This is a genomic window from Ruegeria sp. HKCCD6647-2, assembly GCF_057221075.1.
On record NZ_JBWVBD010000007.1, the window covers coordinates 55,475 to 155,644 of the forward strand.

Consider the following 100,170-nt stretch of genomic DNA (forward strand, 5'->3'; position numbering starts at 1 on the left):
AATCCGTACTGCACATGGCCTCACTGCCGCCCGAGGCGAATGTGCAATTCATGACTGTGATGGCTACGACGATGCCCTATATCGGCCGCGGCTAGGTGCTAGTTTTCCCGCAGCAGTCGGAACGCTGTCGACGCCCCCCAACCGGCTGCAATAGCAATGGCCAGCGACATGAGGCCATACCAGATGGGCTGCTCGCGGGATAAATTGTAGAGAAAGCGCTCGAGCCCGACCTTGCGCACATCGATGACAGTTTCGAGCTGAGAAACGACCTCGCCGCCTCGCGTCAAGAAAATGCGGGCCAGATAATCACCTTCGGTCAGGTCGGCGGGCATTTCAATAGATGTACGGAACAGGGTTTGTTCGTCCACGGCCACAGTGTTTTCGCGGATCGAGTACAGGTGTTCATTCTCGCGGATTCTAATGACCGCGTCGGCAAAATCCTGAGCACCCCGGATGTGCATGGCCGCCCCGACCGAGCGGATGGCGCGCTCGATCGAGATGCGATACCGCAGGTCCTCGGTGTCGGTGATGATTTCATCAAACGGGGCGCTGGTGGCGACGGCATAGAAACTGGGGGCGGAATCGACAAGAACGCTGTCGGTGTTCACCCAGATTCCGAACTTCTTTTCCTTGCGACGGACCATCACCGGTTCGGAGGGACCGACAACGGAGACAATCACTTCCAGCGGAGGACCGGCGGGTATGGGAGCCTCTCGTTTGACGGCTCCGAAGATCAGAATCTCGGACCCGTCGAAATTGGCCGTGATCGAAACGCGATCCTGGCTAAGGCCCAATACGACCTGTTCCTCGGCGGCCCAACCGGGAAGGCAAATCAGGCAGAAGGCAACAATCAGGCGGATCATGATCAGTGTCCCCCCGAATCCCCGAGCGAAAACAGCTCGGCCGGTTGCAACAGGAGATCCAGACCCAGTTTGCCGCAAACCACCAGCACCAAAGCTGCCAGCAGCACACGCAATTGTTCAGCGGGCATCCGGGCTCCGATAACGGTTCCGATCTGTGCACCAACGACGCCGCCCACCAACAGCAGCACCGCCAGAACCACGTCGACGGTATAGTTGGTGGTGGCATGCAGCATGGTTGTGAACGCGGTGACAAAGATGATCTGAAACAGCGACGTTCCGACAACCACTTTGGTTGGCATACCCAGCAGGTAGATCATGGCAGGCACCATGATGAACCCGCCGCCGACGCCCATAATGGCCGACAACACACCGACGAACAAACCGACCGCAATCGGCGGGATAACCGAGATATACAATCCCGATGTCCGAAAGCGCATCTTGAACGGCATGGCGTGGATCCATCCACGCTGACGGCGTTTGGGCGCAGGTGCGCCGCCTTTGCGCGACTTGCGCAGAGCCCTGAGGCTTTCAACAAACATCAGGCTGCCGATCACACCAAGAAAGACGACATAGCAAAGCTTGACCAGCAGATCGACCTGACCCAGACTTTTGAGATAGTTGAAGACAATCACACCCAACGCTGCCCCGGCCAGACCTCCGACCAACAGGACCGTCCCCATTTTCAGATCGACGGTTCGCCGCCGGAAATGTGCCAGTACGCCCGAAAATGAAGAGGCAACGATCTGGTTGGCTTCGGTCGCCACGGCAACGGCTGGCGGGATGCCAATGAAAAACAGCAGGGGCGTCATCAGAAATCCGCCGCCGACGCCAAACATGCCCGACAGGATGCCGACCATGCCGCCCAGCCCAAACAGCAAGAAGGCGTTCACTGAGACTTCGGCGATGGGAAGGTAGATCTGCATGGTTACTTCTAAACGGTCCCGGCTGCGCCGTGCAACGCGACAAAGCCTCTGAAAACATGTGGCGCTTTTGTCGGACCGCGGAATGCGAACCGAAACGGGCGCGTCCTTAACACCATCCGGATACTAGGGATTTCCAGGTTGACCGAAGCGATGAGGGACACGTCCATACCCCTTTAGAACGGTTGCGGCATGCAAAATCAACTCTGCATGCCGCTCTGCAGCAATCAGGACCGAAACGTGATCCCGAACTGGACTTATCAACGTTCCTTTACATAGGGTTCACCGCCTGCACGCGGCGGAATGGCCTTGCCCACGAAGCCTGCGAGAATCACCACGGTCAGGATGTAGGGCAGGGCGTCCATGGCCTGCACCGGGATGACCACACCACCCAGATCGATGTTCTGGAACCGCAGCGCAATCGCCTGCAGCAGTCCGAACAGCAGGCAGGCCCACATCGCGTGCCAGGGTCGCCACTTTGCAAAGATCAGAGCGGCCAGCGCGATGAAGCCGCGGCCAGCCGTCATGTCCTTGACGAACCCGGCCTGCAGGGCGGTGGCCAGATAGGCCCCCGCGATGCCGCACAGGACGCCGCAGATTGCAACGGCGGCATAGCGCAGCCCAACGACCGAGACCCCGGCGGTATCCACCGCTGCGGGGTTTTCCCCAACGGCGCGCAACCGCAGACCGAACCGGGTGCGGAACAGGATCCACCAGGTGGCCGGAACCATCAGGAAGGCAACATAGACCAGAATGGAATGCCCGGACAGCAACTCGGAATAAACAAGATGCAAGACATTTGCATCCGACATCAGGTCCGAGACAGAGCGGCCGGTCAGCTCCGCATCCGTTGGTCCAATCGCATATGGAAACTCGGCAGATTCAAACCGGCCACCGCCAAACAGGGATGGCGTGCGCCCACCTTGTTTGAACCAGCTTTGTGCGACAAGTACAGTCATGCCCGCGGCAAGGAAGTTGATGGCCACGCCCGAAATCAACTGGTTTCCCCGGAATGTGATCGAGGCCATTCCGTGCAGCCCCGACAATATCAGCGAGGATGCAATGCCCGCCAACAAACCCAGCCAGACCGATCCTGTTGTGGCGGCTACCGCTGCGGAAAAGAAGGCCGCCATCAGCATCTTGCCTTCAAGCCCGATGTCAAAGATGCCCGCGCGCTCTGAATAAAGACCTGCCAGACAAGCCAGCAGCAGCGGCGTGGCGAGGCGGATGGTGGAATCGAGGATTTGGATGAGTGTAACGAAGAAATCCATCACTCCGCCCCCTTCCGAAGACCCAGAAACAGTTTTTCAAGCGGAATGCGCACCATGTTGTCCAATGCCCCGGTGAACAGGATCACCAGCGCCTGAATGACAACAATCAGTTCGCGCGGTATCGACGTCCAGAGGGCCAGCTCGGCGCCGCCCTGATACAGGAAGCCAAACAGGATGGCCGCAAGGAACACGCCAAAGGGATGGGACCGCCCCATCAGCGCCACGGCGATACCGATAAAGCCCGCACCTTCAGTGGAGTTCAGCACCAGACGCTCGGCTTCACCCATCACGTTGTTGATCGCCATCAAGCCGGCGAGCGCGCCCGAGATCAGCATCGCGACGATTGTGATCCGCACAGGCGAGATACCGGCATAAACCGCGCCGGTTTCCGAATGGCCGTAGGCGCGGATTTCATAGCCAAGCCGTGTACGCCAGATCAGCGCCCAAACCACAAAACAAGCAAGAATCGCAACAAAAAACGAGATATTCGCCGGTGCCCCGCGGAACAGAACGTTGTCAGCAGTCGAGAACATCGACTGGAACGTCGGCAGATGCACCGCCTCGGGGAAACGTGCGGTGGCCGGGTCCATTGAGCCTTCAGGCCGCATCACGTTTACCAGCATGTAGTTCAGGAAGGCGGCGGCGATGAAGTTGAACATGATCGTGGTGATCACGATGTGGCTGCCCCGCTTTGCCTGCAGATAGGCGGGGATGGCAGCCCATGCCGCGCCAAACAGCATTGCGCCAGCGCAGGCGGCCAGCAGCGCGATACTCCAATGCGGCCAGGGAATGTAAAGGCAGACCATGGCAACCCCGAGACCGCCGAGCATCGCCTGCCCCTCCCCCCCGATGTTGAACAGGCGCGCGTGAAAAGCGACCGCCACGGCGAGGCCAGTAAACATGAAATTTGTCGCGTAGTAGAGCGTATAGCCCCAACCATAGGTCGACCCCAAAGCACCGGTAACCATCAGGTTCACGGCCTCAGCAGGATTTTCACCGATGGCGAGGATGACGAGCGCCGACAGGATTGCGGCCAATATCAGGCTGATGACTGGGATCAGCACCACATCGGCCCATTTGGGCATCTTTTCCATGTTACGCGGCCTCCCCGGCAACACCGGCCATCAGCAGGCCAAGTTCTTTTTCATCTGTTTCGTGGGGCAGGCGCTCGCCCATGATATGTCCGTCAAACATCACGGCAATCCGGTCGGACAGCGAGAAGATTTCCTCCAGCTCGACCGAGACCAGCAGGATTGCCTTACCATGATCGCGCAGGGCGACGATCTGTTTGTGAATGAACTCGATCGCGCCGATATCCACGCCGCGGGTCGGTTGACCGACGAGCAGCAAATCGGGGTTCCGCTCGATCTCGCGCGCGACGACGATTTTCTGCTGGTTCCCGCCGGAAAAGCTTTTGGCTGAAAGCCAGGCATTCGGGGGGCGCACGTCGAATTTCTCGATCTTGGCCTCGGTATCAGCGCGCAGGGCGGCGTTGTCCATGAAGATCCCGCGTTTGTAGGCAGGATCACGGTGGTATCCGAACGCGACGTTCTCCCACGCGTGGAAGTCCATGATCAGGCCTTCCCGCTGTCGGTCTTCCGGCACATGCGCGATATGTTGCGCACGGCGTGCCTGCCCGTCCGAGCCATGTCCGCTGAGCGCAAGGGGGGTACCGTTCAGTTTGATCGACCCCAGGCCGGGGCGCATTCCACCCAGAACTTCAAGCAATTCCGATTGGCCGTTACCTGCAACACCGGCAATACCGACGATCTCTCCTGCGCGGACGGTCAGGTCGATGCCTTTGACCCGCTCGACACCCGCTTCGTCGACAACCCGCAGGTTCTCAACCTCGAGGATTGGTTTGCCGGGTTGCGCCGGAACCTTGTCCACCTGCAGCAGAACTTTGCGGCCCACCATCAGTTCGGCCAGTTCCTGCGGATTGGTTTCAGCAGTTTTTACAGTTGCCGTCATCTGACCGCGCCGCATGACGGAAACGGTATCCGTGGCCTCCATGATCTCGCGCAATTTGTGCGTGATCAGAATGATCGTTTTCCCTTCTTCCCGCAGGCGGTCAAGAATACGGAACAACTGATCCGCTTCGGCCGGGGTCAGCACGCCCGTCGGTTCGTCCAGAATCAGGATCTCGGCCCGGCGATACAGGGCCTTGAGGATTTCGACCCGCTGCTGCGCCCCCACACCTATTTCGTCGATGCGTTTGTCGGGGTCGACAAACAGCTCGTATTCTTCCTCGAGCTCTTTCAGCTCTTTACGCGCCTTGGCCAGCGACGGGGCCAGCAGCCCGCCATCTTCCGCGCCCAGAACGATGTTTTCCAGAACGGTGAAATTCTCGACCAGTTTGAAATGCTGGAACACCATCCCAATGCCGGCGGCAATCGCAGCCTGGCTATCGGGGATGTCGGTCTTGCTGCCGTTGATCCAGATTTCACCTTTGTCGGCTTTGTAAAAGCCGTAGAGAATGCTCATCAGCGTGGATTTGCCCGCACCGTTCTCTCCGATGATCCCATGGATCGTGCCGGGGGCGACGCTGATGGAAATGTCCTTGTTGGCCTGAACCGGCCCAAAGGCTTTGGATATCCCTTTGAGCTCAATGGCGGGGACGGTCATGTCTTGTCCTCAATTGCCGAAGGGGAGTGCGCGATTGCCCTACGGCAAACCGGCAAAGTGGATGCGGGACGGGGAAGCCCCCCGCCCCGCGCGATATCAGAACTGCAGTGCCGGGCAGCTGTCATTCTCGTAGTAGCTGACAACCGCAACATTACCGTCGATGATGTCCTGGCGCGCCTTTTCGACGGTGCCCTTCATGTCATCCGAAACCAGAGAGGCATTGTTGTCGTCCATCGCGACGCCAACACCTTCTTCGGCCAGACCCATGGTGAACACTCCGGTTTCGACGTTTTCGCCCGCGCTCATCGCGTCATAGACGGCCACATCCACGCGCTTGAGCATCGATGTCAGAACCTTGCCGGGGTGCAGGTGGTTCTGGTTGCTGTCCACACCGATTGACAGGATACCTTCGTCGGCCGCGGTTTGCAGAACGCCCACACCGGTACCGCCGGCAGCGGCGTAGATCACGTCAGCGCCCTGCGCGATCTGGGCCTTGGTCAGCTCGGATCCCTTAACCGGATCGTTCCAAGCCGCCGGAGTGGTGCCGGTCATGTTGGCGACAACGTTGATGTCGGGGTTGACGGCCTTGGCACCCTGGGCGTAGCCGCAACCAAAGTGACGGATCAACGGGATATCCATGCCACCGATAAAGCCCACGGTGCCTGATTGCGATGCCATGGCCGCCATCATGCCAACCAGATACGAGCCTTCGTGCTCGGCAAAGCTGACCTGACGAATATTCGGCGCGTCCAGCCAGTTCACGTCGACTGCGACGAACTTGGTGTCAGGATAATCGCCGGCAACGGCGGCCAGCGGATCGGCCATGGCGAAACCCATGGTGATAATCGGGTTGGCGCCCGCTTCGGCAAAGCGGCGCAGGGCCTGTTCGCGCTGGGCTTCGGATTGCAACTCGATCTCACGATACGTGCCGCCGGTTTCTTCGGCCCAGCGTGTTGCACCGTTATGAGCAGCTTCGTTGAACGATTTGTCGAACTTGCCGCCCAGATCGAAGATCAGGGCCGGTTCGGCCATTGCAGCACCTGCGGTCAGCGCGACAGCAGCGGCGGCACCCATCAAGGATTTCATCAGGGTCATTTCTTACTCCCGTTTGTTATAGTTGGTCCGAGGCCAAGATAGCCCCGATTACCCACTCAGAGCGAGCATAACTGTTGTGATGGCGGGAATTAAGGCCGTTTGCAACAGGCGGGGTCAACAGAAATTTGACCAAGTGGTCCAAAAAATGTGATTTACCGCCGATCCAGGGCGCATTCCATGACGATCCCGTCGGCATTTGGGCCGCTTTGGCGTCGGTAATACGCTTTTCGTAACCCGCATTGGGTATAACCGCAGGTCTGATAAAGCGCGATTGCCGGATGATTGTCCGACGCTACGTCAAGGAACGCACGGGTCACGCCCTGTTGACGGGCAGCGCGATGCCATTCCGCCATGCGCTCCCGCGCCAGACCGCGCCGCTGATGCTCGGGGTGAGTCGCAATGGTCAGCAATTCGGCCTCATCAGCGATGGCTTTGATCAGCGCAAAGCACCGCGCGTCACCAACGACAAAGGTAAACGGATTGGTCAGCAGGTCGTCAAATTCCTGCGCCGACCAGGGGCGCGCGTTCCGAAACGCCGCCGCATGGGTGGCGGCCATGTCCTGCGGTGTCATCCGTCCAGCAACACTGGCGGTACGTCTTTCGACGGCGCGGCATCCGCAGGTCGAACGTAAAGCGGCGCCGGTGCCTCGGTTACGGACGTTCCACGGCGTGCCGCAACTGCGGCGATGGCTCGCGCGTGCGCGGCAGGATCATCGCAAAAATACAGCGGGTTGGGCAGGCTATACGTGTCGTGAGAAATCAACTTTGGTTCCTCCCCCGGCAAACGAACGTAGGCTTGCTCACGCGGTGCGCGAACGGCAGGGATATGGTGATCAGGAACAATGTCCGCCAATGCGTCAAAGCCGTTGACCCCGATGGCTGGCACTCCGAGGCCAAGGGCGAGGCCACGGGCGGCTGAAACCGAAATGCGGATACCGGTGAAATTGCCGGGGCCAGTGCCGACGCCGATGGCGTCGAGATCTTTCCAGCTGCATCCTGCTTCACCCAGAACCTCTTCAAGCAACGGCATCAGACGTTCGGCCTGTCCACGGGTCATGGGCTCGAAGCGGGAGTCAACGATGCGACCATCGCGCAGCAAAGCGGCCGCGCAATGCGCGGCCGATGTGTCAAATGCCAGTATTGTCGGGTCAGACGGCAACCGGGCGAACCTCGGTCACTTCGGGAATGTAATGACGCAGCAGGTTTTCGATTCCCATCTTCAGTGTGAGGGTCGAGGACGGACAGCCCGCGCATGCCCCCTGCATATGCAGGTAAACGACGCCCCGGTCAAAACCGTGGAACGTGATGTCACCGCCATCCTGAGCCACTGCGGGACGAACGCGACTGTCAAGCAAGTCCTTGATCTGGTTGACGATTTCGGCGTCTTCCCCAGTATGCTCGGCGTGGCCCGACGCCGTTGCGGCATCGGCGCCCATCACGGGTTGACCTGACTGATAATGCTCCATCACCGCGCCCAGAATTGCGGGTTTGATGTGGTCCCACTGAACGTCATCGGACTTGGTGACGGTCACGAAATCGTTGCCGAAGAATACGCCCGTCACGCCGTTCACGCCAAAGATACGCTGCGCCAGCGGCGATTTTTCCGCAGCTTCTGCAGTCGGAAAATCGGCGGTGCCCGCGTCCAGAACCGTTTGACCGGGCAGAAATTTCAATGTGGCCGGGTTGGGCGTGGATTCGGTCTGGATGAACATGGCGCGGCTCCGTTTAGGTTGCCTTTGATATGCGCGCAGGGGCGGGGGAAGTCAAGATTTGGAACCGTTCTAAATTGCGGCAACACAAGAAATTGCGCTGTCCAACCGGTCATCCCCCCAGAATAGCTCATTTTCAGCAACAAAACTGGGGGCGCCGAAGATGCCGAGGGTTTTGGCCCGCTCAACCTGGGCAAAGAGCTTTCCCTTTATGTCAGCGTTGCCTGCGCGGTCTAAAAGATCAAGAGGCGCATCGGCGGCGTTCAGGCATTCTGCCAAAACGGCATCCTCAGAAATATCGTGTCCAGATGCAAACTCGGCGGAGTATACCGAACGGGTGAATTCTGCCCGCTGATCCTGAGACTCGATGGCAAGCGCCAGCCGGGCTGCCTTGAGGCTGTTTTGTGGGAACGTGACCGGGCGCTGAAACGGCAAGCCCTGTGCCGTGGCCTGGCGCTCCATGTCACGCCACATGTAACGTCCCTTGGCCGGATAGATATTGAACGGAGAATTGTTCCAGCCCTGTTCGGCAAAGATCGGGCCCAGCAAAAACGGCTGCCACGACACGCGGATCCCACTTGCCGAAGCGACCCGTTCGATCCGCATCGCGCTGAGGTAGGAATAGGTCGAAGCAAAGTCGAACCAGAACTGGATTTGGGCGCCCATCCGATCGCTTTCAGGTAATCTCTTCCAGTTTTTCCTTGCTCAGATCGCCGGGCACGATGGTGATCGGGATCGGCAGGCTACCCGAGTTTCGGGTCAGCTGGGTAACAAGCGGTCCAGGTCCTTTTTTGTCGGTGCCTGCGCCCAGGACAAGCACGCCAATTTCAGGATCGGACTGCACATGTTCAATGATCTGAGGCACCGGGTCGCCCTCGCGAATGGCCAGTTCGGGTTCCACATTCTGTTTGTCTCGCATCCACTTCGCGAACACTTCGAAATGGGCGTGGATGCGTTCACGGGCCTCTTCGCGCATGACTTCGGCAACGCCGATCCAATGGTTGAATTCATCCGGTGGAATCACCGACAGAATCGTAACGCCGCCACCGGTATGGGCCGCGCGCATCGCTGCAAAACGCATCGCGTTCAGGCATTCGCGGCTGTCATCCAGAACGACCAGGAATTTGCGCATGATTGTCCTCACAATTTTCCGGGATCATGCCCGACCGGTGGCACTGTGGCAACTGGAACGGGAGCAGCTAGCGTGTGCTGGCCGCCCAGTCCCAGTACATTTCACGCGCGCGTCGGGCAATGGGCCCCACCTGGTATTGTGTGTCATCCAGCGCGGTAATCGGGGTGACTTTGTTCATGTTGCCGGACATGAAAACTTCGTCCGCATTGTGGAAATCGTCGAAGGTCAGGACCGTTTCATGGACCGTCACGCCGTCTGCGCGCAGATTCTTGATATGGCGGGCGCGGGTGATTCCGGCAAGGAATGTGCCATTGGGGATCGGGGTAAACACCTCGCCATCGCGGACCATGAAAATATTGGCAGTGGCGGTTTCGGCCACATGTCCCATCGCATCCGCAACCAGAGCGTTTGAAAAGCCTTTTGATCTGGCCTCTTGCAACATTCTGGCGTTGTTCGGGTAGAGGCACCCTGCCTTGGCGTTCACCACCGCGGATTCCAGCACCGGGCGGCGAAAGCGTGTCGTCGTTAATGTTGCTGACGCGGTCTCGGGTGCCATGGGAATTTCTTCCAGGCAGATGGCGAAGCCAGTGCTGTTTTCCTGGGGGACGATGGCCGTGACATCTCCGTCGATGCCCCAATACATCGGCCGGATGTAAACGGCGCTGTCGGGCGCATAGGCTTGCAAGCCTTCCTTCACGATCTCGACCATCCGTTCCGTGGTAACGGTCGGTGTCAGCATCAGGGCCTCGGCCGAGCGGTTAACGCGGGCGCAATGCGCATCAAGATCGGGAGTTACCCTGTCAAAAAATCGCGCGCCGTCAAAAACCGACGATCCCAGCCAGGCTCCGTGATCCGCAGCCCGCATGATCGGGGCGTCCCCGTCGTGCCACTGACCTTCGAAATAGGTGCGGATATTCTTGCCGACTGCCATGGCGCCCTCCGTTCATTCCGGCAAAACCTATGTTGGAGGCGGACCGACGTCCAGAGGATTATACCAGCGACAATGGCAGGACATCTCGCTTGACCATGGTGCGCAGTGCGAAATTCGACCTCAGGTTCCGAATACCTGGAATCTGCATCAACCGGTTCTCAAGGAAGGCATCGAACGCGTTCAAATCCCGCACGACCACACGCAAAAGAATGTCGCGTGAACCCGTCATCAGGTAACACTCCATCACCTCGTCATAGCGGCGGACAGCCTTTTCGAACGCTCCGATTGCATTGCGATCCTGTTTTTCCAGTTCGACCGAAACAAAAACGGTAACGCCAAATCCCAACAGCTCCGGATCCACCTGAGCGGCATATCCGGTTATCACACCGTCGCGCTGCAGCCGATCCAACCGCCGCGCGCATGGCGTCGGGGATAGTCCGACATGTTCGGCCAAATCGATAACGGTCATACGGCCATCTCTTTGCAGAGCGCGGACAATTTTTTTGTCGATCTGGTCCATGGTGAATACATCCAATAATTTTCCCAATTTTAGAGTGATTCCCTAAAAATGATCAATGTGCCGACGTGCATTGGCGAAAATCATTCCTCGTAACGTGGCAGAATCCCTTTGTCACGTCGGAGGAAAACTATGAAAATCACCCCAATCGACGCGCCTGAACATGAGCGCGTGGTTGAATTCAAGGACGCCGCGCTTGGTCTGTTGGGCTATGTCGCAATTCACTCAACGCAATTGGGTCCGGCCGCCGGTGGCGTGCGGATGCGACCTTACGGACATCCGGCCGAGGCGTTGAATGACGCGTTGCGGCTGTCGCGGGGCATGACGTTCAAGAACGCCGCCGCTGATCTTCCGCTGGGGGGTGGTAAGGCGGTTATCGTGGGGGATCCTGCGACGGAAAAATCCCCCGACTTGTTGCGGGCTTTCGGACGCGTCGTCCAGCAACTGAACGGTCAGTACTGGACGGCCGAGGATATGGGAATGACTCCCGCCGACATGGCGCATATCGGGTCGGAAACCGAATACGTAGCCGGTTTGGCAGAGGGCGACTTTGCCAGCGGCGACCCTTCTCCGATCACTGCACGGGGGATATTCAACGCGGTGCGCATTGTGGCAGCGCATCGGTTCGGGGTTGCTGGCTTGACAGGTATGACGGTATCGGTCCAGGGGCTGGGCAGTGTTGGCTGGCATTTGTGCGGCCTGCTGCACGAAGCCGGGGCTGAACTGATCGTCGCCGATATCGACGCGCAGCAAACGGCCCGCGCCGTTGACAGTTTTGCGGCGACAGCTGTTGAAACGAATGAAATCTACTCGGTCGATGCCGACATATTCGCACCCTGCGCGATTGGTGGTGTGTTGAATGACAGCAGCATCCCGCTTCTCAAGGTTGGCGCCGTCGCTGGTGGTGCAAACAATCAATTGGCCACTGATGAAGACGCAGTTCGCCTGCATGATCGAGGTATTCTTTACGCTCCGGATTTTGTTGCCAATGGCGGCGGTATCGTAAATGTTGCGACCGAGATATTGCGGGTTTCGGACCGTGAGGCCTGGGTGAAGCGCAGGTTGCAGGCGCTGGAGCAGACCATGGACCGCATTCTGACCCGAGCACGTTCGGAATCGGTCAGTCCACATGAAGTGGCCGAGTCGATCGTTCAGGAAGTGCTGCGCCCTCAGGCCGCGTAGCGGATTTGCAATAAAAAACGCCGCCCCGGACGTGGGCGGCGTTCTCATGTGGTTCAGGTGAGGTTCAGGACTTGCCCGCGCCGACCATGCCGACAATCTCGTAAGTCTGTTTCAGGATCGGTGTTGCTATCTCGCGTGCTCGTTCTGCACCCCGCGCCAGGACACGGTCAATCTCGGCTTCGTCACCCATCAGACGCGCCATTTCCGACGAGATCGGTGACAGTTTCGAAACCGCCAGGTCGGCAAGCATTGGTTTGAATTCACCGAACTGCTTGCCGCCCACTTCGGCCAGAACCTGCTCGACCGTCTGGTCGCTGAGCGCGGCATAGATATTCACAAGGTTTCGTGCCTCGGGGCGCTCTTCCAGACCGTCGACTTCGGAAGGCAGGGCATCCGGGTCCGTCTTGGCCTTGCGGATCTTTTTGGCAATGGCATCGGCATCGTCGGTCATGTTGATCCGGCTCATGTCTGACGGGTCGGATTTCGACATCTTCTTGGACCCGTCCCGCAGGCTCATGACACGCGTTGCTGCGCCTTCGATCACCGGTTCTGTGATCGGGAAGAAATCGACGCCAAAATCATTGTTGAACTTGATTGCAATGTCCCGTGTCAGTTCCAGATGCTGTTTCTGGTCGTCACCTACAGGCACGTGGGTCGCGTGATAGATCAGGATATCCGCGGCCATCAGCGACGGGTAGGCGAACAGCCCCAGCGAGGCGTTCTGCTGGTTCTTTCCTGCCTTGTCCTTCCACTGGGTCATCCGCTGCATCCAGCCCATCCGGGCGACACAGTTGAAAATCCACGCGAGTTGTGCGTGTTCGGGAACCTGGCTTTGATTGAACAGGATCGAGCGTTCGGGGTCGATTCCTGCGGCGATGAAACCTGCGCACAATTCGCGGGTTGAGTGCGCCAGCTCTTTGGGGTCCTGCCAGACGGTGATCGCGTGAAGATCGACCATGCAATAGACCGTCTCCATGTCTGGTCCCTGCATATCCACAAAACGCTTCAGCGCACCCAGATAGTTGCCAAGGTGCAGGTTTCCCGAAGGCTGGATGCCGGAAAACACGCGTGGTGTGAATTGGGTCTCGGTCATCGAAGGGAACTCCCGTCTGGAAAAATCAGCCCCCGTCGCTTACCCATGAGGCCAAGGGACGTCAACAGCCGCGAAAGGCCTGCCCAATGAGCAGTGAGCATCATACACCGCCCGTAAACCCGTTGCCGCCTGTTGTGGTGGCGCTGGCTTTGTTCATCATGGGGATCGAGCTGGCCTTCTTGCTGGGAAGCCGGGGGCTTATCGGCGGGCCATCAGCGGTTGGCTGGAGGTTGGACGCACTACAGCATTATTCCTTTTCTCCCGATATCTTCGATTGGATGGTCCAAAATGGGCGCTGGCCGTTCGAACATGTCCTCCGCTTTGTCACGTATCCCTTCGTGTCAGGCAGTTTCACGCAAGCCATCTTTGTGTGCGTCTTCATACTGGCCATGGGCAAGATGGTTGCCGAGGTTTTCGGAAGTCTCCCGATGCTGCTGATCTTTGTTCTGTCCGGCGTGGGTGGTGCGTTGATCTATGCGCTGCTGCTGAATCCGCCCTATCCGCTGGTCGGAGGGTTTCCACCGGTCTACGGTCTGATTGGCGCATTTACGTGGCTTCTGTGGCGCAAGCTGTCCTTGGTCGGGGAAAATCAGGCCCGAGCATTTCAACTGATTGCCGTTCTGATGGGCATTCAGCTGTTGTTCGGCCTGATCTTTGGCGGCACGTCTGACTGGGTCGCGGATCTTGGCGGTTTCGCCACGGGGTTCGGTCTGTCCTTCTTTCTGGCTCCCGGCGGCTGGGCGCGCATTGTTGGCCGCATCCGTCGGGATTGATCCGTTACGAGCGTCGCAGGGCGCGCTTGAAATCTGAGATCTCAAAGGCTTTGAACAGATGCCCAAGAAAGAAATAAGTGGCGGCCGCAACCTTGATAAGCAGCAACAGAGCCAGATAACGCCAGCCTGACAATTCGAACGCCCAGCCGAACAAATGGACAGCGGCAAAGAGCACGACACCCATACCTGCCGATGCCGCCACGATCCGCCAGGCCCGTCGTTTGAACCGGTCGTCAAACCGCGCCTCATCCCCCATCCGGCGTGCCCCAATAACCAGAAGGGCAACCATGGCCCAGCCAGCGGTCGACGCCGCGATGGCCGGGGCAATCCAACCGACCACGGGATAGAGACCAAAGGCCAGAACCGCGTTCACCACCATGGCCACAAGGGCATAGTGGAAAGGCGACCGGGTATCTTCGCGCGCGAAGAACAGTGGTTGCAGCAGCTTCTGCAACATGAACGCAGGTAAGCCGATGCCGTAGATCGCCACCGCCAGAGCTGTCGCGGCTGTATCTTCAGCGCTGAACTGGCCGCGCTGGAACAGAACTGAAACCAGCGGGTTTGGAATGATGACAAATGCCACTGTCGACGGGATTGTCAGCAGCAACATGAATTCACCGGCCCGCGAAAACGCATTGCGTGCGCCCGTCTTGTCATCTGCCCGCAGGCGCCGAGAGAGGTCGGGCAACAACACGATACCCACCGCAATCCCAACCACACCCAAAGGTAGCTGATACAGGCGGTCTGCGGCGAACAACCAACTGACCGCCTTCTCGGTTTTGGACGCGACCAGCTGTCCGACAACCAGATTGACCTGCGTCACGCCCATCGCCAGTGCCGCAGGGACAGCTATGCGGACCAGGTTGCGCATTTCCCGACTGAGCTTTGGCATCCCCGGACGTATGCGGAAACCAGCACGTTCTGTAGCGATCCACACCAAGGCCAGCTGGGCGATGCCTGCAATGGGTATGACGGTGATCAGCCATCGGATCACCTCGCCACCGGACATCGCGCCAAGGATCAGGGCCGAACAGGCGAAGATATTCAACAGAACAGGTGCGGCAGCGGCGGCAGCGAACCGGCCCGTGGCGTTCAGGACGCCCGAGAACAATGCGGCCAGCGACATGAACAGAATATAGGGAAAAACCGCATATCCATAATCGACAGCGAGATCGAAACGTTCGTCACCATAAAACCCCTCGGCCGTGAGCCATACCAGCGCAGGCATGAAAACCATGGCCAACCCGACCAGGGCCAGAACGGCGACGGCCAGCAGGTTGAACGCGTCCTGAGCAAAGCCCAGGGCGTTCTCGTCTCCCTCCAGCCGCTTGGAGAACATCGGTACAAAGGCCGCGTTGAAAGCACCCTCGGCAAAGAAACGGCGGAACATGTTCGGCAGGCGAAAGGCGGCAACGAATGCGTCCATCACCGGCCCCGGTCCGATATAGGCGGTCAGCAGAATCTCTCGCAGGAACCCCAGAATGCGACTGGCCAGGGTCCAGAAGCCAACCGTGAACAGGCCCGAGAACAACCGGATTTGTTTCATGAGGCGGCACGCTCCGCACCTTCGGTGATGGCGGTGTGCAGTTTGCTCTCCAGGCTGCGTTGTTTGCTTTCGGAATGGTATTTCAGGCCAAACATGTCCTTGACGTAGAAGGTATCCACCACCTGTTCACCATAGGTCGCGATCACCGCGTTGGCGATGTAGACATTCGCCGCCGCCAGCGTTCTGGTCAGGTCATAAAGCAGACCGGGGCGGTCGCGGGTGTCGACCTCGATGATCGTGTAGATTTCCGAGCCGTCGTTGTCGAACGTGATATGTGTCGGCACGCTGAAGGCGCGTTCCCGTTTCTTGATCTTGTCGCGGGATTTGAGCGCCTCGCGGGCCACGACCTCGCCTTTGAGCGTCTTGTGGATCATCTGGGTCAAACGCGGCAGGCGAGAGGCTTCGAACGGGTGGCCTTCGGCGTCCTGTATCCAGAACGCATCCGTCACGTAGCCGTCCTTGGTGGTATAGCTGCGCGCATCCACCACATTGGCACCGACCAGAGCCAGGGCCCCGGCAATTCGCGCAAAGATGCCCGGATGATCACCCATGGCGAAACAGGCCCGGGTGGCATCGCGATCTTCGTCCGGATGCAGGCGGATCTCCATCGCGCCAGGATCACCGCTGCGCTCGAGTGTGTGCAGCATGTTGGCGAATTCCAAATGCGTCGACAGGTTCAGGCCCTGCCAGTAAGGCGCGTAATGACGGCCCGTTTCCGCCTTGAGGTCAGCCTTGGACCAGTCCTGCAACGCGGCCCGGAGCGCTCTTTTGGCCTCGGCTCCGCGGTTTTCTCGGTTCAGGTCTTCCATGCCGGTTTCAAGCGCGCGTTTGGTTTCGGCATGCAGGGCGCGAAGCAACGTGGCCTTCCAGTTGTTCCACGTATTTGGCCCGACGCCGCGAATGTCGCAAACCGTCAGCACCGTCAGCAGGTCCAGCCGTTTGACCGTCTGGACCGCTTTGGCAAAGTCGCGAACCGTCCGGGGGTCAGAGATGTCGCGTTTCTGCGCCATATCCGACATCAGCAGATGATAGCGAACCAGCCATTCGACCGTCTCGGAATCTGTCTTGTTCAGACCTAGCCGCGGCGCCACCTTGCGCGCAATCTGTGCGCCCAGAATAGAATGATCCTCGGGCCGCCCCTTGGCGATGTCATGCAGCAGCAAGGCTACATACAGAACCTTTCGATTGACGCCTTCTTTCAGAATGGACGACGCCAAAGGCAGCGATTCAACCAGCTCGCCACGTTCGATCTGAGCGAGGTTCACGATGCACTGAATGGTGTGCTCGTCCACTGTATAGCTGTGATACATGTTGAACTGCATCATCGCCACGATGTGTTCGAATTCGGGCAAAAAGGCGGACAAAACGCCCAGTTCGTTCATCCGCCGCAAGGCGCGTTCCGGGTTGCCATGCTTAAGCATCAGGTCAAGGAATATCCGCCGCGCTTCCTTGTCGTTGCGCATGTCGTCGTCGATCAGGTTCAGATTTGCAGTGACCAGCCGCATCGCGTCCGGGTGGATCAGCAACCCGGTGCGCAGCCCTTCTTCGAACAGGCGCAGAAGGTTGACCTTGTCGGACAGGAATTTGTCCGGGTCGGCCACGTCCAGCCGGCCGTGGACAACCTTGTAACCCGCTTTGACTCGCGGGCGGCGGCGAAAGATGCGCTCGAGCATCGGTGCGCCCTTCATATGGGCCGCTTCCAGCTTGGTCAGGAAGATACGGGTCAGTTCGCCAACGCGCGTCGCCTCGCGAAAATAGCGCTGCATGAAGACCTCGACCGCGCGGCGCCCGGCCCTGTCTTCGTATCCCATGCGGTCGGCGACTTCGACCTGCAGGTCAAAAGTCAGCTGTTCCGTTGCACGCCCGGTCACCAGGTGCAGATGTGAGCGGACGGCCCAAAGGAAATCTTCGGCCTGCACAAATCCCTTGAACTCATCGGGTGTAAACAGACCCAGCGGAACCAGTTCAGCCACATCCTGAACGCCGTAGATGTATTTGGCGATCCAATAGAGCGATTGCAGGTCGCGCAGACCACCTTTGCCCTCCTTGACGTTCGGCTCAACCATATAGCGCTCGCCCTGTTTGAGGTGGCGGGCATCGCGTTCCTGAAGTTTGGCTTCGATAAAGTCGCGTTCGCTTCCTTTGAACAGCTCGTTTTTGAGGCGCTGGTCCAGTTCGGCGGCCAGAGTGTTGTCGCCAGCCAGAAAACGTTGCTCCAGCATCGCCGTGCGAATGGTGAAATCATCCGCCCCCAGACGCAGACAGTCCTTGATCGTTCGGGAGGAATGGCCAACCTTCAGCCGCAGATCCCAAAGGATGTAGAGCATGGATTCGATCACGCTCTCGGCCCAGGCGGTGATCTTGTAGGGTGTCAGAAACAGCAGATCCACATCCGAAAACGGCGCCATTTCCCCGCGCCCATACCCTCCGACTGCCAGAACAGCTATTTTCTCGCCCTGCGTTGGCGTCGCAAGCGGATGGAGACGCTCGCTGGATACCTGCATGGCCGTGCAGACCAGTTGATCGGTCAGATAAGTGTACGAACGCGTCAGGTGACGTGCATCAAAGGGACGCTGTTCAAAGGCGCGTGCAATAACCTCACGGCCCGTTTTCTGCGCTTCGCGCAGGATACGCACTGTTTCAGAGCGTAGCGCAGTATTGTCTTGGCTGGCCTCGAAGGCGTTCGAAAGCTGGGCGGAAACGCCGGCGCTGTCGAAAATCTCTTCAGCCGGGCAGATCAGTGCGCCTTCAGGCGCACCGGGCCCGGCAGGCTGATCAGAAGCCGGCGCCAGTGAAGCTTTGTGGGGCAGGGTCAATCACAACCACCTGTTTGTTCTGGATCGTGGCCACAGCCAGACCGCGTTCGTTGGTACCATTCGGGCGCAGACGGAAAATTCCACCGACTCCCTGAAAGCCTGCGTTTTGCGTCAAAGCGGCCGCAGACAGTGCGTTGGAATTCCCCTGGCTTACCAATGCAGCGATGGCGGCAATGCCGTCATAAGCAAGTCCGCTGATCGGGTGCGGGGCTTCGCCATAGGTATTGTTGTAACGCTGACGATAGGCCTGTGCCTTGGCGGGATCAGGCAATGCGAACCAGCCGCCCTGAACGCCCGGCAGTTCAAGCGTTTGTGCCGGGATATCCCAGCGGGTCAGACCGATATACTGCGTGGTCGCCGGTGATACGCCGGCCTCGGGCAGCAATTGTGTCAGCAAAGGCAGTGCCCCGGCGGTGGTGGCGGTCATGAAGATCGAATCGGCCCCGTTATTGTCGACGGTTGCCTTGATCGTCGGGACCGAGTTGATCACGCCCTGTTGCGAACGGTCATAACCCACCGTTCCGGCGTTGTTGACCCGGCTATTGGTCAATGCGCCGGCGATAGCGGATTGTCCAAGATTGCCGGCCGCGTCATTGCTATGAACGATCACCATACCGTTTTTGCCTTGCTGCCCCGCGTAGCTGACCAAGCGGTTCGCCGTGTTTTCGAATGTCGGTCCCAGGACAAAGACGTTGCCACCGGCGATGCTGGTGTTGTTCGAAAAGGACAGAACGTTGACGTTGTTGTTTAAAACCGCGAGGCCTGCAGCATTGGCCGCCTGCGCGTAAACCGGCCCGATGATGATCTTGGCCCCGTCCGCCACAGCCTGTTGCGCAACTGCCGTCGCGGTTGTTGCATTGCCCGCCGTATCATATACGCGCAGATCGATCTGAACATTCTGCAAATCGGACATGGCCAGCCGCGCCGCATTCTCAAGGCTGCGGGCCAACGCCGCATCACCGGCTTGCGGCGAGCCGCTGGGAACCAGAAGGGCCACCGGAACCGGTTCGGATGTATTGATCGAGGGGCCTCCGCCCAGCCCGCCCGGCTCGCATGCGGCCAGAAACGCTGCGGTGGCGAGGATTGCGGCGGATTTCGCCAGCTTGCGAACGGGCTTGCAAACGGTAAACATCTAAATGAAAACTCCCTGATCCAGCGGCCAAAGCTGCTGCCATTCTGTTGAGCCGCGATAATAAACGTCACGCTGTGAGGGTCCAGCTTTGAATTTCCAAAAGGTAAGATTGAGCGCCGGCCTGTATTTCGTCGCTACCCCGATCGGCGCCGCACGCGACATCACGCTCAGGGCGTTGGATGTGCTTGCCTCGGCTGATGTGATCGCAGCCGAGGACACCCGGAGCCTGCGGCGCCTGATGGAGATCCACGGCGTGCCGTTGGAGGGACGCCGCGTTCTGGCCTATCACGATCACAGCGGTGTTGGCGCGCGGGGCAAAATCATTGAGGCGCTGGAGCAGGGCAAATCGGTCGCTTACGCATCCGAAGCGGGTATGCCGCTGATCGCCGATCCGGGCTATGATCTGGGGAAGCAAGCGGCCGAGGCAGGCTTTATGGTTACCTGCGCACCGGGCCCTTCGGCGGTGCTGACGGCGCTGACGCTGGCCGGCTTGCCAACGGATGCGTTCTTTTTTGCAGGGTTTCTGCCTAACGCCACGGGCGCGCGCCGTACGCGGATCGAGACCCTCCGCGATATCCCCGGAACGCTTGTAATCTACGAATCGCCCAAGCGTGTGGCAGCCTGCCTTTCGGACTTAGCGCAAGTGCTTGGTGCGGATCGTCAGGTGGCGCTGTGCCGGGAGCTCACCAAAAAGTTCGAAGAAGTCAGGCGCGGCACCCTGGGTGAGCTGGCCGCAGAGTATCAGGGAGCATCGGTGAAAGGAGAAGTCGTTTTGCTGGTGGATCGCGGGCATTCGCCCTCTGTTAACGAATCTGACATAGAACAGGCCCTGGAAAAAGCCCTGGAAACCCATTCGGTGCGGGATGCGGCTGATCTTGTGTCAGAAATGTACAATCTGCCGCGCCGGCCCATTTACCAGAAGGCTTTGAAACTGGGGAAGGGATGACATGGCCAAACGATCTGCCCGGGGTTCTGTTTCCTTTCATTCCGGGCAGGCGGCGGAAATGAGCGTGGCCAAGGATTACGAACGGCGAGGTTACTCCATAGTTCATCGGCGCTGGCGCGGGATTGGCGGTGAAATTGACCTCATCGCGCGGGGTTCGGACGGTTTGGTGTTCATCGAAGTCAAGAAAAGCGCCAGTTTCGCGCAGGCTGCAGCGCGTATCAATCGACGACAGATGGATCGAATCTGCGCTTCGGCTTCTCAGTTTCTGGAACAGGAACCGGGTGGTCAATTGACCAACGTGCGCTTTGACGCGGCACTGGTTGACACCGCAGGTGCCATTCAAATCATCGAAAACGCGTTCGGACAGGGCTGATCGGCATTGAACCCCCGGACATGCTGAGCCATGTATCAGGCGTCAATACAAGGGACGCGCCATGAAAATCGCCTTTCAGATGGACCCGATCGGGGTCGTGGACATCAACGCCGACAGTTCGTTTCGTCTCGCCGAAGAGGCGCAGGCCCGCGGCCATCAGCTGTTTTTCTATGGCCCGGACCAATTGGCCTATCAGGAAGGCCGGATTACGGCGCGCGGTCACGACATGACCGTTCAGCGTGTTCCCGACGATCCGGCCATCCTGGGTCCTGAGCGTGAGGTGGACCTGGTCGAGTTCGATGTGGTCTGGCTGCGTCAGGACCCTCCGTTTGACATGCACTATATCACTTCGACCCATCTGCTGGATCGTCTGAATGGACAGACATTGGTGGTGAATGACCCGTTCTGGGTACGCAACTACCCCGAAAAGCTGCTGGTGCTGGATTTCCCCGATCTGACGCCGCCAACGACCATTGCGCGTGATTTGCAGACCATTAAGGCGTTCAAGGAACAACATGGCGACATCATTCTGAAGCCGCTTTACGGGAACGGAGGTGCCGGGGTGTTCCGCCTGGACGCGAATGACCGCAACCTGACGTCCCTGCACGAGCTGTTCACCGGGTTTTCGCGCGAACCTCTGATCGTGCAGAAATTCCTGCCCGATGTCCGCAATGGTGACAAACGGGTGATTTTGGTCGACGGCGAACCCGTCGGTGCGATCAACCGTATCCCTGCCGCAGGCGAAACCCGTTCGAACATGCATGTCGGCGGACGCCCGGAAAAGATCGGTTTATCGGATCGGGACCTGGAAATCTGCGCTGCCATCGGGCCGTTGTTGAAGGAAAAGGGCCAGATTTTTGTCGGGATTGATGTGATCGGCGATTACCTGACCGAGATAAACGTGACTTCGCCCACCGGTATTCAGGAGCTGGAGCGGTTCGACGGCGTCAATGTAGCGGCCAAAATCTGGGATGCGATTGAAGCCAGGTTCTAGGCCGCGACCCGCGCGCTGATGCGAAAGCTTAACGCCTCGGCCACATGCGGGCGGCGAATATCTGCGCTGCCTTCCAGATCGGCAATGGTGCGCGCAACCCGCAGGATACGATGAAAGGCGCGGGCCGACAGCCCGAACATCTCAGCGGCTTTCATCAGCAACTCTTTCCCTTCCGCATCCGGTGCCGCGATTTCTTCCAGCAGTTTTCCCTCAACATCGGCGTTTTGCCGCGTTTCCGGCATATCCCGGAACCGATCGGCCTGTATCTGCCGCGCCGCTTCGACCCGCGCTGCCACCGCGGAAGAGCTGTCACCCGATGGTGGCAAGTCGAGATCCGTGTATCCAACCGGAGGGACTTCGATGCGGAGGTCGAAACGATCCATCAAAGGGCCGGAGATGCGCCCAAGATAGTCGTCGCCACATCCCGGGGCACGCGAACAGGCGCGGGATGGATCGGTCAGGTAACCGCATTTGCAGGGATTGGCCGCTGCGACCAGCATGAACCGACAGGGATATTTCACGTGTGCGTTGGCGCGGGCCACCATCACTTCGCCGGTTTCGATGGGCTGGCGCAGGGTTTCCAGAACCGTTCGCGGAAACTCGGGAAACTCATCCATAAATAGTACGCCATTATGCGCCAGTGATATCTCGCCGGGTTTGGCCCCTTTGCCCCCGCCTACAATCGCGGCCATTGATGCGGTGTGGTGCGGTTCTCGAAAAGGTCTGGAACGACTGATTCCGCCTTCGTCCAACAAGCCGCAAAGCGACTGTATCATTGATGTTTCCAACGCCTCGACCGGCGTCAGCGCAGGCAGGATCCCGGGCAAACGCGCCGCCAGCATGGATTTCCCCGAGCCTGGTGTACCGATCATGATCAGATGGTGCCGACCGGCGGCTGCGATTTCCAATGCCCGTTTTGCGCGTTCCTGGCCTTTTACATCCCGCAAGTCGCGGCTGCTGGGGGCGAGGTCCACTTCGCCCGGCGTGGCCGCAGGCAACGGGGATTGGCCGGTGAAATGACGCACAACATCCCCCAGTGATCCGGCACCGATAACCTGTGTTGCATCCACCCACGCGGCTTCAGCGCTGGAAGCCCGCGGACAAAGCAGGGCGCGGTCCTCGGAGGCTGCCGTCATGGCAGCGGGCAGGGCACCAACGACGGGCACCAGAGAGCCGTCCAGCGACAGCTCCCCAAGCGCCACGGCCCCTTCCGCGGCATCCGAGGGGATGATTTCCAGCGCTGACAGCAAGGCAACGGCGATGGGCAGGTCGAAATGGCTGCCTTCCTTGGGCAGATCGGCAGGGGACAGGTTGATGGTAATGCGTTTCGAAGGCAGCGCAATCGCCATTGAGCTGAGCGCGCTGCGCACCCTGTCGCGAGCCTCGGAAACCGCCTTGTCCGGAAGACCGACGATCGAAAAAGCGGGCAATCCGGGAGAGACTGCGCATTGAACTTCGACCGGGCGGGCTTCGACCCCTTGAAAGGCAACGGTGTGGGCGCGGGCGACCATGGCAATCCTGTTCTTGGTTAACAGGACGTTGCTGCCATGGCCGCGGTTTAAGAAACGTTAACGGCGCTGGACATCGTCAGGAATTTTGGCCAGGCCCCAGGATCGGCGACGGTTTTGTCACGGCAGAACGGGTTGCAGAAGCCCCAGACTTTCCCGTCCATTTCCAGAAAATCATTTGCCGGCTTGCCGGAATAGGGGCATGCGGCGTTTTCGGATGGTCCGTGTGGTACCGGCTTGGCATGTGAGGATCCTCCGACCGGCCACGGGCGAGAGGGCAATTCCTGCGCATAAGGAAACGGATCGTAGGAGACCGTCAGGCCCATCGCTCGCCATTGTCGGACGGAAAGATCCGACAACAGCTCAAGGCAATAGTCTCGGTTGGCGTCCGAAATGGGCAGCCCGTAACCGATAATTCGAGCGGCAACAGGGGTGTAGAATACATCGGCCAGAGAATAGGCTCCAAACAACGGCCCGCGGGCCACTCCTGAGACTGACCGAGCATGTGCCCAAAGCGTTTCGATGCGGTCCAGATCCGCACGGGTTTCTGATGAGGGTTCAAAACCATCCCAGCAGTGCTGCAGCTGCATCGGGCATTGGCCGCGCAAGGCGGTGAACCCGGCCACCATCTCGGCGCAGAGCCAGCGGGCGGTCGCCCGAGAGGCTGGATCCTTGGGCCAATGGCCAGCATCGGGGTGTCGCTCGGCCAGTGTTTCGGCCATGGCGAGGCTTTCGCCCACAACGGTTCCGTCAGGCAGGCGCAGGGCTGGAACCAGCCGCGCTGGCGCAAGCGGCCTCATGTCCTCGGGCATCGTGCCCGAATAAAGGCCAACCATGTGGCTGCGATAGGGCAGGCCGAACTTCTCAAGCATCAGCCAGCCGCGCAAAGACCAGCTGGAGAACAGGCGGTCACCGATATAAATGTCATAGGTCATTCGCCAACGATGTCCGACAGACCCACGTCCGTAAATCAGAGATTTGTGAGCCGGCAGATCACGGATGGTGATTGATGCGCCCGACTGACCAACGGTCGCCGAGATGCGTGATTTCTGTCACCGACAGGTTGTCAATGCGATGCGAAAACGCCTGTTGCGCGTCCAATTCAAGGGCTCGTTGTATCTGGGTCAGAATGACACCGAAATGGACGACCACGATCAGGTCGCGGCCTGAATGTTGAGCAATCAGCGTGTCGACTACTGTGTCGACCCGGGCACGGACATCATTCCAGCTTTCGCCTTGCGGCGGGCGAACCTCGCCGGGGTTGTCCCAATAGGCAAAGGCCAGTTCAGGGTCTTCGGCCTCGATCTCGGCGAAGGATCGCATCTCCCACGAGCCGAAATTGATCTCGCGCAGATCCGGGTGGTGCGGCAGGCGCCGACGGTCGCCCTGAATGGCCGAGGCCGTGTCCGCGGCGCGTGACAGATCGGATGATATAACCAACGCATCTGAAGGAAGGTGCGCGTGCAATCGGTCGAGCGCCGCGTGGTCGCTCAGATCTGCCGGGAGGTCCGACCACCCGACCATGGTTTTCGCATGGGTCGGGCCGTGGCGGACCAGATGCAACCGGGTCACGGCAACTGCCCTTTTAGGACCAGTGGCAACCCCGCCGTCACCTGCACCACAAGTTCGGCTTGTGCCGCCAGCGCAATATTCAGGCGCCCCTGCGCATCGCGAAATCGACGGGCCAGGGCATTCTCGGGGACAATTCCGTGGCCGACCTCGTTCGAAACGATCACGATTTGCCCTTTACAGGACTTCAAGGCGTCAATCAGTGTTGCCTGTTCCTGCATCAGGTCATGCTCGGCGAGAAGGTGATTGGTCAGCCACATGGTCGCGCAATCAATCAGGCAGACATGGTCCGAAGTCAGGTCTGCCAATGCCTGCGACAGATCGAATGGGGCCTCGATCGTGGTCCAGCCATCGCCGCGTTGTGCAATATGCTGCTTAACTTTTAGGCGCATTTCGTCATCAAACACTTGTGATGTGGCGACATAAATACGCTTTTTTCCTGAAGAAACAACTAGTTGCTCGGCAAACACCGACTTTCCCGATGCGGCACCACCCATGACAAAGGTTAAATCAGGATGCACTATTATTACCTTTCAAGTGATCCACCCGGTTTTGCACTGCGTATCGACCACAAGTCGGCATGGCAAGCCCGGCCCGCGCCGATGTAAAGGGGAGAGTTGCATGGCACTGGATAGCCCAAGTGATTTTTCGATGTCCCGGCAGGCGATGAAGGCCGAGCTTCTGGACGCCGAAACCGAATTACAACTAGCCTACGCCTGGCGCGACAACCGGGATGAGCAAGCGCTTCACCGTCTAATCACAGCCTATATGCGTCTGGCGATTTCTATGGCAGCCAAGTTCAAACGCTACGGCGCGCCGATGAATGATCTCATTCAGGAGGCCGGCCTGGGCCTTATGAAAGCCGCCGACAAGTTCGACCCGGACCGGGGCGTGCGGTTTTCGACCTATGCGGTCTGGTGGATCAAGGCCAGCATTCAGGACTATGTCATGCGCAACTGGTCGATGGTGCGGACGGGCTCTACGTCCTCGCAGAAATCGCTGTTCTTCAATATGCGTCGGGTGCAGGCGCGGCTTGAGAGGGAAGCGGCCACCGAAGGGCTTGAGCTGGACCGCCACCAGTTGCATCAGATGATCGCCGCCGAGATTGGCGTGCCCCTGCGGGATGTGGAAATGATGGAAGGCCGTCTCGCCGGGTCGGATTTCTCATTGAACGCGGTGCAATCGACCGACGAGGACGGTCGAGAGTGGATCGACGCATTGGAAGACGAACGCGAACAGGCTGCTGAAGCCGTCGAACACAGTCACGATACCCGGCAGTTGCGCGAATGGTTGGTCACAGCGATGCGGGCCCTGAACGAGCGTGAGCGTTTTATCGTCAGCGAGCGGAAACTGCGAGAACCTGCGAGAACGTTGGAAAGTCTGGGGCAGGAACTCGGCTTATCCAAGGAACGCGTTCGTCAGCTTGAGGCGGCGGCATTTGTGAAAATGCGCAAGAACCTTGAAGCTCAATCGCGCGAGGTGCAACACTTCTTCGCATGAAACGTATTGCGAATCTGGTGCTTACCGTTGGGTTTCTCGTCGCGGCAATGCGGCCGGGCCTTTCTGCCGAACTCATCCCCGATGACGTCGTTGCGTCCATGCAAGCGGCAGATGTCGTGATTTTGGGTGAGATCCACGACAATCCCCAACATCATCTGGTCCAGACGGAGGCGATTGAAGCCATCGCGCCGTCGGCCGTGGTCTGGGAAATGGTGACCGAGGAAGGCGCGCAGCGACTTGCGCAAAAGGCGGCGTCCAATCCTGAGGAGCTGTCGAGAATCCTGCGTTGGGCTGAATCCGGCTGGCCCCCGCTCAGCATGTATTATCCGGTGTTTCAGGCGTCAGACGCCCCGGTTTACGGCGCGATGGTGCCGCGCAATGCGGCCCGGGCCGCCATGGAGCGCGGGGCGGCGACAATATTGGGTGCCGACGCGGCGCGTTTTGGATTGACCGTGCCGCTGGCGGCCGATGATCAGGCGGCGCGTGAGGCGGATCAGCTGGCCGCGCATTGCAACGCGATCCCCGCTGAAACTTTGCCTCAATTAGTGGCCATTCAACGCCTTCGCGATGCCGTTTTGGCGCGCGCAACCTTGCGCGCCACGGAAGAGACTGGCGGACCGGTTGTCGTGATCACCGGCAATGGCCATGCGCGAAAGGATCGCGGTATCCCCACATTTCTGTCTCGCCTGCGTCCGAGCTTGAACGTGTTTGTCCTCGGTCAATCCGAAGATGGCGTCGTGTACGGTGATTTCGATGCCGTGATCGACAGCCCCGCGGTTGAACGCGAGGACCCCTGCAAAGCATTCGAGACGCAGAATTAACTGCTGGAACTACCCGGTGGCGTTGCCTAATGTCAGGACCGACCGGAACGGGAAGGGCTGAACATGCTGGCATCCAAACGCATTCTGCTGATCATCGGTGGCGGGATCGCGGCCTATAAGTCACTGGATCTGATCCGGCGGCTCAAAGAACGCGGGGCCGCTGTCACTCCGGTTCTGACCCGCGCGGCAGAGGAGTTCGTGACCCCGTTGTCGGTGTCGGCATTGGCGGGTGAAAAGGTATATCGTGATCTGTTTGACCTGACGGACGAAGCCGAGATGGGCCATATTCAGTTGTCCCGATCGGCTGATCTGATTGTCGTGGCCCCGGCTACTGCGGACCTGATGGGCAAGATGACTGGTGGATTGGCCAATGATCTGGCCTCGACCCTGTTGATGGCAACGGACACGCCGGTGTTGTGTGCGCCAGCGATGAACGTTCGCATGTGGGATCATCCGGCAACGCGTCGCAACCTCAAGCAGTTGCATGTCGATGGCGTGCGGTTTGTCGGCCCCAACGAAGGCGACATGGCCTGCGGGGAATACGGGCCGGGCCGTATGTCCGAACCGCTGGAGATTGTTACGGCGATTGAGGCTGCGCTGGGCAATGGACCGCTCAGCGGCAAACGGGTGCTTGTCACCTCGGGGCCTACGCATGAACCGATTGACCCCGTGCGCTATATCGCCAACCGTTCTTCCGGAGCGCAGGGTACGGCGGTTGCCCGAGCACTGGCAGCGTTGGGTGCTGAAGTTGTCTTTGTCACAGGTCCCGCTGATGTGCCCCCGCCAGAGGGCGTGCAGGTCGTGCGGGTCGAAACGGCGCAGCAGATGTCTGAAGCAGTTGATGCTGCCTTGCCGGTCGATGCGGGTGTCTTTGCGGCGGCAGTGGCAGATTGGCGTGTCGCCGCTGCCTCGGACAAAAAGCTGAAGAAAAGCCGCGATGGTCTGCCGATTTTGGAATTCGCTGAAAACCCGGACATCCTGAAACGCGTCGCTCAGATGAAGAAAGGCCGGCCAGCGCTGGTGGTGGGTTTTGCGGCCGAGACGGACAACGTCGTCGATCACGCAACAGCCAAGCGGGGGCGCAAGGGGTGCGACTGGATCGTTGCCAATGACGTCAGCCCGGCGACCGGGATCATGGGGGGGTCGGAAAACGCAGTGATCCTGATTACTGGTGACGGAGCTGAAGAATGGCCGCGCATGAGCAAGGACGCCGTGGCAGACAAGTTGGCGCGCAGGATCGCCGATACCCTTACCCGATAAACGCTCAGAGGAAAAACGATGGTAGCAATCCGTGTAATCCGCGAGGAGGGCGCCGACCCATCGGTGGCATTGCCATCGTACGAAACACCCGGAGCCGCGGGTGCAGATGTGCGGGCCAATCTGCCGGAAGCCGCGTCGATCACGCTGCAACCAGGCGAGCGCGCATTGGTGCCGACGGGCCTGCGGATCGAAATTCCGCCGGGGTTCGAGGTTCAGGTTCGGCCCCGATCCGGTCTTGCGCTGAAGCATGGAATAACGCTTCCAAACACGCCGGGAACCATCGACAGCGACTATCGCGGCCCATTGGGTGTGATCGTATTGAACGCCGGACAGGAAGCGTTTGAAATCACCCATGGCGAGCGCATTGCCCAGCTGGTCGTTGCGCCGGTCATTCAGGCACAGTTCGAGCTGACCGAAACCCTGGGCGAGACACAACGCGGGGCTGGTGGGTTCGGCTCAACCGGTCGCGGCTGATGCTGCTTGTCCTGCTTCTTGGCGCCGGTTTGTGGGGCATTGGATATATTGCCGGTGTGACCCGAACTGCGCGAACTGTATCTGTCGCGGTCCTTTTGGTGGGGGTCATCGTGGCACAACTCATACTGCCCGATGACAACCCTTTGCGTCAGGCGACCGGTGGTTCCGCAGCAATGTGGCTTATTCTGTGTGGCTTTGTCGCGCTGGCTTTGGTTTATGGCAGGGTATTGAAGGCTTTGCGCACCCGCGCCGCGCCGATCCCGCAGAAGGAACCAAAGATGCCCGTCAGTCAGTTCACCGAGACGGAATTGGAACGCTACGCACGGCATATCGTACTGCGGGAACTGGGCGGGCCTGGACAGAAACGTCTGAAACAGGCGCGCGTACTTGTGATCGGTGCCGGTGGTTTGGGGGCGCCGGCGCTGCAGTATCTGGCGGCCGCTGGTGTTGGAACCATCGGCGTGATCGACGATGACGTTGTGGAAAACGCCAACCTGCAACGTCAGGTGATCCACCGCGATACGGATATCGGTATTCCCAAGGTCTTTTCCGCCCAACAGGCAATGGAAGCGCAGAACCCGAACGTGGTCGTTCTGCCCTATCACAGGCGACTGACCGAAGAGATTGCGACAGACTTGTTCGCAGATTTCGATCTGGTTCTGGATGGAACCGACAATTTCGATACCCGCTATCTGGCAAACAGAACGGCGGTTGCACTGGGCAAACCGCTGATCTCTGGTGCGTTGTCGCAGTGGGAGGGGCAACTGAGTGTCTTTGACCCGGCAACGGGCGGACCTTGCTATCAGTGCATCTTCCCCGAAGCACCGGCTCCAGGTCTTGCCCCCTCATGTGCCGAGGCGGGGGTGATCGGTCCGTTGCCCGGCGTGGTCGGATCGATGATGGCGATTGAGGCGATCAAGGTGATCACCGGCGCCGGGCAGGCTCTGCGTGGTGAGATGTTGATCTACGATGCGCTTTACGGGGAAAGCCGCAAAATTACTCTGTCGCAGCGGCCGGATTGTCCGGTTTGTGCGGGTGCCGTGGAATAAGAATTGAAAAAACAGAGGGTGCTCTGGATCATCTGGCGCTCCTTGCCTAGCTATAGGCGCAAAGGAGACATGCATGACCAACCCAATCTTGTCCGACTGGAATACGCCCTTTGAAATTGCGCCTTTTGCCGAGATTTCGGACGAGGATTTCGACCCCGCTCTCGTGCAGGCTTTGCAGGCGCACAACGCCCAGATAGATGCGATTGCCGCCAATCCGGACACCCCGACATTTGCCAACACAATCGAAGCGCTGGAGGCCGCGGGCGAGCAGTTGGACAAGGTGCTTGCGGTCTTTTTCACGGTTGCCGGAGCCGACAGTAATCCGAAACGGGAAGAGTTGCAGCGGGCTTTCTCGCCGAAACTGGCAGAGCATTTTTCCGGGATTTCCTCGAACAAGGCGTTGTTTCAGCGCGTAGCAGATTTGTGGAACCGGCGTGAGGATCTTGGCCTGAGTGACGAGCAGGCCCGTGTCCTGATGCTCAGCCATCGTGGTTTTGTCCGGTCGGGTGCGGCCCTGGTAGGGGACGCTGATGCGCGTATGCAAGAGATCAAGGCGCGACTGGCGTCACTGGGCACATCCTTTACCCAGAACCTGCTTGCGGATGAGCGCGATTGGTTCATGGAGCTGACTGAGGACGACCTGAACGGTCTGCCGGATTTCGTTGTGACCGCCGCGCGCGCCGCTGGTCAGGACAAAGGCGTGGGTGGTCCGGTGGTGACCCTGTCACGATCAATCATAGTACCCTTCCTGCAGTTTTCTCCGCGCCGTGACTTGCGCGAAAAAGCGTATCGCGCCTGGACCGCCCGGGGCGCAAATGGGGGTGCAACCGACAACCGCGAGATTGCCGCGGAAATCCTGACCCTGCGCGAAGAGCGTGCCAGGTTGCTGGGGTACGACAGCTTTGCCGACTACAAACTGGAAACCGAAATGGCGCGTACGCCGGACCGGGTGCGCGATCTGTTGATGAAGGTGTGGGAGCCTGCCAGGTCGCGTGCCCACGCCGACGCGGAAATCCTGACTCGGATGATGCAGGAGGACGGCGTAAACGGCCCGCTTCAGGCATGGGACTGGCGCTACTACGCCGAAAAGCGTCGCAAGGCCGAGCATGATCTGGATGAAGCCGCCCTGAAGCCGTACCTGCAACTGGACCGGATGATCGAGGCCGCGTTTGCCTGCGCCAACCGGTTGTTCGGGTTGGAGTTTGCCCCGCTGGACGTGCCGCTTTACCACCCCGACTGCCGAGCCTGGGAGGTGACCAGAAATGGCCGCCACGTTGCTGTGTTCATCGGCGACTATTTCGCGCGCGGCTCCAAACGTTCGGGGGCGTGGTGCAGCGCAATGCGCGGGCAGGCAAAGTTTCCCAAAAATCAGGCCCCGGTGGTCATCAATGTCTGCAATTTCGCCAAGGGCGATCCGGCCTTGCTGTCTTATGACGATGCGCGGACGCTGTTTCACGAATTCGGTCACGCGCTGCACCAGATGTTGTCGAACGTCACATATGAAAGCATTTCGGGCACCAGTGTCGCGCGAGATTTCGTCGAGCTGCCCAGCCAGCTATTTGAGCATTGGCTGGAAGTGCCCGAAGTGCTGGCCGAATTCGCGACCCATGCCGAAACCGGTGAACCGATGCCGAAGGAGATGCTGGAGAAGGTGTTGAAGGCGTCCAACTTCGATCAGGGCTTTCAGACTGTCGAGTATGTAGCCTCGGCACTGGTGGATCTGGCCTTTCACGATGGCGCGGCTCCGGCCGATCCGATGGAAAAACAGGCCGAGGTTCTGGCGGAAATCGGAATGCCGGCAGCCATTGGCATGCGTCATGCTACGCCTCACTTCGCGCACGTGTTTGCAGGCGACGGTTACAGCTCGGGTTATTACAGCTACATGTGGTCCGAAGTCATGGATGCCGACGCTTTCGCTGCGTTCGAAGAAGCGGGTGGAGCGTTCGATCCGGAACGCGCGAGAGCGCTGGAAGACAACATCCTGTCAACTGGTGGCTCGCGCGAGGCCGAAGACCTGTATCTGGCGTTCCGGGGACGGCTGCCGGGGGTCGATGCGCTGTTGAAAGGTCGCGGACTGATCGCGGCCTAGGCAAGCGGGGCCGTCAGTATCCCAGCTGACGGTCCACCAAATGCACGAACGGCTCACCGGCCTCGCCGCGTTTGATGTTTTCGCAAACAACCTGCGCTGCGGTGACGGGCCGGGTTTCCGAGGCAATGTGTGGGGTGACGGTGACGTTTGGGTGCGCCCAATAGGGATGCTCTGGCGGCAACGGCTCGACCCGGAACACATCCAGCGTGGCATGACCGACCTGGCCCGAGTTCAGGGCTGCCAGTAACGCGTTATCGTCGATCAACGGTCCACGTCCCGGATTGATGATCTTTGCGCCCTTGGGCAGCAAGGCAAGCGTGTCCGCATTCAGAGTGTTCTCGGTCGCGGGCGTGTCAGGCAGCAGTAATACAACAATTTCAGCGTTCGAAAGCGCAGTGCGCAATCCGTCGGGACCGTGCAGACAGGTCACGCCGGGGATGGTCTTGGGCGTTCTGCTCCAACCTGTGACGTTGAAATTCAGGGCTGCCAAAGCGCGTGCCGATGCCTGCCCCAACGCGCCCAATCCCAAAACGCAGACATTGCGTTGTGAGGCCAGCGGAGGTGCGTCGGGCGTCCACGTGCCGTCTTGCTGCATGATGTGGATGTCCATGCCCAGATGGTATCGCAAAACATGTCCCACCACCCATTCCGTCATGCCCTCGGTCAACCCGTGATCCACCATTCGCGCCAGCGGCACCGTGAGCGTTTCGTTGCCCGAGATACTCTCGACCCCGGCCCAAAGGCTGAGCACCGCCTTCAAACGGGTAAACGGAGTAAAATCGGACAGCCCGCCATTGGGGGCATAGACAACGTAGTCGACCAGTTCAGGAGGAATGTCCGTGGACAGATGAAAATCCAGCCCTGCCTGTCGAAGCCCCTGAGACAACAACGGTTCATACACGGGCCATAGATCAGGGCGCGCGGAAAACAGAACGTTTACGGGCATTTGGAACCTTTCAGATCAGCGGGGACGATGAATATGGGCGCTTTGAACGATCCCGAAGGCCGCCATCAGCACCAGCATGGCCGACCCGCCGTAGCTGACCATTGGCAACGGAACGCCGACGACCGGAGCCAGCCCCATGACCATCGACATGTTGACGGCGAAGAACAGGAAAAAGTTCAACGCAATGCCAAGCGTTACCAGTGACGAAAAGCGATCCTTGGTCGACAGCGCCGTGACCAAGCAGAATATCAGGATCAGACCATAGAGGATCAGCAGAGTGATACCTCCGACGAAACCGAACTCTTCGGCCAGTGTCGTAAAGATGAAATCGGTGTGTTTTTCCGGCAGAAAGTTCAGGCGCGATTGCGTGCCCTGCATAAAGCCGCGTCCGTTCCAACCACCTGACCCCAGAGCAATCTTTGACTGCGTTATATGGTATCCGGCGCCCAGCGGGTCGGTTGAGGGGTCGAGGAACGTATCGATCCGGCGAAACTGATAATCTTTTAGCAACTGCCATTCTGTTCCGCGACTGTTGAACACCGTTGCAACAAGGCCGACGCCTGCGGCGATGACCGCAGCGAAATAGGCCCAGTGAACGCCCGCAAGGAACATGAGCCCGCCGCCCGCCGCCAGCAGCAGGATTGATGTTCCCAGGTCGGGTTGGCGCAGCACCATGAATGTCGGGATCAGAATCAGCAGAACCGGAATAATGACCCACAGGGGGCGCGAGGTCTTGTGTGACGGCAGCCAGTCGTAATACGCCGCCAGCAGCATCACCAGCGTGACCTTCATCAATTCGGAAGGCTGCAAGCGCATGAACCCAAGGTCAATCCAACGCTGTGCGCCCATTCCGATGGTTCCGAATAGTTCGACGAAAACCAGTAGGGCGATAGAGCCCAGATAGGCCAGCACAGACATGTTGCGCCAGAACCAAATTGGCACGATCGCCACAATGAACATGGCCACAAGGCCCAGTCCAAAGCGTTCCATTTGCGGTTCGGCCCAGGGTGTCCAGGACCCGCCCGCCACGGAATACAGCATCAGGAAACCGGCACTTGCAACGCTGATCAACAACAGTGTCAACGGCCAGTTCATATACAGAATTTTGCGGAACCCCGACGGCGTGGATTTGACGGCATATTCAAGATAACTCATGCGCGGTCCTTTTCGTCAGGACGCGCTTTGGGACGCCGGTCACCCTCGAGCCTTTTTTGCAGCTCTTTGATGCGCTCGCGATCTGCGGCCGGGTAAGCCTCGAGCGGGGGGGTGCCGTCATAGAGCGCCTGCAGCATGATGTCCCGTGCCACTGGCGCCGCCGCTCTGGACCCCCCACCGCCGTGTTCGACGACGACCGCTACAGCGTATTTGGGATTGTCATAAGGGGCGAAGCTGACGAACAGGGCGTGGTCGCGGCGCTCCCACGGCAGGTCCTCGTTGCGGATGACGCCCGCGGCGCGTTCGGCCTTGGTGATATTGCGGACCTGGCTGGTGCCGGTCTTGCCCGCCATGCGGAACTCATCGGCGATGATGCGACTGCGGTAGGCCGTGCCGCGCCGGTTGTTTGAAACAGTGAACATGGCCCGTCGCACCTGCTCCAGATTGTTCCGGTTCACGTTCAGGGCTTCGCCTGCGCCCGAAGGTTGTTCGACGCCGTTGATGCTGCGCACCAGACGCGGCGTGACGGAACGGCCGGTGGCGAGCCTCGCGGTCATCACGGCAAGTTGCAAGGGCGAGGCCAGCATGAATCCCTGACCGATCGAGGCGTTGGCAGTATCACCGACCAGCCATTCCTCGCCATGGATGCGCTGTTTCCACTCCTGATTGGGGGCAAGGCCTGCGGCCACAGCGGACATCGGGATATCGTGTTTGACACCCAACCCGAATGTTCGGGCCATCTCGGATATCTTGTCGATCCCGACACGCAGAGCCACGTCGTAGTAATACACGTCGCAACTGCGCTTAAGCGAGGTTTCCAGATCGACAGTGCCGTGTCCGCCGCGCTTCCAGCAATGGAACCGGCGGCTGCCGACCTTCAGGTGCCCCGGACAATAGACGGTGTTGGATGGACCTATCACGCCAGCTTCAAGCGCCGCCATGGCGGTGATCATCTTGAAGGTCGACCCCGGCGGGTATGTGCCCTGTACCGTCTTGTTGGCCAGCGGGCGGTATTTGTCCTGTGTGAGAAGCTGATAATCCGCAACAGAAATACCGCGGACGAACAGATTGGGATCGAAACTTGGGGCTGAGCTGATGGCCCGGATATCCCCGGTTTCACAGTCGATTACCACAGCAGCCGCGCTTTCGCCGGCCAGACGGGCCTGCGCGTATTGCTGCAGATCGGCGTCGACGGACAACTGCAGATCGGCTCCGGCCGTGCCCTCCTGCCGATCCAACTCGCGCATGACACGCCCTGTTGCATTCACCTCGACACGTTTTGCGCCCGCCTTTCCGCGCAGGACGATTTCCTGTTTGGCTTCCAAACCGACCTTGCCGATCTGAAAGCGCGGAATGCGCAGGACCGGTTCGGGGTCTTCGATCTGGCTCAGGTCATAGTCGCTGACCGGGCCGACATAGCCGACGACATGGGCGAAATCCTCGTAACGGGGGTACTGCCGGGTCAGGCCAACCTCGGGGATGACGCCGGGCAGGGCGGGTGCGTTGACCGCGACCTTCGAGATATCCTCCCACGTGACCTGATCGGCCAGGGTGACAGGCAGGAACGGGGCCGAGCGACGCATTTCGGTTTTGGCACGTTCAATCTCATCTTCGTTCAGGGGGATCAGACGGGACAACTTGGCAATGACCTGATCGATATCGCCGGCATCCTCGCGCACTATGACAATACGGTACGAGGGCGAGTTTTGCCCGATGATTTGTCCATTCCGGTCGTAGATCCGACCGCGTTTCGGCGGAATCAGGCGGATATTGATCCGGTTCTCTTCCGCCAGCAGGCGGTATTCATCCGCCTGATCGACTTGCATGAACCGCATCCTTGCCGCCAGACCGCCAATGAATGCGGCCTGCAATCCGCCCAGAACCAAAGCCCGGCGGGGCAGGCGTTTATAGGCAAGGCCCTGTGACTTCGATCTGCGTTGCTTCATGTCCGCGCTCCTGCGGCGGCTGTATCCACGGCAGATGCGCGTCGCACGCCAAAACCGCTCTGGCTGAGCAGAACAATCAGCGGGTAAATTGCAATCGTCAGTACCACTTGCACGACGGTCGGCGTCAGTGCTGCCTGCTGGACGGACAGAATACCGAGAACGAGCCGGTTCAGAACATAGATTGCCGTGATGACAGCACCGACCGAGGTCCACTCACTGAAGAAACCGGCATCACGCATGCCCGGAGCCGCCGACCGCAGATAAGCTGCGCCCAAAACAACTAGCGCTGCAAGCAGTCCCGGAGGGCGTTGCAGCAACAGGTCGGACATCAGCATAACGGCGGCGATGGCAAGAGTGGGGACGTATTCCGGCCTCCGAAGGACCCAGGCAAAGGTCAGCGCGATCAGCAAGTCTGGAAATGGCCAGCGATCCGGTTTCGTATCCAGCGGCAGCAGGTGCAGGAACAGGACGATGGCCGCCAGCAGCAGATACAGGCTGCGCTTAACCCACAGATGAGAGGTGGGTTTATCCATCTCCGACCTCCTGCGGGGTCAGGGCAGCTTCGGGTCTGAGAGGTCCGACAATGCCTCCGGGATCGGGAATGGACGTCGCGGGTTGGTATCTCAACACACGCAGAAACTCCAACCGCTCGAAATCTGCCGACAGGCGCACCCGCAGGCGTCCACCCGGATCGACAGCGATCTGACCGATCAGCAGGCCGCCCGGAAACACACCGCCATCGCCGGAAGTGACCACACGGTCGCCGGGGCGCACCAACTCGCGGTTTTCAAGAAACTCAACCACCGGCGACGCTGTATTGTCGCCTGCAATCAATGCAGTTTGACCGGAAGGCTGGATCGTTGCCGGAATGGCGCTGGAGGCATCAGTCAACAGGATCACCCGTGCCGTGTCCGGCCCCACGCCCGAGATGCGGCCGACCACTCCGATTCCGTCCATCGTGGCCCATCCATTCAGGATACCGTCCCGTTCACCCACATTCAGCAAGACCGATTGCCGGAACGGGGACCCGCTGTCGGCCATGACAACCCCGGTGACATACGTAAGGCGGGGATCGAGCCGCACGTTGTTCAGATCAAGCAGGCGGGCGTTTTCCTGCTCAAGCTGTAACGCGGCCTCTTTCCAGGCGCGCATCAGGCGCAGCTCGCTGCGCAACTCGCGGTTTTGTTCGCTCAGCCGTTGATAGCTTTGGAAATCACGCGCCAGATTGACCGCGGCCGTAACCGGCACCATGGCCCATTCCATCGATGGGACGACCTTGTCGACCACCTGTGCGCGGAAGCGTTCGACCCGCGGACTGTCGATCCGCCAGACGACGAAGATGCCCAGCAGGCACAGAACCACGATCCCCAACAGCAACCTGCGCAGAGGGGCCGTGTAATCGTCGCGCTGTGAACGGTCCTTTGCCACAGGACTCCTTCCCGTGCTGCTCGCGTCCGTTTGTCACCCGTCAAAGGGTGCGCGCCTTAGCTTTCGTAGTCAATCGCGTGGCGCAGTTGTTTTTCGTATTCCAGTGCCTTGCCGGTGCCCAATGCCACACAGTTCAGGCTTTCATCCGCAATCGAGACAGCCAGTCCGGTCTGTTCGCGCAGGGCGAGGTCCAGATCGCCCAGCAGCGCCCCTCCGCCAGTCAGCATCACGCCGCGATCGACAATGTCTGCCGCCAGATCGGGTGGAGTGGTTTCCAGCGCGGTCATCACCGCCTCGCAAATCGCCTGAACCGGCTCGGTCAGCGCTTCGGCCACCTGAGCCTGGCTGATTTCGATTTCCTTCGGCACACCGTTCAACAGGTCACGGCCTCGGATGTGCATCGACTGGCCACGGCCGTCATCGGGCATACGGGCAGTGCCGATGGTGGTCTTGATACGTTCGGCCGTGGATTCACCGACCAGCAGGTTCTGCTGGCGGCGCAGGTATGAGATGATGGCTTCGTCCATCCGGTCTCCACCAACGCGAACCGAGCGCGCGTAAACAATATCTCCCAGCGACAGAACCGCAACTTCGGTCGTGCCGCCGCCGATATCGACGACCATGTTCCCGGTCGGATCGGTGATTGGCATTCCGGCACCAATGGCTGCCGCAATCGGTTCGGCAATCAGGCCCGCACGGCGCGCGCCTGCCGACAGAACCGACTGACGAATTGCGCGTTTCTCAACCGGCGTCGCGCCATGGGGGACACAGACAATGATCTTGGGTTTCGAGAAGGTTGAGCGTTTATGTACCTTGCGGATGAAATGCTTGATCATCTCTTCGGCGGTATCGAAGTCGGCGATCACACCTTCACGCATCGGTCGGATGGCTTCGATGGATCCCGGAGTACGGCCCAGCATCAGCTTGGCATCTTCGCCTACTGCCAGAACTTTTTTCACCCCATCCTTGACATGGTAGGCCACCACCGAAGGTTCCGACAGGATCACACCTCGCCCCTTGACATAAACCAGCGTGTTTGCTGTTCCAAGGTCGATAGCCATGTCTGCTGTGAACAGGCCGCCCAGATTGCCAAAGAATCCCATGTGTCCCCTGATCCTGTGTGTCAGTTGTTATCTACTGCCCGCGACTCGACGGTTCCGGGACGGATGTCTTATAGGGTGCCAAACCGCCCGGTAAAAGGGCTGATTCCGCGACAATCAGCACCTTTCCGCCTCATTGATAAGGACTTTAGAGGGCAAAATGCTGTCTTATCAACACATTTACCACGCCGGCAATCTGGCTGATGTGCAAAAGCACGCATTACTGGCCTGGATGCTGAGTTATCTGGCGCAAAAAGACAAACCTCTGTCCTATATCGAAACGCATTCCGGACGTGGCCTCTATCATCTCGACGCGACCGAAGCTGTAAGCACGGGTGAGGCCGCAGCGGGTATCGAACGGGCCAGAGCAGAAGGTTGGTTTGACGCCCGGCATCCCTTGTCGCAGGCGCTTGAACAGGTGCAAGCCAAACATGGGGACACGGCATATCCGGGGTCGCCCTTGATCGCGGCAAATCTATTGCGTTCCTCGGACAGCCTGCATCTGGCCGAGTTGCACCCTCAGGAACATGCGGCACTGAACAAGGCGATGAAGCCTTACGCGGCCCGGACTTATCGGCAGGACGGGTTTGAGCTGGCACAGTCCCTGCTGCCTCCGACACCGCGCCGGGGCCTGATGCTGATCGATCCCAGTTATGAGGTGAAATCAGATTACGACCGCTTGCCGGGGATCGTCGCAAAGCTACACCGCAAATGGAACGTGGGCGTGATCGCCCTGTGGTACCCGATCCTGAGGGATCGCCGACATGCCGCGATGGTCAAGGCATTGAAGGCGCAGAACCTGCCAAAGTCGGTTTGTCACGAAGTCGGTTTTCCGGCCGCTCGCGAAGGGCATCGCATGGTGGGTTCGGGCATGTTCGTGGTAAATGCGCCGTTCGGGTTTGTTGCCGAAACGCAGGCCTTGGACCAGGTTTTTTCCGATCTTGGCGCGTGAACACGTTCGCTGACGGCCCCCTCATGCATGTGCGAATTTCCTTGTTAGGTGAAGGCACGCAACACTACACTTGTCGCAGGGGGGGGAAATGGATCGTCGACTTGCCGCAGTTCTTGCAGCCGACATGGTCGGTTACAGCCGGTTGATGGAAACCGACGAACAGGGCACGCTGGCCCGCCTGCGCACCCACAGGATCGAGCTGATAGACCCGTCCATTGAAAAGAACCGCGGCACTATCATCAAGACGACCGGCGACGGGATGCTGGTTGAATTCCCCAGCGCCTGCGATGCGGTTGCCTGCGCGGTCGAAGTGCAAAACCGGATGTTTCGTCGCAATGCCGACGTACCCAAAGACCAGCGCATCCAGTTCCGGATCGGCATCAACCTGGATGAAATCATCTATGAGGACGGCGACATCTTTGGCAGCGGCGTTAACGTGGCCGCACGGCTTGAGCAATCGGCCGATGCCGGAGAGGTTCTGATTTCCGGCGCGGTACATGATCAGGTGACCAGCCGCCTGGATCTGAGATTTCAGGATTTGGGGAGCCTGTCGCTCAAGAACCTGTCTCAACCGGTGCAGGCATTCCGCGTTGAATTGGATGGGCCTGTCGAGGCGGCTGACGCAGACGTCGAAGGCAATGGCTCGACCAAGGTCGTCAAACCCTCAATTGCGGTGTTGCCTTTTGAAAACATGAGCGGGGATCCCGAACAGGAGTTCTTTGTCGATGGCCTGACCGAGGACCTGTTGACTGAACTCAGTCGCCGGCACGAGCTGTTCGTGATCTCGCGCAATTCCAGTTTTGTCTACAAGGGGCAGGCTGTAAACCTGCGCGAGGTGTCCGAGGCTCTGGGGGCGCAATACATCGTCGAAGGTAGTGTGCGCAAAGCCGGGAACCGGCTTCGGGTGACCGTGCAGTTGATCGACAGCCAGAACGACGCTCATGTCTGGGCCGAAAAATATGATCGTGATCTGGACGATATCTTTGCCATTCAGGACGAGGTCACTTCGGCTGTTGTGGCCACACTGCCAGGTCGCATTGAGGCGTCCCAGCAGGAAGGGTTGAAGCGAAAGCCGCCATCGAACCTCGCGGCCTATGAGTGTGTTCTGGCGGCCAAAGCCCTGCATCATCGCAGCACGCGCGAGGATAATGTCGAAGCAATGAAGCTGATCGACAGGGCCATTGAGCTGGATCCCGAATATGCGCACGCCCATGCCTGGAGCGGGTGCATCAGAGGGCAGGCCTGGGGATATGGCTGGTGCGATGACCCGGAGGAGATGCTGGCACTTTGCGAGGAGGCGATTCACAAAGCGGCCTCTTTGGATGACAACGATGCCGACGTGCACCGGTTGATGGCCGCTGTTGCGATATTGCGCAACAAGCTGGCCCGCGCGCGCTATCATCAGGAACGTGCCCTGTCGCTGAACCCCAACTACGATCTGGTCGTTGTTCAGATGGGTGAGCTGCTGACGTGGTCAGGCCGCCCTGAAGAGGGTGCCGAATGGATTCAGAAAGCCATGCGCCTGAACCCGCACCATCCGGCCCGGTTCTGGAGCCATCTGGGCCGCGCGCGGTTCGCCGCAAAGGACTATGAGCAAGCCATCGAGGATTTCGCCCGCCTGCCGGTACGCGATGCCATTCAAGACGCATATCTGGCCGCGTGCCACGGTTGGCTGGGAAATTCCGATGAGGCCAAAAGACATGCCGATGCGGTTTACGCAGCACAGCCGGATTTCAAGATCGAAACCCTTGTGCCGACCTTGCACTATGGCAACAAGGAAGACCTGCAGCACTTTGTTCAGGGTATGGAAAAAGCCGGACTGACCTGAAGCCAAAAAAGAAACGGCCCGAAACTCCGGGCCGTCCGTTTGCTCAAGACCTGTATTAGGTAAGGTCTTTGTAGCTGATTTCCCGTGCATCAGCGCCGGGGCCTGCCTTTTCGCGACGCACGATCAGGCGGTTCAGCGCGTGGATATACGCCTTTGCCGATGCAACCACAGTATCCGTGTTGGCGGACTGGCCGGTTGCGATCATCCCGTCCTCTTCCAGACGGACGGAAACCGTTGCCTGTGCGTCAGTCCCTTCGGTAACGGCGTGTACCTGATACAGTTGCAGATGCGCCTTGTTGGGGTAGATCGCGCGAATGGCCTTGAAGGTCGCGTCGACCGGGCCGTCACCATGTTCGGTGGCAATGATGTCCGCGCCATCGACCTCAAGCTCAACCGTGGACTCTGCCTGCCCACCGGTGCCGCAGGTCACCTTCATCGACACCAGTTGCAGGTGATCGTTGGCTTCGTCATCGTCCAGCGTCATCAGGGCTATGAGGTCGTCGTCGAACACCTCTTTCTTGCGGTCGGCCAGATCCTTGAAACGAACAAAGATATCCTTGAGCTGGTTGTCGCCAACTTCATAGCCCAGGTTTTCCAGCTTGTCGCGCAACGCCGCGCGGCCCGAATGTTTGCCCAAGGGCAGGGAAGTGCCGGAAAGCCCGATATCCTCGGGGCGCATGATCTCGAAATTCTCGCGGTTTTTCAGCATCCCGTCCTGATGGATGCCGCTTTCATGCGCAAAGGCGTTCTTGCCGACGATGGCCTTGTTGAACTGGACGTGAAAGCCCGACACCGTCGCCACCCTGCGCGAGATATGCATGATCTTGGTGGTATCGATACCGGTGCGCCATGGCATGATGTCGTTGCGGGTGCGCAGGGCCATCACGACCTCTTCCAGCGCCGTGTTGCCCGCGCGTTCGCCCAAGCCGTTGATCGTGCATTCAATCTGGCGCGCGCCACCAGCGACGGCCGCCAGCGAGTTCGCCGTCGCCATGCCGAGATCGTTGTGGCAATGGGTGGCAAAAACGACCTCATCCGCGCCCGGAACCGTTTCGATCAGGCGCTTGATCAGGTCGGCAGACTCGAGTGGCGCTGTATAGCCTACCGTGTCAGGAATGTTGATCGTGGTGGCACCGGCCTTGATCGCGATTTCGATCACACGGCACAGATAGTCCCACTCGGTACGTGTCGCGTCCATTGGCGACCACTGCACATTCTCACACAGGTTGCGGGCGTGGCTGACCGTTTCGTGGATTTTCTCGGCCATTTCGTCCTGCGTGAGGTTCGGAATGGCACGATGCAGCGGCGACGTGCCGATGAATGTGTGGATTCGGTTCTTTTCAGCGTGTTTCACTGCTTCCCAGCAGCGGTCGATATCGGTGAAGTTTGCGCGGGCAAGGCCGCAGATGCGGCTGTTCCTCGACCGCTGGGCAATCTCGGAGACGGCTTTGAAATCGCCTTCGGAAGCGATGGGAAAGCCGGCTTCGATGATATCAACGCCCATGTCATCCAGCAGTTCGGCGATCTCCAGCTTTTCGTCATGGGTCATGGTTGCGCCCGGGCTCTGCTCGCCGTCGCGCAAAGTCGTATCGAAGATCAAGACGTGGTCTTGGTCGGTCACGTTGGTCATGGGAATCTCTTTCTTCTTCTGTCCTAAAGCCTATGGCGCGCGGGCGTCCTCCTCTGAGCGGGCGCGCCGGTTGGCACGCTCAGAGGCGGATTAGGATCAGTAGGCCACGCAGCGACGCACCGCGAACGGCGGTGTCGGCAACAAGGGTATCTGCGCGGTTGATCATGGGGTTGAGGTTATACAGTGCGATCCGGGAATGAAAAGACGGAATCTGCCCTCGCGTGACCTTTACGCGTTGTTTCGAAGCGAGCGGTGTTGATTGGCGCGGGTCGCCGCCTAGCTTCGCCCCATGGAAACGGCGTTGATCATTGGTGCGACAGGCGGAATTGGCCAGGCTATCTGCGACCGGCTTGAGGCGCAGAAAGTCGCGGTGACCCGGTTGTCCCGGTCCAGGGACGGGTTTGATCTGATGCAGCCCGACGCGGTCGAACAATTTCTCTCGCGGATCGAAGGCCCGTTCGATCTGATTCTGGTGACTTCTGGCGCGCTTGAGATTGACGGCGCGGCGCCGGAAAAGTCGCTGCGTGCGGTTACGGCGCAAGCCATGATGGATCAATTTGCCCTGAACGCCGTTGGACCTGCCCTGGTGCTGAAACATGCATCCCGTCTGTTGCCGCGCGACCGGCGGTCAGTTCTGGGCGTGCTGTCGGCGCGCGTTGGGTCGATCGGAGACAATCGGCTGGGCGGTTGGGTCAGCTACCGCGCGGCCAAGGCGGCGGTGAACCAGATTGTTCACACGGCATCGATCGAGCTGGCGCGGACGCATAAACAGGCAATCTGCGTTTCACTCCACCCTGGAACGGTCAAAACTGCGTTTACGCAAAAATACCTCGGACGGCACCCGGCGGTGGAACCGGATGAGGCTGCACGAAATCTTATTGGCGTAGTAGGTGCGCTGAAGGTCACCGAAACGGGCGGATTTTTTGATTGGGCGGGAAGCCCCGTGCCGTGGTAGCGGTGGATCACCCGTCAGAATTTTCTGGATCTGATGTGCTTTCAGCGGGGTCTTCTTCCGCAGACGGTGCTTCTTCGGTCTGAGAGTCTACAGTGGTCTCGGACGCCAGTTCGCCGTCTTCCCACACGCCCGATTGTTCCTGACCACTCGCATAGCGCATGGTGCCGTCACCGTGACGTTTGTTGTCCAGGAAATTGCCTTCGTACACATCGCCGGTTTCATAGGTGGCGATACCCTTGCCGGTGATTTTGCCCTGAACCCAGTCTCCGTCATATTCGAAACCGGTCGGTGTTACGATCTTTCCTTTTCCGTGGCGGTTTCCGTTTTCGAACCCGCCCTCGTACACGGTTCCGTCCGGATAGGTTGCCTTGCCCTGACCCTGCCGGACGCCATCAACCCAGTCGCCCTCGTAAAGGTAGCCATCGGCCAAGGTCAAAACGCCCTTGCCGTGGTTCTTGGCGTTCCTGAATTGGCCTTTGTACACAGTGCCGTTGGGGAACGTAGCGGTTCCGGAGCCTTCGAACACTCCGGCAATCCATTCGCCGTCATACACCGCGCCATTGGGATAGGTGGTCTGTCCTTTGCCATGGGGCAAATCGGCCACGAAATCACCGACATAGACTGACCCGTCAGGGTAGGTCATTTCGCCCAGCCCTTCGATCTGGCCTTTGGTCCACGTGCCGGAGTAGCGGAAACCGTCACTGCCCGTAAAAACACCCTGTCCATGGCGCTGGTCGTCGACGAAGTCGCCCTCGTACACCGCTCCGTTGGCATAGGTCGCCTTGCCCTTGCCCTGTCGGCGGCCTTCGACCATTTCGCCTTCATACACATCCCCATTGGCCTGTGTGGCTCGGCCGGCACCTGTCATGTGACCCTCGACCCAGTCGCCGACATAGCTCATCCCGTCGGGAAAGGTCATGGTGCCAATTCCGTGCCGTTGCCCCGCGCGAATGTCGCCTTCATAGAAACTGCCATCGCCCGAGGTGATTTTCGCCTTGCCTTGCTTGACGCCATCGACCCATTCGCCGTCATAGACATATCCGTTCTGATCGGTCAGAACGCCTTTGCCATTGCGGCGTCCATCCTTGAACTGGCCTTCATAACGCATGCCGTTTGCATAGACGGCGACGCCGGTTCCGTTGACTGCGCCATTCGACCACTCGCCCTCGTAAGATCCGCCATCGGCAAACAGGATCTTTCCGTGGCCCTCGGGCTGGCCTTTGACGAATGAGCCCTCGTAGACCGACCCGTTTGCGTAGCGGGCCGTTCCCTGACCTTGAATCTCACCCTCGACCCATTCACCGGAATACTCGAACCCGTCGGGCAACCGGTAGGTTCCGGTGCCGTGGCGCAGCCCATTTTCGAAGGTGCCCTCGTAGACGCCGCCAACCTCGTCGTCGGCGACAATGATCTGTCCTTGCTGTGCCGAGGCGGCCTGCGCCGCCAGAACGAGCGTTACAATAGCAATAGAGTTGCGGATCACATTCATGCTGGTCCCTGCCTGCCCTGTTTCCGGGTTGCATCCTTTTTCGCAAAACTAAGGTACCGCCGGGGGCAGAGCAACGGCTTTTGCCGCATTTGCCTTTTACTCGCGGTGTGATCTGCTAAATGCCTTTGGAAGCTACGAGAACATGGGGGCAAAATGGCCGATCGTTTCCGCATCACTCTGGCGCAGCTTAACCCCGTGGTCGGGGATATCGAGGGTAATGCGGCAAAGGCCGCAGAAGCCTGGGAACATGGGCGCGACGCCGGGGCGGATCTGGTCGCACTGCCAGAGATGTTCATCACCGGCTACAACACGCAGGATCTGGTGATGAAGCCCGTATTTTACCGCGCCGCGATGGCTGCGGTCGAAGCTCTGGCCGAGCAATGTGCCAAGGGCCCGGCGCTGGCGATTGGCGGGCCCTGGTTTGAAGGCGGCAGCCTGTACAATGCCTACCTGATCCTGAAGAATGGGCGCATCACCAGTAAGATGCTGAAACACCACCTGCCGAATGAAACCGTGTTCGACGAGGTGCGCCTTTATGATGCTGGGCCTTTGGGTGGACCTTACTCCGTTGGAAATACCCGGATTGGCAGCCCGATTTGCGAGGACGGGTGGCACGAGGACGTCGCGGAAACTCTGGCTGAAACCGGTGCCGAGTTCCTGCTGATCCCCAACGGATCGCCCTATTTCCGCAACAAATACGATGTGCGCCTGAACCACATGGTTTCGCGCGTGGTCGAAACCGGACTGCCGCTGATTTACCTCAACATGGTGGGCGGTCAGGACGATCAGGTTTTCGATGGCGGGACGTTCGGGCTGAACCCGGGCGGCGAGCTTGCCTTTCGAATGCCGGTTTTTGATGAGGCCGTGACCCATATCGATCTTCAGCGCGGCGACGAAGGCTGGCAGATCGTACCTGCCGAAATCGTTCCGCAGCCGAACGAGTGGGAGCAGGACTACCGCGCCATGGTGCAATCGCTGCGTGACTACATGGGCAAGACAGGGTTCGGAAAAGCTGTGCTGGGCCTGTCCGGCGGCGTTGATTCCGCGTTGGTTGCATCCATTGCCGTTGACGCAATCGGGGCGGACAATGTGCGCTGTGTGATGCTGCCTTCGGAGTATACCAGCCAGAGCTCACTGGAGGATGCCGAAGCCGTCGCTCGAGCGCTGGGCGTGCAATATGACTTTGTTCCGATCTCGCAGAGCCGTGCAGCGGTAACCGAAACGCTCGCCACGCTGTTCGCCGGTCGTAATGAGGATCTGACCGAGGAAAACATTCAGTCCCGGTTGCGCGGTCTGCTGCTGATGGCGATTTCGAACAAGTTTGGCGAGATGCTGCTGACCACCGGAAACAAGTCAGAGGTCGCTGTGGGATATGCCACGATCTACGGTGATATGAACGGCGGCTACAATCCGATCAAGGATCTGTACAAGACGCGGGTGTTCGAAACTTGTCGTTGGCGCAATGCCAACCATCGCGACTGGATGATGGGCCCCGAGGGCGAGATCATACGACCATCGGTCATCGACAAACCACCAAGCGCCGAGTTGCGCGAAGATCAAAAGGACAGCGACAGCCTGCCGGATTACCCGGTTCTGGATGCCATTCTTGATATTCTCGTCGATCAGGATGGCTCGATTGCCGACTGCGTCGCGGCCGGGTTTGATGCGGCAGTCGCAAGAAGGGTCGAGCGCCTGATTTACATCAGCGAATACAAGCGATTCCAGTCCGCGCCGGGAACTCGATTGACGTCGCGCGCCTTTTGGCTGGATCGCCGTTATCCCATTGTGAATCGCTGGCGCGACAAGGCGTAAACGGCGGGTGGTTTTAACGCCAACCATCCGGCGTTTCGGTCGAGGGCAATTGATAGTTGACAAATTTGGGGCAATCCCATGTTTGGTCCAATATTGTTTATGAAAAACAGCCCCTTGTCCGGGCGCGTTGCGCGTTCACCTTGCGTTTTGGCCCATTTTTTGCCACATTTGTGACCGGGGTTTGCCTTAAAGTTGGCAAGCGTGACGCAATCCGGTCGAACAGCCCGACAAACGGGCCAAAGGGCCGGGTTTGCTGAACTGGGTACGATGCATCCGGGTATGTGGATGCAGGTAAATGTTTTGGTGGTCAAATGTATAACGAATACGATAAATCGCTGCATTCGCCTCTGAGATACAAGGCGATGGAGTCGCCCGCACAGGAATTGAACGAGGCGGCGACCGATGATGCGATTGCTGGAATCCTGAGCGAGAACGTGCCGGCCAAGACGGCCGAGGAAGCGGATAAGTCACGGGAGCGGACTGAATTCCCGACACTGACGTCGCAGGAGGCATCTGAAGAGGAAGAAGAGCCTCAGGAAACCGGCGTGGGCGCGATCCTGCGTCAAACATGGGCGCACTTGTCCGGCGCGGCCTGACCCACACGGTTGCTGTCGTCCGAATGAGTGCTGAATATGTCGGCGCGTATGCGAATGTGCCACAGGTTCGGGCAATCGCCCGTTTTGTTGTTTTTCTACATTGTCTGCACTGCCGTCCTGGGGCTCCATACCGGTCCGAGGAATTGTAGTTGAGCAGTGGATGCCCGGCCCCAAGCCGATACATGTCGAATCCGATTTCACTTTGCCCAAGCAGGTGGACGTAGCCGTAATTGGCGGCGGCATAATAGGTGCGTCCACCGCGCTGGAACTGGCCGAGCGTGGACATTCGGTTCTTCTGTGTGAAAAAGGTCAGATCGGGGGCGAGCAGAGCTCTCGCAACTGGGGGTGGGTGCGGCTGGGCATGCGCGACCCCCGGGAGATCCCGCTGATGCAGGAATCAATTCGCATCTGGCAGGGGCTGGATGCACGAGTGGGGCGAAAAACCGGCTACGTCCAGTCAGGGATCATGTTTGGAGCGCGGGACGCGTTGTCCGAGGGAAAGTTGAACCGCTGGCTACGTCATCTCGAAGGGCGGCAGACGGGCGCCCGCATGGTGTGGGGCGCCGAGCTGGATCAGCTGTTGCCCGGTATGGCAATGGGGCTGTCCGCGGCGCTCTACACCCCACAGGATGGTCGGGCGGAGCCACAATGGGCAGCACCCGCAATAGCCGAGGGCGCCCGGGACAACGGTGCAACGATCGTTACCAACTGTGCGGTCCGCAGTCTCGACACCCAGGCGGGGCGGGTCGCCGGAGTTTTCACCGAGCGGGGTCGTGTGACCTGCGATCGGGTAGTTCTGGCTGGCGGGGCGTGGTCTCGCCTTTTTGCCGGAAACCTCGGTATCGCGTTGCCGCAACTCAAGGTTTTGAACACCGTGATGCGGACGTCGCCGAGCCAGGACGGGCCGGGAATTGCCTTGTGGTCTGACGATTTTGCGATCCGCAAACGGGCAGATGGCGGTTTTACAATTGCTTCAGGGCATGAAAACACCGTGGATATTGTTCCAGACAGCCTCCGTCTGGCTTGGCAATTCCTTCCAGCCTATAAGCAGGAATGGAAATCGCTGCGGTTTCGCCTGTCTCGGCGCTGGGCTGTAGAGGCGCAGCAGAACCGGTCCTGGTTACCTTCAGACATCACGCCGTTTGAAGATTGCCGTATTCTGGACCCGGAACCCTCGAAAAAAGCACTGCGGCAGGCTTTGTCCGCTGCGACCAGGGCTTTCCCGGTTTTGGAGAACTCTGATGTTGTCGAAAGCTGGGCGGGGTTTATTGATGTGACGCCGGATGCAATTCCGGTGATTTCGGAAGTTGAAGACCTGCCGGGTCTGTGGATTGCCACTGGTTTTTCCGGTCACGGTTTCGGAATCGGGCCGGGCGCTGGCCGGTTGGTCGCCGATCTTGTGACGCAGGTAACACCATGCGTCGATCCGATTGCATTTTGCCTGACCCGATTCACGGACGGATCAAAGGTACGGCCAGACCCGGGGTACTAGGCCTGTTATCCCGAGGGTAACCTACAGCATTTCCGCTTCACATAGTTCGGCAGCAGACCGTTGCATAAGGGCAGTGCGTGCGTAAAACCCCGACGCTCCGCGTGCCGGGGTTTTTCTGTTTCTAGCCCATCATCTGGTAGCTGACCGGGACAAATCGGAACCCGTCGCCGCGGGTTTCAACATACCCGGCTGCCGGGAACGGCATGTGATACCCGATCATAGGCACTTTGTCGGCGGCCAGCATGCCTAACACATTCCGGCGGGCAGCGGTGGCGGCTGCCTTGTCCATATCAAAGCGCACTTCCCATTCTGGATGGGCGAAGGACCAGACATAGTGGTTGGCGAGATCAGCGGTCAGGATCAGGCGTTGGCCATTGCTTTCCAGGTGATAGACCATGTGGCCGGGCGTGTGTCCAAAGGCGGCCATGGCCGTGATGCCGGAGGACACTTCGCCGCCGTCTTCGATATAGCTCATTTTTTCGGCCAGCGGTGTGACTTTGGCCGCAACCAGATCGCCCACACGGTTGCCTGCATCCTGCGCGGCCCAGAAATCGTATTCCGTCGCCGCAGTCACATAGCGCGCGTTTGGAAACGTCGGAGCGTCGTTGGTTGTCATGCCGCCGATGTGGTCGGGGTGCATGTGGGTGATGACGACCACGTTGATCTGATCGGGCGTCACGCCCGCGTCTGCCAGTGCAGCCTGAATACCGCCCTGACCTAGACCGGTGTCGAACAAGACCAGTTCTTCGCCGGTATTGACCAGAGTAGGTGTGAAGAAGAATTGAGCCTTGTCGGCCGGAATGAAATTTTCCGCCGAAACCTTTGCGAATTCCTCGTCCGATGCGCCGCCGCCGAAGATGTCCTTGGCGCCATCGCGTGGCAGGCTGCCATCCAGCAGCGTCGTGACGGTGAAATCGCCCAGTTGAAAGGACTTGGCAATAGTTGAATTGGCTTTGGTGTCTGCTCCGGCTGCCAGAACAGGTGCAGCCACTGTTGCAAATGGCAAAGCCGCGGCGCTTCCAAGCGCCGCCCGGCGTGTCAGTTTGATGGTCATTGTCGTTCTCCCTGTCAGAACATCAGGTTTTCAACTAGGTCGATGAGCGTTCTCGGCCACTCAAATACCCCCAACACATGGGCTGCGTGGATGAACATTACGTGTTAGTTTTTGTTCATGCCGGGATCTCAGAACAAGACCGTTCCAACCAAGCAAAACGTCGAGAGTTTTCTGGCCGGCGTCCACCCAGCGCGCAAAGCGGAAGAGGCGCGGGTTCTGGACGCGCTGTTTCGAGAGGTCACAGGATTTGCACCGGTGATGTGGAGTCCTTCGATCGTTGGTTATGGCACGTATCACTACCGTTATGACACGGGGCGCGAAGGGGACTTTCTGGCAACCGGGTTTTCACCGCGCAAGGCTGCACATTCGATCTACATCATGCCAGGATACGCCGATTTCACTGAAATCCTGTCCCGATTGGGAAAACACAAGATCGGCAAGTCGTGCTTGTATGTGAACAAACTGCCGGATATCGATCTGGACGTTTTGTCGGAATTGATTGCGGCCGGTCTGAAGGATCTGGGTCGGTATTGGCCTGTCGAGCCGACCTGAGACGCCTCCTGAACGGATGTCACCTTATGCGGCTGCTGGACAAAACGCCGCTCATGTGACAAGAGCCGCGCCAACAGGAGACACCCATGACAACCACCCGTTTTGCCCCGTCGCCCACCGGTTATATCCATGTGGGCAACCTGCGCACCGCCCTGATGAACTATCTGATCGCCCGCAAGGCTGGCGGCACGTTCATCCTGCGCATCGACGACACCGATCCCGAGCGGTCGAAAGAGGAATATGTCGATGCGATCAAGCAGGATCTGGAGTGGCTGGGCCTGCACTGGGATCGGGTAGAACGTCAGTCGGATCGTCTCGACCGCTATGCCGAAGCTGCTGATAAACTGCGCGAGATGGGTCGCTTTTATGAAGCGTTCGAAACGCCGACCGAGCTGGACCTGAAACGCAAGAAGCAATTGAACATGGGCAAGCCGCCGGTCTATGACCGCGCTGCGCTGACCCTGTCGGAGGCCGAGAAGGAGGCCTTGCGCGCCGAGCGTGGAAATGGCGTGTGGCGCTTCAAGCTGGATCACGAGCGGATCGAGTGGAACGACGGCATTCTGGGCGACATCTCGATCGATGCGGCCTCGGTGTCCGACCCGGTGCTGATCCGCGGCGATGGTCAGGTTCTCTACACGATTGCGTCCGTGGTCGATGATACCGAGATGGGCGTGACCGACGTCGTGCGTGGCTCGGACCATGTGACCAACACTGCGACACAGATTCAGATCATTCAGGCGCTGGGCGGGAACTGCCCGCGTTTCGCGCACCACTCGCTGTTGACCGGTCCACAAGGTGAAGCGCTGTCAAAGCGTCTGGGCACACTGGCCCTTCGTGATTTGCGTGAACAGGGCGTTCAGCCGATGGCTCTGCTGAGCCTGATGGCGCGTTTGGGCTCGTCCGATCCGGTCGAGCTGCGTTCGGACATGGCCGAGTTGATCGAAGGGTTCGATGTCAGCCGCTTCGGCGCGGCGCCGACCAAGTTCGATGTGCATGACCTGTTCCCGCTGACCGCCAAGCACTTGCAGTCTCTGCCTCTGTCAGACGTGGCTGATGCCGTGGCTGATGCAGGCGTGCCAACGGAACTGGCCGAGCCGTTCTGGGCCATGGCACGTGAGAACGTCACCACGCTGAAAGATCTAAAGAGCTGGTGGGAGCTGTGTCGCGATGGGGCAGAACCCCTGATCGCCGAAGAAGATCGCGACTTCATTGCCGATGCCATGGCATTGCTGCCCGAAGGCCCATTCGACGGGGAAACCTGGGGCGCGTGGACCAGCGCCGTTAAGGAAGCCACCGGTCGCAAGGGCAAAGGTCTGTTTATGCCGTTGCGCAAGGCGCTGACCGGAATGGAGCGGGGCCCGGAAATGGCGACCCTGTTGCCGTTGTTGCAGGTGATCCGCGCACGGGGTTAACACGAGGTGCGCGGCTGGTTGAAACCGCATTGCCAGCAAGCCGAGAACCGGGCGGGGTTGTGAGCCCCGCCCTTCTTATCGGGCGTCCTGCAATATGCGCGCGGATAACTGACGCAACCGGTCATCCACGAATTCAGTCTCGGACCGGTTCAACTGCTGGTGGCGCGGATAGCGCGGTTCGCTGCGGTCGTTGAGGACAGGAGCTTCCCAACCATCGGTCGTGGCAAAGAACCGATCCGCGCCTTCAGGGCCAAAAGCGCGCAAGTACCCCTGAACAACAACGTCGATATAGCTCAGCAGAAGAGGATGGCGATTAGTGGGTTCATTCTGGCGGTTCTGTGGCACCGCATAAACCGCGATCTCGACGTCGTGCGTCAGGGGATGGGTGACGCAGTGCGTCGCAGGTATTCGGTCATAGGCCCACTCGCGCTCATCAAGCGCCATCCAATCGTCCTTGGGAACATGCGCAATCATGCCTTCGATTTCGGAATCCGCGTCGGGCACTGCCGTCAGGAAGGCGACGGGGCGCAAGTCCGTATGCCTCCAGGCGCGTCGCCAGCCTTTCAATACAGCCGGTCGCGGGTCAGGGAAATCATGCGTGGCAAGGTTCACAAGGCTGCCATAGCCAAAGAAATAGGGGTCTGCCATGCGTTCAGGCGTCCTTCTGTAGCGATTGATGTATGTCAAACCGCTTTTTTGTCCGGCATGCAATAAGGTTGCATCGTGAATTCTGGGAGGATTCCATGCGGATTACCAAACGGACAAATATAGCTGTGCGGCTGTTGATGTATTGTGCCGCGCATCAGGATCGGCTGGTGACGAAATCCGAGATCGCCGAAGTGTGCAATATTTCGGAAAATCATCTGGCCCAGGTGATCAACCAGCTCAGCCAGTTGAACTATCTCAGCACTCAGCGTGGTCGCAATGGTGGTATGTCGTTGGCGCGGCCCGCGGACCAGATCCGCATCGGGTCTGTATTCCGCCATGTAGAAGGCGGTTTGCCGATTGCCGAGTGTTTTGCTGACGCAGACAATACTTGCCCGCTGACAGATGCCTGCCGGTTGCGGTTGGCACTGCAGGACGCGGCCGAGGTGTTCTATGCCTCGCTGGACGAGATCACGCTGGATGCGCTGGTTTGCGACAATGACCAGCTGATCAGAATTCTGCAGCCCGTCGCCTGCGTACGCTGAAATCAATCGCTGGCGCGCAGGATGCGAGCCGGGCGCGCGGAAAGCGGGCGAATTGCAAATATGAGCCCTGCGCCCAGCGTGACGGCCACTCCGGTTGCGATGATGATCAGCGCCGAGGGCCAGATGACCGCGAAATTTGTTTCAAAGATGTAGGTTGCAACGGCCCATCCGCCGACGATGCCGGTCAACAGGGCGACGCACCCAGCCGCAGCGCCCAGCAAAATGGCGCGTAACGCGAAACTGAGCAGAACCCTGCGGCGATTTGCACCTAAGGTTTTCAGGATCGCAGCTTCGTATCTGCGCGCGGGCTCTCCTGCCGCTGCGGCGCCGATCAGCACCAGAAACCCGGTTAGGAGTGAGACGCCGGCCCCGTATGATGTGGCAGCCGCCAAACCTTCCAGCAGGCCGGAGACCCGGTCGATCGCATCCCGTACGCGGATTGCCGTGATGTTGGGAAACTGCCCGGCCAGATCGCGCAGGATAACGGCCTCAGCCTGTTCTTCGGCATAAACCGTCGCGATAAAGCTGTGTGGCGCCCCGGATAGCGCTGACGGGTTCATCGACATGATAAAGCCCATCCCAGCGGTGGAGAAATCTACTTCGCGCAGCGATGTCAACTCCGCCGTGATATCTCGCCCAAGGATGTTTACCGTCAGTTCATCGCCCAGCTTCAGACCCATTTCGATGGCTTCTTCGGCGGCAAAGCTGACTTGGGGTTGTCCCAGATAATCTTCAGGCCACCATTCCCCGGCTGTGATACGGGCGTTCTCGGGTGGATGGGTGGAATAAGTGACGCCCCGATCCCCTTCCAGAACCCAGTGATCGCCGGCAACCTCGCTGGCGGGGCGACCGTTGATTTGCGTAATGATGCCCCGCAGCATCGGCGCGCTTTCGATCCGGCTGACGGCTGGGTCGGTGTCGAGCCGCCGGGAAAAGCCGGGCATTTGCTCCTTTTGGATGTCGACAAAGAAGTATGACGGGGCCACATCCGGGAGGTTGCCTGAAATCGCATTGCGCAAGGTGCCGTCGATCTGACCTACAGCGGCCAATACCGACAGGCCCAGACCAAGTGACAACACAACGGATGCCGCGCCTTCACGCGGGCCGGAAATGGCGGATAAGGCCCAACGCAGGGAGGGGCGACCACGCGCCAGCGGGCCGCCCTTTCGCGCGAGCCATTGAATGGCAAAGGCCGACAGTGACAGAAGAAGCAGCGCGCCGACAATGCCGCCGCCGGTCCACAAGGTAAGCCTCGCTGAACCGCTGAAAACTGCGGCAGCAGCGAGTAACATCGCCAGTCCGACACCGGTTGCCAGGACGTATACAGGGCGCGGGATGCGACGGGCCGAAGACAGTGCATCCCGAAAAAGGGTCGCTGCGCGAACTTCTTCCGTGCGGGCTAGGGGCCACAATGTGAACAGGAATGCCGAGAGAAGGCCATACAATGCCGCCTCGGCAAGAGGTTGCGGATAGAGTGTGAACACCGCTGGCACGGGCAACCGGCTTTCGATCGCCGGGGCCAAAAGCAGGGGAAGAATCCCGCCAAGGACGACACCGATCAGAATACCAAAGCCTGACAGAACACCGATCTGGATCATGTAGGTCTGAAAAATCGTCGCCCGGTTCGCGCCTATTGTGCGCAAGGTCGCGATGGTATCGGTTTTCTGTGCCAAATAGGCGCGGACCGCTGCCGAGACACCAATCCCTCCGACCGCCAGCCCGGACAGGCCGACCAGAACCAGAAACGCGCTCAGACGCCCCACGAATTCAGTGATCCCCGGCGCACCGTTGCGTGCATCGGTCCACCGCATTCCGGTGCCATCAAAGGCTTGCCCCGCCTCAGTCGAGATCGTGCCGAGATCGGTATTCCGCGGCAGGTCCAGACGGTATTTCGTGGAAAACAAAGTACCCGGCTGCAACAGTCCGGAATTACCCAGATCCTGTGTTTGAACCAGAGTGCGAGGGCCGAGTGCAAATCCATCGGCTGCGCCATCTGGTTCATTCTCCAGCGCAGCCATCAGCACGAATTCCTGCGTGCCAAGGGCAAACCCGTCGCCCACGGAAAGGCCCAAGCGATCAACAAGAACGGGATCCATGACGGCGCCTGGTAGACCGTTTGTCCCTGCAAGTGCTGCGGCGAGAGAGATTTCTGGCTTCAGTCCGACATCGCCCAACAAAGGATAGGCGTCATCCACTGCTTTTACCTGGGTCAGCGCCCGCTGAACGTCACCATTCCGGTCGATAACTGCCATCGACCGGAAATCGACAACCTCGGACACGGCGTTTGCGGTCGTGTCCATCCACGCCCGCTCCTGATCGTTCGCAAAACGATAGGTGAATTCCAGCTCGGCATCCCCGCCAAGCAGCGCCGCCCCTTCCTGTTTCAGCCCAGCCTCGATCGCCGAACGCACAGACCCAACAGCCGCAATGGCTGCGACACCCAATGCGAGGCAGGCCAGAAAGACCCGGAACCCACGCAACCCACCGCGCAATTCCCGGCGTGCCATGCGTCCCGCAAGCCGCAGGCTCATTCCGCGGCCTCTTTGGTGACATTCTCGGAAATGCGGCCATCCCTCAGCCGGACGATCCGATTGCATTTCTGTGCCAGCGAATGGCTGTGGGTGACCAGAACGAGAGTTGCCCCATGCTTGTCGCGCAGGCCGAACAAGAGATCGACGATGGCGTTCCCGTTTGCCTCATCGAGATTCCCTGTCGGCTCGTCCGCGAGCAAAATCTGCGGTCGCGGAGCCGAGGCGCGCGCCAGCGCCACGCGCTGCTGTTCTCCACCGGAAAGCTGCGCGGGATAGTGATCGCTGCGATGAGACAAGCCTACGGTCTGCAATTCCTGTTCAGCCCGGTCGAACGCATCCTTGTGCCCCGCCAGCTCTAATGGCGTGGCCACGTTTTCCAGCGCGGTCATGGTTGGGATCAGGTGAAAGTTCTGAAAGACGACACCCATGGTGTCTCGTCTGAACCGCGCCAGCGCATCTTCATCCATACCGGTCAAGTCGCGGCCCAGCGCGGTCACGCTACCACTGGTCGCCTGTTCAAGCCCCCCCATCAGCATCAACAACGACGATTTGCCGGATCCGGACGGGCCAACCAACGCAAGTGTTTCGCCCTTGTCGACAGTCAGATTGATGTTGTGCAGGATATCGACACGCCCTGCATTGCCATCCAGTGACAATGCGGCATCTTTTAACGAGAGAACGGGTGTCGTCATCAGTCATTCCAAAAGGAGAACAGTCAATTGGGATATGGCGCTGTACAGAATTTCCGCAAGGCTTTGATTTCGACTGTTATCATCTGTTGCGGCATGTCGGCCACAGCCGAACCCGTTGTAATCGCCGCGTTGGGGGATTCTCTGACCCAGGGCTACGGGTTGGTCGAACAGGATGGATTTGTCCCGCAGCTTGAGAGTTGGCTTGTTGAGCAGGGCGCGGAAGTCCGGCTGATCAACGCTGGTGTCTCGGGAGACACCACTGCCGGAGGGGCTGCGCGCGTGGAATGGACCCTGACGCCCGACGTGGACGGGATGATCGTGGCACTGGGTGGCAATGACCTGTTACGCGGCATAGATCCCAAGGTGTCACGCGCAAATCTTGCTACGATCCTGACAGCCGCACGAGAGGCGAGCGTTGAAGTCTTGTTGATCGGGATGCAGGCTCCGGGAAACTATGGCCCCGAATACAAGCAGACGTTTGATGCGATGTATCCGGAATTGGCGCAGGAGTTTCAGGTGCACTATGTCGAAAGTTTTTTCGATGGGTTGCAGCCGGATGGTGATCCGAATGCGGTAGGGCAGTTCATGCAACCCGACGGCATTCATCCGAACGCAACAGGGGTTGAACGGATTGTCGATGCTATTGGGCCCGAGGTGCTGGAACTGGTCGATGCCTCGGCCAGGCAGGACTAGGCAATGCCTGGGCGTTTTTTTCTGACGCGACCAATGGCTGAGATTGCGGAAGCATTGAATGTTCCGAACAATGTCGGCCCGCAACCGCCACGGTACAACATTCAGCCAGGACAAGAGGTGATCGTACTGACCAAGGCTGGCCTGACGTCCATGCGTTGGGGCATGATCCCGGTTGGACGGGTCAATGCACGCGGGCGTCCGGTCATGGAAACCATAATCAACGCCCGCTCAGAGACGGTTTTTGACAAATCGGCATTCGAAGGCGTTGGCCGGGCCGTCGTGCCGGTGGACGGATGGTATGAATGGACCGGAGAAAAACGCCGAAAAACCGCTTGGCGTATCGCCTCGGCAGATGGTGCGCCCTTGTTCTTTGCCGCTATCACGGACAGCTGGCAAGCCCCCGGCGGGCTGCGCGTCGATCAATTCGCCGCCGTCACGTGCGAACCGAATGCCGATCTTGAACCCATTCATCACCGAATGGGCGTCTTGCTGGATCACACAGGCATTCAGACCTGGCTTACCGGCTCCGAAGCGCAAGCCAAAACGTTGGCGCGTCCCTGGCCGGACGGTTTGTTGCAGATCCAAGAAGCTACGGATGTCGATTGGTCCGGGCCCTAAAGGGTTCAGACCACCGTGACGACTGTACCGATCGGAACCCGTTCATAAAGGTCGATGACGTGTTCGTTCAGCATCCGAATGCATCCGTTTGACACTGCATGGCCGATTGTCTGCGGCTGTGTCGTTCCATGAATTCGGAAATAGGTGTCGACCCCGTTCTGGAACAAATACAACGCCCGAGCCCCCAGAGGGTTGTCGCCACCGCCGGGCTGAACATAGTCGTTGTCCTTGAATTTCGCATAAGTCACCGGTTCACGCTCGATCATCTCGTCGGTCGGGCGCCAGGTCGGCCATTCCTTCTTTACATCGATCGTTGCGGTGCCGGTGAACTCAAGACCAGCCTTACCAACGCCACAGCCATAGCGGATCGCCTTGCGCGGTTCGGTTACGAAATACAGGTAGAACGAGCGTGGAGCGACCAGAAGCTGACCCGGCACAAATTGCTTTTTGATCCGCACATATTGCGGCGTCGGATCGTATTCGACTTTTTTCTTGGCGCTGGCGAGCGTCGGGAGCAGGCTGGCTGTGGCCGACGTGGCCAGAAAGGTGCGGCGTGTGAACATGGCGAGCCTCATCAAAATACCAAAGAAATCATAACTGTAATTTCAGTATGATAATCGATTTGGACAATCTTGAGGCAGAGTCACCGAATTGTGATGTCGCCTGAAGGCCACACCTGCGTGAAATCGCTGGGTTTGAGAAAAGAAAAAGGGCAGAGAATTCCTCTGCCCTTTCAACTGGTTAGGCCAGTTCGATATTGTCCGCACTTTCGCGGCCGTCACGACCCGAGCGCAGCTCGTACGTGACTTTCTGGTTGTCGGCCAGACCGGTCAGGCCCGAACGCTCGACGGACGAGATGTGGACGAAGATGTCTTTGCCGCCATCTTCGGGTGCGATAAAGCCGTAGCCTTTGGTGGTGTTGAACCATTTTACGGTGCCTGCGGGCATTCCGTTGTCTCCTGTTTTAGTGCTGCCCACGGTGTTGCGGCAGCCCGGCGTCGTTGTCTGTATCGATAGACTGAGCGCCGTAGAAGGAGACAGTAGGTCGAAATAGAAAAACGTAAGCCCTTTGCATATGGCATTGGGGTTGGCGTGTGGCAAGGGTGGAATGTACGGATTGTACAGGGGTTTGAGGGGCAATCGTCCGTCTTGTACAAGAATCCGCCGATGGGTTTGGTTATTGGTTTGCGGGTTATTGATAAAGTCGAGTTATTCCTTTGGTGCGCCGGACGGGAATTCAGACTCCGTTAACCAAGCCTGTGATCAGGTTGCTGCATGAGCCGTTACCGCCGTGTCCGCATTCCCGGAGCCAAGTACTTTTTCACCGTATCTTTGGCCGATCGGTCGTCGGATTTGTTGGTGCGCGAGGTGGCCCATTTGAGAGCAGCCTTTGCGGTGACGCAGAGAGAGAGGCCATTTTGGTGTGATGCGTTTGTTGTGCTGCCAGACCATCTGCACTCGATTTGGACTTTGCCGCCCGGCGATGCGGATTATTCGACGCGGTGGGGTGCGATTAAATCGAGGTTTACCATGCGCGTTAATAAGGCGGAGTGTAGGCCGGGCTTCAGCCCGGCACCCGAACCCACGCATCTACCTGTTGTGACCTCTGGCAGATATGCCGGGCTGAAGCCCGGCTTACGGGCCGACAAGCGCGAAGCGCCTTTTTGGCAACGCCGGTTTTGGGAGCATACCATTCGGGATGAAACGGATTACCGCAATCACATGGCGTATTGTTGGGGCAATCCAGTCAAGCATGGGTTGGTCGAGCGCCCGACCGATTGGCCGTATTCGTCAATCCATCGCGATATTCGCGCAGGCCGGGTTGATCCGGAGTGGAGTGGTGTGGTCACCGATGGCACGTTCGGAGAGCCGTAGGATGGGGTTTCACCCCATCATTTGGGAGGTTGGGGTATGGACGAGGTTTGGTACGCGGGAACAGATCGTGCGGGCGTTCGGGTATGATCGTTGAGTGAGTGATGGGGTGAAACCCCATGTTACGCCTGATAGCCAATACAAACTAGGCACCATTTTCTCGAATTTGATTTAAGATCTTCGCGAATTCTTCAACATCTAACTCGATCCCCTGACTCAGTTCCGGATGGAATATCGAATAGCTACGGTGATCGAATGGTGCGACAAGTCGTCTACTCTCGAGGATTGGCTCGAGAAAAGTAAGGAACATATACAAGGCAGTTGCTTCAGATACCGAATGCTGGCTGCCTGATGCGCCCTTTGTGATTTGAGATTTACCTTTTGAATCAAGAGCTAAGAAAGTATTGCCGCGCAGCGCGGTGTTCCTGCAAATGCCAATATCTAAGCTACAGCACAGTGAACTGTAGTAAGTCGGACAGTCGCTGTAATTCAGGTTGTTTTTCCACGCATTGTTACCAAATTGATCAGTGTATACGTGCGCGCAGTATCTTTCTAAGCTTTAAAAAGATGAGCTTACTGAAAATAAGTTGTAGGAAGGAGGGGAGAAGTGAAACTTCGTCTTCTTGAGCTGTGTTTCAACACCGTTGCTGTGTCGACCACGGTAGTTGAGCTTTCTAAATGTTTGTACCTTCTTTCTAAAGTCTTTGGCAGCGGTAGCGTCGAGATTTTTCTTAACTTCAACTACGGCAAAGACAGTTTCAATGGGTATGTGCTGATGAAGTAACCTAAAGCTCTCGCTTCGGTCATGAATTACAATGTCGCATTCCTGGCTGCGCCTGCCCTCGCAGTCTATTACGATCTGGTTTGTTGAAACAAAATAGCGGGTGGGCAAAGCCTCCTTTAGGAATTCTGCAAGGACGCTTTCAATTCTAGCGCCCTTTAAACTCGAATGCTCAACGGAGCTAGCAGCCTCCAATTCAAGCTTCAGTTTCTTCGCTGCATAGAAGAACTCCTCCTTAAATGGATTGACATCATTCCCCATCTTTCTACCGCGCAAACTTCTTATGCTTCAACCGCTTAGGCTCCAGCGCGTCCGGTCCCAGACGGCGCTTTTTGTCCTCTTCGTAATCCTCGAAGTTGCCCTCGAACCACTCTACATGGGCGTCGCCCTCGAACGCCAGAATATGCGTACAAATCCGGTCAAGGAAGAAGCGGTCGTGTGAGATGACGACGGCGCAGCCGGCGAAATCGACCAGCGCGTCTTCCAGCGCGCGGAGGGTTTCCACGTCCAAATCGTTGGTCGGTTCGTCGAGCAGCAGGACGTTGCCGCCCTCTTTCAGCAGGCGGGCCATGTGGACGCGGTTGCGCTCACCGCCGGATAGCAGTGAGACCTTCTTCTGCTGATCGCCGCCCTTGAAGTTGAAGGACGAGCAATAGGCGCGGGAGTTGACCTGCGCGTCGCCCAGCTGGATGATCTCGGCGCCGCCGGTGATCGCCTCCCACACGGTGTCGTTGTCTTTCAGGTCGTCGCGGGACTGGTCGACATAGGACAGCTCGACCGTGTCGCCCAGCGTGATGGTGCCGCTGTCGGGCTGTTCCTGACCCGTCAGCATCTTGAACAGCGTGGATTTGCCGGCGCCGTTGGGGCCGATAACGCCGACGATGCCGCCGGGGGGCAGGGCGAAGTCGAGCTTTTCGATCAGTTGCTTGTCGCCCATATGCTTGGCGAGGCCCTCGACCTCGATCACCTTGCCGCCCAGACGGGGCCCGTTGGGGATGACGATCTGGGCGCGGGTGAGCTTTTCGCGCTCGGACTGGTCGGCGAGTTCGTTATAGGCGTTGATCCGGGCCTTGGATTTGGCCTGACGGGCCTTTTGGCCCTGGCGCATCCATTCCAGTTCGCGCTGCAGGGTCTTCTGCTTGGACTTGTCCTCGCGCGCTTCCTGCTCCAGCCGCTTGGCCTTTTGTTCCAGCCACGCGGAGTAGTTGCCCTCGTACGGAATGCCGCGGCCACGGTCGAGTTCCAGAATCCAGCCGGTGATATCATCCAGAAAGTAACGGTCATGGGTGACGACCAGGATGGTGCCTTTGTAATCGATCAGGTGCTGTTGCAGCCAGGCGATGGTCTCGGCGTCCAGGTGGTTGGTCGGTTCGTCGAGCAGCAGCATGTCGGGCGCTTCCAGCAGCAGCTTGCAGAGCGCCACACGGCGTTTCTCACCGCCCGAGAGGTTAGAGATGTTGGCGTCGTCCGGCGGGCAGCGCAGCGCCTCCATCGAGACGTCGATCTGGCTGTCGAGGTCCCACAGGTTTTCCGCGTCGATTGCGTCCTGTAGGGTGGTCATTTCCTCCATCAGCTCGTCCGAGTAGTTCTCGGCGATCTCCATGGCAATTTCGTTGAAACGGTCGACCTTGGCCTTTTTCGCGGCCACGCCCAGCATGACGTTTTCGCGGACGGTCAGCGATTCATCCAGCTGCGGTTCCTGCGGCAAATAGCCGACCTTGGCGCCCTCGGCGGCCCAAGCCTCACCGGTGAAGTCGGTATCGAGGCCGGCCATGATCTTCATCAGTGTCGATTTACCCGCGCCGTTGACGCCGACAACACCGATTTTCACGCCGGGCAGAAAACTCAGGTGGATGTTTTCAAAGCACTTCTTGCCACCGGGATAGGTCTTGGAGACACCCTGCATGTGGTAGACATATTGATAGGCGGCCATGTCGCGTCCTCTGGGTCGGGGAAATCAGGTTGGGCGGTGTGATAGCTGATGCGGTTGGTGGGGGCAATAAGCGCATGGCAGACAACAAGTCAGCGAGATGTCGGAGTTGCGATCTTGCGTATTTGGTTAGAAGGTGCCAATGCTTTAGGTATTTGATTACTTGGAGAATTTCTTTTGGCAGACCTATCTCTTAACTTTGGTTTCCACCCAAATCAGTTAGAAATAAACGTTGGCGATCTAAACATTAAAACAGTACCAGATCATGAATCAATTGTTGCTGATTTCCGCAATTTCGACGTGATCGAAAACGATTGGGTTTATGCACCCCCACAGAGGACTAGGGATTTTATGACTGGCGTGGTGCGTGACAAACCCTATTCCGCCCGTGTCTTCGGGTTGCCCAAGACACACACGATTACTCATCGTAGGGCAAATGACGAGGATCATCTTGTATTCCATCTTTGGAGCCTGTCCCTTTTTACAGGGCTGCGTTTGACTGCTACAGAGGCTGGGTTCCTGGATGCCACGCCGATTAGACCCGGAAAACTAGTAGACTTCACTCCACTCTTCGATGATCTGTCACAGAGTATTGATCTCACCGAACGTTTCTGGACCGACAACCGCAGAAACCCCCGCCAGTCTCATCGCTTTGCAGCCGCCGTTCACGCCCTTTTCTTGGCGCAGTATCCGCCCGCGCTGCAATTTGAACGGTTTCTGTATCTATATACTGCTCTTGATGCTTGTTACGCACTCGCCGCCGAAATACAGCCACCGAATGGCAGAATAGCTCATGCGAAGCGTGCTGAATGGTTATGCCAGCAATTTGATATGAATGTTCCGGAATGGGCAGATTCGAGTAATTCGGGGGGCGCAGAAATTGCCGCAATCCGAAATGATGCTGTGCACGAAGCCCTTTACATGGGTCAACCGCTCGGGTTCGGCTTGCATGGTATCGGTTCCAATCAGAATCTAACGCTTGAGCTACGAGCACTCGTATGCCGCTTTCTAGTCGCTTTCATTGGGGGCTCGAACACAAGCTACGTGAATTCACCTGTCGATACGAGGTCAATACGGAGATTGAGCTTCACGTAACCAATCTTTAACGCTCAGAAAGGCTGCAGCATTAAGCGTCTCAGTAGATATTAGAAAGGCCCCTCATGTCCCTGAAAGATCTCATTGCTGGTTGGGCGAAGCCGGGACGGGTTGAATGGATCGGGCTGCGGCCTGAACGACGCGTAACAATGCAGCCTGTGGAGGTAAGCATCATCTCACCCGACGGCCTCGACGACGACCGTGGCCGTGCAGGGAAGCGGGCGGTGACACTGATCCAGCAGGAGCATCTGGCGGCGATTGGTTCCTATCTTGGGCAAGGGCTGGTTGCACCGGAAATACTGCGGCGCAATCTGGTGGTTTCAGGGATCAATCTGGCCGCGCTCAAAGGGCGCGAGGTGCAGGTGGGGGATGCTGTTCTGCGCTTTACCGTGATTTGCGCGCCGTGCAGCCGGATGGAGGAGGCGCTGGGCAAGGGAGGCTATTCGGCCGTGCGGGGGCATGGGGGATGGTGTGCCGAAGTCATCAAGCCGGGGCGGGTTTGTCTGGGTGATGCGGTACAACCTGTTGATTGACAACAGCCCGTAGTTCTGAACATCAGCAAGGGATGGAGCGATACAGCATTCCATATGCGCGGCCCGGGCAGGTCGTGGGCTTGTTCGGTGGGTCATTCGATCCGCCGCATCAGGGGCATGTGCATGTGACGCGTGAGGCGATGAAGGCTTTTGGCCTGGATCGCGTGTGGTGGATGGTGTCGCCCGGTAATCCGCTGAAGGCGAGAGGGCCTGCGCCGCTGGCGCAGCGAATGAATGCGGCGCGAAACGTCATGCAGCACCCACGGGTAGAAGTGACGGATGTCGAGGCGCTGACGGGGACGCGGGCGACGGCGGATACTCTGGCGGTGCTACGGCAATTGTACCCTCGGGTGAAATTCGTCTGGCTGATGGGTGCGGACAATCTGGCGCAGTTTCACAAGTGGAAGGATTGGCGGTTGATCATGGACAGCGTGCCGGTGGGTGTCGTGGCGCGGCCGGGGGATCGTATCTCGGCCCGGATGTCTCCGGCGGCGCGGGTCTATGCCAAGTACCGGATCGACGGGCAGGCGCGGCATCTGTTGGGGCGGGCGGCTGCTCCGGCCTGGTGTTTCGTGAATGTGCCGATGGTCGATGTAAGCTCGACCGAAATTCGCACGCGGGGCGATTGGGCAAATGGTGTGTTGCCTGAATAGCCCCACTGCGTTCATTATCCATTTCGGTGGTTGTTTGCCGGAGATCTCTGGGATTTTAATTGGCCCATGACTGATCGTTTTTCGCGTCGCGCTTTTCTCGGAGGGCTCGGAGCCGCTCTGGTCCCGGCCACTGCTTTTGCCGAAGCCCCCTTGGTGTCGCTGCGGCCTCAGCTCAGGGGTATTCAGCTAACTGGCGCCGAGCGTCTTGTTAAGTCCTCCGGACTGCGGGGCGAGGTTGTCTTCGCCGTCGCCGATGTGAAAACCGGCGCTCCGCTGGAGACATTTGGTGCAGAACGGGGTTTGCCACCTGCCAGTGTAGCCAAGGCATTGACGGCGCTTTACGCGTTGGACGTTCTTGGCCCGAATTTTCGATTTGAAACCGCGTTGATGGCGGATGGCCCGATCGAAAACGGCGTCCTCATGGGCGATCTGATTCTGGTCGGCGGCGGTGATCCGCTGTTGGACACGGATGCGTTGGCCACGATGGCAGCCAATTTGCGCGAGGCCGGGATTACCGAAGTTCGCGGGGCTTTCAAGGTCTATGACGGGGCATTGCCTTATGTATTCAGCATCGACCCGGGCCAACCGGACCATCTTGGTTACAGCCCTGCGCTCAGCGGTATTTCGCTGAACTTCAACCGCGTGCATTTCGAGTGGAAGCGCGACGGTACCAGCTATGACGTATCCATGGACGCGCGCAGTCAACGGTACAGGCCTTCGGTCGACATGGCGTCGATGCGGGTCGAGAAGCGCAGTCTTCCCATCTACACCTATCAACCCAGTGCACGTCAGGACCGTTGGACCGTGGCCAAAGGAGCACTTGGCAATGGCGGGGCACGATGGTTGCCGGTGCGCAAGCCGGCACTTTATGCAGGTGACGTGTTTCGAACACTGGCGCGGTCGAACGGCATCGTGCTGGGTCGTGTGCAGATCACACGTGAAGTGCCTCAGGGAACTGTACTGGTGGTACACCAAAGCGATCCGCTGGACAGCATATTGCGCGGAATGTTGAAATATTCGACCAATGTCACGGCGGAAATGGTTGGGATGGCGGCGTCGACTGCGCGCGGCGCTGACTTGCACGACCTTGCAGATTCGGCGGCTGAAATGAACCGGTGGGCCTCAGATGTTTACGGCGTGGATGGGATCGCCATGGTCGATCACTCCGGACTAGGGGACGCGTCGCGTATGGCGCCTGACGATCTGGTCGCTGTTTTGGTAGCGGCGCGGAATTCAGAGGCGCTGCGCCCTTTGCTAAAGCCATTTGCCCTGACCGACCGCAATGGTCGGCCGGTCAAAAATCATCCCATCACTGTCGACGCAAAAACTGGCACGCTGAATTTCGTTTCGGGACTGGGCGGGTTTTTGACAACAGCCGATGGTGCCGAACTGGCTTTTGCCATTTTCACGGCTGATGTGGCTCGACGCGCTAAAATTCCCCGCGCGCATCGCGAGCGTCCGGACGGGGCACGCAGCTGGAACAGCAGGTCTCGCAAATTGCAGCGCGCGCTTATTGAGCGATGGGGAGCCCTGTATGGGAGTTGACGCTCAGCGTCAGTGATCAGACGGTGTGACGCGCACGCGCACCGCGTTCAATCGCGGCAGCGTGCAGGCGGTCCACGTTCAGTTCGTACCGGATTTCTTCCAGAAGACGCAGCTCTGTCTCTGCCAAAGCGCCGTCTGCGGCAGCCACATCACAGGCCAGCGCATAAGCGGTTTCATTCAGGCGCTCAGGCAGGTTTTCGCGGATCAGGCCGAACAAGGCGTCAAGCCCGTCTTCCTGTTCGAACAGGTCAAACACAATCTGCGACACCCGGCGGGTGCGATCGATATCATAGTTGGCAAACACCGGCAGCATGTTGACCGCGGTTTCGATCTTGACCAGTTCCGCAGTGCGAATGTTTTCGTCTGAGGCGGACACCGCAACCATGATCGCCACAAGGCAATCCTGCGGGGACATGGGGTGGGGTACTTGGTCGGTCATTGGGTCGTCCTGCTTGGGTGTCTCTGACCGCGCACGATATGAGGGGGCGGAGGCAGGTTCAACACCTTGTTTGTACCTTAGGGCATGTTTGGGCTGGTAAATACACCTGAAAAATACGAGCAATCGTTCAGGCTTGAAATACAGTATCGGCCAGTCCGAGTGGGTTCAGAGCAGATGCTTTCTTGCAGTCTGCAGGAAGCGCGAGATTTCCAGGCCAAGTCGGGATTCGACTGCAATCTGAAGGTCTGTGTTCTTTGCGAATTCGGTTTCGAGATCCGACAGGTTCCAAACCAGGATGCGTGAAGGTTTCTTGGCGCGCACTGTGACGGGCGCTGTGAAGCGTTCGTCATCGCTCAGCAACGCTGTGCCACCGAGAAATCGACCGTTGCCAAGTGTGTCCATTGGTTCGCCGTTCATTTCGACGCAGACTTCCCCATCGGTGATGAGTGACAGGTTCCGCACCTTTTCACCCTGTTTCAGCAGGACGGCCCCCGCCGAAACTGATGTGCCAGTGCCCATTCGAAGAAACTTGAACGCATCCAGTTCAGCGAAATTCCGGAGCGATGATCTGTAAAGGCGACGTTCTTCGTCGGTGAAGGGTGGCGGACGGCGTTCCAGCAAAATGCGGGTCACCCAGTAAATGTTGATTGCCATGAAAAACAGGTTCCACCCAATCGGAGCCCAGAGTGGCATGTTCTGGAGATAATAATACGGCAATAGAATTGACCCGCCGGCTATGGACAGGATTCGAAGCCAAAGAATGTCTTTGACGGAATAGGAGAGCAGATAAAAAACGTTCGCGGTGTTGACCAGCAGATCCAGCCCCAGCATGCCCTTACCTCAGTCTTTGTGAAACCACACTGACCACCGTAAATCACAAGGAGAATTGGGCAAGTTTTGCTGACGGTGGCGAAATCCGGGCCAGAAGGAAGGCGAAATACGCGGTGCTTTATTGACTCATGCTGCACCGGCACAATAGGAGGGGTCGGTCAGTTGCATGGGGCAACTGGCATCGTATTCCCCGATGGAGATCCAATCAAATGTCTGACCTGCGTGAAACCGCGATGTCGTCCAAGGCCTGGCCTTTTGAAGAGGCGCGCCGGCTGCTCAAACGCTACAGACAGGGCGCTCCGGAAAAGGGGTATGTGCTGTTCGAGACCGGTTACGGCCCGTCGGGCCTGCCGCATATCGGCACCTTTGGCGAGGTGGCGCGGACCACGATGGTCAAGCGCGCGTTCGAGGCGCTGTCGGACATCCCTACGAAGCTGATTTGTTTCTCGGACGATCTGGACGGCATGCGCAAAGTGCCCAGCAACGTGCCGAACCCCGAGAAGTTGCAGGATTACTTGCAGTGTCCGCTGACCTCGGTGCCCGATCCATTTGACGAATATGACAGCTTTGGTGAGCATAACAACGCGATGCTGCGCCGGTTTCTCGACACGTTCGGGTTCGAGTATGAGTTCTATTCCGCACGCGATTTCTACCGCTCGGGCCAGTTCGATGCGGTCCTGAAGCGGGCGGTCGAGAAGTATGATGACGTGATGGCCATCATGCTCAAAAGTCTTCGGGAAGAGCGGCAACAGACCTATTCGATCTTTTTGCCCATTCATCCGGAAACCGGGCGGGTTCTGTACGTCCCGATGAAGAAGGTCTGTGCCGAGACATACACAATCACCTTCGATGACGAGGGCGGCAAGGAATGGACGCTGCCCGTAACGGGGGGCAATGTGAAACTGCAGTGGAAGCCTGATTTCGGCGCACGTTGGGCGGCGCTGGGCGTGGATTTCGAGATGTATGGCAAAGAACACGCCACCAACGAAAAGATCTATGACGCGATCTGTCGGGCGCTGGGTGGACGCGCGCCTGAGCATTTCTCGTATGAGCTGTTTCTGGATGAGTACGGTCAGAAGATATCCAAGTCATCCGGCAACGGTGTGTCGATCGACGAATGGCTGACCTATGCACCGACCGAGAGCCTGGCCTATTTCATGTATCAGAAGCCCAAGACCGCCAAGCGGATGCATTTCGATGTGATCCCGAAGGCCTATGATGAGTATCACCAGCAGTTGCGGGCTTATCCGGGGCAGGACCTGAAGGCGCAGCTGAACAACCCCGTCTGGCATATACATGGCGGAGATGTCCCTGAATCGACGCTCATCGTGCCGTTCGCGATGCTGCTGAACCTGGCATCAGTTTCTGGAGCCGAAGACAAGGAGGCGCTGTGGGGCTTCATCCGCCGTTATGCGCCAGAGGCGACCGCCGAAACGCATCCCGATTTGGATCAGGCTGCGGGCTTTGCAGTTCGCTACTTCAACGACTTTGTCAAACCGACACGCCAGCATCGCGCGCCGACGGATCAGGAGCGAGAAGCGCTGGAGGCTTTGAAAGCCGCGCTGGAGGCCTATGATGGGCCGATCGAGGATGAAGCGCTGCAATCGGTGGTCTATTCCATTGGACGGGATCGCTTTGATCCGATGCGCGGCTGGTTTACGGCGCTTTACGAGGTGTTGTTGGGTGCCAGCCAGGGCCCGAGGTTTGGCGGGTTCATAGCACTTTACGGCGTGCCCGAGACGATTGCTCTGATCGACAGGGCATTGGCCGGGGAACTGGCCTGATTTGACCCGATACCGTGTGGGGCTACCCTTCCGTCAGGAGGTGGCCCCATGCGTCGATTGTTGCTTACCATTTCATTGAGCGTCGGATTGGCATCAGGCGCGTTCGCCCAGGATGCCGAGATCGAAGCAAACATATCGGCGCAGATACAGGCGTTCAAAGCGGACGATTTTGCCACCGCATTTACCTTTGCCAGCCCCAATATCCAACGGCTGTTCCGAAATCCCGATAACTTCGGCGCGATGGTGCGAAATGGCTATCCAATGGTCTGGCGACCGGCGGATGTGCGGTTTCTCGAACTGCGCGAAATCGCTGGATCCTTGTGGCAGAAAGTCATGATCACGGATGGCGATGGCCGCGTGCATATCCTGGACTATCAGATGGTTCAGCAGGAAAATGGCTGGAAGATCAACGGTGTGCAGCTTCTCGGGAACTCGGATCCTGCTGCCTGAGGCAACACCACCGTAACGGTACTATGATCGTCGGTTAATTCCATATCGGTACTCAGACCTATGCGCCCTGGCAACGCCCGGGCCAATGGTTTTGGCACGCGCTGCGGGCGCGATTGAGAAAGGGATTTCTATGAACAAGGCAATCACCGACGGTATCGTGTTCATGCCGCCTGCTTTCGCAGATGGGCTGGGCGTCTGGTCCAGCGGCGATGGAACGCCCGGCTCGGCGACCTATGACGGATCGGGAACCGGAGTATTCGTGCCGGCAGATGCGGATTTCGGCGGGTGCCTCGAAATCCTAAAGTCCAACGTGACCCAGCAACTGCGCTACATGGGCCAAACGGTCTTGTTGCCGGGTTGCTATCTACAGATCACGGCACGGGTCAAGGCGATCAGCGGTCCGTTGCCTTCGGTCCGTATTGCCGGCTGGGCTGGTGGTGCGGGTGATACGCATGTTTCCGGAGTGGTCGAACAAGGCCCGGCGATGCAACTTTCGGGCTATGGCACCGTGCACGAGATCACGGCCATTGTAGGTACCGGTCGTCGGGCCGGGGTCGACATGTCGTGGGGGCCGGCTGCTCTGTACGGTCACTTCGGGCTGGACATCGAAGGCACCAATGGTGCGGTCGTGCGGATTGACGACATCGAAATCGCTGACGTCACTTCGGTTTTCCTGCGCGACATGATCGGTCTGGTCGACGTGCGGGATTTTGGTGCCGTTGGTGACGGTGTGGCAGATGCATCGGCCGCATTTGAAGCTGCGGATCAGGCCGCGAATGGCCGGCGGATTTATGTGCCGCAGGGCACTTTTCTGCTGAACCAGAACACCAGTCTTGCATCAGAAGTTGAATTTGATGGTACGGTAACGATGCCCGACGACAAGATGCTGTTGCTGACCAAGAATTTTGACCTGCCGACTTATATCTCGGCCTTCGGCGACGAAGCGTTGGCCTTCAAGAAGGCGTTTCAGGCTTTGCTGAACAATTCAGACCATGAATCGCTGGATATGGGTGGTCGCAAAATATCGGTTGACGCGCCAATTGACATGCAGGCCGCTGTGCCCAACCGCACCGGCTATGCTACGCGCCGTGTGGTACGCAATGGCCAGTTCGATGTCAAAAGCAGTGCGGCCTGGGATACCGAGACCTTCACTTCGGTCGCAACTTATGATCCCAACGACCCCTACAAGCTGTCGAATGTTGCGAATGTTGCGAACGTTCCCGTCGGATCCCTGATAACAGGCAGTGGTGTCGGACGTGAGATCTATGTGCGATCCAAGAACGACGTTGCCGGTGAAATCACCCTGAACGCGCCGATTTACAATGCCGCCGGTACTCAGAGCTTTACTTTTACGGCATTCAAGTACCTGCTGGATTTCAGCGGTTTCAGCGCGTTGCAAAAGTTCAACATGGAAGGCATCGAGTTTCAGTGCAACAGTCGATGCAGCGCCATTCGCCTGGCACCGGGCGGGAATACCTTTGTGTTGAAGGACTGCTTCATCAGCCGCCCGAAGGATCGTGGGATCACGTCGATCGGTGCGGGATGTCAGGGGATGCTGATCGACGGCTGCCAATTCCTGTCGGCGGAAGAAGATCTGGACGTATCGGCGCGCAGTTCGATTGCCGTTAACTCCAACGCCAATGACGTCAAGCTACGCCACAACCGGGCCACTCGGTTCCATCACTTTGCCGTTCTGGGAGGGGACAACAACCTTGTTCTGGGCAATCACTTTTTCCAAGGTGACAGCGTTTCGAATGGCGTTCGCAGCCCGGGGCTGGTGATGATCGGCGGATACAACAGTTCGTCCATTGCCGAAAACTACGTGGATAACTGTTTTATCCAGTGGACCAACGAACGCGACTCGTCGCCCAACTACACGTCTGGGTATTCTTTCAGTGCGTTGAGTGTGACAGACAATATCTTCTATTGCAGCAACGTTGCCCCCTGGTTCAGCTACTTCGTAATCCGCCCATATGGGACAGGGCATTTCCTGAACGGGCTGACAGTGACGGGAAACAAATTCCGTACCAATGCAGGCAATATCTACCGGGCTGAACAGGTGGATACCACGTTTGCTGGCCTGGACAACGAGAGATACGTCAACGTTACCTTTGAAAACAATACATTCCACGGGATCAACACGCATACCATGAACCCTCTGAGAGTGCGCTATTCTCAGAACTCGGCCTCGTCGGTTTGGACGATTGGTTCGTTGGGACAGCTTCCGTTTGGTGGCAAGGCACGTGCCTGTGATGCGGTGGTGCCTTATGGTCCACTTCGCACCGTTTTCAACACTATTCGTTATACATCGCCCTATGCCCAAGTGCGGCAAGGTGCGTCCCAAGATGCCATAGCCCTTCGTTGGCCCGAGTCGCTGACGGGCACGGTCTGGGTCACTATGCGTGTCGAGAACTGATCGCGACCGGCACTGGCTGTCTTTTCCTAGATAGCCGGTGCCTCAACGCGTGCTCCACAGCGCAATTTTTATCCCGGTTCCGATTTGTGTTGCGTTCTGCTCAACCCCCAGCACCCATGTGATCCTTCCGGTTTTCGGGCGATACATGACAGACGGGCGCACGCTCCAGTACACCGGACGGCCGGGTGCATTGGACGTTTCTAACTGGAGCAGCGGATCAAACCGTCGACCTGAAGACAGTCCCGCTGTGAGGTCGAGCTTTTGGATCAATGCTTCGTGCGTGCGGTATTCCAATGCCGTGTCGATCGCAATCCAACCGCCACCCCAACCGGTTTGAATTCCTTTGCCATATGACAATGTTGCCTTGTACATGGCCCAGGCGCGATGGCCCCGATGATGCGCGCCCGCGCCGAATTCGGCTGCGAGGCGACCCTGTGTGCCGAAATCCGCAACGGGGAAGCGCGCAAAAACCAGTGCGTGACCGTAAAGGTCCTGATGCTCCTCAGCATCCAGCCCAAGGGTGAGTTGGGGTCGAAACCCCCATTCGGCATATAGCGCGGACTTGAATTCATATGTCCCGTCCGCTTCCTGAAATGCCGTGACCGAGGCGGCCGTGAACGCGGCGCCCTTTTCCCTCAACCAGGCACCCGGCCACGCGGGCCCGCACAGCAAGCTTATCAGCAAGGTCAAAACCAGGTGTCTCATGCGGGCAGCATCGGCAAGCATGGTTAACGGTTGGTTAGTTTTTCGTTCACTTCCCAGAAAGAATTTGTGCTGATGCGTCAAACTTTTGCAACGAAACGGGGTGGCGATTTCGAAAGCTGTGCTAGGCTCGGGTCAGCAATAAGGAGAAGCCAGATGCCTCATATTTCGAAGAACAACAGCAGCCAAACCGTCATAACGACCTTCGAGATGACTCCGGGGACATGTCAGGACCTGTTGGAAGCCCTGACAGATGCCTATGCGTCATTCATTTCCAAACAGCCTGGGTTCATAGCGGCGGGTTTGCATGTAAACGACGCGCAGACTCGAATCGCGAACTATTCCCAGTGGGAGAAACGCGAAGATTTTCTGGCCATGCTGAGAACACCCGAGATGCGCGAGCGGAACCGCAGGGTCAATGAACTGTGCAAGAGTTTTGAACCCGTAATGTACGATGTTGCAGAAACATTTGGAGAATCCTGACCTAGATCAATGCCGAAGGACCCGATGCGGTTCAGCTTAACGGCTCAGAGACGGAGGCACGAGCCATGTATCACAACATTCTAGTTCCAATCTCATTCGATGCCGAAAGGGACACCTCGGCGCCTTTGAAACTGGCGCAACTTCTGGCCACGCCGGATGCCAAGGTCACGTTGCTGCACGTGGTTGAGCATATCCCGGATTACGCAATTTCTTACATGCCAGCCGAATACCTGTCCGAAGCACGAAAAGCCATTCAAACCGAACTCGACAATCTGGCCTCTCAGATTCCGAATGCCGAGGGGATAGTGATTGAGGGGCACTCTGGCCGCACAATTCTCGACTGGACCGAGGTCAACAACCCGGACCTGATAATAATGGCGTCGCACCGACCGGGGATGCAGGATCTGCTGCTGGGTTCGACGGCAACTCATGTCGTGCGACACGCCAAATGCGCTGTTCATGTCGTGCGCTGATACGCGACGGATCAGAAATCGTGCTTCGATAATCGCCAGGCTTTGCCGAACCCTCCGTTGAGCAGCCCATCGCTGACCTCGAAACGGACAAAGCCGAAATCGGTGAAATCAACATACAGACGCGCCTTCGGTCGCAACGACAGATAGCGCGAGCGCAGGGTCACGTGATCCTGCGAACTGCGTTCGACCATTTGGGCAGTGCAATGCAGTGTCAAACGTGGATGGGTCAACGGGTCACCCTTGTCACCGGGTGCCCCAACCAGCAAGGAGCAGGTCGGATTTGCCAGAAGCGCCCGGGTATGCTCGGCCAATGTGGAAATCAAGGAAATCGGCTGGTTCAACTTATCCGTGGCCAGTGCAATCCGGGTCACCGAAGGTGTTGCGGATTCGGGTCTCAAAACCGCCAGAGCTGCGTACTCGGCCTTGCTAATCAACTCCCGAGCCAACTCGCGCGCCGTATCGTCAACAGGTTGAAATGGATCGGATCGTTTCACAGCGTGTCCTCGCCTTGCGCCACCACGATGCCTCAGCATTGCCATATAGTTGGTGTACGGCCAACCGTATGAAGACAAAGACGACGGAAGTTGACGACGTGATCCCCAACCCGCGATCCGCCCGGCGGCATCGGCGGGCAGATGCGTTGCGCAAAAAGGCGCTGTCACCCGTACGCATTCTGATCATGGTGCTCGCGCTGCCATTGACCACTGCAATAATCGCGACCGGGTTGTTTTTGCGCATCACCGATTATGATCGGGACGAGGCCGTGGTTCATCTGGTGGCGCTGGCGGGATGTGACGCGGCGCGGGCCATCGGTCTCGGCCCGTTTCGTCAGGGTGAAGCGGGTTACCATACGCGCAACGACCCTGACGGCGACGGAGTGGCCTGTGGAACATTCGTTCAAAAAGGCGCGCGTCAAACACCATCCGCTTCACCGCAGCCGACGAACCGGCGAACGGTCGGAAGCGCGAAATTCTTGCGACCCTGACAGTTGCATCGGAAACGAAATTGGAGACGTGCACGCGCATTGTGAACTGCTTCTCTGAAACCCGACGCCGCCTGTGATACGATCCGCGCGGCAGGCGCTCTGAGGTTGCCTGCCAAGGGCGATTGTGCCCAGCAAGGGAGAAGTACCATGTTTGCACGTATTACTCAGTTCAAAATGAAGCCGGGCATGCGGGATGCCGCCGAGGCGAAAATGAATGAGCTTAAAGATCAGATTATGGGCATGAATGGGATGCACAGCTTTACCAATGCCATGAACGAGGACGGTACCGGTTACGTTGTTGCGGTTGTCGAAAGCGAGGAGACATCGAACGCGAACGCGCCCAAAGTGGCCGAGTTGTGGGGAAATTTCGCAGAATTCCTTGAAGGCCCGCCGTCCCCTGCCGGGTTTGACGTCGTCGTCCACTGGGATAAAGCCCTTTAAACGCTTGCATATTTCCGGGTGATCGCCGAGATTCGGGCGATGACCCGCGATGAATTCAACACCTTCTGCGCCACCCTCAAAGCCACCAGCCATGTAGTGCAATGGGGCAATGCGGATGTGTGGAAAGTGGGCGGCAAGGTCTTTGCGATTTGCGGCTGGAACGAGGGGCGCGATGCCTTCACCTTCAAGGCCACCGATCTGGCGTTTGAGGTGCTGGGCGATGAGCCCGGCATCCGCCCAGCGCCTTATCTGGCATCGCGTGGCATGAAGTGGCTGCAAGTCTATGAGGCGCGCGGGATGAGTGATGCCTCTCTGCGTGAACATATCGTGACGTCTTATGATCTGGTCGTGGCCAAGCTGACCAGGAAGATGCGGGCCGAGCTGGGGGTTTAACCCTTCATCGCCTGCAGCAATTCCAGCAGACTTTTGCGGTCATCATCATCGGCGTAATCGCCGCTTGCCAGACGCTGGGCGATGTTCAGGCGCAGGCGTTCGTGCTGGGTGCGCACCTCTTCGCCTGCGGTTTCGGCGAGGGTTTTCATGATCACCGCCACCGCCTGCTGCCGCTTGGTGGTGGGGTTGGCGATGTAATCGACAAGGCTCTGCTGGCTGGAATCTAGGATGTTCTCGGCCAGATCGCGCAGCTGTTCTCCGTTGGGCAGCAAAGGGGCAGGGGCGTCCTCGGGGGGCAAAATTTCCGGCACGCTGCGCGGGGTCTCGGCCAGGGCGTTTGCGCCGTCGACAAAGGCTTCGGTGATCATCCGAGTGATCCTGATCGCGCGCGGGTCCTTGAACAAGGCCGAGGCGATGGCCACGCCGTAATCCGTATAGACCCACGGATTGACCCGCCGCCCGCCACGGCCCTTGGGTTTTGAAATCACATTCTGTGATTGCAAATCGGCAACCTCGGCATCGGTCAGCTGAAAGCGATAGCCCTCGAACAGGTCCTTGTTGCGCGAGACGGCCTGATTGAAGGCACTGACGGATTTTCCGTAGAACTGCGCCAGATCCTCGGCCAGCACCACGCGCGTGCCGCGCACCCGGTGTATGGCGCTTTGGACCTCATGCGTAGAGGGGAGGTTTTTGGGGTTCGTCATGGCAACCGTTTGGAATCACAATTTGTGATTTCAAACGTGGAGGAGGGAGCGCTGGGCTGCAAGTTTGAAGTGTAGGGTGCTGTGTGGGATGACGTTTATCCAATCATGCGATTGGGTGTCTGAGAATAAACACCCTGAAAACCAGCTCCGCGCTTGCTCTTGTAGTGGATTCTCGTCCAGGTCGATCTTGAAGTGATGAAAGCTTTCTGGTTCTTTCTCCCACGAGTTGAATTGCTTAGGGGCGAAAATGCGCGATATAGATAATTTCCTGGCTGCAATTGTAATTAGTTGTTTGCTGCCAGTTTTTCCTCTTGGCATGGAGTTGTTAATCGCAAAATCATTGTCTTGGAACTCACTCTTGATAGCTACACTGATGTATGTAGTTGCCACGAGTTACGCTCAAAGTAGTGCTTTGCTCTTGGTTCTCGGAGGTATTGTTTCACTTAGTTTAGCTATTATTTACGGAATCGAACTAGGTAGGCTGGCAAACGATACGTCTGCGAAGCAAATAGTTGCTTCATTAGGTAACGCTTGGTACGCTTGGCTTAGTTTAGTAGGTTACGCTGGTGTTCAGGTGTTCGGATGTTACAGGAAACATCTGACTCGATCAGAGCCACTGTTTAGTTTCGGGCAAGGAGGGTAGATCATATGAGCGTGGTTGCAAATCTAGTCCCGATTCTGGGAGCTATATCCGCGGGCAGCGCGGTAGTTGCGGTTCTGTTAAGCATACGTAGTTTGAAGAAAGAGCAAGCTGCGCGTGCTGAAGTTATCAATACACTGAAAAAACACAAAGATTTGTTCGAACTGTTTTCGGAGGCAGCAGCAGACGGTCGTTTCAGTTCTAAGGAGCGGAAAGCAGTAGCAGAAGCTTTGAGGCACTATATGGAAGCCGATTCTGTCTTCTCAAATGCCGATAGGGCTAAAGAATCTAAGCGTATGTTGAAGATGGCTGTCGATGCTCCAACCGAAAGGTTCTACAAAGCTCTTGCTAACGAAGTCGGTGTTTTAGGGGTGCAACTTAAAAGAGAGCGCGCGTAGCGCTCTACTTACGCCTTCTCTTCACATTCCCACCCCGCTGACCCGGCCTGCCCGCCGTTGACCGCCCACGTGATTTCACCGCATCCTCCGAGGCTTTCTCGACCGCCCATTGGCGCGCCATGGGGTCGTCGGCGACGGCCAGATCGACCGCTTCGAGGCGCTTGATCTCATCCCGGATATTGGCGGCCTCTTCGAATTCCAGGTTCTCGGCGGCCTTGCGCATCTTGTCGCGCAAGCCGTCCAGATGGGCCTCGAGATTCGCGCCGTGCATCGGTTTGTCGATGGTGGCGGTGACGCGGTTCATGTCCACATCGCCCTCGTAGAGACCGGCCAGAACGTCCTCGACATTCTTTTTCACCGTCTCGGGGGTGATGCCGTTTTCCTGATTATAGGCGAGTTGTTTGGCGCGGCGGCGGTTGGTTTCCTCCAGCGCGCGCTCCATCGAACCGGTGATCTTGTCGGCATACATGATCACCCGGCCATCGGCGTTGCGCGCGGCGCGGCCGATGGTCTGGATCAGGGATGTTTCGGACCGCAGGAAACCCTCTTTATCCGCGTCCAGAATGGCGACCAGCCCGCATTCGGGGATGTCGAGCCCTTCGCGCAGCAGGTTGATGCCGACCAGCACGTCGAACGCCCCCAGCCGCAGGTCGCGCAGGATTTCGATGCGTTCCAGCGTGTCGATATCCGAGTGCATGTAGCGCACTTTGATGCCCTGTTCGTGCAGGTATTCGGTCAGGTCCTCGGCCATGCGTTTGGTCAGCGTGGTGACTAGCGTTCGATAGCCGTCGGTGGCGACCTTGCGCACCTCGTCCAGCAGGTCGTCCACTTGCATGGATACCGGGCGGATTTCGACCTCGGGGTCCAACAGGCCAGTGGGGCGGATCACCTGTTCGGTGAAGATGCCGCCGGTCTGTTCGATCTCCCACTTTGCCGGGGTGGCCGAGACGAAGACGGATTGCGGGCGCATGGCGTCCCATTCCTCGAACTTGAGGGGGCGGTTGTCCATGCACGAGGGCAGGCGGAACCCGTGTTCGGCCAGCGTGAACTTGCGCCGATAGTCGCCCCGGTACATCCCGCCGATCTGCGGGACGCTGACATGGGATTCGTCGGCGAAGACGATGGCATTGTCGGGGATGAACTCGAACAGGGTCGGGGGCGGTTCCCCCGGCGCGCGCCCGGTCAGATAGCGCGAATAGTTCTCGATCCCGTTGCAGACGCCGGTGGCCTCGAGCATTTCCAGATCGAAGTTGGTGCGTTGTTCCAGCCGTTGGGCTTCCAACAGTTTACCTTCGCCCACCAACTGGTCGAGACGGATGCGGAGTTCCTTTTTGATGCCGATGATCGCCTGTTGCATCGTCGGCTTGGGCGTCACGTAGTGGGAATTCGCATAGACCCGCACATGCTCCATCGTCGCGGCGCGTTCGCCGGTAAGGGGGTCGAATTCTGTGATGGTTTCCAGTTCTTCACCGAAGAAGGACAGCTTCCAGGCACGATCCTCAAGGTGGGCAGGCCAGATTTCCAGGGAATCGCCGCGCACCCGGAACGAGCCACGCTGAAACGCCTGATCATTGCGGCGGTATTGCTGGGCGACCAGATCGGCCATCACCTGCCGCTGGTCGTACTCGTTGCCAACCTTCAGATCCTGCGTCATCGCCCCATAAGTTTCGACCGAACCGATACCATAGATGCAAGAGACCGACGCCACGATGATCACGTCATCGCGTTCGAGCAGCGCGCGGGTGGCCGAGTGGCGCATCCGGTCGATCTGTTCGTTGATCTGAGATTCTTTTTCTATGTAGGTGTCGCTGCGCGGCACATAAGCCTCGGGCTGGTAGTAGTCGTAGTATGAGACGAAATACTCGACCGAGTTTTCGGGGAAGAAGCCCTTGAACTCCCCATACAACTGCGCGGCCAGCGTCTTGTTGGGCGCAAGGATGATCGCCGGCCGCTGGGTTTCTTCAATGACCTTGGCCATGGTGAAGGTCTTACCTGTCCCAGTCGCCCCCAGCAGGACCTGATCGCGCTCGCCATCCAGAACCCCTCCGGTCAGTTCTTTGATCGCCGTGGGCTGATCACCAGCGGGGGCGAACTCGGTATGCATGACGAACTGTTTACCGCCCTCGAGTTTCAGGCGCGCGCGGACGTCTTCAGCGGTTAGCTGTGTCTTGTCGGAATGGGCGTATGGCATAAGCAGGCTCCGGGTCAGGCCCCTACATTTGTTCTTATTTTGTCCAACTGCAAGGGCTGATCCGGTATAGAATTCATAGTTTCAGTAATAGGCAAACTCGGCGTCAGGAATTCGATCCGAACGCACTTTTTCAGCCAGCGCTTTCAGATTGCGATCCAGCACTCGACCCATCATTGCCTTCAATAGCGTTTGCCCCATCAGCCAGTCCAATGGCCCATACTTCATCCGGTAATCCATGCACCAGATCACGCGCGACCGATTGTCTGCGAGTCGCTCAATGGCAATTGCTGCATGTGCTTCGGTCAACGGCATCGCAGACATCTCGGACAAGCGGACACGATAGCCTCGGTTGACCTGCCAGTCGGTGACTTCTTCAACCAGAGAGGTTCCGTTTTCAAAGTGGCAGCGCCGCTTTGATCCGACGCCGGTTTTGCCATGCGTCATCGCATCCACGGAAACGACCTGAGGTGCGAATTCGTCGATATGCATGAACCTGTTCAGGATGGCCCATAGAGCCTCGGGCTGGGCATTGATTTCCAGGCTTCTTTCGTAGTGGATCATCATAATGTCCTCATATTGGGGTCCCTCAATCAATAACCGGTCCTGATGACAGTTTCTGACATCAGTAGATATCAGCGCGACAGCAATAAAAGCCGGCTTGCTGTGACAATTGCCACCTTGTCCCCGCTCCCGCTCTGACGCATAAACAATCCCAGCCAAGTGAGTACGGAGAGGCGACATGCGCGCACGGATTTACAAGCCTGCAAGAAATGCGATGACCTCGGGGATGGCCAAGACCCGCAAATGGGTTCTTGAATACGCCCCCGCGTCGGCGCGTGAAGTCGATCCGCTGATGGGCTGGACGTCCTCCAAAGACACGCAAACTCAGGTTCGTCTGAAATTCGATACCAAGGAAGAAGCGTTGGATTATGCCAAGGACAACGGCATCGACGCACAGGTAAGCGAGCCGCACAAGCGTAAGCCAAATCTGCGCGCTCGTGGCTATGGTGAGAATTTCGCAACCGACCGCCGTGGTCCGTGGACTCACTAATTGATTGAAATCCGACAGGCAGACCCAACTTCGGACGCGCTGCGCCCGTTGGTTGAAGCGCATTTTGCCCATAGCGAGACGGCAGGCCCTGCGGAAAGCAATCACACCATGAATGCCGAAGCATTGGCCGGGCCGGATATCCGGTTCTGGGCGATGTATGAGGCAGGCAAGCCCGTGGGATGTGGCGCGCTTAAGGAGCTGCCGGACGGCACGGCCGAAGTGAAATCGGTGCATATCATGTCCGAGGTCCGCGGCCGCGGGCTGGCGCGCGCCATGATGACCCATCTGGCGGAACTCGCGTGCAGTGAAGGCGTTTCGGCGCTGGTTCTGGAAACCGGGGCATCACATCTTTCTGAATATGACGCGGCGCGCAAACTCTATGAAGCATTGGGGTATGCCTATTGCGGACCGATTTTCGGATACGAAGACGATCCCAACAGCGCCTTCATGCGCTTGGCCCTTGAACCCGCTGGCTAAAAACCGCAAGAAGGGCGCAGCGGTCCCGTAGCTCAACTGGATAGAGCAGCTGACTTCTAATCAGCAGGTTGAGGGTTCGAGTCCTTCCGGGATCGCCAGCCAAGAAAATTCCCAATTGCGCTATTTTGCGCCAAAGTCCCGTAAGTGGACCACAGGAGCCGGCAACTCGCCTATTCTTGCCTGCGGAACAGACTCATTGATTTTGTTGGAAATGGACTTCGTAGTCTGGACTGCCGCCACCCAAGGTGCGTATGAGGTTGTCAGTTTGGTCGGTGACGTTCTGTCACTGGATTTCCAGTAACCTCCAGTGCGTTCAGCAAGAAAGTGATGCCATTAGTAGCTTCTCGCAAAAGGTAGATTCTGCATCCGATGTTGCAAACCTTCTAACGAATGCGCTTGCCACACTCATGGAACGTGGACGAATCTGGAAAGACCTCGAGGCAGCCGCGTCGACGTGATGACCGGCAGATGTCCCTATGAGCGACATATCTGCCATGCGTGATGCAGTGCGGCCACAGGTCAAGCTTCATATGGTGCCAACGCTGGCCACGGTACAGGCCCCGGAACAGTGTCTGAGCGAATACACGCCGTGCGCGCGGCGGGATTTCGCGACGTAAACGGGCTCTCACTTTGCGACATGACAGAGATGCTCTATGTCGACCTGAGCATTCTGGTGGGGGCCACAATGAAACTCAGTGCTATAGAAGTTTTTTGCATCATACTGGCTAGCGCAGTTGCAGCAGCCGGGTTTGTGGGTGCCGCAAGCGTTCTGTTTTCCGCTATTTGAGGTTGCCGGGCAGGTACTGTTTCAGATCAGGCAAAGCTGACAGTTAGATTGGTGATATCCTGCGGAAATCCGACAGGGAGAATCGCAATGACTGACCAGACACCTTCGCGCCGTCTGACGGCGGCTGATTTCGACCAAGAATTGCTCGACCTCTACGACTATTATGCGCACGGAAAGATCTCGAAGCGCGAGTTTCTGGATCAAGCCGGCAAATGGGCTGTCGGCGGACTGACGGCCGCGGCAATACTCAGCACGCTTTCGCCGAACTATGCGCTGGCTCAGCAAGTTGCTGAGGATGATCCGGACATTATTGGCGAGGATATCACCTACCAGAGCCCGAACGGCACTGGTGAGATTACCGCGTATTTTGTCCGCCCGGCTGAGACCGATCCTGACCGCCCGCCGGCATCCGTTCTGGTCGTTCACGAGAATAGGGGCCTGAACCCATACATCCGTGATGTCGTACGCCGGATCGCCAAGGCCGGTTTTGTTGCCATGGGCCCTGATGGCCTTTCGTCGCTTGGGGGGTATCCCGGAAATGACGACGAAGGTCGTGAGATGCAAAGAACTCTGGATCGAGATGCGCTTCTCAATGATTTCTTTGCGGGATTCGAGTATTTGCAGTCGCTCGATGGAACAAACGGCAAAGTCGGCGCGACCGGTTTCTGCTACGGCGGTGGTGTGGTGAACAAACTTGCCGTCGCCTATCCCGAGATGGCTGCTGGTGTTCCATTCTATGGCGCTGCACCCGATAGCGCACAGGTTCCTCAGATTGAAGCGCCGTTGATGATCCAGCTTGCTGCATTAGACCAGCGCATCAACGCCATGTGGCCGGCCTACCAAAAAGCACTGGTGGAGAGCGACAAACGCTACCAGGCATATATTTACCCCGGTGTGAATCACGGTTTTCATAACGACACCACGCCTCGCTACGATGAGGCCGCAGCCAAACTTGCAGAGCAACGCATGATTGCGTGGTTTCGAACCTATCTTGCCGGTTGAGCAAAGGACGCCCGGCGCGAGCCTATTGGGCGGATGTGCAAAACTGGTTTGTGTGACTAACATCACTGACCGCCGCGCCGGTTCCGGTGATACTAAGGGCATAGATGAGTAGGCGCTCGTGTTGAGTTTAGAGCGCGGTTTTTTTCATGATCCTCCCTTGGACTGGGCGCGCTGTTGGCGGCGCGCCCTATTTTTGATTTTCGTAGGGACTTGCAAGCAGCAGGCACAGCCGGGACGTTCACAGCGGCAGCCGGTCTTGCTGCAGGTTCAGTAGTAATAGTGCCGATAATAAATCGCATCAGGCAGGTAGTCGTCGTAATAGCCAGCTTCGCGAAGCTCTCTTTCCGCCTTCAAATCATCCTCACGCTTTTTCTTGCGTTCTTCCGTCGCCCTTTGACGACGGGCCTTTCTTTCCTCGGCCGAGGCAAAAAGCCCGGTAAACAGTCCTTTTTCGAAGGCCGTTTTTGCGTGTTCCACCTTTTCATCCTCCGTTGCGCCATTGGCAATTGCTGAGGCTGAAAGTGGAGGGTTCGGATGATTTCTGCATTGCCGCCAGGTTAAGGCGTTTTAACAACCGCCTCGAAGCATTGCGTTGCCTTCAAGTCAATTCAAAACACTTCAGGCCGGCAAAGCTTTGGCGACAGATCAGAGAGGATGGTGGGTGATGAGAGACTCGAACTCCCGACATCTTCGGTGTAAACGAAGCGCTCTACCAACTGAGCTAATCACCCGTGAAGGGGGATTTAGCCAAGCCGGCGGGCAGGTGCAAGAGGGTTGGCGGAAATTCTTTGCCTCAATCGCGTATTGCGCCGGATCAGGGTGCCATGTCTTTCAGCGCGGCCAGAAGTTGGGCGACCTCGTGTTCGGTGTTGTAGTGGCATAGCGATATGCGGATGCAATCGCTAAGTCCCAACGGGGCCAACACGTTGCCGCTGTAGTGGTCAGCCTTGCGGGTGTGGGTACGGATGCCCAACGCGTTCAGGCGCGTCACGACCTGTGCAGAAGGGATATCGCGCACGGTAATGGACACCAGCCCTTCGCGGGCGGCATTGTCGGCCCCGGCCAGGATCGAGATATGCTCCATTTCACGCAGCCCGGGCAGATTGCCGGTACCGTTGATCATCGCATGGGTCAGGTGGGTTTCGTATGCGTGAATCGCCTTGCCTGCGGCGCGAATCCTGTCGCTACGCTCAGCTGCGGCGCTTACCTGCCCACCCAACCATTCGAAATACGCCACGACGTCGGACATCGTGGCATAAGCCCCCGTATCCCGCGTGCCGAACTCCCATCCTTCGGCCGGTGCGTTGATCAGCTGGTCGTGGGGCAGGGAGGTCAGCCGGTCGGATATCCAGGCGATGCCGTATCCATGACGGGAAAAGACCTTGTACGGTGAGATCGCATAACCATCGACCCCGTAGCTGTCGATGTCCATCTGGCCGTGGGCGGCGTGCTGAATACCGTCAACGATGATGAAACATTCAGGTGACACGGCGCGGATGGTGTTGGCAATGGCAGCGACGTCCATACCCATGCCGGTGACCGGGGATGCATGCAAGATCGTGGCCACTTTCACGTCGGGGGTCATGAGTGCCGCGTAATCTTCGGCGGTTACCATTCCGGTCGCGTCATCGTGGGGGACATTTACATAGTCCAGTCCCGCAATCCCTGCCCAACGACGCGCGGCGCTGCGGCTGGCAGGGTGTTCGATGGAACTGCCGATCAGCTTGCTGCCCGCAGGCGCGTTCACACAGGCGGTGCGGATCATACGGAACAAGAGCTCGGTGCCGCTTTCACCCACGAAGAACTGACCTGAAGACGCATTCATGAAGACCGACAGGTCAGCCTTGGCCGTGTTGATGATATCGACCAGTGCATGGCTGGCCACGTTGTCTCGGCCCTGATTGTCCGGGACAGCGGCGAATTTCGCCGACGTTTCGACCACCGAATTCAGCGTCAGCGCACCACCGGCGTTTTCAAAGAAAATACGCGGGCCCTGAAACGGGCAGGTATCGACATGGGCGAAACGGCCGCGAATTTCATCGATAAGTCCTGGGGTCTGATGCAACATGAGCTGGGTCCTATAGTCTGCTGCCGTACCTTCAGCGCGATTACAGCGCAGGATCAATCCCGTTTGCGACAGATTCTATAAGCTTTGGCAACGGGCTGCATCGGCAAAGGGCCTTGCCTGCCCCGTGCTGCCTCCGATATGCCCATGGGGACTGCAACCCTCTGAACCGGAGGCACAAGATGATCGCCGCCTGCCGCTGCCTGATTGCCGCTTTGGCCTTCTGTTCTGTGCTGGCGGTTCCGGTCCGGGCCAGCGCCGAGGGCGTTTTGGTGTTCGCCGCAGCAAGTCTGAAGACAGCGTTGGACGCGTTGGCAAGTACGTTCGAGCAGGAGACCGGATCCGAAGTCACGGTGTCTTATGCCGCGTCGTCTGTTCTGGCCCGACAGATCCAGTTGGGAGCACCGGCTGATTTGTTCATTTCCGCCAACAAAGACTGGATGGATGTGTTGCAACAGGAGCAGTTGATCGATCCCGCTTCGCGGGTTGACCTGCTGAGCAATGGGCTGGTTCTAATTGGTGCGCAAGGGGCCGATGCGGTTGAAATCGGCCCCGGTTTCGATCTGCAGGCCAAGCTGGATGACGGCTTTCTGGCAATGGCGTTGGTCGATGCAGTACCCGCCGGTATTTATGGCAAGGCCGCCCTGGAGACATTGGGACTGTGGGACGGTGTCCGGACGCAGATCGCGCAGGCCGACAATGTGCGCGCGGCTCTGGCGCTGGTGGCAACGGGTGCGGCTCCTCTGGGCATTGTCTATCAATCGGATGCACGGGCGGAAAACAGGGTACAGGTTGTAAGCCCGATCCCGTCCGACCTGCATCCGCCGATCATCTACCCGGCGGCCTTGACCAAAACAGCCGCGCCAGGGGCTGGTAGGTTTCTGGACTATTTACAGTCGGACCAGGCCAGGTCCGAGTTTCTGAGGCAGGGGTTTTCCCTGCCGGACGGTTAACTTCATGGATTGGTTGGGACCCGCAGAAGCCGAAGCGCTGCGATTGTCACTGCGTGTGTCTTTCTGGGCCACTCTGGCCACACTGCCGTTCGGAATTTTCGTAGCGTATGCGCTCGCCAGATGGCGGTTTCCGGGCCGACAGATTCTGAATGGTCTAGTTCACCTGCCACTGATCCTTCCGCCAGTCGTTACGGGTTACCTGCTGCTACTGACCTTTGGGGTGCAGGGACCGTTGGGAAAGCTGCTGGCCGAGTTTGGCATCGTCGTCGCCTTCCGCTGGACCGGAGCCGCATTGGCAGCCGGAATCATGGCGTTTCCCCTGATGGTTCGCGCCATACGACTGTCGATCGAGGCGGTGGACCCCCGACTTGAAGAAGCCGGAGCCACGCTCGGGGCGTCGCGGATTCTGGTCTTCGCCACGGTAACCTTGCCGATGATCCTGCCAGGTGTGATTGCGGGTGCAATTCTGGCCTTTGCCAAAGCCATGGGAGAGTTCGGGGCGACCATTACCTTCGTGTCCAACATCCCCGGCCAGACACAGACGCTGCCGTCGGCCGTCTACGCCTTCTTGCAGGTGCCGGGGGGCGAGGCGTCGGCGACTCGGCTGGTTATCATTTCGATCATCATTGCCATGGGGGCCTTGTTGCTATCGGAATTTATCGGTCGCCGCGTTGCTCAAAGGGTGGCCGGGTCATGAGCCTGTCCGTCCGCCTGCACCATCATCTGTCGGGGATTGCGCTGGATCTCGACTTTGACGCTCCATCTGGCGTCACGGTTCTGTTCGGGCGCTCGGGTTCCGGCAAGACCACGGTCGTAAACGCGGTCGCGGGTCTGTTACGACCTACGGCGGGTCGTATTGCTGTCCATGACTGGGTGCTGTTCGATACGGAGAAGGACATTTGGCTGCCGCCGCATCGGCGGCGTCTGGGGTATATCTTTCAGGAAGGTAGGTTGTTCCCCCACCTGACCGTACGCCAGAACCTTGCCTATGGCCGCTGGTTTGCGCCCCGAGGAGCGCTGCGGGAAAACCCTGACAGGGTCATAGAAATGCTCGGCATCGGCCACCTGCTGAACCGCCGTCCGGCGATGTTGTCGGGGGGTGAAAAACAGCGCGTCGCCATCGGGCGCGCATTACTGGCCAGTCCACGTCTGATCCTCGCGGACGAACCGCTGGCGGCGCTGGACGATGAACGCAAAGCTGAGATCCTGCCCTATTTTGAGCGGCTGCGGGACGAGGTTTCAGTTCCGATCCTCTATGTCACCCATTCAGCGGCCGAGGTCGCCCGTCTGGCAACTTCCGTCGTGGCACTGCAGGACGGCAAGGTTGTGCGCCATGGACCGGCCTCGGACGTGTTGGCAGATCCATCCGTTGCACCCGCTGGCGTGCGCGCTGTTGGTGCATTGCTGCAGGTCAGAGTTGCGGCGCATCACTCGGATGGGTTGTCCGAGCTCAAGGCGGGCGACGCGCGGCTTTTCCTGCCGCGTATTCCCCATCAGGTCGGCGAGGCGTTGCGCATTCGCATACCGGCGCAGGAGGTGATCCTGTCCAGCAAACCACCAGAGGGCCTGTCCGCACTAAACGTGCTGGAAGGCCGTGTCGAGGCAATCCGGGCCGGCGAGGGACCCGGGGCTATTGTCTCGGTAAGAACTTCGGCGGGTGTCGTTCTGGCACGTGTCACGCGGCGCTCGGTCACTGCGTTGCGCCTGGAGCCGGGCACCTCTTGCCATGCCGTGATAAAAACGGTGGCGCTGGCGCCGCAGGACGTGGGGGGACGCGTTGCCAGAGAAGAAGGGCAAGGTTAGGCGAGCGCGCGGACCTCATGCTCGCGCAGAATTCGCCGGGCGGCGCGACCAAAGCTTGTACCACTGGCCGCGGTTTGGTCAGGGAAAATCGCTGCCAATTCCTGCAATGCTTCCGAGGATAGGGTGTGTAACGCCTCTTCGCCCAGAAACAGGCTTTCAGCCAATGCACCTTCGGCGACCAGGATTTCATGCCGGTCGAGCAGGATGTGAAGGTATTCGACAGGCTGATCCGAGGTATCGACCGCAATCCCTGGCCAGCAGCACAAGTGCTTGGCGGCGATCAGAACCTCACGCGCGCCGAACAGCAGCTCGACCGTCGAGCCGCTCACCAGAATTCGGTGCTGCTGCGAAACCAGCAGGTCACGTGCCGGAGTGTTTCGCCCAAGACTGCCGGCGGTGATCCGAACTGGTCGCATATCCGGATTGTTCCGCAATCGACCGGGTGTAAGCTTGCTGCTTTCGATCCATCGGATTGGTTGCAACCCGTGATCGATAGTCGTCACCATGTCACCAACCTTGAGGGTTTCAATGGCGCGCGCGCCATCCGCAGCTTCGATCAAAGTACCGGCAGTAAAACATACGCCTTCGATTGTGATCGTGACCTGCTGAGTCTGCGTGTAGGGCTGTGGGCCAAAGATAAAGGTCTGAACGTCTCCGATAACCTGAACGGTAAAGGTGTCCGTGACGATTTGATTGTCAAGCAAGCTATCGAAGAAAGCGGGGTCAACTGTATAGGTCCAGTCGCCTGTCACAGGATCGATGCTGGCCGTGCCATGGGCAGGTGGGGACTGAATCGCCCAGGTCTCCGAGAGGAGCGGAAAATTGCTGCTTACATCCAGATCGCCGGTTGCCTGGTTGGGTGGTTCGCCGGTCACATAACCAGTGGTATCGCCTGAGATCGTGATCGAGACCATGTTACGCCCCTTCCTGCTTCAGCGTCTCGGCGAATTCCTTTTTCTTGTAAAGACGCATATGGACCTCCCCCGCGTCATCCCGGACCCACTCGACGATCCGATTGCGGGTCAGATCGCTGTCCATCCGGTTGGTCCGCACGCGGGGATGCGGTATGTCGCGCTTGAGTATATCCACCATCTGATTGATCTGTCCAAACGGTGCAACAATGTCGATGATCCAGAACGAGGAACCACAGGTGAAATCCTTGTCTTTTAGTGGTTTTTCCTGAATCGCGTATCTGTATTCCGCCTCGGGGTTTAGACCTGCAAAAGTGACGAAACCGCGAGGAAAGCCGTTCTGGCGGAAGATATGGTACTGACCAAGCCTCAGCGGTGTTTCAAACGCATAAAGCACCTGTGCCAGACTGCGCCGTTGGTGGGTTTTTGTCAGCGCCGCAAGATAGAACAGCGCGCCAAAGTCTGCGTATTTTTCCGGCGACAGATCGAACCAGTCTTTGGGAAACGACGATTGCACACGACACCTTGGAAATTTCGACTATGGAAATAGTAACCCACATCATATTCAATCATAGTGTTTTCGCCTAATTTGGCAGACCCTGAGTGAGGGTGTTGCCCGACCGACAAAATACAATTGCCTTGCCTGTTGCGGGTTCAGGCCGTTGTCTGGTTTCAAAGGTTGTTTTGCTTAAGTGAGATCGGAGTGCAGATATGCGTGTTTTGAAGACTTTTTTTCTAACCGCTGTATTATTTCTACCGGGTCTGGCACAGGCCGTCGGATTTGGTGTTGGTATCCGGATGGGGTATCGCACAGAGGTCACTCCGCTTGACAACGGTGTCTTTCAGGTCAGGGCCATCAGCTCCACTGCTCCGGTCGCTTATTGGTGCGGGATCGGAGACTACGCGATCCGGACCCTGCGCACCAAAGCGACGCAGCGCATCTATGTTTCGCGCGCCTACGAGCGCGGCACCAGAACGGTTCAATTCACACTGACACCGCCACCCGGCGTCGACACGAATCCCGGATATTCGGTCACCGTCAAGCGAGTGGGTGAGAACATGTCAGCCGGTTCCGCCCAAGGCTATTGCTTTGACAACTTTATGGATCTCGGCTTCTAGGCTTCAGACCCATTTGGCGAGCGGAGGCAGGCTCATCAGGACGGCATCGGGGTCGTGCCCGGTTTCCAGCCCGAACTTTGTGCCCCGGTCATAAACCAGATTGTATTCGGCGTAGAGGCCGCGATGTACCAATTGAGTGTCTTTGTCGTCGTCTGAAAAGCTCTGCACCCGACGCTTTTCGACCAGTGGAAGAAAGGCAGGCAGAAACGCCCTGCCAATATCCTGCGTCAGGGCAAAATCCGACTGCCAATCGCCGGTGCAATAATCATCCATGAAAATTCCGCCCACGCCGCGTGCGCGTTTCCGATGGGGGATATAGAAATATTCGTCCGCCCAGTCTTTCAGGCGCGGGTAATGGCCGGGGCCATGGTGGTCCAGATGCGCCTTTTGCGTCGCATGGAAATGCGCTGTGTCGTCATCGTACTCGATGCAGGGGTTCAGGTCGGATCCGCCGCCGAACCACCAGGCATGGGGCGTCCAGAACATGCGGGTGTTCATGTGAACGGCGGGCACATGCGGGTTCTGCATATGCGCCACCAGGCTGATGCCCGAGGCCCAGAATCTCGGGTCATCCTTCATGCCCGGAATGCCTTTGCGAGCAGCCATGGCTTGTTGCGCTCGCTCTCCCAAGGTGCCGTAGACGGTTGAGACATTCACCCCGACCTTTTCGAACACCCGCCCGCCACGCATGACCGACATCAGGCCGCCGCCCGCGTCCGAGCCATCCTCGGAGTGGCGGGTGGTTTTCTTGACCTCGAACCGGCCTGGCTCCGAATCCGCGAACGGGCCGCTGTCGTGGCTGTCTTCCAGAGCTTCGAATGCCGCGACAATGTCGTCGCGCAATTCGCGGAACCAGTCAGACGCAGTAGATTTTTCTTTTTCAAACATGGGGTTCAGTGCGCTGGGGCGGCAACCGGGTCCAGCAGGGTGCGGCCGCCGTCGATGGTCAGGATTTGCCCGGTCATGAAGCCGGCCGCGTCCGAGGCCAGAAATTGCGCGGTTTCAACCAGTTCACCGGGGGCCGCAATGCGGGCCAGAGGTGTGTGTTTTTCGATGTCGTTGCGGAAGTCGCGATTGTCCTTCAGCGTGGATTGCAGCGATGCGCTCATCACTGAACCCAGCGCGATCGAATTCACGCGGATGCGGTTCGGAGCCAGCGCCACGGCGAGCGACCGGGTCATCTGGTCCAGAGCGGCGGTTGACACAGAATAGGCCATCAGATCGGGATGCGTGCGCCGTGCCGCAATGGATGACAGGTTGATGATCGAACCTGCGGGGTTTTCGTCGTCGTCGCCCGCCTGTTTGATCATCCGTTTGGCGATCAGCTGGCTGAGGCGCAACGCAGGCATGAGGTTCTGGTTCAGAAGCGTGCGAACCGAATCGTCCTCCATATCCAGCGGGTCCGACGGGATCACCTGTCGCGCGCCGTTAACCAGAATGTCGACCTGATCAAAGGCATCCAAAGTGGCGGACAGCAAGTTCGCAATCGTCAGTCTTTCACGCAGGTCGCCGGTGAAATAGCGGATATTGCTGTCATCCGCCTGATCGCCCAGTTCTTCAGCCAGTCGCTTTTCATCCATGTCGGCGAATATGACATTGGCGCCGGCGTCCGCGAAATGGCGCCCGATGGCCAGCCCGATCCCACTGGCGCCCCCGGTCACGATCGCAGTCTTGCCGGCTATTGAAAAGGACATGAGTTCCCTCCTGAGTTGCGGGGCACGTTAACCGGCTTTACCGGCGAGGGCGAGAGGCATGAAACACCTTGAACCGATTGTCGCCGGCGATCTCGTCGACGCGCTGGAATGCGTCGGTCAGTGCGCCTTCATAGGGCAGGTGGCGATTGGCAACCATCCACAGATTACCCCCGCGACCAAGATTGCGCGCAGCAGACGAGATGAACCCCTGACCCAAAGCTGGATCAGCAGCGCGGGACGTGTGGAATGGCGGGTTCATGACAACTGAATCCAGAGGTTCCGAAGCAACCCATGAGACGGCGTCGGCCCAATAAAACTGCGCGCGTTTGTCGGTGATATTGTCCCGCGCGCAAGCCAGAGCTGCATGATCGGCCTCGACCAGATGCAAATTGCGGATACTGTCGTCCCCCAGCAGGTGCGCAGACAGAAAGCCCCAGCCCGCCCCCAGATCAGCGACCCGCGCGCCCAGTTTTTGCGGCAGTGCCTTCACCAGCAAAGCCGACGCAGGATCAACCCCGTCAGCAGAAAAAACACCCGGCGCGGTTCGAAACCCATCCACCCGCTGCACCTTTGGCGCGGCCCAATCGGCGAAAGCCTGTTTGTCTGACTGGAACCAGAAGATTTTGCCATGGGCCTTCGCAATTGGCCCTTCGATGGAAACCCGCTTGCGGATGTCTTTCAACAGACTGTCGATGCCTTCGGTCTTGGCACCATCAACAACAACGATTCCGCTGGCTCGGGCACAGGTCTGGCTAATCAGCGCACGGGCCAGTGCCTTGGCGCGCGGCAGGAATACGACGGCATCCGTGCATGGAGTTTCAGACTCGGGATTCGTATCGAAACCCATTGCCGCAAAATGATCGTGAAAAGGCCGGAACGGCTGTACGACTTCAGCCTCTTTCGGCAATGCGGACAAATCGTGTTCGGGCGTGGCCCCGATTACGGACAGCGGCCGTGACAGGCTCAGGCCGTTTTCCAGTGCAAGGCTTAGGCGTGGAGACATTGCTAATTCCGGCAGGCGGAGCGAAACAGGCGCCGAATGGCCGCCTTACTCTTCGCGTTCCATTGTGCATTGCAGCGGGTGCTGGTGGCGCCGCGCGAAATCCATCACCTGACCCACTTTGGTTTCCGCGATCTCGTGGCTGAAGACCCCGACCACCGCAACGCCTTTCTTGTGAACCGTCAGCATGATCTCGAATGCCTGCGCGTGTGTCATGCCAAAGAACCGTTCCAGCACGTGAACGACGAACTCCATCGGTGTGTAATCGTCATTCAGCAACAGCACTTTATACAGCGGCGGGCGTTTGGTCTTTGGACGCGTCTGTACCAGGATCGACGTGTCGCCATCCTCGTCCGATTTGTCAGACATCATCCACGGGGTTTCGAGCATTTCTTCAAAGAATCCGTTTCATGCTTCGGTTTGTGTCAGGGCTTATATAACGTCAGGGCAGTCAGAGAAAAGAGAAACCGGACGGAATCAGAATGAGTAACAGGCTGACTATAATCGGTTTCGATGCCGATGACACGCTGTGGCATAATGAACGGTTTTTTCAGCTCACGCAGGTCTATTTTGCCGAGTTGTTGGCCGATCATGCAGAGCGAGATCATCTGATGGAGCGATTGCTGGCGGCTGAGAAGCGCAACATTCGGCACTATGGGTACGGTATCAAGGGTTTCACCCTGTCGATGATCGAAACCGCGATCGAGGTGACCGAAGACCGCGTGCCCGCTTCGGTTATCCGCCGATTGATTGAGGCCGGGCAAGAGATGCTGGCCTATCCGATCGAGTTATTGCCGTTCGCCCGTGAAGCAATCGAAGCAGTGATTGAAACGCATAAAGTTGTTTTGATTACCAAAGGGGATTTGATCGATCAGGAACGAAAGCTGGCACAGTCCGGTTTGGGAGAATTGTTTGATGCGGTCGAAATCGTGTCCGAAAAGACGCCTGATACTTATCGGTCCATTTTTTCGCAGCATGGCGGCGGTCCGGACTCGGCCATGATGGTAGGCAACTCAATGCGGTCCGACGTGGTGGCGCCAATTCAGGCGGGAAGCTGGGGCGTTTATGTGCCTCATGGGTTGGTGTGGGAAGTGGAGCAGGCTGACATGCCGACCGGGAATCCGCGATTTCGCGAATTGGCGGATCTGGGCGAACTGCCTGATCTGGTTCGCGCGCTCGGCTGATGTTGCTATTCCGCCTCAGTTTCTGAAAAAACCCGCGTTGTTCAGTTGCGACGGTGTTTGTGGTCGCCGGTGTAGTGGTTCAGGCGTCAATTCCCACAATATGTAGCGGCGCTCGACTGGTCAAAACAATGACGTGAAAACCCAGCTTTCGGTTTATTTCATTGGGGCTCTGTGCTAGCCTGATCCGTAACAAAATAAATTTTGCTGACCGGGAAAACCCGGCAGCGCGAGGCAGACAGAGGCAAAGATCGTGCAGATTCGGCGGACAGTTCCGGCCCGAATGGGCTTTCTCCATATAGCATTCGTGTGGCTGCTTGTTTTTGCGCCGTTGAAAGCCGTGGCGGCCCCTTACGCAGCCATGGTGATTGATGCACGCACCGGCGAAGTTCTGCACTCTCGCAACGCTGACACACGGCTGCACCCGGCTTCTCTGACCAAGATGATGACCCTTTACATCGCCTTCGAGGCCGTTCGGAACGGTGAGATCACGCTGGATACTCCTGTCCGGATCACCAAAAAGGCCGCGTCCGAGCCCCCGTCGAAACTGGGGTTGCGGTCAGGGCAGACAATTGCGTTTCGCTATCTGATCCGCGCGGCGGCCGTGAAATCGGCCAATGATGCCGCCACAGCAATCGGGATTGCGATCAGTGGGTCCGAGGCTGCATTTGCACGTCGCATGACGCGCACGGCCAAGGCGATGGGGATGAGCCGGACGACCTTCAAGAACGCTCACGGTCTGACGGAATCGGGTCACCTGTCCACGGCGCGCGATATGACCACGCTGGGCCGCCACCTGCTGTATGATTATCCGGAATACTACAACCTATTCTCGCGGCAATCGACACACGCGGGGATCAAGACGGTTCCGAATACAAATCGCCGCCTGCTGGCCGCATACAAGGGTGCCGACGGCATCAAGACGGGCTACACCCGCGCGGCAGGTTTCAATCTGGTCGCCTCGGCCAAACGCAAGGATGAACGCATCATCGCGACGGTTTTCGGCGGAAAGTCAGGGGCTTCGCGGAATGCCAAAGTGGCGGAGTTGCTGGATATGGGGTTCCGTCGTGCCCCATCGCGGGCCCCGATCCGTAAACCTGCGCGTCCGGCTTATGCAGGAAATGCGGGGCTGGGTGTGAAAGTCGCCGCCCTGACCGGTGCGCCAAAGACCAGCCTGCGTCCCGTTTTGCGACCCGGACCAGCGGCCGCCATTCAGGTGGCCGGGACAGTCGCAGAAACCGCGGCCAAGAACGGAGCGCGCATTCAGAATGGTATTGCAGCGGCCATTGCCGCGGCAGATATCACGCCGGTGGACGAGAACGGAACGACGCGCCCTGCGCCCCGCCCGGACGATCTGGTGCTGGCTTCGACCGGGTCCGAACAGCGACTTGAACCGGATCAGGAAGTTGTCACCCGCCTGTCAACCTCGGGTGGGCATCTGTGGGGCGTAAATGTCGGTCGCTACACGACCCGATACGAGGCCGAGAAGGTGTTGTTGAAAACTGCGTTGTCGGAAATGACCACTCTGGAAGGCACCCTGCGCAAAGTAAACCAAAGCGCACGGGGCTTTGATGCAACGTTTCAGGGAATGACCCGCGAACAGGCCGACCTGGCCTGCCGCCGCCTGCAGGCGCGAAACGTCACCTGTTTCATGATCGGGCCGTCATAAGACCCGACTACTCTCACTCTTGGACACTGGCTGTGAACGAAAGTTCACAGCCTTTTTTGTGGCGTCAATCGAAGACGTGGCCGTGTTCGTATTGCTCGTCCTGTCCCGCAGCGGCAGTCAGGGCTGCCACGTTATCCTTGGTGAAGAAGCCGTCATACTTGTGGCAGCGCTCGATGTACTCGGTGATCAGCAGCGTGTGCTTTGAGTGTTTCGAGAAGATCTGCTTGAGATTGGGATCGTCTTTGCACTCACCCACAACATGAGCCAGAAACGGAACACCCTTGTCCTTGAGCGTGTTCACCACGAAGTCGACATTCTTTTCCCCGGCATTGTGATCACCATCCTGAATCTCGACTGCCATGTGATGCAGACGACGGCCAAAGTTACGGACGAAATCCTCGGTCGGCATTGGCAGTTTGGCGAAAGAGTTCACGAAAGACGGCGTGTTGTTTGCCGTGAATACCTTGGCGGGGGATTTCTTGTCATCGTCTACGTTGGAGTTACGGTTCACATTGGTGGACGAGTTCATGTCGAAAATGTTGTAGGCCCCCCAGAAGTAATAGGGGACCATGGTCAGAAACTCGAGGATCGCATCCTCGCGCTCGCCGGCCAGAACACGGGTGGCAAGATGGTCGAACCCCAGCATAAGTGGTGCAATCTTGGTGTCGGTGCCAAACGCGGCAGCCTGATCCAACCGCTCTTGTTCGTCTGCGCTTAGCAGAACGCGGTCGCCCAGGCCCAGACTGTCGGGGTCGTTGAAGTCGAGCGTGGAATAGCCGACCCGGTTGCAGGTGAAATCAGACGGAGTGGTAAACCGGAACCCATCCTGCGTGTAGAACGGATTTTCCGTGTCGCCTTTGTACTCGAACCGGATGTTTTGATCTTCCAGCGTTCCGGTCAGATCATTCAGGTCCGTCGCACCAAAAACCTCGCCGACATAGCGGGTCTGAGGGGTGCCGCGCGCCAGGGGGTACATGCGGTTGATGCGGGGAATGAAATCTACGAAGGTTTCGCTCAGCGGGGCCATAAGGATCAGGGCCGGGTATTCGGGATGTGAATGCAGGACGGCAAAGCGGTGTGTTGCACCCAGATAGCTGGCCGAATGGCGATACGGGGTCATGACATACAGCTCGACCATCGTGTCGAACACGGCATTGGGCTCGACCTGAATGACAATCGCGCGCATCGGGCCGACCTGCTCGGCAATGCCCGAGCTGTCGCGGCGTTCGTAAATCTTTGGAAGGTATTCGGTAAAGAAGTCCGAGTTCTTCTTGTCGCCTCGTGGCTGATAGGACATCAGATCGAAAGACATATGAGCCTCCTTGCGCAAAAACTGGCTGCGGGTTGGATGGCCGCCCATCCGCTCGCGAGTTTCGTTGCTTCAATTACGGTATTCAGAACATGCACTTGCGGGCATGCTAGGGGCTGAACCGCGTTCGGGCAACAGTTAGAAAATGGTACGCCCAGATTGCGCGGAGCTGTCTATCGGGTGAATTTCGTCACATCGACGCCGCCCGCGATCAGGTTTTCCCGAACTGAACGCGCGATTTGAACGGCAGTGGGCCCATCGCCGTGCAGGCAGATCGTATCGATGGACGTTTCCAGCCGTTTCCCGCTTTCGGTTATGATCGCGCCTTCCCGGACCATGTTCAGAATACGGGGGCCGGCAAGTTCGGGATCGTGTATCACGGCACCGGGCAGGCTGCGGTCGACCAGGGTGCCGTCATCATTGTAGGCGCGGTCGGCAAAGATTTCGCCAACCCATTTGCAACCCAGCTCGCGCACGGCCTTTTCCTGTTTGGTAACGGCCAGAACCATGATGATGATATCGGGATCCACGTCCAGCGCACCCTGATAGCAGGCGCGCGCCATGTCGAGGTCGACAGTGCACATATTGGCCAGCGCTCCGTGCAATTTCAGGTGGCGAACCTTGGCGCCAACCGCTGTAGCGACACCGATTGCAGCCCCCATTTGGTACCGCACCAGATTGCGCAGTGTACCCTGTGGTATTTTCATGTTGCGGCGTCCAAACCCCTGCAGATCGGGAAAGCCGGGATGCGCGCCGATACCGACATCGTTTTCAGCCGCCAGGGTCATTGTCTTTGCCATGACATCCGGGTCCCCCGCGTGAAAGCCGCACGCGATGTTGGCCGAGGTTATGATCCGCAGCAGGCTTTCATCGTCCCCCATCTTCCAAGGGCCAAAACTTTCGCCCATATCGGCGTTCAGATCGACTTTGGGCATCGGCAAATCTCCTTAGTCTTCGGCAGAGATCACTCCGCCAATCAATTGGTAGGACAACAAGTCCGGAATGTCATGCGGGTCGCGGACCAGAGCCTCGACCCGCCCCGGCAATCTGGCAAGGTCCGCTTCAAAGGCTGATTGAATTGAGACAGCTTGTTCCATCGTCACAAATTCGAAGCGTAGCAAACCGCCAGCCGGGGTTTGAGCGGCCCGTGGCAGGTCGCACGGCAAGACGGTCGCGATACGGGGGTAGCCACCGGTGGTCTGGCATTCAGGCAATAGGATGAAGGGATTTCCGGTGCCCGTCATCTGAATGTCGCCGGGGGTTATGACTTCGGACAGAATGTTCAGCTGACCTTTGGCGGCAAATCCATCACCGTCGCTTTCAAGCTGCATTCCCATCCGATTGGCCCGAGCACCGCGCCGGAACTCGGTCTCGGCAAACCGGTCCAGTGTGGCTTGATCGAACATCGAGGTCTGGAAACTGGCCACGACTCTCAGAAGGCCGCCCGAAAAACGATCATCCACACACAATTTCCTGCCTGATTGTCCGGCCCGGCGACCAACCGGCAGAACGTCACCGGCTTGAACGGCACGACCAACCTTGGCCGTCAGGTGGGCGGAGCGTGATGACAGAAAGGGTTCCGTGTCGATGCCACCACCGACATGCAGATACCCGTAGTTTCCCTTGGTGACCGAGCCGAGTTCCAGACGTTGTCCCGGTTCCAGCGCGTGTGAGGCATTCCAGACAACCGGACTGCCGTCGATCGTCGCCAGCATGGGCGCACCCGTCAATGCAATCTGAACCGTCTGCGTCGCCTCAAAGCGCCCTCCCATGCCGGCCATTTCCAGCGCTCCCAGGTCCGGGCTCTGCCCCAGCAATGCCGCCCCTTCATGCAAGGCCAGCATATCGGCCGCACCGGATCGGGACAGACCCTGGGCCAGGAAGCCCCTTCGTCCCTTGTCCTGAATTGTACAGGCCGGACCGATGCTGACGACTGTCAGGCTCATGGCTCAATCTCCTGACAGACTGCTCCATCCGCGTGGCCTGACCTGATGCTTTCAAGTTCATCCCGGGAAACTGACTCGAAGATCATCTCGTCCCCCGGGTTCAACGCAAACGCATGATCGCTTTCAGGGCGAAAACACCGGAAGGCTGTTTGCCCGACATGGCGCCACCCGGTCGGTGTTGGCCCAGAAAACAGAACGAACTGCGAGATCGCCAGAACTAGCGCCCCTTCCGGAACCATGGGGTTGAGTTCTTTCAGTCGAGGGATGTTGAACTCGGGGCCAAGCGGTCCGAGGTAGGGCTGCCCCGGTGCGAAGCCGATCGTCAAGACGCGCACCCGGGTTTGGCTGAGGCGCCGGATGGCTTCCGATGGGGTCAAGCCGGCAGCAGACGCCGCCTCCTGCAGTTGCGGCGCAAGGTCCGTCCCATAAACGGTTGGAACACGCCACAGCTTTCGGCCACCGGGCAAGGGCGCATTGAACCAATCCCGTTCAGCCAGAACAAAACGGACATTCTCTTCTAATTCTGGATGAGGAAGGCAGAGCGGGTTGAAACGAACATAGGCCGAGGCCAGAGACGCAGAAGTTTCAAGAACACCTTCAATGCTCAGTTTGTCGATCGCGTTCCTGAAGGCCAAAGCCGCGCGATTGGATGATTCCGTCATCGTGTCGGCAAAGGTTATCAGAAGGCCGTCGTAACCAACTGTACGCACCAGAGGGAATGTATTGGCATGGGTCATGGAGGACATTCGGGAATGGTGGCCATTTTGTTGTGCGACCTGACCGCATCTCGGACAGAAGCGCAAGGCTTTGACTTAAAATGCGGGATGAAGGGTTGTTTGGCCAGAAAGCCAATTGACGTTGAAAAGGCCTCGGAGCCTGCATTTGTGACTGAAAATGAGTCGCTTTGGGTGATCCGAGTCGGGCGACTCTTGTATGGTTGGTTCCGAAGCTCACAATATCTGGTGTCCCCATGTGATGAGCTGGTAGGTAATCGATGGGTGATTGAGGAGACCTACGTTAAAATGATGCGGCGTCTGCTGGATTTTTGATATGTAAGTATCTGAAAAAAATTGATAAAATTGGGTAGTGCAAAAAAATCGCGCAGGATGTAATTTTCCACTTGCGGCTTTTGATTGTTATCCTTAGAACGCCCTTCACCGGCGCTGCTGAGGCGGTTGCTGGGACGCTGGAGACGGCGGAGACGG

At 58.3% G+C, this 100,170-nt stretch carries 103 protein-coding genes, 2 tRNA genes and 1 pseudogene (1 of these 106 running past the window's edge); 48 read left to right on the forward strand and 58 right to left on the reverse strand.

What is annotated here, in order from left to right; all coding sequences use genetic code 11:
- A pseudogene (locus AC2TDJ_RS18025) lies at nucleotides 1-95 on the forward strand (SDR family oxidoreductase) (it extends 634 nt beyond the left edge of the window).
- 3 nt (nucleotides 96-98) lie between these two features.
- Here the strand turns inward: AC2TDJ_RS18025 and AC2TDJ_RS18030 are convergent.
- The 13 genes from AC2TDJ_RS18030 to AC2TDJ_RS18090 form a co-directional block, all read right to left on the reverse strand.
- Nucleotides 99-863 (reverse strand): TIGR02186 family protein, encoded by a 765-nt coding sequence (locus AC2TDJ_RS18030; protein WP_480844065.1) that lies wholly within the window; start codon nucleotides 861-863, stop codon nucleotides 99-101.
- Between the two features lie 2 nt (nucleotides 864-865).
- Nucleotides 866-1,786, reverse strand: coding sequence for a sulfite exporter TauE/SafE family protein (locus AC2TDJ_RS18035; RefSeq protein ID WP_480844066.1), 921 nt, complete (start codon nucleotides 1,784-1,786; stop codon nucleotides 866-868).
- Between the two features lie 257 nt (nucleotides 1,787-2,043).
- Nucleotides 2,044-3,054: an ABC transporter permease gene (locus AC2TDJ_RS18040; protein WP_480844067.1), complete on the reverse strand. Its 1,011-nt coding sequence runs from the start codon at nucleotides 3,052-3,054 to the stop codon at nucleotides 2,044-2,046.
- The gene (locus tag AC2TDJ_RS18045) at nucleotides 3,054-4,148 is read right to left on the reverse strand and encodes an ABC transporter permease (protein WP_480844068.1); all 1,095 of its coding nucleotides are present in this window, start codon (nucleotides 4,146-4,148) and stop codon (nucleotides 3,054-3,056) included. Before AC2TDJ_RS18045 ends, AC2TDJ_RS18040 begins: the two co-directional genes overlap by 1 nt.
- Before the next feature lies 1 nt (nucleotide 4,149).
- Nucleotides 4,150-5,679, reverse strand: coding sequence for an ABC transporter ATP-binding protein (locus AC2TDJ_RS18050; RefSeq protein ID WP_480844069.1), 1,530 nt, complete (start codon nucleotides 5,677-5,679; stop codon nucleotides 4,150-4,152).
- A 96-nt stretch (nucleotides 5,680-5,775) separates the two neighbouring features.
- Entirely contained in the window at nucleotides 5,776-6,774 is a 999-nt protein-coding gene (locus AC2TDJ_RS18055) for a BMP family lipoprotein (protein ID WP_480844070.1), read from the reverse strand.
- A gap of 152 nt (nucleotides 6,775-6,926) precedes the next feature.
- Complete coding sequence (locus AC2TDJ_RS18060) at nucleotides 6,927-7,346, reverse strand: GNAT family N-acetyltransferase (RefSeq protein WP_480844071.1); 420 nt, start codon at nucleotides 7,344-7,346, stop codon at nucleotides 6,927-6,929.
- Nucleotides 7,343-7,933 carry a tRNA (adenosine(37)-N6)-threonylcarbamoyltransferase complex dimerization subunit type 1 TsaB gene (gene tsaB, locus AC2TDJ_RS18065; RefSeq protein WP_480844072.1) on the reverse strand — a complete coding sequence of 197 codons (591 nt, stop codon included), beginning with the start codon at nucleotides 7,931-7,933 and terminating at the stop codon, nucleotides 7,343-7,345. Before tsaB ends, AC2TDJ_RS18060 begins: the two co-directional genes overlap by 4 nt.
- Nucleotides 7,923-8,486: a NifU family protein gene (locus tag AC2TDJ_RS18070; protein ID WP_480844073.1), complete on the reverse strand. Its 564-nt coding sequence runs from the start codon at nucleotides 8,484-8,486 to the stop codon at nucleotides 7,923-7,925. Before AC2TDJ_RS18070 ends, tsaB begins: the two co-directional genes overlap by 11 nt.
- Before the next feature lie 69 nt (nucleotides 8,487-8,555).
- A complete protein-coding gene (locus tag AC2TDJ_RS18075; protein WP_480844074.1) occupies nucleotides 8,556-9,149 on the reverse strand; it encodes a DsbA family protein in 594 nt (197 codons plus the stop codon).
- Between the two features lie 10 nt (nucleotides 9,150-9,159).
- On the reverse strand, nucleotides 9,160-9,615 hold the full coding sequence (locus AC2TDJ_RS18080) for a universal stress protein (protein ID WP_480844075.1): 456 nt from the start codon (nucleotides 9,613-9,615) through the stop codon (nucleotides 9,160-9,162).
- A 67-nt stretch (nucleotides 9,616-9,682) separates the two neighbouring features.
- On the reverse strand, nucleotides 9,683-10,546 hold the full coding sequence (locus AC2TDJ_RS18085) for a branched-chain amino acid aminotransferase (protein WP_480844076.1): 864 nt from the start codon (nucleotides 10,544-10,546) through the stop codon (nucleotides 9,683-9,685).
- A gap of 58 nt (nucleotides 10,547-10,604) precedes the next feature.
- Entirely contained in the window at nucleotides 10,605-11,066 is a 462-nt protein-coding gene (locus tag AC2TDJ_RS18090; protein ID WP_480844077.1) for an Lrp/AsnC family transcriptional regulator, read from the reverse strand.
- A gap of 129 nt (nucleotides 11,067-11,195) precedes the next feature.
- On the opposite strand from AC2TDJ_RS18090, the gene AC2TDJ_RS18095 reads away from it, so the two are divergent.
- Nucleotides 11,196-12,245 carry a Glu/Leu/Phe/Val family dehydrogenase gene (locus tag AC2TDJ_RS18095; RefSeq protein WP_480844078.1) on the forward strand — a complete coding sequence of 350 codons (1,050 nt, stop codon included), beginning with the start codon at nucleotides 11,196-11,198 and terminating at the stop codon, nucleotides 12,243-12,245.
- 64 nt (nucleotides 12,246-12,309) lie between these two features.
- On the opposite strand, the gene trpS is transcribed toward AC2TDJ_RS18095, so the two are convergent.
- The gene (gene trpS, locus AC2TDJ_RS18100; protein WP_480844079.1) at nucleotides 12,310-13,338 is read right to left on the reverse strand and encodes a tryptophan--tRNA ligase; all 1,029 of its coding nucleotides are present in this window, start codon (nucleotides 13,336-13,338) and stop codon (nucleotides 12,310-12,312) included.
- Between the two features lie 86 nt (nucleotides 13,339-13,424).
- Between trpS and AC2TDJ_RS18105 the strand changes: the two genes are divergently transcribed.
- Entirely contained in the window at nucleotides 13,425-14,111 is a 687-nt protein-coding gene (locus AC2TDJ_RS18105; protein ID WP_480844080.1) for a rhomboid family intramembrane serine protease, read from the forward strand.
- Between the two features lie 4 nt (nucleotides 14,112-14,115).
- Here the strand turns inward: AC2TDJ_RS18105 and murJ are convergent, their stop codons facing one another.
- From murJ to AC2TDJ_RS18120, 3 genes are read right to left on the reverse strand one after another with little or no spacing between them, the layout of a single operon-like run.
- Entirely contained in the window at nucleotides 14,116-15,657 is a 1,542-nt protein-coding gene (gene murJ, locus AC2TDJ_RS18110; protein WP_480844081.1) for a murein biosynthesis integral membrane protein MurJ, read from the reverse strand.
- Nucleotides 15,654-18,473 (reverse strand): [protein-PII] uridylyltransferase, encoded by a 2,820-nt coding sequence (locus AC2TDJ_RS18115; RefSeq protein ID WP_480844082.1) that lies wholly within the window; start codon nucleotides 18,471-18,473, stop codon nucleotides 15,654-15,656. The genes murJ and AC2TDJ_RS18115 overlap by 4 nt, the downstream gene beginning before the upstream one ends.
- Nucleotides 18,433-19,605 carry a penicillin-binding protein activator gene (locus AC2TDJ_RS18120; RefSeq protein ID WP_480844083.1) on the reverse strand — a complete coding sequence of 391 codons (1,173 nt, stop codon included), beginning with the start codon at nucleotides 19,603-19,605 and terminating at the stop codon, nucleotides 18,433-18,435. Before AC2TDJ_RS18120 ends, AC2TDJ_RS18115 begins: the two co-directional genes overlap by 41 nt.
- Nucleotides 19,606-19,693: 88 nt before the next feature.
- On the opposite strand from AC2TDJ_RS18120, the gene rsmI reads away from it, so the two are divergent.
- The 3 genes from rsmI to gshB all read left to right on the forward strand — a co-directional run bounded on the left by rsmI (nucleotide 19,694) and on the right by gshB (nucleotide 21,918).
- Complete coding sequence (gene rsmI / locus AC2TDJ_RS18125; protein ID WP_480844084.1) at nucleotides 19,694-20,551, forward strand: 16S rRNA (cytidine(1402)-2'-O)-methyltransferase; 858 nt, start codon at nucleotides 19,694-19,696, stop codon at nucleotides 20,549-20,551.
- A gap of 1 nt (nucleotide 20,552) precedes the next feature.
- Nucleotides 20,553-20,924: a YraN family protein gene (locus tag AC2TDJ_RS18130; protein WP_480844085.1), complete on the forward strand. Its 372-nt coding sequence runs from the start codon at nucleotides 20,553-20,555 to the stop codon at nucleotides 20,922-20,924.
- A 61-nt stretch (nucleotides 20,925-20,985) separates the two neighbouring features.
- Nucleotides 20,986-21,918: a glutathione synthase gene (gshB, locus tag AC2TDJ_RS18135; RefSeq protein ID WP_480844086.1), complete on the forward strand. Its 933-nt coding sequence runs from the start codon at nucleotides 20,986-20,988 to the stop codon at nucleotides 21,916-21,918.
- On the opposite strand, the gene AC2TDJ_RS18140 is transcribed toward gshB, so the two are convergent.
- Genes AC2TDJ_RS18140 through cobU form a run of 4 tightly spaced genes read right to left on the reverse strand, consistent with a single transcriptional unit; the run spans nucleotide 21,915 to nucleotide 25,516 of the window.
- Nucleotides 21,915-23,429 (reverse strand): YifB family Mg chelatase-like AAA ATPase, encoded by a 1,515-nt coding sequence (locus AC2TDJ_RS18140; RefSeq protein WP_480844087.1) that lies wholly within the window; start codon nucleotides 23,427-23,429, stop codon nucleotides 21,915-21,917. The two genes, gshB and AC2TDJ_RS18140, sit on opposite strands and share 4 nt — an antisense overlap.
- Before the next feature lie 47 nt (nucleotides 23,430-23,476).
- A complete protein-coding gene (locus AC2TDJ_RS18145; RefSeq protein ID WP_480844088.1) occupies nucleotides 23,477-24,361 on the reverse strand; it encodes a glutathione S-transferase in 885 nt (294 codons plus the stop codon).
- Between the two features lie 58 nt (nucleotides 24,362-24,419).
- Nucleotides 24,420-24,998, reverse strand: a complete 579-nt coding sequence (locus AC2TDJ_RS18150; protein WP_480844089.1) for a histidine phosphatase family protein — start codon at nucleotides 24,996-24,998, stop codon at nucleotides 24,420-24,422.
- Entirely contained in the window at nucleotides 24,995-25,516 is a 522-nt protein-coding gene (cobU, locus tag AC2TDJ_RS18155) for a bifunctional adenosylcobinamide kinase/adenosylcobinamide-phosphate guanylyltransferase (protein ID WP_480844090.1), read from the reverse strand. The genes AC2TDJ_RS18150 and cobU overlap by 4 nt, the downstream gene beginning before the upstream one ends.
- A gap of 100 nt (nucleotides 25,517-25,616) precedes the next feature.
- Between cobU and AC2TDJ_RS18160 the strand changes: the two genes are divergently transcribed.
- The 6 genes from AC2TDJ_RS18160 to AC2TDJ_RS18185 all read left to right on the forward strand — a co-directional run bounded on the left by AC2TDJ_RS18160 (nucleotide 25,617) and on the right by AC2TDJ_RS18185 (nucleotide 32,188).
- A complete protein-coding gene (locus AC2TDJ_RS18160) occupies nucleotides 25,617-26,495 on the forward strand; it encodes an RNA polymerase factor sigma-32 (protein WP_480844091.1) in 879 nt (292 codons plus the stop codon).
- The gene (locus AC2TDJ_RS18165; RefSeq protein WP_480844092.1) at nucleotides 26,492-27,316 is read left to right on the forward strand and encodes a ChaN family lipoprotein; all 825 of its coding nucleotides are present in this window, start codon (nucleotides 26,492-26,494) and stop codon (nucleotides 27,314-27,316) included. The genes AC2TDJ_RS18160 and AC2TDJ_RS18165 overlap by 4 nt, the downstream gene beginning before the upstream one ends.
- Nucleotides 27,317-27,379: 63 nt before the next feature.
- Entirely contained in the window at nucleotides 27,380-28,576 is a 1,197-nt protein-coding gene (coaBC, locus tag AC2TDJ_RS18170) for a bifunctional phosphopantothenoylcysteine decarboxylase/phosphopantothenate--cysteine ligase CoaBC (protein WP_480844093.1), read from the forward strand.
- Nucleotides 28,577-28,594: 18 nt separating this feature from the next.
- Nucleotides 28,595-29,050 carry a dUTP diphosphatase gene (dut, locus tag AC2TDJ_RS18175; RefSeq protein ID WP_480844094.1) on the forward strand — a complete coding sequence of 152 codons (456 nt, stop codon included), beginning with the start codon at nucleotides 28,595-28,597 and terminating at the stop codon, nucleotides 29,048-29,050.
- Nucleotides 29,050-30,099 (forward strand): HesA/MoeB/ThiF family protein, encoded by a 1,050-nt coding sequence (locus tag AC2TDJ_RS18180; RefSeq protein ID WP_480844095.1) that lies wholly within the window; start codon nucleotides 29,050-29,052, stop codon nucleotides 30,097-30,099. Before dut ends, AC2TDJ_RS18180 begins: the two co-directional genes overlap by 1 nt.
- A gap of 73 nt (nucleotides 30,100-30,172) precedes the next feature.
- Nucleotides 30,173-32,188: a M3 family metallopeptidase gene (locus AC2TDJ_RS18185; protein ID WP_480844096.1), complete on the forward strand. Its 2,016-nt coding sequence runs from the start codon at nucleotides 30,173-30,175 to the stop codon at nucleotides 32,186-32,188.
- Nucleotides 32,189-32,201: 13 nt separating this feature from the next.
- On the opposite strand, the gene AC2TDJ_RS18190 is transcribed toward AC2TDJ_RS18185, so the two are convergent.
- From AC2TDJ_RS18190 to AC2TDJ_RS18215, 6 genes are read right to left on the reverse strand one after another with little or no spacing between them, the layout of a single operon-like run.
- Nucleotides 32,202-33,134 carry a 2-hydroxyacid dehydrogenase gene (locus tag AC2TDJ_RS18190; protein WP_480844097.1) on the reverse strand — a complete coding sequence of 311 codons (933 nt, stop codon included), beginning with the start codon at nucleotides 33,132-33,134 and terminating at the stop codon, nucleotides 32,202-32,204.
- 15 nt (nucleotides 33,135-33,149) lie between these two features.
- Nucleotides 33,150-34,289, reverse strand: a complete 1,140-nt coding sequence (gene rodA, locus AC2TDJ_RS18195) for a rod shape-determining protein RodA (RefSeq protein ID WP_480844098.1) — start codon at nucleotides 34,287-34,289, stop codon at nucleotides 33,150-33,152.
- A complete protein-coding gene (gene mrdA, locus AC2TDJ_RS18200; RefSeq protein WP_480844099.1) occupies nucleotides 34,286-36,235 on the reverse strand; it encodes a penicillin-binding protein 2 in 1,950 nt (649 codons plus the stop codon). The genes rodA and mrdA overlap by 4 nt, the downstream gene beginning before the upstream one ends.
- The gene (locus AC2TDJ_RS18205) at nucleotides 36,232-36,768 is read right to left on the reverse strand and encodes a rod shape-determining protein MreD (RefSeq protein WP_480844100.1); all 537 of its coding nucleotides are present in this window, start codon (nucleotides 36,766-36,768) and stop codon (nucleotides 36,232-36,234) included. The genes mrdA and AC2TDJ_RS18205 overlap by 4 nt, the downstream gene beginning before the upstream one ends.
- The gene (mreC, locus tag AC2TDJ_RS18210) at nucleotides 36,761-37,663 is read right to left on the reverse strand and encodes a rod shape-determining protein MreC (protein WP_480844101.1); all 903 of its coding nucleotides are present in this window, start codon (nucleotides 37,661-37,663) and stop codon (nucleotides 36,761-36,763) included. The genes AC2TDJ_RS18205 and mreC overlap by 8 nt, the downstream gene beginning before the upstream one ends.
- Before the next feature lie 56 nt (nucleotides 37,664-37,719).
- Nucleotides 37,720-38,766 (reverse strand): rod shape-determining protein, encoded by a 1,047-nt coding sequence (locus tag AC2TDJ_RS18215; RefSeq protein WP_480844102.1) that lies wholly within the window; start codon nucleotides 38,764-38,766, stop codon nucleotides 37,720-37,722.
- 157 nt (nucleotides 38,767-38,923) lie between these two features.
- Between AC2TDJ_RS18215 and AC2TDJ_RS18220 the strand changes: the two genes are divergently transcribed.
- Nucleotides 38,924-39,715, forward strand: coding sequence for a 23S rRNA (adenine(2030)-N(6))-methyltransferase RlmJ (locus tag AC2TDJ_RS18220; RefSeq protein ID WP_480844103.1), 792 nt, complete (start codon nucleotides 38,924-38,926; stop codon nucleotides 39,713-39,715).
- A gap of 88 nt (nucleotides 39,716-39,803) precedes the next feature.
- Nucleotides 39,804-41,543: an adenylate/guanylate cyclase domain-containing protein gene (locus tag AC2TDJ_RS18225; protein WP_480844104.1), complete on the forward strand. Its 1,740-nt coding sequence runs from the start codon at nucleotides 39,804-39,806 to the stop codon at nucleotides 41,541-41,543.
- Nucleotides 41,544-41,598: 55 nt separating this feature from the next.
- On the opposite strand, the gene AC2TDJ_RS18230 is transcribed toward AC2TDJ_RS18225, so the two are convergent.
- Nucleotides 41,599-43,173 (reverse strand): 2-isopropylmalate synthase, encoded by a 1,575-nt coding sequence (locus tag AC2TDJ_RS18230; RefSeq protein WP_480844105.1) that lies wholly within the window; start codon nucleotides 43,171-43,173, stop codon nucleotides 41,599-41,601.
- A 289-nt stretch (nucleotides 43,174-43,462) separates the two neighbouring features.
- Here AC2TDJ_RS18230 and AC2TDJ_RS18235 point away from each other — a divergent pair, with 289 nt between their 5' ends.
- On the forward strand, nucleotides 43,463-44,128 hold the full coding sequence (locus AC2TDJ_RS18235; RefSeq protein ID WP_480844106.1) for an SDR family NAD(P)-dependent oxidoreductase: 666 nt from the start codon (nucleotides 43,463-43,465) through the stop codon (nucleotides 44,126-44,128).
- A 7-nt stretch (nucleotides 44,129-44,135) separates the two neighbouring features.
- Here the strand turns inward: AC2TDJ_RS18235 and AC2TDJ_RS18240 are convergent, their stop codons facing one another.
- A complete protein-coding gene (locus AC2TDJ_RS18240) occupies nucleotides 44,136-45,617 on the reverse strand; it encodes an MORN repeat-containing protein (protein ID WP_480844107.1) in 1,482 nt (493 codons plus the stop codon).
- Nucleotides 45,618-45,770: 153 nt separating this feature from the next.
- Between AC2TDJ_RS18240 and AC2TDJ_RS18245 the strand changes: the two genes are divergently transcribed.
- From AC2TDJ_RS18245 to AC2TDJ_RS18255, 3 genes are all read left to right on the forward strand, one after another.
- The gene (locus AC2TDJ_RS18245) at nucleotides 45,771-47,429 is read left to right on the forward strand and encodes an NAD+ synthase (RefSeq protein ID WP_480844108.1); all 1,659 of its coding nucleotides are present in this window, start codon (nucleotides 45,771-45,773) and stop codon (nucleotides 47,427-47,429) included.
- A 311-nt stretch (nucleotides 47,430-47,740) separates the two neighbouring features.
- Nucleotides 47,741-48,025, forward strand: coding sequence for a hypothetical protein (locus AC2TDJ_RS18250; protein ID WP_480844109.1), 285 nt, complete (start codon nucleotides 47,741-47,743; stop codon nucleotides 48,023-48,025).
- A 160-nt stretch (nucleotides 48,026-48,185) separates the two neighbouring features.
- Nucleotides 48,186-49,517 (forward strand): NAD(P)/FAD-dependent oxidoreductase, encoded by a 1,332-nt coding sequence (locus tag AC2TDJ_RS18255; RefSeq protein ID WP_480844110.1) that lies wholly within the window; start codon nucleotides 48,186-48,188, stop codon nucleotides 49,515-49,517.
- A gap of 121 nt (nucleotides 49,518-49,638) precedes the next feature.
- Here the strand turns inward: AC2TDJ_RS18255 and AC2TDJ_RS18260 are convergent, their stop codons facing one another.
- A complete protein-coding gene (locus AC2TDJ_RS18260; RefSeq protein ID WP_480844111.1) occupies nucleotides 49,639-50,571 on the reverse strand; it encodes an MBL fold metallo-hydrolase in 933 nt (310 codons plus the stop codon).
- Between the two features lie 117 nt (nucleotides 50,572-50,688).
- Here AC2TDJ_RS18260 and AC2TDJ_RS18265 point away from each other — a divergent pair, with 117 nt between their 5' ends.
- Both AC2TDJ_RS18265 and gltX read left to right on the forward strand, forming a co-directional pair.
- On the forward strand, nucleotides 50,689-51,123 hold the full coding sequence (locus AC2TDJ_RS18265) for a DUF1801 domain-containing protein (RefSeq protein WP_480844112.1): 435 nt from the start codon (nucleotides 50,689-50,691) through the stop codon (nucleotides 51,121-51,123).
- An 86-nt stretch (nucleotides 51,124-51,209) separates the two neighbouring features.
- Nucleotides 51,210-52,535 (forward strand): glutamate--tRNA ligase, encoded by a 1,326-nt coding sequence (gene gltX / locus AC2TDJ_RS18270; protein ID WP_480844113.1) that lies wholly within the window; start codon nucleotides 51,210-51,212, stop codon nucleotides 52,533-52,535.
- A gap of 75 nt (nucleotides 52,536-52,610) precedes the next feature.
- On the opposite strand, the gene AC2TDJ_RS18275 is transcribed toward gltX, so the two are convergent.
- Nucleotides 52,611-53,183, reverse strand: coding sequence for a gamma-glutamylcyclotransferase family protein (locus AC2TDJ_RS18275; protein WP_480844114.1), 573 nt, complete (start codon nucleotides 53,181-53,183; stop codon nucleotides 52,611-52,613).
- A 95-nt stretch (nucleotides 53,184-53,278) separates the two neighbouring features.
- On the opposite strand from AC2TDJ_RS18275, the gene AC2TDJ_RS18280 reads away from it, so the two are divergent.
- Nucleotides 53,279-53,725 (forward strand): RrF2 family transcriptional regulator, encoded by a 447-nt coding sequence (locus tag AC2TDJ_RS18280; RefSeq protein ID WP_480844115.1) that lies wholly within the window; start codon nucleotides 53,279-53,281, stop codon nucleotides 53,723-53,725.
- Between the two features lie 2 nt (nucleotides 53,726-53,727).
- Here AC2TDJ_RS18280 and AC2TDJ_RS18285 read toward each other — a convergent pair whose 3' ends face one another.
- On the reverse strand, nucleotides 53,728-56,256 hold the full coding sequence (locus AC2TDJ_RS18285; protein ID WP_480844116.1) for an ABC transporter permease: 2,529 nt from the start codon (nucleotides 56,254-56,256) through the stop codon (nucleotides 53,728-53,730).
- Entirely contained in the window at nucleotides 56,253-56,948 is a 696-nt protein-coding gene (locus AC2TDJ_RS18290) for an ABC transporter ATP-binding protein (RefSeq protein ID WP_480844117.1), read from the reverse strand. Before AC2TDJ_RS18290 ends, AC2TDJ_RS18285 begins: the two co-directional genes overlap by 4 nt.
- Before the next feature lie 93 nt (nucleotides 56,949-57,041).
- On the opposite strand from AC2TDJ_RS18290, the gene AC2TDJ_RS18295 reads away from it, so the two are divergent.
- Complete coding sequence (locus AC2TDJ_RS18295; protein ID WP_480844118.1) at nucleotides 57,042-57,641, forward strand: arylesterase; 600 nt, start codon at nucleotides 57,042-57,044, stop codon at nucleotides 57,639-57,641.
- Between the two features lie 3 nt (nucleotides 57,642-57,644).
- Nucleotides 57,645-58,259: an SOS response-associated peptidase gene (locus AC2TDJ_RS18300; protein WP_480844119.1), complete on the forward strand. Its 615-nt coding sequence runs from the start codon at nucleotides 57,645-57,647 to the stop codon at nucleotides 58,257-58,259.
- Nucleotides 58,260-58,264: 5 nt separating this feature from the next.
- Here AC2TDJ_RS18300 and AC2TDJ_RS18305 read toward each other — a convergent pair whose 3' ends face one another.
- Both AC2TDJ_RS18305 and AC2TDJ_RS18310 read right to left on the reverse strand, forming a co-directional pair.
- Nucleotides 58,265-58,822: a L,D-transpeptidase gene (locus AC2TDJ_RS18305; protein ID WP_480844120.1), complete on the reverse strand. Its 558-nt coding sequence runs from the start codon at nucleotides 58,820-58,822 to the stop codon at nucleotides 58,265-58,267.
- A 178-nt stretch (nucleotides 58,823-59,000) separates the two neighbouring features.
- Nucleotides 59,001-59,207 carry a cold-shock protein gene (locus AC2TDJ_RS18310; RefSeq protein ID WP_480844121.1) on the reverse strand — a complete coding sequence of 69 codons (207 nt, stop codon included), beginning with the start codon at nucleotides 59,205-59,207 and terminating at the stop codon, nucleotides 59,001-59,003.
- A gap of 327 nt (nucleotides 59,208-59,534) precedes the next feature.
- Between AC2TDJ_RS18310 and AC2TDJ_RS18315 the strand changes: the two genes are divergently transcribed.
- Nucleotides 59,535-60,134 (forward strand): REP-associated tyrosine transposase, encoded by a 600-nt coding sequence (locus AC2TDJ_RS18315; protein WP_480844122.1) that lies wholly within the window; start codon nucleotides 59,535-59,537, stop codon nucleotides 60,132-60,134.
- Between the two features lie 556 nt (nucleotides 60,135-60,690).
- Here the strand turns inward: AC2TDJ_RS18315 and AC2TDJ_RS18320 are convergent.
- Together AC2TDJ_RS18320 and ettA are read right to left on the reverse strand one after the other, a co-directional pair.
- Nucleotides 60,691-61,173, reverse strand: a complete 483-nt coding sequence (locus tag AC2TDJ_RS18320; RefSeq protein WP_480844123.1) for a DUF6602 domain-containing protein — start codon at nucleotides 61,171-61,173, stop codon at nucleotides 60,691-60,693.
- Nucleotides 61,174-61,177: 4 nt separating this feature from the next.
- Nucleotides 61,178-62,845 (reverse strand): energy-dependent translational throttle protein EttA, encoded by a 1,668-nt coding sequence (ettA, locus tag AC2TDJ_RS18325; protein WP_480844124.1) that lies wholly within the window; start codon nucleotides 62,843-62,845, stop codon nucleotides 61,178-61,180.
- Nucleotides 62,846-63,019: 174 nt separating this feature from the next.
- Between ettA and AC2TDJ_RS18330 the strand changes: the two genes are divergently transcribed.
- The 4 genes from AC2TDJ_RS18330 to dacB all read left to right on the forward strand — a co-directional run bounded on the left by AC2TDJ_RS18330 (nucleotide 63,020) and on the right by dacB (nucleotide 66,668).
- Nucleotides 63,020-63,937 carry a hypothetical protein gene (locus AC2TDJ_RS18330; RefSeq protein ID WP_480844125.1) on the forward strand — a complete coding sequence of 306 codons (918 nt, stop codon included), beginning with the start codon at nucleotides 63,020-63,022 and terminating at the stop codon, nucleotides 63,935-63,937.
- 65 nt (nucleotides 63,938-64,002) lie between these two features.
- Nucleotides 64,003-64,470 (forward strand): MOSC domain-containing protein, encoded by a 468-nt coding sequence (locus tag AC2TDJ_RS18335; protein ID WP_480844126.1) that lies wholly within the window; start codon nucleotides 64,003-64,005, stop codon nucleotides 64,468-64,470.
- Between the two features lie 32 nt (nucleotides 64,471-64,502).
- Nucleotides 64,503-65,123, forward strand: a complete 621-nt coding sequence (locus AC2TDJ_RS18340) for a nicotinate-nucleotide adenylyltransferase (RefSeq protein ID WP_480844127.1) — start codon at nucleotides 64,503-64,505, stop codon at nucleotides 65,121-65,123.
- Between the two features lie 66 nt (nucleotides 65,124-65,189).
- Complete coding sequence (gene dacB, locus AC2TDJ_RS18345; protein ID WP_480844128.1) at nucleotides 65,190-66,668, forward strand: D-alanyl-D-alanine carboxypeptidase/D-alanyl-D-alanine endopeptidase; 1,479 nt, start codon at nucleotides 65,190-65,192, stop codon at nucleotides 66,666-66,668.
- 16 nt (nucleotides 66,669-66,684) lie between these two features.
- Here dacB and AC2TDJ_RS18350 read toward each other — a convergent pair whose 3' ends face one another.
- Together AC2TDJ_RS18350 and AC2TDJ_RS18355 are read right to left on the reverse strand one after the other, a co-directional pair.
- Complete coding sequence (locus AC2TDJ_RS18350) at nucleotides 66,685-67,107, reverse strand: tellurite resistance TerB family protein (RefSeq protein ID WP_480844129.1); 423 nt, start codon at nucleotides 67,105-67,107, stop codon at nucleotides 66,685-66,687.
- A 165-nt stretch (nucleotides 67,108-67,272) separates the two neighbouring features.
- Entirely contained in the window at nucleotides 67,273-67,938 is a 666-nt protein-coding gene (locus AC2TDJ_RS18355) for a cyclic nucleotide-binding domain-containing protein (RefSeq protein ID WP_480844130.1), read from the reverse strand.
- Between the two features lie 209 nt (nucleotides 67,939-68,147).
- Here AC2TDJ_RS18355 and AC2TDJ_RS18360 point away from each other — a divergent pair, with 209 nt between their 5' ends.
- The 3 genes from AC2TDJ_RS18360 to AC2TDJ_RS18370 all read left to right on the forward strand — a co-directional run bounded on the left by AC2TDJ_RS18360 (nucleotide 68,148) and on the right by AC2TDJ_RS18370 (nucleotide 72,588).
- Nucleotides 68,148-69,722 (forward strand): lysine--tRNA ligase, encoded by a 1,575-nt coding sequence (locus AC2TDJ_RS18360; RefSeq protein ID WP_480844131.1) that lies wholly within the window; start codon nucleotides 68,148-68,150, stop codon nucleotides 69,720-69,722.
- 48 nt (nucleotides 69,723-69,770) lie between these two features.
- Entirely contained in the window at nucleotides 69,771-70,172 is a 402-nt protein-coding gene (locus AC2TDJ_RS18365; protein ID WP_480844132.1) for a DUF4864 domain-containing protein, read from the forward strand.
- A 130-nt stretch (nucleotides 70,173-70,302) separates the two neighbouring features.
- Nucleotides 70,303-72,588, forward strand: coding sequence for a glycosyl hydrolase family 28-related protein (locus AC2TDJ_RS18370; RefSeq protein WP_480844169.1), 2,286 nt, complete (start codon nucleotides 70,303-70,305; stop codon nucleotides 72,586-72,588).
- A 42-nt stretch (nucleotides 72,589-72,630) separates the two neighbouring features.
- On the opposite strand, the gene AC2TDJ_RS18375 is transcribed toward AC2TDJ_RS18370, so the two are convergent.
- Nucleotides 72,631-73,293 (reverse strand): hypothetical protein, encoded by a 663-nt coding sequence (locus AC2TDJ_RS18375; RefSeq protein ID WP_480844133.1) that lies wholly within the window; start codon nucleotides 73,291-73,293, stop codon nucleotides 72,631-72,633.
- A gap of 153 nt (nucleotides 73,294-73,446) precedes the next feature.
- On the opposite strand from AC2TDJ_RS18375, the gene AC2TDJ_RS18380 reads away from it, so the two are divergent.
- Nucleotides 73,447-73,773, forward strand: a complete 327-nt coding sequence (locus tag AC2TDJ_RS18380; RefSeq protein ID WP_480844134.1) for an antibiotic biosynthesis monooxygenase family protein — start codon at nucleotides 73,447-73,449, stop codon at nucleotides 73,771-73,773.
- 65 nt (nucleotides 73,774-73,838) lie between these two features.
- Nucleotides 73,839-74,246, forward strand: a complete 408-nt coding sequence (locus AC2TDJ_RS18385; RefSeq protein WP_480844135.1) for a universal stress protein — start codon at nucleotides 73,839-73,841, stop codon at nucleotides 74,244-74,246.
- Nucleotides 74,247-74,257: 11 nt separating this feature from the next.
- Here the strand turns inward: AC2TDJ_RS18385 and AC2TDJ_RS18390 are convergent, their stop codons facing one another.
- Nucleotides 74,258-74,740, reverse strand: coding sequence for a HugZ family pyridoxamine 5'-phosphate oxidase (locus AC2TDJ_RS18390; protein WP_480844136.1), 483 nt, complete (start codon nucleotides 74,738-74,740; stop codon nucleotides 74,258-74,260).
- Between the two features lie 68 nt (nucleotides 74,741-74,808).
- Here AC2TDJ_RS18390 and AC2TDJ_RS18395 point away from each other — a divergent pair, with 68 nt between their 5' ends.
- The 3 genes from AC2TDJ_RS18395 (at nucleotide 74,809) to AC2TDJ_RS18405 (ending at nucleotide 76,065) form a co-directional block, all read left to right on the forward strand.
- Complete coding sequence (locus tag AC2TDJ_RS18395) at nucleotides 74,809-75,231, forward strand: excalibur calcium-binding domain-containing protein (RefSeq protein WP_480844137.1); 423 nt, start codon at nucleotides 74,809-74,811, stop codon at nucleotides 75,229-75,231.
- 147 nt (nucleotides 75,232-75,378) lie between these two features.
- Nucleotides 75,379-75,672 (forward strand): hypothetical protein, encoded by a 294-nt coding sequence (locus tag AC2TDJ_RS18400; RefSeq protein ID WP_170445934.1) that lies wholly within the window; start codon nucleotides 75,379-75,381, stop codon nucleotides 75,670-75,672.
- A gap of 39 nt (nucleotides 75,673-75,711) precedes the next feature.
- Nucleotides 75,712-76,065: an MmcQ/YjbR family DNA-binding protein gene (locus AC2TDJ_RS18405; protein ID WP_480844138.1), complete on the forward strand. Its 354-nt coding sequence runs from the start codon at nucleotides 75,712-75,714 to the stop codon at nucleotides 76,063-76,065.
- Here the strand turns inward: AC2TDJ_RS18405 and AC2TDJ_RS18410 are convergent.
- On the reverse strand, nucleotides 76,062-76,769 hold the full coding sequence (locus tag AC2TDJ_RS18410; protein WP_480844139.1) for an ORF6N domain-containing protein: 708 nt from the start codon (nucleotides 76,767-76,769) through the stop codon (nucleotides 76,062-76,064). The two genes, AC2TDJ_RS18405 and AC2TDJ_RS18410, sit on opposite strands and share 4 nt — an antisense overlap.
- Nucleotides 76,770-77,417: 648 nt before the next feature.
- On the opposite strand from AC2TDJ_RS18410, the gene AC2TDJ_RS18415 reads away from it, so the two are divergent.
- Entirely contained in the window at nucleotides 77,418-77,807 is a 390-nt protein-coding gene (locus AC2TDJ_RS18415) for a hypothetical protein (protein WP_480844140.1), read from the forward strand.
- A 4-nt stretch (nucleotides 77,808-77,811) separates the two neighbouring features.
- Here the strand turns inward: AC2TDJ_RS18415 and uvrB are convergent, their stop codons facing one another.
- On the reverse strand, nucleotides 77,812-79,998 hold the full coding sequence (gene uvrB, locus AC2TDJ_RS18420; RefSeq protein ID WP_480844141.1) for an excinuclease ABC subunit UvrB: 2,187 nt from the start codon (nucleotides 79,996-79,998) through the stop codon (nucleotides 77,812-77,814).
- Nucleotides 79,999-80,079: 81 nt separating this feature from the next.
- Nucleotides 80,080-80,559 (reverse strand): SRPBCC family protein, encoded by a 480-nt coding sequence (locus AC2TDJ_RS18425; RefSeq protein WP_480844142.1) that lies wholly within the window; start codon nucleotides 80,557-80,559, stop codon nucleotides 80,080-80,082.
- Between the two features lie 178 nt (nucleotides 80,560-80,737).
- Here AC2TDJ_RS18425 and AC2TDJ_RS18430 point away from each other — a divergent pair, with 178 nt between their 5' ends.
- From AC2TDJ_RS18430 to yghX, 5 genes are all read left to right on the forward strand, one after another.
- Nucleotides 80,738-81,049 (forward strand): ETC complex I subunit, encoded by a 312-nt coding sequence (locus AC2TDJ_RS18430; protein ID WP_480844143.1) that lies wholly within the window; start codon nucleotides 80,738-80,740, stop codon nucleotides 81,047-81,049.
- On the forward strand, nucleotides 81,050-81,526 hold the full coding sequence (locus AC2TDJ_RS18435) for a GNAT family N-acetyltransferase (RefSeq protein WP_480844144.1): 477 nt from the start codon (nucleotides 81,050-81,052) through the stop codon (nucleotides 81,524-81,526). It abuts the gene before it with no gap.
- A gap of 21 nt (nucleotides 81,527-81,547) precedes the next feature.
- A tRNA-Arg gene (locus tag AC2TDJ_RS18440) sits at nucleotides 81,548-81,624 on the forward strand.
- Between the two features lie 470 nt (nucleotides 81,625-82,094).
- Nucleotides 82,095-82,313 (forward strand): hypothetical protein, encoded by a 219-nt coding sequence (locus tag AC2TDJ_RS18445; RefSeq protein WP_480844145.1) that lies wholly within the window; start codon nucleotides 82,095-82,097, stop codon nucleotides 82,311-82,313.
- An 87-nt stretch (nucleotides 82,314-82,400) separates the two neighbouring features.
- Nucleotides 82,401-83,315, forward strand: a complete 915-nt coding sequence (yghX, locus tag AC2TDJ_RS18450; protein ID WP_480844146.1) for a YghX family hydrolase — start codon at nucleotides 82,401-82,403, stop codon at nucleotides 83,313-83,315.
- 267 nt (nucleotides 83,316-83,582) lie between these two features.
- Here the strand turns inward: yghX and AC2TDJ_RS18455 are convergent, their stop codons facing one another.
- From AC2TDJ_RS18455 to AC2TDJ_RS18465, 3 genes are all read right to left on the reverse strand, one after another.
- Nucleotides 83,583-83,792 (reverse strand): hypothetical protein, encoded by a 210-nt coding sequence (locus AC2TDJ_RS18455; RefSeq protein ID WP_480844147.1) that lies wholly within the window; start codon nucleotides 83,790-83,792, stop codon nucleotides 83,583-83,585.
- 178 nt (nucleotides 83,793-83,970) lie between these two features.
- Nucleotides 83,971-84,046 (reverse strand) — tRNA-Val (locus tag AC2TDJ_RS18460).
- Between the two features lie 83 nt (nucleotides 84,047-84,129).
- Nucleotides 84,130-85,383 carry an aminotransferase class V-fold PLP-dependent enzyme gene (locus tag AC2TDJ_RS18465; RefSeq protein WP_480844148.1) on the reverse strand — a complete coding sequence of 418 codons (1,254 nt, stop codon included), beginning with the start codon at nucleotides 85,381-85,383 and terminating at the stop codon, nucleotides 84,130-84,132.
- Nucleotides 85,384-85,562: 179 nt separating this feature from the next.
- On the opposite strand from AC2TDJ_RS18465, the gene modA reads away from it, so the two are divergent.
- From modA to modC, 3 genes are read left to right on the forward strand one after another with little or no spacing between them, the layout of a single operon-like run.
- Nucleotides 85,563-86,333 (forward strand): molybdate ABC transporter substrate-binding protein, encoded by a 771-nt coding sequence (gene modA / locus AC2TDJ_RS18470; protein ID WP_480844149.1) that lies wholly within the window; start codon nucleotides 85,563-85,565, stop codon nucleotides 86,331-86,333.
- Between the two features lie 4 nt (nucleotides 86,334-86,337).
- Nucleotides 86,338-87,030: a molybdate ABC transporter permease subunit gene (gene modB, locus AC2TDJ_RS18475; RefSeq protein WP_480844150.1), complete on the forward strand. Its 693-nt coding sequence runs from the start codon at nucleotides 86,338-86,340 to the stop codon at nucleotides 87,028-87,030.
- On the forward strand, nucleotides 87,027-88,136 hold the full coding sequence (gene modC / locus AC2TDJ_RS18480; RefSeq protein ID WP_480844151.1) for a molybdenum ABC transporter ATP-binding protein: 1,110 nt from the start codon (nucleotides 87,027-87,029) through the stop codon (nucleotides 88,134-88,136). The genes modB and modC overlap by 4 nt, the downstream gene beginning before the upstream one ends.
- On the opposite strand, the gene AC2TDJ_RS18485 is transcribed toward modC, so the two are convergent.
- Together AC2TDJ_RS18485 and AC2TDJ_RS18490 are read right to left on the reverse strand one after the other, a co-directional pair.
- The gene (locus AC2TDJ_RS18485) at nucleotides 88,133-89,050 is read right to left on the reverse strand and encodes a Hint domain-containing protein (RefSeq protein WP_480844152.1); all 918 of its coding nucleotides are present in this window, start codon (nucleotides 89,048-89,050) and stop codon (nucleotides 88,133-88,135) included. The two genes, modC and AC2TDJ_RS18485, sit on opposite strands and share 4 nt — an antisense overlap.
- A gap of 1 nt (nucleotide 89,051) precedes the next feature.
- Nucleotides 89,052-89,564, reverse strand: coding sequence for a toxin-activating lysine-acyltransferase (locus AC2TDJ_RS18490; protein WP_480844153.1), 513 nt, complete (start codon nucleotides 89,562-89,564; stop codon nucleotides 89,052-89,054).
- 194 nt (nucleotides 89,565-89,758) lie between these two features.
- Between AC2TDJ_RS18490 and AC2TDJ_RS18495 the strand changes: the two genes are divergently transcribed.
- Nucleotides 89,759-90,166, forward strand: coding sequence for a hypothetical protein (locus AC2TDJ_RS18495; RefSeq protein WP_480844154.1), 408 nt, complete (start codon nucleotides 89,759-89,761; stop codon nucleotides 90,164-90,166).
- 3 nt (nucleotides 90,167-90,169) lie between these two features.
- On the opposite strand, the gene hemF is transcribed toward AC2TDJ_RS18495, so the two are convergent.
- Genes hemF through clpS form a run of 4 tightly spaced genes read right to left on the reverse strand, consistent with a single transcriptional unit; the run spans nucleotide 90,170 to nucleotide 93,250 of the window.
- Nucleotides 90,170-91,054 carry an oxygen-dependent coproporphyrinogen oxidase gene (gene hemF / locus AC2TDJ_RS18500; protein ID WP_480844155.1) on the reverse strand — a complete coding sequence of 295 codons (885 nt, stop codon included), beginning with the start codon at nucleotides 91,052-91,054 and terminating at the stop codon, nucleotides 90,170-90,172.
- A 5-nt stretch (nucleotides 91,055-91,059) separates the two neighbouring features.
- The gene (locus AC2TDJ_RS18505) at nucleotides 91,060-91,860 is read right to left on the reverse strand and encodes an SDR family NAD(P)-dependent oxidoreductase (RefSeq protein WP_480844156.1); all 801 of its coding nucleotides are present in this window, start codon (nucleotides 91,858-91,860) and stop codon (nucleotides 91,060-91,062) included.
- 37 nt (nucleotides 91,861-91,897) lie between these two features.
- Nucleotides 91,898-92,863 (reverse strand): class I SAM-dependent methyltransferase, encoded by a 966-nt coding sequence (locus AC2TDJ_RS18510; RefSeq protein ID WP_480844157.1) that lies wholly within the window; start codon nucleotides 92,861-92,863, stop codon nucleotides 91,898-91,900.
- A gap of 45 nt (nucleotides 92,864-92,908) precedes the next feature.
- Nucleotides 92,909-93,250 (reverse strand): ATP-dependent Clp protease adapter ClpS, encoded by a 342-nt coding sequence (gene clpS, locus AC2TDJ_RS18515; RefSeq protein WP_480844158.1) that lies wholly within the window; start codon nucleotides 93,248-93,250, stop codon nucleotides 92,909-92,911.
- A gap of 92 nt (nucleotides 93,251-93,342) precedes the next feature.
- Here clpS and AC2TDJ_RS18520 point away from each other — a divergent pair, with 92 nt between their 5' ends.
- On the forward strand, nucleotides 93,343-94,044 hold the full coding sequence (locus AC2TDJ_RS18520) for an HAD family hydrolase (RefSeq protein ID WP_480844159.1): 702 nt from the start codon (nucleotides 93,343-93,345) through the stop codon (nucleotides 94,042-94,044).
- A gap of 280 nt (nucleotides 94,045-94,324) precedes the next feature.
- On the forward strand, nucleotides 94,325-95,710 hold the full coding sequence (locus AC2TDJ_RS18525) for a D-alanyl-D-alanine carboxypeptidase family protein (RefSeq protein WP_480844160.1): 1,386 nt from the start codon (nucleotides 94,325-94,327) through the stop codon (nucleotides 95,708-95,710).
- A gap of 64 nt (nucleotides 95,711-95,774) precedes the next feature.
- Here the strand turns inward: AC2TDJ_RS18525 and AC2TDJ_RS18530 are convergent, their stop codons facing one another.
- The 5 genes from AC2TDJ_RS18530 to AC2TDJ_RS18550 all read right to left on the reverse strand — a co-directional run.
- A complete protein-coding gene (locus tag AC2TDJ_RS18530) occupies nucleotides 95,775-97,022 on the reverse strand; it encodes a hypothetical protein (protein WP_480844161.1) in 1,248 nt (415 codons plus the stop codon).
- Between the two features lie 170 nt (nucleotides 97,023-97,192).
- Nucleotides 97,193-97,954: a LamB/YcsF family protein gene (locus AC2TDJ_RS18535; protein ID WP_480844163.1), complete on the reverse strand. Its 762-nt coding sequence runs from the start codon at nucleotides 97,952-97,954 to the stop codon at nucleotides 97,193-97,195.
- A 12-nt stretch (nucleotides 97,955-97,966) separates the two neighbouring features.
- Nucleotides 97,967-98,965 (reverse strand): 5-oxoprolinase subunit C family protein, encoded by a 999-nt coding sequence (locus AC2TDJ_RS18540; RefSeq protein WP_480844164.1) that lies wholly within the window; start codon nucleotides 98,963-98,965, stop codon nucleotides 97,967-97,969.
- The gene (locus AC2TDJ_RS18545; RefSeq protein WP_480844165.1) at nucleotides 98,962-99,702 is read right to left on the reverse strand and encodes a 5-oxoprolinase subunit B family protein; all 741 of its coding nucleotides are present in this window, start codon (nucleotides 99,700-99,702) and stop codon (nucleotides 98,962-98,964) included. The genes AC2TDJ_RS18540 and AC2TDJ_RS18545 overlap by 4 nt, the downstream gene beginning before the upstream one ends.
- Before the next feature lie 275 nt (nucleotides 99,703-99,977).
- Nucleotides 99,978-100,170, reverse strand: a 193-nt coding sequence (locus AC2TDJ_RS18550) for a hypothetical protein (protein ID WP_480844166.1), incomplete at its 5' end; no start/stop codon positions are given.

Excerpts from the sequence above, each read along its gene's own strand:
- AC2TDJ_RS18030 (WP_480844065.1), bottom strand. The coding sequence starts at position 863 with ATGATCCGCCTGATTGTTGCCTTCTGCCTGATTTGCCTTCCCGGTTGG.
- AC2TDJ_RS18035 (WP_480844066.1), bottom strand. The coding sequence starts at position 1,786 with ATGCAGATCTACCTTCCCATCGCCGAAGTCTCAGTGAACGCCTTCTTG.
- AC2TDJ_RS18040 (WP_480844067.1), bottom strand. The coding sequence starts at position 3,054 with ATGGATTTCTTCGTTACACTCATCCAAATCCTCGATTCCACCATCCGC.
- AC2TDJ_RS18045 (WP_480844068.1), bottom strand. The coding sequence starts at position 4,148 with ATGGAAAAGATGCCCAAATGGGCCGATGTGGTGCTGATCCCAGTCATC.
- AC2TDJ_RS18050 (WP_480844069.1), bottom strand. The coding sequence starts at position 5,679 with ATGACCGTCCCCGCCATTGAGCTCAAAGGGATATCCAAAGCCTTTGGG.
- AC2TDJ_RS18055 (WP_480844070.1), bottom strand. The coding sequence starts at position 6,774 with ATGACCCTGATGAAATCCTTGATGGGTGCCGCCGCTGCTGTCGCGCTG.
- AC2TDJ_RS18060 (WP_480844071.1), bottom strand. The coding sequence starts at position 7,346 with ATGACACCGCAGGACATGGCCGCCACCCATGCGGCGGCGTTTCGGAAC.
- AC2TDJ_RS18070 (WP_480844073.1), bottom strand. The coding sequence starts at position 8,486 with ATGTTCATCCAGACCGAATCCACGCCCAACCCGGCCACATTGAAATTT.
- AC2TDJ_RS18075 (WP_480844074.1), bottom strand. The coding sequence starts at position 9,149 with ATGGGCGCCCAAATCCAGTTCTGGTTCGACTTTGCTTCGACCTATTCC.
- AC2TDJ_RS18080 (WP_480844075.1), bottom strand. The coding sequence starts at position 9,615 with ATGCGCAAATTCCTGGTCGTTCTGGATGACAGCCGCGAATGCCTGAAC.
- AC2TDJ_RS18085 (WP_480844076.1), bottom strand. The coding sequence starts at position 10,546 with ATGGCAGTCGGCAAGAATATCCGCACCTATTTCGAAGGTCAGTGGCAC.
- AC2TDJ_RS18090 (WP_480844077.1), bottom strand. The coding sequence starts at position 11,066 with ATGGACCAGATCGACAAAAAAATTGTCCGCGCTCTGCAAAGAGATGGC.
- AC2TDJ_RS18095 (WP_480844078.1), top strand. The coding sequence starts at position 11,196 with ATGAAAATCACCCCAATCGACGCGCCTGAACATGAGCGCGTGGTTGAA.
- trpS (WP_480844079.1), bottom strand. The coding sequence starts at position 13,338 with ATGACCGAGACCCAATTCACACCACGCGTGTTTTCCGGCATCCAGCCT.
- AC2TDJ_RS18105 (WP_480844080.1), top strand. The coding sequence starts at position 13,425 with ATGAGCAGTGAGCATCATACACCGCCCGTAAACCCGTTGCCGCCTGTT.
- murJ (WP_480844081.1), bottom strand. The coding sequence starts at position 15,657 with ATGAAACAAATCCGGTTGTTCTCGGGCCTGTTCACGGTTGGCTTCTGG.
- AC2TDJ_RS18120 (WP_480844083.1), bottom strand. The coding sequence starts at position 19,605 with ATGTTTACCGTTTGCAAGCCCGTTCGCAAGCTGGCGAAATCCGCCGCA.
- AC2TDJ_RS18130 (WP_480844085.1), top strand. The coding sequence starts at position 20,553 with ATGGCCAAACGATCTGCCCGGGGTTCTGTTTCCTTTCATTCCGGGCAG.
- gshB (WP_480844086.1), top strand. The coding sequence starts at position 20,986 with ATGAAAATCGCCTTTCAGATGGACCCGATCGGGGTCGTGGACATCAAC.
- AC2TDJ_RS18140 (WP_480844087.1), bottom strand. The coding sequence starts at position 23,429 with ATGGTCGCCCGCGCCCACACCGTTGCCTTTCAAGGGGTCGAAGCCCGC.
- AC2TDJ_RS18145 (WP_480844088.1), bottom strand. The coding sequence starts at position 24,361 with ATGACCTATGACATTTATATCGGTGACCGCCTGTTCTCCAGCTGGTCT.
- AC2TDJ_RS18160 (WP_480844091.1), top strand. The coding sequence starts at position 25,617 with ATGGCACTGGATAGCCCAAGTGATTTTTCGATGTCCCGGCAGGCGATG.
- AC2TDJ_RS18165 (WP_480844092.1), top strand. The coding sequence starts at position 26,492 with ATGAAACGTATTGCGAATCTGGTGCTTACCGTTGGGTTTCTCGTCGCG.
- coaBC (WP_480844093.1), top strand. The coding sequence starts at position 27,380 with ATGCTGGCATCCAAACGCATTCTGCTGATCATCGGTGGCGGGATCGCG.
- dut (WP_480844094.1), top strand. The coding sequence starts at position 28,595 with ATGGTAGCAATCCGTGTAATCCGCGAGGAGGGCGCCGACCCATCGGTG.
- AC2TDJ_RS18180 (WP_480844095.1), top strand. The coding sequence starts at position 29,050 with ATGCTGCTTGTCCTGCTTCTTGGCGCCGGTTTGTGGGGCATTGGATAT.
- AC2TDJ_RS18185 (WP_480844096.1), top strand. The coding sequence starts at position 30,173 with ATGACCAACCCAATCTTGTCCGACTGGAATACGCCCTTTGAAATTGCG.
- AC2TDJ_RS18190 (WP_480844097.1), bottom strand. The coding sequence starts at position 33,134 with ATGCCCGTAAACGTTCTGTTTTCCGCGCGCCCTGATCTATGGCCCGTG.
- rodA (WP_480844098.1), bottom strand. The coding sequence starts at position 34,289 with ATGAGTTATCTTGAATATGCCGTCAAATCCACGCCGTCGGGGTTCCGC.
- mrdA (WP_480844099.1), bottom strand. The coding sequence starts at position 36,235 with ATGAAGCAACGCAGATCGAAGTCACAGGGCCTTGCCTATAAACGCCTG.
- AC2TDJ_RS18205 (WP_480844100.1), bottom strand. The coding sequence starts at position 36,768 with ATGGATAAACCCACCTCTCATCTGTGGGTTAAGCGCAGCCTGTATCTG.
- AC2TDJ_RS18215 (WP_480844102.1), bottom strand. The coding sequence starts at position 38,766 with ATGGGATTCTTTGGCAATCTGGGCGGCCTGTTCACAGCAGACATGGCT.
- AC2TDJ_RS18220 (WP_480844103.1), top strand. The coding sequence starts at position 38,924 with ATGCTGTCTTATCAACACATTTACCACGCCGGCAATCTGGCTGATGTG.
- AC2TDJ_RS18225 (WP_480844104.1), top strand. The coding sequence starts at position 39,804 with ATGGATCGTCGACTTGCCGCAGTTCTTGCAGCCGACATGGTCGGTTAC.
- AC2TDJ_RS18230 (WP_480844105.1), bottom strand. The coding sequence starts at position 43,173 with ATGACCAACGTGACCGACCAAGACCACGTCTTGATCTTCGATACGACT.
- AC2TDJ_RS18235 (WP_480844106.1), top strand. The coding sequence starts at position 43,463 with ATGGAAACGGCGTTGATCATTGGTGCGACAGGCGGAATTGGCCAGGCT.
- AC2TDJ_RS18240 (WP_480844107.1), bottom strand. The coding sequence starts at position 45,617 with ATGAATGTGATCCGCAACTCTATTGCTATTGTAACGCTCGTTCTGGCG.
- AC2TDJ_RS18245 (WP_480844108.1), top strand. The coding sequence starts at position 45,771 with ATGGCCGATCGTTTCCGCATCACTCTGGCGCAGCTTAACCCCGTGGTC.
- AC2TDJ_RS18250 (WP_480844109.1), top strand. The coding sequence starts at position 47,741 with ATGTATAACGAATACGATAAATCGCTGCATTCGCCTCTGAGATACAAG.
- AC2TDJ_RS18255 (WP_480844110.1), top strand. The coding sequence starts at position 48,186 with ATGCCCGGCCCCAAGCCGATACATGTCGAATCCGATTTCACTTTGCCC.
- AC2TDJ_RS18260 (WP_480844111.1), bottom strand. The coding sequence starts at position 50,571 with ATGACCATCAAACTGACACGCCGGGCGGCGCTTGGAAGCGCCGCGGCT.
- AC2TDJ_RS18265 (WP_480844112.1), top strand. The coding sequence starts at position 50,689 with ATGCCGGGATCTCAGAACAAGACCGTTCCAACCAAGCAAAACGTCGAG.
- gltX (WP_480844113.1), top strand. The coding sequence starts at position 51,210 with ATGACAACCACCCGTTTTGCCCCGTCGCCCACCGGTTATATCCATGTG.
- AC2TDJ_RS18275 (WP_480844114.1), bottom strand. The coding sequence starts at position 53,183 with ATGGCAGACCCCTATTTCTTTGGCTATGGCAGCCTTGTGAACCTTGCC.
- AC2TDJ_RS18280 (WP_480844115.1), top strand. The coding sequence starts at position 53,279 with ATGCGGATTACCAAACGGACAAATATAGCTGTGCGGCTGTTGATGTAT.
- AC2TDJ_RS18285 (WP_480844116.1), bottom strand. The coding sequence starts at position 56,256 with ATGAGCCTGCGGCTTGCGGGACGCATGGCACGCCGGGAATTGCGCGGT.
- AC2TDJ_RS18290 (WP_480844117.1), bottom strand. The coding sequence starts at position 56,948 with ATGACGACACCCGTTCTCTCGTTAAAAGATGCCGCATTGTCACTGGAT.
- AC2TDJ_RS18295 (WP_480844118.1), top strand. The coding sequence starts at position 57,042 with ATGTCGGCCACAGCCGAACCCGTTGTAATCGCCGCGTTGGGGGATTCT.
- AC2TDJ_RS18300 (WP_480844119.1), top strand. The coding sequence starts at position 57,645 with ATGCCTGGGCGTTTTTTTCTGACGCGACCAATGGCTGAGATTGCGGAA.
- AC2TDJ_RS18305 (WP_480844120.1), bottom strand. The coding sequence starts at position 58,822 with ATGTTCACACGCCGCACCTTTCTGGCCACGTCGGCCACAGCCAGCCTG.
- AC2TDJ_RS18310 (WP_480844121.1), bottom strand. The coding sequence starts at position 59,207 with ATGCCCGCAGGCACCGTAAAATGGTTCAACACCACCAAAGGCTACGGC.
- AC2TDJ_RS18315 (WP_480844122.1), top strand. The coding sequence starts at position 59,535 with ATGAGCCGTTACCGCCGTGTCCGCATTCCCGGAGCCAAGTACTTTTTC.
- AC2TDJ_RS18320 (WP_480844123.1), bottom strand. The coding sequence starts at position 61,173 with ATGGGGAATGATGTCAATCCATTTAAGGAGGAGTTCTTCTATGCAGCG.
- ettA (WP_480844124.1), bottom strand. The coding sequence starts at position 62,845 with ATGGCCGCCTATCAATATGTCTACCACATGCAGGGTGTCTCCAAGACC.
- AC2TDJ_RS18335 (WP_480844126.1), top strand. The coding sequence starts at position 64,003 with ATGTCCCTGAAAGATCTCATTGCTGGTTGGGCGAAGCCGGGACGGGTT.
- AC2TDJ_RS18340 (WP_480844127.1), top strand. The coding sequence starts at position 64,503 with ATGGAGCGATACAGCATTCCATATGCGCGGCCCGGGCAGGTCGTGGGC.
- dacB (WP_480844128.1), top strand. The coding sequence starts at position 65,190 with ATGACTGATCGTTTTTCGCGTCGCGCTTTTCTCGGAGGGCTCGGAGCC.
- AC2TDJ_RS18350 (WP_480844129.1), bottom strand. The coding sequence starts at position 67,107 with ATGACCGACCAAGTACCCCACCCCATGTCCCCGCAGGATTGCCTTGTG.
- AC2TDJ_RS18355 (WP_480844130.1), bottom strand. The coding sequence starts at position 67,938 with ATGCTGGGGCTGGATCTGCTGGTCAACACCGCGAACGTTTTTTATCTG.
- AC2TDJ_RS18360 (WP_480844131.1), top strand. The coding sequence starts at position 68,148 with ATGTCTGACCTGCGTGAAACCGCGATGTCGTCCAAGGCCTGGCCTTTT.
- AC2TDJ_RS18365 (WP_480844132.1), top strand. The coding sequence starts at position 69,771 with ATGCGTCGATTGTTGCTTACCATTTCATTGAGCGTCGGATTGGCATCA.
- AC2TDJ_RS18370 (WP_480844169.1), top strand. The coding sequence starts at position 70,303 with ATGAACAAGGCAATCACCGACGGTATCGTGTTCATGCCGCCTGCTTTC.
- AC2TDJ_RS18375 (WP_480844133.1), bottom strand. The coding sequence starts at position 73,293 with ATGAGACACCTGGTTTTGACCTTGCTGATAAGCTTGCTGTGCGGGCCC.
- AC2TDJ_RS18380 (WP_480844134.1), top strand. The coding sequence starts at position 73,447 with ATGCCTCATATTTCGAAGAACAACAGCAGCCAAACCGTCATAACGACC.
- AC2TDJ_RS18385 (WP_480844135.1), top strand. The coding sequence starts at position 73,839 with ATGTATCACAACATTCTAGTTCCAATCTCATTCGATGCCGAAAGGGAC.
- AC2TDJ_RS18395 (WP_480844137.1), top strand. The coding sequence starts at position 74,809 with ATGAAGACAAAGACGACGGAAGTTGACGACGTGATCCCCAACCCGCGA.
- AC2TDJ_RS18400 (WP_170445934.1), top strand. The coding sequence starts at position 75,379 with ATGTTTGCACGTATTACTCAGTTCAAAATGAAGCCGGGCATGCGGGAT.
- AC2TDJ_RS18405 (WP_480844138.1), top strand. The coding sequence starts at position 75,712 with ATGACCCGCGATGAATTCAACACCTTCTGCGCCACCCTCAAAGCCACC.
- AC2TDJ_RS18410 (WP_480844139.1), bottom strand. The coding sequence starts at position 76,769 with ATGACGAACCCCAAAAACCTCCCCTCTACGCATGAGGTCCAAAGCGCC.
- AC2TDJ_RS18415 (WP_480844140.1), top strand. The coding sequence starts at position 77,418 with ATGAGCGTGGTTGCAAATCTAGTCCCGATTCTGGGAGCTATATCCGCG.
- uvrB (WP_480844141.1), bottom strand. The coding sequence starts at position 79,998 with ATGCCATACGCCCATTCCGACAAGACACAGCTAACCGCTGAAGACGTC.
- AC2TDJ_RS18425 (WP_480844142.1), bottom strand. The coding sequence starts at position 80,559 with ATGATCCACTACGAAAGAAGCCTGGAAATCAATGCCCAGCCCGAGGCT.
- AC2TDJ_RS18430 (WP_480844143.1), top strand. The coding sequence starts at position 80,738 with ATGCGCGCACGGATTTACAAGCCTGCAAGAAATGCGATGACCTCGGGG.
- yghX (WP_480844146.1), top strand. The coding sequence starts at position 82,401 with ATGACTGACCAGACACCTTCGCGCCGTCTGACGGCGGCTGATTTCGAC.
- AC2TDJ_RS18465 (WP_480844148.1), bottom strand. The coding sequence starts at position 85,383 with ATGTTGCATCAGACCCCAGGACTTATCGATGAAATTCGCGGCCGTTTC.
- modA (WP_480844149.1), top strand. The coding sequence starts at position 85,563 with ATGATCGCCGCCTGCCGCTGCCTGATTGCCGCTTTGGCCTTCTGTTCT.
- modB (WP_480844150.1), top strand. The coding sequence starts at position 86,338 with ATGGATTGGTTGGGACCCGCAGAAGCCGAAGCGCTGCGATTGTCACTG.
- modC (WP_480844151.1), top strand. The coding sequence starts at position 87,027 with ATGAGCCTGTCCGTCCGCCTGCACCATCATCTGTCGGGGATTGCGCTG.
- AC2TDJ_RS18485 (WP_480844152.1), bottom strand. The coding sequence starts at position 89,050 with ATGGTCTCGATCACGATCTCAGGCGATACCACTGGTTATGTGACCGGC.
- AC2TDJ_RS18495 (WP_480844154.1), top strand. The coding sequence starts at position 89,759 with ATGCGTGTTTTGAAGACTTTTTTTCTAACCGCTGTATTATTTCTACCG.
- hemF (WP_480844155.1), bottom strand. The coding sequence starts at position 91,054 with ATGTTTGAAAAAGAAAAATCTACTGCGTCTGACTGGTTCCGCGAATTG.
- AC2TDJ_RS18505 (WP_480844156.1), bottom strand. The coding sequence starts at position 91,860 with ATGTCCTTTTCAATAGCCGGCAAGACTGCGATCGTGACCGGGGGCGCC.
- AC2TDJ_RS18510 (WP_480844157.1), bottom strand. The coding sequence starts at position 92,863 with ATGTCTCCACGCCTAAGCCTTGCACTGGAAAACGGCCTGAGCCTGTCA.
- clpS (WP_480844158.1), bottom strand. The coding sequence starts at position 93,250 with ATGCTCGAAACCCCGTGGATGATGTCTGACAAATCGGACGAGGATGGC.
- AC2TDJ_RS18520 (WP_480844159.1), top strand. The coding sequence starts at position 93,343 with ATGAGTAACAGGCTGACTATAATCGGTTTCGATGCCGATGACACGCTG.
- AC2TDJ_RS18525 (WP_480844160.1), top strand. The coding sequence starts at position 94,325 with ATGGGCTTTCTCCATATAGCATTCGTGTGGCTGCTTGTTTTTGCGCCG.
- AC2TDJ_RS18530 (WP_480844161.1), bottom strand. The coding sequence starts at position 97,022 with ATGTCTTTCGATCTGATGTCCTATCAGCCACGAGGCGACAAGAAGAAC.
- AC2TDJ_RS18535 (WP_480844163.1), bottom strand. The coding sequence starts at position 97,954 with ATGCCCAAAGTCGATCTGAACGCCGATATGGGCGAAAGTTTTGGCCCT.
- AC2TDJ_RS18540 (WP_480844164.1), bottom strand. The coding sequence starts at position 98,965 with ATGAGCCTGACAGTCGTCAGCATCGGTCCGGCCTGTACAATTCAGGAC.
- AC2TDJ_RS18545 (WP_480844165.1), bottom strand. The coding sequence starts at position 99,702 with ATGACCCATGCCAATACATTCCCTCTGGTGCGTACAGTTGGTTACGAC.